Genomic DNA, 86,835 nt, shown 5'->3' with positions numbered 1-86,835 from the left:
CCTGTGCGGCCTTCTTCGCTCCCTGGGCCGCCTTGCGGGCACCCTCGGCGGCCTGGCGGGCGGCGGACGCCTTGGTGGCGTCGGTCGCCGCTGCCGCGGCGGCGTTGCGGGCGCGGGACGCCGCCTGCGCCGCCGCCGCAGCAGCGGACGCGGCCTGCGAGGCGGCGTTGGCGGCGATACGCGCCGAGGTGTTGGCCGCGCGTGCCGAACTGATGGCCTGCTGCGCGGCCTTCGCGGCGCCGCCGGCGGCGTCCGCGGCCCGGCCTGCGGCGTTGGAAGCGCGCTTCGCGTCGTTCTTGGCCGCCTCGGTCTCGGCGGCGGCGGTCTGCGCGGCCTCCTTGGCGAGTTTGGTGGCGGCGATCGCCCGGTCCGACGCCTCCTTGGCCGCTTCCGTCTCCACCTTGGCCTGGCGTCCGGCCTCCTCGGCGAGCGCGGCCAGCTCGGTGACGGTGGCCAGCTCCTGGTCGCGGGCGCGCGCGATGTGCTGGCCCACCTCCAGGAACTCGCGTATGTCGTACATCGTGCCGTTCAGCGCGACCTTGGCGGCCTCGCGCACGGCCGGACCGCCGGTGCTGAGGATCTGGACGGTCATGACCCGGTCGTCGGCGTCGCGCGCGGTGTACTGGCCCTCGGCGATGAACGCCCGCACGTCCTCGATGGTGCCGTTCATGGCCTTGGTGCCGGCCGACTTCACCCCCCGCCCGCCGCCGGACATGATCTGGACGGCCCGAACCCGCTGGTCCTCCTCCAGCGGCAGCTTCCAGCCGTCCTTCAGGAAGGCGTCGAGGTCCGCGGGCGTCCCCGCGAGAGCCTGCTCTGCCGCCGCGCGCACCGCGCGCCCGCCCGCCGAGAAGACCTGGACGGTGGATACGCGGTCGTCGCTGAGCTGGGCTGCGGCGTACTCGTGGTCGAGGAACGTGCGTACGTCCGCGTCCGACCCGAGCAGGGCGACCTCCGCGGCCGCCTTCACGCCGGGCCCGCCCGACTTCCACAGCTCGAGAACACGGCCGCGATCGGTCGGCGGGATGTACTCCCCGCTGTCGCTCTGCGTGTTCGCCGCCGCTGCCACCGCTGTCGCGGGAGCGGATCCGATGAGCCCCACGACAAGCGCCAGGAGCAGGCCCAGGCACAGCGCGTGCATCGCGGCTGCCGCCCCCGGTATGGTCCCTCGGTGATGCGTTGCCCTGGGGGCGCGCGCTGGTGGGCGCGCTCCCAACGCAAGGCGATTTCTTGGTCTCAAGGAACGACTCCCCCTCATGCATGCCGACAACTCCCCTGGCCGGACTGCCTCTTTGGCCCGCACAGCATAGGAGATCGCTTCGGCGGAGGCGCCGGGACGATCCGCGACGACCCCATGGACCGGGTGCGGGAGACCACGGGCGTGTACGGCAGCTCGCGACCCCGCAGCATCTGGCCACGACCGGACGCGGCCCCTCATGCGGGATCGCCGACCGGACGCGGCCCGGTGGGATGCCTAGGGTGGATCGACGTCGGTGACGACGGCGATCAACCGGTACTCGTCCTGGCCTTCCGCGCGGGAGACCCCGACAGCCGTCCAGTGGCTCCCGACACGCCATATGTGCAGGTCCTCGACGCAGTGGCTCAGCTCGTCCCACGGCTGGGCGATCTCCTCCCCGCAGACGCTCCCGATGAACACCGACCACAGGGCGAACCACTGGCCCTCCCCCCACCGGCTGCTCAGCGCGGCGACCAGCGCCTCGCACTCCGCCTCGTACGGCTCACGTGACCGGCCTGCCGCCCGGTCGGCGGCGTCCAGACCGTCCGCCGGTATGCGCAGGTGGCCGATGTGGTACCCCGGGCCGCTGTCGCCGAGGTGCGACCGCTCGCGCTGCGCCGGGAAGGAGCGGCCGCGCAGCCGGTCGATCGCAGCGAGATGCCGTGCCGTGGTCATGGACCCATTGAACCTGCCGGCACTGACAGTTGGGACGCCGTCACCCGTTCCGCGGGAGCCACGGCCCGGGCCGGTGCCCCGGAACGACAGCGGCAACGAGTACGATCCGGCCAGAGGTGGCACGGACGGGGAGGACACACGTGGGGCGGCTGACCGGCGGAGATCCATCGCTGCTGCGGCGGATCAACTCCGCGGTGGTACTCCATTCCCTAAGGGGTGCCGACTCCCCCACACTCACCGACCTGACCCGGATCACCGGCCTGTCCCGGCCGACGGTGGAGGGTGTCGTCGAGGGTCTGATCGAGGCCGGTCTGGTCGTCGAGGCCGGTCCGGACGAGGGGGAGGTCCGGCGGCAGGGGCGGCCGGCGCGGCGCTTCAGGTTCCGTGCGGAGGCAGGCCACCTGCTGGGGGTCGAGATCGGTGCCCACCGTATCGCGGCGCTGCTCTCGGGTCTGGACGGCCGCATCATCGGGGCGGGTTCGCGGGAGGTGTCCGAACAGGCGAGCGCCGACGACCGGCTGGAGCGCGTGCGGGCGGTGGTCGCCGATCTGCTCCGGCGTACCGGCGTGCCGCGCAGCAGTCTGCGCGCGGTGGGTGTCGGATCGCCGGGAATCGTCGAGGCCGACGGGACCGTACGGCTGTCGACGGCGCTGCCGGGCTGGACGGGGCTGCCGCTGGGCGAACGGCTGCGCAGGTCGTTCCGGTGCCCGGTGCTGGTGGAGAACGACGCCAACGCCGCGGCGGTCGCCGAGCACTGGAAGGGTTCGGCGACGGACTCCGACGACATCGTGTTCGTGCTGGCCGGGCTGAGCCCGGGGGCCGGTTCCCTCATCGGCGGGCGGCTGCACCGCGGTTACGGCGGAGCGGCGGGCGAGATCGGCGCGCTTCACCTGCTGGGCAGGGACGACACGCCGGAGAAGCTGCTGTCGACGACCGGTGAGCCGCTGCATCCGCTGGACGAGCAGGCGGTGGCGGACGTCTTCGCGCTCGCCAGGGACGGTGACGAGGGGGCCCGCGCCGCCGTCGACCGGTTCAACACGCGCCTGGTCCACGATGTGGCGGCGCTCGTACTGGCGCTGGATCCGGAGCTGGTGGTGATCGGCGGCTGGGCGGCCGGGCTGGACGGCGTGCTGCCGCCGCTGCGTGACGAGTTGTCGCGCTACTGCCTCCGGCCGCCTCGGGTGACGCTGTCCCTGCTGGGTGAGGCGGCCGTGGCGACCGGGGCGCTGCGGCTGGCGCTGGACCATGTGGAGGAGCAGCTCTTCGCCGTGGAAGGGACGGTGACGGCCCGCCGCTGAGCAGTGCGGCGGCTCGGCCGGACGAGGGCTGCGACGCACACCTCGACACGCCGGACGCGGCGGCTCGCAAGAGGACGGCGAACGCCGCGGGCACCCCCTGGCGCGGCTGGCCGGACGGCGGCTCACCGCGCAGGGACCTGGGCTCCTCGCGTCAGGACCCGGGTGTTCGCCGCATCGGAACGCGAAGCTCCTCGCCGTCAGGACCCTGGTGTTCGTCGCGTCAGGACGCGGCGCGCGCCGGTCGTGTCAGGACGCGTGGCGCTCCTGGTCGTGGTGGCTGATCTCGACGTCCCCTCCGAAGGTCAGCCGGCAGGTGTCGGCGCGGTACGTGGCGACGGACACCGCGGCGGTGCGGCCCTCGGAGAAGTACCGCGTCGTGACGACGAGGACGGGCGCACCCGGCAGGCGGTCCAGTTCCTTGGCGTCGACGGCGCCCGCGGACCCCAGCTCGACAGCGCGGTCCTGGCCCTCCAGACCGAGGCGCTGCAGCTCGCGCAGAACGCTGCGGGCCAGCGCGGGTCCTGACGGTGCCTCGATCGCGGGAAGGTCGGGGACGGAGGCGGACGGCACGTAGAGCAGCTCGGCGGCGACGGGCTGGCCATGGCTCTTCCGGAGCCGGCGCACCGTGTGGACCGCTTCGTCGGTCTCCGTGTCGAGCAGTCGGGCGACGGCCGCCGACGGCACGGCCACGGTGCATTCCGCGGCCTGCCAGGCGTCGTTGCCGGTGCCGGGCCAGTCCTGGCGGGAGGTGGTGACGTCGACGCCCACCCGCGGCGGGGCGACGGTCGTGCCGACACCGCGGCGGCGCTGCAGACGGCCTTCGAGTTCGAGCTGTTCGAGCGCCTGCCGGAGAGTGGCGCGGGCGACTCCGAAGCGTGCGGCGAGGTCCCGTTCGTTCGGCAGGATCTCGCCTACAGTGAAGTCGGTGTCCAGCGCTTCGGCGAGCACGGTCTTGAGGTGCCAGTACTTGGGCTCCGGCACCGATTCCAGCTGCGTGGTCCCCACCCTGATCCTCCACGATCGCCGTACCGGCGGCTGTTTTTCCGCGCCCTTGTTTATTAAAGCTTCCTGCACTATCTCTGCGACCATAGGACGGGCCTCCCCCTTGGTCAAGACCAATCCCATCGATGTCACGCTGTGAAGCGGAGCGGATTCGCTCAGCGTTCACGCGGTCTTCGTACTGAGCCCGCCGCCCACAGCACAAGACCCCAAGGCCGGATACGGTCACGGGGTTCTGCGTGCGGCGACGGTGGGGTCAGGGGTGCCGGGCGGAGCGAGAGAAGTCAGCTTGTCGGGGTTTCTGATGACACAGACGCATGGGATGCGTCCGTCCAGTACCTCCACCTGCAGGACGGTGTCCGGCTTGCCCCCGAAAGGACGATCAGGGCGAGCGCTCCGTTGAGTTCGACGAGGCGGACCTCCGCGTCCGGAATCGGCTCCTGCGACACGGCGACGAGGAAGCGGCCGGCCTTGTCCGCGCTCTCGGTGACGCGCAGCGGCGCCTTGGGCGTCCCGCCCCCGTCGCCGACCGGTCGTACATCCGGGGCGAGCAGGCAGAGCAGCCCGTGCAGGTCGCCTCCGATGGCGGCGGACAGGAACCGTCCGGTGAGATCACGGCATTCGGCGGGGTCCACGTCGTACCGGTGTCTGCGCTCGTCCTCGTGTTTGCGCGCCCGTCCGGCCGACTGTCGCACGGCCGCCTCCGACCGGTCGAGCGTGGTCGCGATCTCGGCGTACGGGAAGCCGAACGCCTCGCGCAGCACGGACACCGCGCGCTCCGGCGGCGAGAGGGACTCGAGGACCACGAGGACGGTGAGCGACACGGAGTCGGCGAGCACGGCCTGTTCGGCGGTGTCGGGGACGGACGGGCCGAAGTGGGTGGCCATGGGCTCCGGCAGTCGGGGGCCGACGTACGAGTCGCGACGGGACCGGACGTGCCACAGCCGGTCGATCGCGAGGCGCGTGGTGGTCCCGTACGAGATGGCCGCGTGGCTCCCGTACGTCGTCGCGGGCCCGGGCCGACCAGCGCACAGCCAGGCTTCCCGCACCGCGTCCTCCGTCGGCGATCCGGCCGAGCATGCGGTAGGCGACGCCGGTCAGGAGGGGCCGGTGTTCTTTGAAGACCTCGATCCCGGTGTCCGTTGCCACTCCTCGATCCCGGCCGACGGGGCACCGGCCGTCCAGCACGTTCCGGCGCGGCGCACAGCACATCAGGGGCGCGTACCGGCCCCTGCCCCTTGAACTCGAATCTACTGAGCGGTAATTGTTACTGACAGCCTGTCTGCAACAGCGCAGTGCAAGCAGTGCAAGGGGAGCGTGCAGCATGGCCGCAGAGATCTCGTTCGCCGTGGGGACCACCGGGGGCAGCCGCACGCTGTCCGTCACCTTCGAGCGCAGAGGCACCGGCGAACCTCTGCTGCTCCTGCACGGCATCGGCCACCATTGGCAGGCATGGGAGCCGGTGATGGACATACTCGCCGCCGACCGCGACGTCGTGGCCGTCGATCTGCCGGGGTTCGGCGAGTCGGCGCCGCTGCCGGACGGCGTCCCGTACGACCTGGGCACGGTGTCGGCGGTACTCAGCGCCTTCTGCGACGAACTCGGCATCGCACGGCCCCATGTCGCCGGGAACTCCCTCGGCGGGCTGCTCGCCCTGGAGTTGGGCCGCGGGAAACTGGTCCGCTCGGTGACCGCGCTCTCCCCGGCGGGCTTCTGGTCGGAGGCGGAGCGGCGCTACGCCTTCACCACCCTGCGCGCGATGCGTCTGGGTGCGCAGACCGTGCCGCTGCCGGTGATCGAGCGGCTGTCCCGGTCGGCGGCGGGGCGTACGGCGCTCGTGAGCACCATCTACGCGCGGCCCGGACGCCGTTCGCCCGAGGCCGCCGTGGCCGAGACGCGCGCCCTGCGAGGTGCCACCGGCTTCCACGAGACGCTCGCGGCCGGGGGCAGGGTGCTCTTCACCGACGACGTCCGCGGCCTTCCGGTCACCATCGCCTGGGGCACCAAGGACCGACTGCTGCTGCGCCGTCAGGGCGTACGCGCCAAGCACGTCATCCCCGGCGCCCGTCTCGTCAGGCTGCCCGGCTGCGGCCACGTCCCCATGAACGACGACCCGGCCCTGGTGGCCCGCGTGCTGCTGGACGGCAGCGCCTGACGCCCCCGGCCCGGTGAGGGGCACCGGACCGGGGCCGTCACGGTGGCGACACCGGTCACGGGGTCACTGCTCGCGGCCTCCGAGGGCGGTCCTCATATCGGCACCGCCCCAGCCCGCCCGGGTGCGCCACGGCCCACAGCAGCTCCGGCATCAGCGCGTGGCGCACCGCCTCGTGCTTCCCGCACCTGCGGTCGGCGACCGCCGAGGTCTCCAGAGCGCGCAGGAAGCCCTCCTTCGTGGTCACGGCCTGTGCGTCGGGGGCTTCGCGACGGCCGTCACGGGTGCGGCTTCCTTCTTCTCGGGCTGGTGCGCGGCGTCGGTGGGGGTCTTCTCGACGTCCGGGTCCGCCGTCTCGGCGGCAAGGCGCGACCGGAGTGTTTCGCGGCGCTCGGTCGGGGCCCCGGCCCAGCCGGAGTTCGCCAGTTCGTTCCGCAGGCGGCCCGTTCGAGGGGCTGCCCGGCTCCTACGTGCCCGACGAGGGAGGCGTTTACGTGGTGCCGAGGCAGCAACTCGGCCCGCCTCGCTTCGTGACGGCCGGCGCTGCAGGACGGCGCAGGCGACGCGACCGGTCCGTCCCGCCCGGGGAACCGGCGCTCACGTGGGTCGACGGCGCCCACGCCCTCTTCATCGGCAAGGCCGCCACCGGGGCGGAGAAGAACCACGGGCTGAAGGGCAGGTGAGGCAGTACGCCGGGTACGCCGGGTCGGGCAGCGGTTCGTCCGGCCATTGGGGAGGTCGCTGCGTCCGGCAGCTCGAGTGCCGAGGGCGGAACGGTTCTGTTCAGCCGGACGCTCCAGCCGGGGCTCGTCGGCCAGTGACGGTACGGTCCCGGCCGTAGGGGCGGCCGGAGCCGTCGCCGGGCGGAGTGCTCTGTCAGCCTTGCAGCATGGAAGCGAACACTCCGCACCAGAAACGGTCAATAACAGCCGATAGTGCTCCAGATCGGCTCTTAACCCATCAGTCACAAAGCGTTCGTGATCACGCAACACCGGTAGGTCACAGTGAGGCCATGACAGATGTGACTTCCGCGAAGAGTGCCCGCCGTCCGCACCACTGGCGGCGGGACCTCGTCGAACTGGCCGCCATGTTCACCGCGGTCGCGGTCGCCGACACCATCGCCAAACTGATCGGCCACACACCCGACGGGCCGTTCCTGCTCGTGGCGTCCGCCGTGACGCTCGCCGCGACGGCCGCCTTCCACACATGGTGGGCACGGCGCCACAGCAACGCACCGCCCACGGGGGCGACGGCGGGCACCGCCACCGGTGCCCCGGGCACCGAACCCGACGGCCCCCGTGAGACCACGCTCTGGCGGATGCGCACCACCGTCCGGGACACCCCCGGCAGCCTCGCCGCGCTGTGCGGCGCCCTGGCCCGGCTCGACGTCGACATCCTTACGCTGCAGACCCACCCGCTGGCCGACTGCACCGTCGACGAGTTCCTGCTGCGCGCTCCCGCCTCGCTCCAGGCGCAGGAGCTGGCCCGCGAGGTCGCCGCGGCCGGCGGCAGCGGCACCTGGACGGAGCGGGCCGACGCGCACGACCTCGTCGACACCCCCACCCGGGTACTGGGGCTCGCCACCCGTACCGCGCTCGACGCGGCGGAACTGCCGCTGGCGCTGCGGCAGCTGCTCGGCCGGTGCACCATCCGCTCCCGCCCGGCCGTCTCGCCGACGGGCCGCCCCACCGGCGAGACGCCCCCGGTCGAGGGAGTTCTGGAGGAGACCGTGATGCGGCTGCGCGACCCGAACGGCGGTGCGATCACCGTCGAGCGCGCCTATCTGCCGTTCACCCCGACCGAGTTCGCCCGCGCCCGGGCCCTCGTCGAGCTGGACGCGCGCCTCGGCCCGCGCGTCCCGCGCAGCCAGGACGTCCTCACCCTCCCCGAGGGCAACGAGATCACCGTGCGCCGCGCGGACCAGGGCGACGTCGACGCGGCGCTCGCCATGCACGAGCGGTGCTCCGCCCGGACGCTCGCCCTGCGCTACCACGGCCCGGTCCAGGACGCGGACCGCTATCTGAACCACCTGCTGAGCCCGCGCTTCGGCCGCACCCTCGCAGTGGAGACGACCTCCGGGCGGCTGGTCGCCCTGGGCCATCTGCTGTGGGACGGGGACGAGACCGAAGTCGCGCTGCTCGTCGAGGACACCTGGCAGCGCCGGGGCATCGGCTCGATGCTGCTCGAACGCCTGGTGGGGATGGCGGCCGAGGCGGGCTGCGAGCACGTCTACGCCGTCACTCAGGCGTCGAACACCGCGATGGTCGCCGCCATGCGCGGCCTCGGCCTGCCGCTGGACTACCAGATCGAGGAGGGGACCCTGGTGGTCACAGCCCGACTGGACGCGGCTGCCGTCCCTCCGCGTTCCCTTCACGAGCGGGCTGAGCAGGCAGCGCCGAACGGCCGGGCGCGGCAGAGCGATCAGGCCGAGCGCTGAGGGCCTCCGTCAGGTCTCGCCACAGGTCCTCGACGTCCTCGAGGCCGACCGACATCCTCAGCAGCCGGTCGCTGACCCCTGCGGAACGCCGGTCGCCGGCGTCCACGATGCGGTGGCTGATGGAGGCCGGGTGCTGGATCAGGGTGTCGACGCTGCCGAGGCTCACCGCTGGCGTGATGAGCCGTACGCCGGCGATCACATCGTGCGGATTCCCGTACACCTCGAAGGAGACCATCGCGCCGCCGATGCTCGGGTAGTGGACACGGGCCACGCGAGGGTCGGTGGAGAGCCTGCGGGCAAGGTCGGCGGCGGTGGTGGAGGCGGCCCTGACCCGTACCGGCAACGTGGACAGCCCGCGCAGCAGCAGGTATCCGGCCATCGGGTGGAGCACGCCGCCGGTCGCGAAGCGCACCTGGCGCAGCTTGCGGGCGAACTCCTCGTCGCAGGCGACGACGCCACCCATGACGTCGCCGTGACCGCCGAGGTACTTGGTCGCGCTGTGCATGACCAGCCGCGCGCCCTCCTCGGCGGGGCGCTGGAGCACCGGGGTGGCGAAGGTGTTGTCGACGAGCAGCGGCACCGAGCCGCAGGCATGCCGTACGGCCTTCAGGTCGACCTCGGCGAGCGTCGGGTTGGCCGGAGTCTCGACCATGACCAGGCCGGTGTCGGGCCGGAGGGCGTCCGCGATGCCGGCCGGGTCGGTCCAGGTGACCTCGGTGCCGAGCAGTCCGGCGTTCAGCAGATGGTCGCTGCAGCCGTACAACGGCCGGACGGCGACGATGTGGCGCAGGCCCGTGCTCGCACGCACCAGCAGCACGGCGGTCAGGGCCGCCATGCCGCTGGCGAAGGCGACGGCGCTCTCGGTGCCCTCGAGCTTGGCGAGCGCAGTCTCGAAGCGGGCGGTGGTGGGGTTGTCCAGCCGCGCGTAGACGGGCGGCCCGTCCGGCCGTGCTCCGGTGGTGGCGAACGCGTCGATGCGCGCCGCCTCACCGGCGGCGTCGTGCGACGGGTAGGTGGTCGACAGGTCGAGCGGCGGGGCGTGCACGCCGAGCTCGACGAGATCCTCGCGGCCGGCGTGCACGGCATCGGTGGCCAGGGCCCGGGTCGCGGGCGTGGCCGAAGCTGCGTTCTCCATGGCCGCACTGTGAACAGTTACCGGGAGGTAGCGATTCTTCACCGTGCTACGTTCGGCAGATGGCTGATTCTGTCGCACTGGACCCGATCGACCTCCAGATTCTCCGCCTGCTCCAGAACGACGCCCGGACCACCTACCGCGACCTCGCGGCGGAGGTCGGTGTGGCCCCTTCGACCTGCCTGGACCGGGTCGCGAGGCTGCGCCGCTCCGGTGTCATCCTCGGCCACCGGCTCGCTCTCGACCCCGCACGGCTGGGCCGCGGGCTGCAGGCACTGCTGTCGGTGCAGGTGCGGCCGCACCGGCGGGAACTGATCGGACCGTTCGTCGAACGCATCCGCGCGCTGCCGGAGTCGCTGGCGTTGTTCCATCTCACCGGTCCGGACGACTATCTCGTCCACGTCGCGGTCACCGACATGGCGGATCTGCAGCGGCTGGTGATCGACGAGTTCACGTCACAGCGCGAAGTGGCCCGGGTGGAGACGCGGTTGATCTTCCAGCAGTGGGAGTGCGGACCGCTGCTGCCTCCGGCGGCGACCGAGGGCGGATGAACCGGCCGGTGCGTCCGGTAGTCAGGCGACCGGGGCCCCACGGTGGTGACGCGGAGCCTCCGTTCGTACGAGGATGGGCGCATGTCAGAGACTTCCAGCAGCGCGCTGCCCCGCCAGGTCGCCGACACCTATGTCGACGCACTCATCGAGCTTGACCCGGTCCTCGGTACCTACCTGGGGATCAAGGAGAGTTCCGGGCTCCTCCCCGACTACTCGCCGGCCGGACAGAACGCGGTCGCCCGGCTCGCCCGCGAAACGCTGGCCAGGCTCGACGACGCGGAGAAGTCGCCGGGCGCCGACAGCGACGCCGAGCGCCGCTGCGGACGGCTGCTGCGGGAGCGGCTCACCGCCGAACTCGCCGTCCACGACGCCGAGGAGAGCCTGCGCGCTGTCAGCAACATCCACTCCCCCGCCCACACGGTGCGCGAGGTCTTCACCGTCACCCCGGCGGAGACCGAGGAGGACTGGGCAGCGATCGCCGAACGGCTGCGGGCAGTCCCGCGCGCGCTGAAGGGCTACCGGGAATCGCTCGCCCTCGGGCTCGAGAAGAAGCTCCTCGGCGGCCCGCGCCCCACGGCCACCTTCATCGAGCAGCTGACGGAGTGGAGCGGCGGCGGCACCGGGCGCGGCTTTTTCGAGGGGTTCGCGGCCGACGGGCCCGCATCCCTGCGGGTGGAACTGGACGTCGCGGCCGGTGAGGCGACCCGGTCCGTGGCCGAACTGCGCGACTGGATGCGCGACGTGTACGCACCCGCCGTGGCCGGCGCCCCGGACACGGTGGGCCGCGAACGCTACGCACGCTGGTCCCGCTACTTCAACGGCACCGACCTCGACCTGGACGAGGCGTACGCGTACGGCTGGTCCGAGTACCACCGGCTGCTCGACGAGATGAAGAAGGAAGCGGAGAAGATCCTCCCGGGAGCAGGCCCGTGGGAGGCCCTGGCCCATCTCGACGTGCACGGTGAGCACATCGAGGGTGTGGACGAGGTGCGGGACTGGCTCCAGCGGCTGATGGACGAGGCGATCGACGCGCTCGACGGCACGCACTTCGAACTCGCCGAGCGGGTACGGAAGGTGGAGTCCCGCATCGCCCCGCCCGGAGGGGCCGCCGCGCCGTACTACACCGGTCCGTCGGAAGACTTCTCACGGCCCGGCCGCACCTGGCTGCCGACCATGGGCGAGACGCGCTTTCCCGTGTACGACCTGGTGTCCACCTGGTACCACGAGGGCGTCCCCGGCCACCATCTCCAGATCGCCCAGTGGACCCACGTCGCCGACCAGCTCTCCCGCTACCAGGCATCGGTCGGCCAGGTCAGCGCCAACGCGGAGGGCTGGGCCCTGTACGCGGAGCGCCTGATGGACGAACTGGGCTTCCTGCACGACGCGGAGCGCCGCCTCGGCTACCTCGACGCGCAGATGATGCGGGCCTGCCGGGTGATCGTCGACATCGGTATGCACCTGGAGCTGGAGATCCCCGCCGAGTCGCCGTTCCACCCGGGCGAGCGGTGGACGCCGGAGCTGGCGCAGGAGTTCTTCGGCATGCACAGCGGGCGGCCGGCGGACTTCGTCGAGAGCGAGCTGACCCGCTACCTGTCGATGCCGGCGCAGGCGATCGGCTACAAACTCGGCGAGCGGGCGTGGCTCCTGGGCCGCGAGAACGCGCGGCGGGCGCACGGGGACGCGTTCGACGCGAAGGCGTGGCACATGGCGGCGCTGTCGCAGGGTTCGCTGGGGCTGGACGACCTGGTGGAGGAGCTGTCGCGGCTGTGAGGGCGGGGTGACGGGAGGCGGGTGCGGGTGCGCTCCGGCCCCGGGCGGGTGGCGCCTGCGGCGGTCCTGTTCCCTCCCCGCCCCTTTCCCGGAACCGGGGCAAGCCCCGGACCCCGTACCGCGCTTCGCGCGGTGGCCTCAAACACCGGCCGGACTGACCGTGTCGGCCTCGCGGGCGATCGAGGCGCGGGGGTCCGGGGGCGACGCCCCCGAAACACCGCGCTGAGCGCGGTGGGCAAGTCCGGGCGGAGCCCGGTCACGGGAATGGGCGGGGATTGGGAACGGCCCCGCGCAGCGGCCACCCACGCCAACACGCCACCCGCTCCCGCCCCGTCAGCGGCGGAAGCCGCCCTCCGAGTCGGTGACCTGGCCGGTGACCCGCTCCGCCTCGTCCGTGGCCGGCCAGGCGATCAGGCGCGCCGGATCGTCCGGCATCCCCCACCGGCCGGGAACACGCGAGTGCCAGACCGGTGCCCGCACGACCACTCCTCGGCCCGGCGTACGGATCGGCGCCCCGGATCGGGACCGGTTGCTCGGCTGTGGGCCTCAACACCCTGTGTAGAGTCGATCTTTGACGTGTCCCGGATGCCTTTCGGATTCTCGAGTGGAACGTCGATCTTTGTTTGTCCGTACGGGGGAAAGGAAGCCGCCAGATGGCGTGGGACGAATGGGAGCGGTTGAAGACCGACGCCAGCAGCCGAAGCTCCTCGCACATGCAGCTGAACCAGGTGCCGAGCGAAAGTGGTGGCGGCGGGCAGCAGGGTGACCTCAAGGTCAGCCAGCGGGACCTGGCCGCGGTCGGCGACGCCGCGTTCAAGCTGTTCACGGACCTCGGCCGCGACGGCCGCGACGCATGGTCCAGCAGCCAGGCCGCCGCCAAGGACCTCAAGACACAGGAGTTCGAGCTCGGAGGCGCCCTGGACGTGGTCCAGGAGCGGTGGGAGAAGTCGCTGACCACCCTGCTCGACGCCTGTGCTCACATCTCGAATCACATGGACTTCACGAAGAAGGCCCACGCGGGCGACGAGTACCACATCGCGTCCACGGTCAGCAGCATCGCCACCCTGGACAAGGGTTTTGACGAGGGAACGAAGCGCTGATGCACCTCGACGCACTCCGCCACGGCAACTTCTCGCTACTGAACACGGCGATCAGCGACTGGGGCAAGGTCGTCAAGAACCTGAAGGAACTGGAGAAGCGGGCGCGCGACGACATGAAGGCCAAGGCCGACAGGGCCAACTGGGCCGGAGTCAATGCCACCGTCTCGCGCGAGTTCATCTCCAAGTCGGCCGGTGAGTTCTCGGACGCCGTCACCCAGGCGACCTCCATTCACAACATCCTCAAGGACACGCACGACGAGCTCGTCGACTACCGGGACAAGCTCAAGCAGGCCCTGGACGACGGCTTCGAGAAGGACAGGCTCTCGGTCTACGGCGAAGTGGGTGGCACCTTCCGCATCATCGCGGCCGTGCACCCCGAGCCTCCTGGCACCGAGGAGAAGGCCACGGCCCTCAGGGACAGGATCCAGGTTCTCCTCAACCAGGCCACGACAAGCGACTCCACCGCCGCCCGTGCCCTGCGGGCGATAGCCGAACAGGCCGACTACGGCTTCTCCGGTGCCAAGCACGCCGACCGCGACTCCGCCGCCGACGCGCTGAAGAAGGCCGACGCCATGGCGAAGCTGGCCAAGGACGCGAAGAAGATGTCGCCCGAGGAGCTCGCCGAGTTCCAGCGGACCATGGCCAAGTACAAGAACGACGAGCTCTTCGCCGCCCAGTTCGCCGCCGAACTGGGCGGCAAGGAGACCCTGCAGTTCTGGAACGACCTCGCCGAGATCCACGCGGGCGCGAGGGGCGAGGAGCTCAAGCAGCTCCAGAGCATCCAGAAGGACCTGAGCATGACGCTCGCCACGGCCACGCTGTCCGACGCGGACGGCATGCAGGACTGGAAGAAGAAGGTCCTCGACGAGGCGACCACGGCCTTCCGGGCCAACCCCTCGGATCCGATGAGGCCGCACGGCGCCTTGGGCTACCAGGTCATGAGCAGCCTGATGCACCACGGCAAGTACGACGCCGAGTTCCTCGACGCCTACGGCAAGAAGCTCCTGAAGATGGACATGGCACCGGCCGGCAGCGTCGGCATGGGCACCAACGATCTCTGGAAGTCCGGAAACGTCACGGACCTCGTCTTCGGCCGCGACGACGGCCGCGACCCGCTGATCGGCTACATGAAGGCCCTGTCGCACAACCCCGAGGCCGCACTGGAGACCTTCGACGACAAGAAGGTCTTCGAGCACATGCTGGAGAGCACCCGGTACACCGACCGCGACGGTTCGGTGGCACACGCCCTCGAGGCGGCGGTGACGGGCTACGGGGACGGTGAGAAAACCACCGACATCCGGCCGCACAGCAGGGAGCAGGTCGCACTGATGCAGCAGGTCATGCACGCGGTCGCGCAGCCGGAGACCGGCGCCGATCTGGTGAACAAGGCCACGGGCGAGAGCTTCGGCGACATGGCGGCCGCCTACATGCCCGAGATCAGCCTGTCGGTCTCCGGCAAGGGAGCCGAGTCGATCTTCTGGACCAACAGTCAGGATCCCGATGGGCTCGACAAGCTGGATGTCACACGGTTCCTGTACGAGACGGCCAGGGACCCCGTGGGCCGCGCCGCGATCATCGTCGGGGAGAGCGTCTACACGGGGAGTTCCCTGGAAGCGCACATCGCCCGGCCGGAGATGTTCGACGGAAAGACGGAGGACGCGGTCAAGGCCATCGCCAGGAACGCCGGCATCATCGAGGGCATCGTCGGACATTCGGTCGCTGACGCCAAGATCGCCGGCGACCTGGAGGCCGAGAAGGACGCGAACACGGCCCTCAAGACCAAGGGCGATGTCGTCAAGTCCATCCTCGCCGCCGGTGTCGGCGTGGGCACCGTCGCCCTCGTGGGAACGGCACCGGCGGTGGCCGCGACCGCTGCCGCGGCCAGCGGCTTCTTCGGCGGAATCGCCGGTATGTCCGTCGACCGCCTCATCGACGCGCAGGAGATCGACGGCGCGCTGGACCATGCCCTGTACGACAGTGGAGGGCAGCTGAACGACTCCCTGGAGTCGGCCAACGTGCAGACACAGCAGAGCGCCGTCGACGCCATCGGCGAGCACGGTTCCGAGGAACTGACAGAAGATGCCACGCGAAACATGATCCGCGTGGCCCTTCAGGAAGGGTGGACCGACAGTGACGGCATGCTGGAGGACTCCCATGCCCGGCCGGCCGCGTAATTTCTGAGTGGATATGGGAAGCCTCATGCTGGCACGTCGAAAGAAGAACATCGTCACCACAGGAATCGGCTGCCTGGTGGTGATCGCGGCGGTATTGGGGTACCTGGAGATCTTCACCAAGGGGATCGACCGGCTGCCGCCCCGGCCGTGCGACGGTGCGGCGGACCGGGAGACGGCGGCGCGTGCTCTGCCCTCGGCTCGTTCGGCCGAGGAGCGGGGGAAACTCCGGCAGAACCGGTCGGACGGAAACTTCTTCTTCGGCTGTTACGTACGCACCAGCGGTGGCTCCGTCATCTCGGGAGAGGTGGAGTCCCGTGACGCGGCTCCCGGCCCGTGGCGTGACCACTACGCGGAGCAGGGGCACGTCGTGGACCCGGTCGATGTGTCGTCCGGCGACATCAGAGCCGTGGCGCACCCGGACCACGCGTACGTGTACGTCCCGTGCACCCCGCCCGGCAAGAAGCGGGGCGAGGCGCTGAACGCCTACGCGCTGACCGTCGACGCCCGGACCATCGGGGAGACCCGCGTCCAAGGCGACGAGTTGCGACAGGTCATCGTCGACTTCGCCTACCAGCTCGCCCGCCACACGTACAAGGCTGTCGACTGCCAGGAGTCGCGGGCCTTCCCCAAGGAGCTGCCCCGGCTCCCGGCGGCTGAGCGACGCGAGAGGCCCGGGACGGCAGACGTCCAAGGTCATCCCGTGGCGGGTTTTCCGGCGTACCCGAGTCATGCCCCCGGACGCCGCTGACCGCGGCCGGTCCCGCACGCGGCGACCCCGGGGCCGGGCTCAGCAGCCGCAGTCGTCCGCGTCGACGGGGGCGGTGAGCGGGTCGGCGTCGCGGGTGGTGCGGCCCTGCCAGGTGTCGTACGCGAAGCCCTCCCTGGCCCAGTACTCGAAGCCGCCGAGCATCTCCTTGACCTGGAAGCCCAGTTCGGCCAGAGCGAGCGCGGCGCGGGTCGCTCCATTGCAGCCGGGGCCCCAGCAGTAGGTGACGACCGGGACGGCCTTGTCGAGGAGTTGTCCGGCCTGTTCGGGGAGGAGGGCGGTCGGCAGGTGCACGGCGCCCGGGACGTGGCCCTGGTCCCAGGACTCGGTGGAGCGCGAGTCGAGGAGCACGAATCCGGGGTCCCCGGCGGCGAGCGCGGCGGCGACGTCGGAGACATCGGCGTGGAAGGCCAGGCTCGCGGCGAAGTGGGCCGCCGCTGCGGCCGGGGAGGCGGGCGGGACCCGCAGGACGGGGTTGGCGGCCCGCGCCGCGGTGGTGTCGCTCTGTGTCGTCGTCATGTCCGGAAATCTACGGCCGGCGACCGCGGCCGGGAAGCAGGAATTCCCGGCACACGGGTTGATCGGCCGGAGATTCCCCTGTTGTCTGTGGGGCATGACCGCGTATTCACCGGACGCCACCGACTGGCGCATTCTCCAGCTCCTGCAGACCCGGGGCAGGGCCGGCTTCACCGAACTGGCCAAGGCCGTCTCCATGTCGGCGAGCGCCGTCACGGAGCGCGTGCGGAGGCTAGAGGAGGCGGGCGTCATCCAGGGGTACTCGGCCGTCGTGGACCGGGAGCGGCTCGGGCTGCCGGTTCTCGCGTTCGTGCGGCTGCGCTATCCGAACGGCAACTACAAGCCGTTCCACGATCTGCTGGACGCGACGCCCGAGATACTCGAGGCCCACCATGTGACCGGCGACGACTGCTTCGTACTGAAGGTGGCGACCCGCTCCATGAGGCACCTCGAGGAGGTGTCGGGAAGGATCGGCGCCCTCGGTTCCGTGACGACGAGCGTCGTGTACTCCTCGCCCCTTCCGCACCGTCCGATCAGTCGCTGAGCGGTCCGCCCGCCCGTAGTCGCACTTCGGAGCCGTTCCGGCCCTTGACGACCTCCAGTTGCGCGGGGATGCGGCGGCGCAGGTCGCCGACGTGGCTGACGATGCCGACGCTGCGGTCCCGTTCACGCAGCGAGTCGAGGACGTCGAGCACCTCGTCGAGGGTCTGGTCGTCGAGGCTGCCGAAGCCCTCGTCGATGAAGAGGGTGTCGAGCCGCACGCCTCCCGCCTCGTCGGTCACCACGTCGGCGAGGCCCAGCGCGAGGGCGAGCGAGGCGAAGAACGTCTCGCCGCCCGACAGCGTCGCCGTGTCGCGTTCCCTGCCGGTCCAGGCGTCGACGACATGCAGTCCGAGACCGGCCCGTTTCCCGCCGGCGCGGGCGTCGGAGTGGACGAGCGTGTACCGGCCGGAGGACATGCGCCGCAGCCGTACGGTGGCGGCCGCCGCGACCTGTTCCAGACGGGCCGCGAGCACGTACGACTCGAGACGCATCTTGCGTTCGTTGTCGGCGGAGGTGCCCGCGGTGAGGGCGGCGAGACCGGCGAACCGGTCGTACTCCTCACGGAGCGGGCCGAGGCGGCGGGTCTCCTGTGCGGCTTCCCCGGACAGCCGGTCGAGTTCGGCGCAGCGGGCACGTGCCGCGTCGAGCGCGGAGGCGGCGTCGCGCAGGGCGCGTTCGGCGGCGTCGTGGACGGCGCGGGCCGTGTCGGGCGCGGCGGGCGGGAGGCCGGCAGCGGCGCGGGTGTCGTCCTCCGCGAGCCGGTCGGCGACGGCGGCCGCCTCCGCCAGCCAGGCGTCGACACGGTGCTGGACGTCGCGCTGTTCGGCGTCGGTCAGGAGCGCGGCGGCCGCCTCCTCCGGCGTGCGGAACCCGGCGCGGAACGCGGCGTCGGCGAGCCGGTCGTCGGCCTCCTTCAGCCGCAGGGCGGTGCTGTCGACGGCGCGTACGGCGTCCGCCGCGGCCGCCAGCAGGCCGATCTGCTGATCGAGCAGCGCGGCGCGTTCCGCGACGCTGCGGGCACCGCCGCGGGCCCGGCTCACGTCGCTTTCGAGGGTGGCGAGTTCCTGGTCGAGCGTCTCCCGCCGGGAGGTGCGCGCGGCGCCACGCCGCTCGGCCCCCTGCCGGGCCTCGATCCGCTCCTCGTATTCGCGTTCGGCGCGGGCGAGTGCCTCACGGGCCCCGTGGATGCCGACGGCGAGGGCGCGGGCGCCTGCGTGCTCACGCTCCAGGTCCTCGACGTTCCGGAGCAGTCCGGCGACGGTGGGGTCCGCTGCGGACCGGGGTCCGGGCACGGCGGGGCCGGGCTGTTCCGTGGCGGTCCCGGCTCTCTGCGCGTGCAGGGCGGTCCTGTCGGCGGCGGCGACGCGTGCGGTGTCGCCGTGCGGCGCGGTCACGGTGGTTGGGTCCGCTCCGCGGGCTCTCGCGGCCGCCGCCGCGTGGGACTCGTCGAGCACGGCGAGATCCCGCTCTGCCTCCGCCCTGGCCTGCTCCGCGCGGGCGTGCTCCTCGTAGGCGGCGTCCTCGGCGGCGCGGTCCACATGGCCGGCGCCGGGGCGGGCGGGTGCCGGATGTTCCTCGGAGCCGCAGACCGCGCAGGCCCGGCCGGGGGCCAGCGCGGCGGCCAATTCGGCGGCGATGCCGTGGAGTCGGCGCTCCTTGAGGTCGAGCCAGGCCGCCTTGGCCTCGTTGGTCCGGTCGTGGAGGGTGCGCAGCCGCTGTGCCGCCCGCTCGGCGCGGGCGGCCAGGTCGTCGCGCTCCCGGGCGGCGCGCAGCCGCTCGCGGGCCGGTTCGAGCCGGCCGGCGAGGTGCTCCGCGCGGGTCGCGGCCTCCTGCGCGGCCGTGATCCGCTCCTGGTGGTCGCGGCGGAGGCCGTCCCATTGGGCCAGCCAGGCCGCCGCCTCGTCGAGGATGTCGTCGTCCGCCAGCGCCTGCCGGTCGAGCTCGGCGAGTTCGCGGGTGATGCCGGCGGCGCGGATCTCGGCCCGCCGGGCGGCGTCGAGGCCGCCGGACTCCTCGCGCAGCGCCCGCTCCGCGGCGGTGAGCCGGTCCGCTCCGGCGTCGGTGAACTCCGCCGGAAGCCCGGCACGGGTGCGCTCGCGTTCCCGGGCCGCGTCCCGGTGCTCGCGCTCTGCGGCGTCGCGCACGCGCAGCGCCGGCTCGACGAGTGCGGCCTTGCGGGCCCGTTCCAGCCGGGTCCGCAGCGTCTCCTGCTCCGCCCGCCGCGCTTCGACGGCCTGGGAGCGCCTGAGGGCGTCCGCGTGGCGCCGCTGGAGCCGGTCCCGTGCCTGTGCCTCTTCCAGGTCCCGCCGGGCCGTGGCGCGGCGGCTCTCGGCGGCGGCCAGCCGGTGCTCGGCGATGCCGAGCCGTTCGCGGGCTCCGGTGCGGGCGACCGCCGCCCACTGAAGGACGGCGGCGGCGAGCCCGGCGTCGCCGGGCTGCTGTTCGGGGCGTGGCCGCTCAGCCGCCGGGCCGGCGGCCTGCTCGATCCGGTGCGCGACGGCGAGCAGCCGTTCGTCCCCGGTCTTCACCTGCTGTTCGGCTGCGCGCCGCAGGTCGGCGAGGCGGTCCTCGACGGCGGCGAAGCGTCGGGTGTCGAAGAGCCGTCCGAGGAGTTTTCCGCGGGCCTCCGCGTCGGCCCGCAGGAAGCGCGCGAAGTCTCCCTGGGGCAGGAGCACGACCTGACAGAACTGCTCGCGGCTCATCCCCAGCAGCTGGGTGATCTCCTCACCGATCTCCTGGTGGGACGTGCTGAGCGCCTGCCATTCGCCGGTCGCGGCGTCGTACTCGCGCAGTGTGCTGCGCGCCCTCTCCTTGACGAAACCCTCGCCGCGCTTCTTGGGGCGGGGCTGTTCCGGGCGCCGGCCGACCTCCAGCCGGCGCCCGGCGACGGTCAGTTCGAGCCGGACCTCGGTGGGTGTGCCGGTCTGCGCGTGGTCACTGCGCAGCGACGCCCCGGGGCTCTGGCGGGCGCCCGGCACCGCTCCGTACAGCGCGAAGCAGACGGCGTCGAGCACGGACGTCTTGCCGGCTCCGGTCGGCCCGTGAAGCAGGAAGATGCCGGAGCTGGCGAGGGCGTCGAAGTCGATGTCCTGGGTGGTGGCGAACGGGCCGAAGGCGGTGACGGCCAAGGTGTGCAGTCTCACCGGGCCACCTCACGCACACCGGCGTCGACGCGTACGTCCTCGAACGCGGTGCGCAGCACGGCGCGCTCGCCGTCGTCGGGGCCGTTGCCGCAGCGGACGTGGGCGACGAAGTCCTCGGCGATCTGCTGGTCGCTGCGCCCGCGCAGCCGTTGTGCGTACGTGGCGGTGGTGTCCTGCGCCGCCCGTCCCGGGTCGAAGACGAGGTGCAGGGTGTGCGGGAACCGCGCGGTCAGCCGGGCCATCGGGTCGGCCGGCCGCACGGCGTCGGTGAGGGTCGCCTCGACGAACGACTCCGCGTGGCGGTCGAGCGCCGGGTCCTCGAGCAGTTCCTCGAGCGTGCCGCGCAGCCGGGCCAGGGGACGGGGCACCGGGCAGTCGACCCGCTCGGCGGTGACGGCTCCGGCCGCGTCGAGGTCGACGATCCACATCGTCTTGCGGTGGTCGGTCTCGGAGAACGAGTAGGCGAGCGGGGATCCGGAGTATCTGACCCGGTCGGTGATGGTCTGGCAGCCGTGCAGGTGTCCGAGGGCCGCGTAGTCCACGCCGTGGAAGACGCCGGAGGGCACGGCGGCGACGCCGCCGACGGTGATGTCCCGTTCGCTGTCGCTCGTCTCGCCGCCGACGACGAAGGCGTGGGCGAGCACGACGGACCGGGTGCCGGGTCCACGTGCGGCAAGGTCGGCCCGCACCCGATCCATGGCTGCGGCGAGGACCGTCTCGTGCGCGGTCTTCTCCGTCTGGAACTCGGCTCTGACCAGCGCCGGTTCGAGGTAGGGCAGCCCGTAGCAGGCGACCGGGCCGTGTTCGTCGGAGAGCAGCACGGGGGTGCCACAGCCTCCCGGGTCGGTGCGCAGATGGATACCGGCCCGCTCGATGAGGCCCGCGCCGACGCCGAGCCGGCGCGCCGAGTCGTGGTTGCCGGAGATCATCACCGTCGGCACGCCGGCGTCGGCGAGCCGGTGCAGGGCCTCGTCGAACAGTGCCACGGCGGCGAGCGGCGGCACAGCCCGGTCGTACACGTCTCCCGCGACGAGCACCGCGTCCACGTCCCGTTCACACGCCGTCGCCACCAGGTGGTCGAGGAACACGGCCTGGGCGTCGAGCATGCTCACCCGGTGGAACGACCGTCCCAGGTGCCAGTCCGACGTGTGCAGGAGTCTCATGATCGGTGAGCGTATCGGTGGGGTCGGACAGTGCGGGCGGCTTCACGCATCCCCGTACGCCTCGCCCCCGAGTTCCAGCCGCGCCGTGCCCGCGGTGGCGTCGGCCAGCCACCCCCGGAAGGCGTCGACGTCGGAGTCCGGCAGCCCGATCCCGATCCGGACGGCGTCCGCGTACACGACCTCGCGCACCTGACGGCCCGTCGCCCGCAGATCGTTCTCCAGCTTCCCGGCCCGTTGGTGGTCGACGGTGACGGTGGCGAGCCGGAACCGTGTGCGGGTGATGGTGCCGACCGTGTCCAGGGCCTCGCCGACGGCTCCCCCGTACGCCCTGATCAGCCCCCCGGCGCCGAGCTTGGCGCCGCCGTAGTACCGGGTGACGACGGCGACGGTGTACCGGATCTCGCGCCGCATCAGCATCTGGAGCATGGGCACGCCGGCGGTGCCGCCGGGTTCCCCGTCGTCGCTCGCCTTCTGCACGGCGGCGTCGGCGCCGACGACGTACGCGAAGCAGTTGTGGGTGGCGGCCGGGTGCTCCTTGCGGATGCGGGCGACGAACGCCTGCGCCTCCTCCTCGGTGGCGGCGGGGGCGAGCGCGCAGATGAAGCGCGATCGGTTGACCTCGGTCTCATGGGCGCCCTCGCCGGCGACCGTCCGGTACTGCTCCTGCATCCCGCCACCCTATGCGCCGCCCGGAGCGCGAAACCCCGCGGGGGAATCCGCCGGGCCCGCGGCCCGTTGTCCCGGCATGTACGCAGACGCAGAGACGATCCGCAGGATTCTGACGGCCACGGGTGACACCTGGGCGGTGGTCGGCCTGTCCCACAACGAGGCGCGGGCGGCATACGGCGTCGCCGACGTGCTCCAGCGCTACGGCAAGCGCATCGTGCCGGTCCATCCGAAGGCAGAGACAGTCCACGGCGAGCAGGGGTACGCCAGTCTCGCCGACATCCCCTTCGAGGTCGACGTCGTGGACGTGTTCGTGAACTCGGGGCTGGCCGGTCAGGTGGCCGACGAGGCCGTGGCCGTCGGCGCGAAGGCGGTGTGGTTCCAGCTCGGTGTGATCGACGAGGCGGCGTACGAGCGCACCCGGGCGGCCGGTCTGGACATGGTCATGGACCGGTGTCCGGCGATCGAGATCCCGCGGCTGGGCTGAGGCCGCCGAGGGGGCCACGGCGGACTGGACGTCCGCGGTGGGCCCGCGCCCCCGGCGGGGGCCTCAGACGCCGAGGCCCTCGACCACCACCGCACCGGGCAGGGCGACGAACGCCTTGCCCGGCACGATCAGCTTGCCGCGCCTGCGGCCGCTGCCGACGAGGACCCATTCTGTGTCGACGACGGCCGGGTCGACCAGCAGCGGCCAGTCGGCGGGCAGGCCGATGGGCGTGATGCCGCCGTACTCCATGCCGCTGTCACCGGTCGCGGTGTCCATCGACGCGAAAGAAGCCTTGCGCGCGCCGAGTTGCCTGCGCACGGCGCCGTTGACGTCGACGCGGGCGTGGGACAGGACGAGGCATGCGGCGAGCGTGGTCCCGCCGCCGCGCTTGCCCGCCACGACGACGCAGTTCGCCGACTGCTCGAGCAGTTCGCGTCCGTGGTGCTCGACGAAGACGGCGGTGTCGGCGATCTCCGGGTCGGTGTCGACGTAGACGAGCTGATCGGCGGGGACGTCACCGCGCCAGGCGCGGACGGCAGCGGCGACGGGCTCGACGAGCCGGTCGAGGCAGTCGGGTGCGGGGGTGGCATCGTCGAAGTTCCCGATGGGTGCGCGCATGTGCCGCACGCTAACACCGCCGCGCGCGGCCGCGGTCGTGCGTCTCAGCGGACGGGCGGGACGGAGACCGCCATCATCACTTCGACGACGTCTTCGCCGTCGTTGCGGTAGGCGTGCGGGGCGTTCGCCTCGAAGGTGGCGGAGGTGCCGGCCGGTACGGGGTGGGCCTGCCCGTCGACGACGAGGGTCAGTTCCCCGGCGGTCACGTGCAGCAGTTCCGTCGTGCCGTCCGGGTGGGGATCGGAGGCACTCTCGTCGCCGGGCATCAGCCGCCACGACCACAGCTCCAGCGGACCGCCGCGCTCGTTGCCCACGAGGAGCGTGGTGGAGCTCCCGCTGGAGGTGGACCACATCCGGACGGCCTGCTCCGGCGGGACCAGCCGGACCTGCGGGCCCTGCTCGTAGTCGAGAAGCGTGGTGATGCTCACGCCGAGGGCATCGGCGAGCTTGACCGTGGTGCCCACGCTGGGGTTGGTGCGTGCCTGCTCGATCTGGATGATCATGCCGCGGCTGACCCCGGAGCGGGCGGCGAGGGCGTCCAGGGTGAGCCCTCGCTCGCCGCGCCAGTGCTTGAGGTTCCGGGCGAGCGACCGGGTGAGCTGGTCGAGGTCCGACACATTCCGTCCAGGATTCCGGCGCCGTCCAATATATTGGATGACGGAGTCTAATACAGTGCACTACGGTGTGGTGCACCGAATGGTTCATCACACTGTACTGCGAGGGCCCCCGTATGACCGCACTCTTCGCCCTGGCCACCAGCCTGCTCTGGGGCCTGGCCGACTTCGGCGGCGGGCTGCTCACCCGGCGTACGCCCGCTCTCACCGTGGTCGTCGCCTCCCAGACCGTCGCCGTGGTGGTGCTCGGCGCGATCGTCGTGGCGACCGGCGGCTTCTCGGAGGCCGGACCACGGCTCTGGTACGCGGTGGCGGCCGGAGCCGTGGGACCGGTGGCGATGCTCTGCTTCTACAAGGCGCTCGCGCTCGGCCCCATGGGCGTGGTCTCGCCCCTCGGATCCCTGGGCGTCGCCGTGCCCGTCGGCGTCGGCCTGCTGCTGGGCGAGCGGCCCGGTCTGCTGCAGTTCGCGGGCATCGCGGTGGCCGTGGCCGGCATCGTCCTGGCGGGCGGCCCGGAGCTGCGCGGCGCGCCGGTGCGGCGGCAGGCCGTGTTGCTGACGCTGGTCGCGGCCTTCGGATTCGGTGCCGTACTGGCCCTCATCGCAGAGGCGTCGACCACGCTCACCGGGCTGTTCCTCGCGCTGTTCGTCCAGCGCGTCACCAACGTCGCCGTCGGCGGCGCGGCCCTGTACGTGTCGGTGAAGCGCGGTGGCCGGGCGCTGCCCGAGGACGGCGGCGCGCGCACCGTGCTGCGCTCGCTGCCGGCACTCGCCTTCGTCGGCCTCGCCGACGTCGCCGCGAACGGGACGTACTCGATCGCCGCGCAGACAGGGCCCGTCACCGTGGCCGCGGTACTGGCGAACCTCTACCCGGTCGTGACCGTCCTCGCGGCGCTGATGGTCCTCAAGGAGCGGCTGCGCAGCGTGCAGGCGGCGGGCGCCGGACTGGCGCTGGTGGGCACGGTCCTGCTGGCGAGCGGCTGACCGGCGCTCCTCGGATCAGCGCCGCCGGGGTCAACGCTTCTCGAGTCAGTGCTCCTCGGATCTGCGCCCCCAGTCGAGTCAGGGCCCCTCGGATCAACGCTCCTCGGATCAGCGCTCATCAGGTCAGCGCTCCTCGAGACCGGCCCGGGCGTCGGCCGGCTCCGACAGTTCCTCGTCCAACTCCGCGAGCGCGCGGAGCTGCTCGGGAGTGACCCCTGCGGGGATCGGCACCGGCGCGGGCGTACGCAGCGGCGGCTGCCAGCCGCCCTCCTCGTCCCAGCGCCGTACGACCCGGGCGGGCGCGCCGGCCACCACCGAGTGGTCGGGCACCTCCCCCCGTACGACCGCCCCCGCCGCCACCACGACGTTGCGGCCCAGCCGGGCCCCGGGGAGGATCACCGCACCCGTGCCCAGCCAGCAGCCCGGCCCGATCTCCACCGGGTCCGTGCGCGGCCACTGTCTGCCGACCGGTTCGTGCGGATCGTCGTAACTGTGGTTGGTGGAAGTGATGTAGACGTACGGACCGCAGTACGTGTCCGAGCCGATGGACACGCGGGTGTCGGCGATGACATGGCTGCCACGGCCCAGGACCACACCGTCGCCGAGGGTCAGCACGGTGTCGGAACCGAGGTCCAGGCCCGGCATCATTCCGGCGGTGAGGGTCACCTGCTCGGCGATGATGCAATGGGCGCCGAGCTCGATCCACGGTTCGCCGAAGACCGTGCCCTGGGGAAAGGCCAGCCGCGTGCCGGTGCCGATCCGCCGGAACCGCAGCCGCCCGGGACGATCGGCCGTGACGGCCCCCGCGTCCTGCACCCATTGCCACACGCGGTGTACGGCACGCGTGAGCACCCGGCGGCGCCAGGCGGCCGCGGGCGACGGGGTGTTCCTGCTCTTCGGCACCCACCCACGGTAGTCGGCCGCACCCGGCGCGAAGGCGATGACGTGCTGTGACGTTCACCCCAAGTACCCCTCGGACCCGGGCCCCCGCCGCCGTGCCGTGCGCCGGACGGGCCGGCCCCCGACCCGGTGAAGCACACGGACAGGCAGGCCGGGCCCCGCGTGACACCCCCTCATCAAACCGTACGAAGCCGTCGGCGGGACGCAGGTCGGCATGGTGTCCAGCGGCTGGTCGGCCCCGGCCTCGGCCCCGGCGACCGGTCTCCTCCGGCAACAGGCTGTGTCCGCGGTGCCGTTGAGCTGCCGTCGGGGCGGGAGGGGCGGCGAGGACGGCGCAGGGCACCCGGCCGCAGCGCGCACCCGTACCCCCTGCCGACGGCGCCCGGCCCCGGGGCATACGGTGCAGGAGGGCGCGAGTGACCGGCGGATTCGACAGGGAGACGGCATGACGGAGCGGGCACTGGTGGCGGGTGTGGGCGGCAGGGAACCCCAAGTCGATCCGGAGGCGTTCGCCGCGCCGACGTCGGTGGTGATGGGGGAGGTCACGCTCCACGCCGGCGTGAGCGTCTGGTACCAGACGGTGCTGCGCGCCGACTGCGGGCCGATCGTGATCGGCACCGGCAGCAACATCCAGGACAACTGCACGGTCCACAGCGATCCGGGGTTCCCCGTGACCGTCGGGGAACACGTCTCGATCGGCCACAACGCGATCCTCCACGGCTGCACAGTGGAGGACGACGTCCTCATCGGCATGGGCGCCACCGTCCTCAACGGTGCACACATAGGCGCGGGCTCGCTGATCGCGGCGCAGGCCCTGGTCCCGCAGGGCATGCAGGTGCCGCCGGGCTCACTGGTCGCGGGTGTGCCGGCGAAGGTACGGCGCGGGTTGACGCAGGAGGAGCAGGACGGCATCAAGCTCAACGCGGCCGTCTACCTGGATCTGGCCGCGCAGCACCGCGACGCACACAAGGAAAACTGAGGGCCGCCGCGCGGCCCTGCTGCCGACGGCGCCACCCGGTCCCGCCGCGCGGCCTCGCTGCCGGCTGCGGCACCCGTCGAGTCACCCGCACGCGCCGGGGCAGCGCACGGGTGCCGTATCTGCACAGCGCGCCCGCAACCGGGCCGCGTCGCCGTGTGTACGCAAGGGCCGTCCCGTCACCCCGGGGGTAACGGGACGGCCGGCCCTTCGGCCACTGCTCAGCTGTTGGGGCGCAGGGTCCAGACGATGTGCATCTCGCCGGTCACGGCGCCGTCGGCGCGCTGGATGGCGACCGTCACGGGGAACTCGGGGCGCTCGCCCGCGTCCAGTTCCTTCACGACGTCCGCGACGGGGCGGCCGAGCGTCGCGGTCGCGGTGAGAACACCCTTCGCGAGCTTCTTGTAGCTGGTCTCCGCCTTGACCGGCAGCGGTACGGCGCGGCCGAGCTGGTCCCCGAAGGCGGCGAGGACGACGGCGCCGCTCGCGGACTCGGCCAGGGTGAACATCGCTCCGGCGTGGGGCCCGCCGACGTGGTTGTGGTACTCGGGGTCGTCGGGCAGGCGGAGCACCGCTCGCTCGGGCGTGGTCTCCAGGTACTCCAGCTTGAGGGTCCTGACCATGGGAACGGTGGCGGTAAGCAACTCGCCGATGGACATCTGCTCTGCGCTCATGACGCGATGTTACCCATGAGTAGAAGCGCTTGACCATCCCCTCTGCCACCCCCTCGGCCCGCCCCCCTCCGGCGGCCCGGTGGGGGCCGGACGTAGAAGTGCCGGACCCGCACCTCTATCGTTCTCGCCATGTGGCCAGGACAGCAGCCGCCCGGGGGCGAGCAGAACCCGCAGGACCAGAACCCGTACCAGCAGCCGGGGTACCAGCAGCCGAATCCCTATCAGCAGCCGGGATACCAGCAGCCCAACCCGTACCAGCAGCCGACCGCGCCGCAGTACGCCGTGCCCGGCCAGATGCCGGGGGCGCCGCAGCCGCCCCGCGACGAGAAGAAGAAGACGACGATCGTCGCGATCGTCGCCGCCACGGCCGTGGTCGCGACCGCGGTCGTGACCGGATTCGTCGTGCTGCCCGACGACGAGAAGACGTCCGGCAAGGGCGGCGACGCCGCGGCCTCGAAGCCGGCCGAGCCGGAGAAGTCGGAGTCGTCCTCCGAGGCACCCGCTCCCCCACCGACGGGGAAGCCGCGCGGCGCTGAGGCCGAGCCCACCATCGCCGGCTGGAAGGTCGTCACCAACCCCAAGCACGGGACCCAGTTCGACGTGCCCGCGGAGTGGGAGGTCTCCAGCTCCGGCACGGCCACCGGCTTCGAGGACGAGAAGGAAGGCGACGGCTCGCCCGTCGTCGTCATGTCCGCCCCGGCCCACCTCAAGAGCAAGTGGTGCGTCATCGACACCGACAAGGACGGCCGGGAAGAGGACTACGGCCTGGCCAGCACCGGCACCAAGGGCGGCAAGGGTGCCAAGAACACGGCGGAGGCCGCCTACAACGAGGCCGGCAACTGGGCCTGGGCCGCCTACGCCCAGACCGAGCCGAAGGGCACGGTCAAGATCACCAAGGCCCAGGACTACACGACGACGTCCGGCCTCAAGGGCAGCGTCTCCACGGCCACGGCCAAGGGCGTCAAGAAGGAGAACAAGTGCGAGACCGACGGTAAGTCGGTCGCGTTCAGCTTCAAGAACGCGAAGGGGGACTTCGCCAGCTGGGTGCTGTACTCCAACACCGGTGTGCCGGACGAGGTGCCCGACGCGACGATCCAGAAGATCCTCGGCACGGTGCGACTGGCCGGCGGCTCGTCCACGGGCTGACGTTCCGGGACCCCGCCCCCGGACCCGCGCCTCACACTCCTCCACGGCCAGGCAGCCGTGGGAGGTATCCGCGGCGAGGCAGATTTCGTGGAGCGAAATCCGGCCCGCCCGGCGATTGAGGGCACGGCCGAAGGCCGTACGGGTCCGGGGCTTGCCCCGGTTGCGGGAAGGGGCGGGGAGGGAAAGACCTGCACACGCCCGCACCCCTCAACCCACCGTGAACGCCCCCTCCGGCGGCTCCGGCGACGCCGTCGCCGAGGCGTCGTCGACCGGCGACGCATCACCCCGTAGCCGCGCCACCGCGCGGCCCTCCTCGACCCGCGCCGGAAACGCGTCGGACGCCGCCCGCCGCGCCAGGGCCCCCGTGTCGAGCGGGGCCTGCGACGCGAGCAGGACCGCGTTGCCGAAGCGGCGCCCCCGCAGCACCGACGGTTCCGCGATCAGCGCCAGCTCCGCGAACACCTCCGCGAAGGTGGCCAGTTGCGAGCGGAGGAAGCTGAACGGCGCGCCGTCCGCGAGGTTCGCCGCGTAGACGCCGTCCGGCCGCAGCACCCGCTCGGCGGCCCGCGCGTAGGCGACGGTGGTGAGGTGCGCCGGGACCCGTGAGCCGCCGAAGACGTCGGCGACGATCAGGTCCACGGAGTCCGGGGCCGCGCCCTCGACCCACGTACGGGCGTCGGCACGGTGCACGGTGACGCCCGAGCCGTCCGGCAGCGGCAGATGCTCCGCGACGAGCGCGACAAGCCCGGCGTCGGCCTCGACGACGTCCTGCCGCGACCGGGGTCGGGTCGCGGCCACGTAGCGGGGCAGGGTGAGCGCGCCGCCTCCGAGGTGCAGTACGGACAGCGGCGCCCCTTCCTCGGCTGCACAGTCGACGACATGGCCGAGCCTGCGCACGTACTCGAATTCGAGGTGCGCGGGATCGTCGAGGTCGACGTACGACTGCGGCGCGCCGTCGACGGTCAGCAGCCAGGCGCGCTCACGGTCCACGTCGGGCATGAGCTTGGCGGTGCCGCCGTCGACGGCGCGCAGGACGGGGTGTGGCTCGTTCACCGGCCCATTGTCCCGCCCCGCGCTCCGCCGCCGCAGCCACCGCGACCCCCAGGGCCACGGACACGGCGACCTCCACAGCCGCAGCCGTTGCAGCCCTTACAGCACGGACGTCACCGTACCGGCGCCCACCGTGCGCCCGCCCTCGCGGATCGCGAAGCCGAGCCCCGGCTCCAGCGGTATGTCCCGGCCGAGCTCGACGGTCAGACCGACCGTGTCGCCGGGCCGTGCCACGCCCGCCTCGCCGAGGTCGATGTCCCCGACGACGTCCGCGGTCCGGATGTGGAACTGCGGCCGGTAGCCGGTGGACACCGGCGTGGCACGGCCGCCCTCGCGCGCGGAGAGCACATGGACCTGCGCCGTGAAGCGCCGGCTCGGCACGACGCTGCCGGGCGCGGCGACCACATGACCGCGGCGCACCTGGTCGCGGTGGACGCCGCGCAGAAGCACCGCCACGTTGTCCCCCGCCTCCGCCGACTCCATCGGCCTGCCGAAGGTCTCCAGACCGGTCACCACCGTCTCGGTGTCCGCGCCGAGCACCTGGACCCGGTCGCCGACGCGCACGGTGCCCCGCTCGACGGCTCCGGTGACGACGGTTCCGCGACCGGTGATGGTCAGGACGTTCTCCACCGGGAGCAGGAACGGCGCGTCGGTGTACCTGACGGGCATCGGCACATACGTGTCGACGGCGTCGAGCAGCGCCTCGATCGCGGCGGTCCAGTTCGGGTCGCCCTCGAGCGCCCGCAGCCCCGAGACCCGCACCACCGGCACGGCGTCGCCGCCGTAGCCGTGCGCGGTCAGGAGGTCGCGGACCTCGAGCTCCACGAGGTCGGTCAGCTCGTCGTCGCCCGCGTCGGCCTTGTTGAGGGCGACGACGATGTGGTCGACGCCGACCTGGCGGGCGAGCAGTACGTGCTCCGCGGTCTGCGGCATGACGCCGTCGAGCGCGGAGACGACGAGGATCGCCCCGTCGAGCTGCGCGGCGCCGGTGACCATGTTCTTGACGTAGTCGGCATGACCCGGCATGTCCACGTGGGCGTAGTGGCGGGTGTCGGTCTCGTACTCGACGTGCGCGATGTTGATGGTGATGCCGCGACTGGCCTCCTCCGGCGCCCGGTCGATCCGGTCGAACGGCACGAATGTGCCGCTCCCGCGCTCGCTGAGGACCTTGGTGATGGCAGCGGTCAGCGTGGTCTTGCCGTGGTCGACGTGGCCCATGGTGCCGATGTTGAGGTGTGGCTTCGTCCGCACGTATGCCGTCTTGGGCATGACGAGGTCGTTCCTTCCCGGAACTCGGAATGTGTCGGGACCCCTGGGTCTGTCCGACCCTCCCCCTGCGGGGTCCGCGGACGATCCGGGAAGGGTCAGCTTCGGGCGCCGTCGAAGGGCGCCGCGGCGGCATCGGCCGCGCCGGCTTCGGCCCTGGCAGAAGCAACGGAAACGGGACCGGCTGCGGCGGTCACGACAGCACCGGCTGCGGGTGAGGCGGCAGCCTTCGGCGCGTCCGCGACTGCGGACGGCGCTGCGAGGAAGGCGTACCGGAACATGCGTCGATGATCGCCCCGGGCCCCATACGGAGTCGAACGGTTTTCCGGCGACCGACGGTCGGGCGGTTCTGCGGCGACCGACGGTCGGGCGGGGCGCACCCGCCGCGTCACAGATGCTTGAGCGCCTCGCGCACCGACAGCGGGGACAGCCGCTCGCGTGCCCCGTCGACGAAGTCCCGTACAGCGTCGGGATCCGTCCTGGCGTACTCCCGCAGCGCCCAGCCGATGGCCTTGCGGATGAAGAAGCCCGGGTGGTCCGCCCTCAGGAGGCAGTATCGGAACAGCCTTTCGCCGTCCGTCTCCTCTCGGAAGCGCAGTTGGTGGAGGAGCGCCGTGCGAGCGACCCATTCGTCCTCGTCGTCGATCCATGCGTCCATGACGGACGCGAGCGCCGGATCGGCGGCCACCAGCGGTCCGACGACGTGCACGGCGAGCACGTCGACGGTGTCCCACCACGACACGGTCGTGATCAGCCGGTGCGCCACGGGCAGAAAGCCGGAGGAGCAGCGGCCGACGTGGCGGCGCAGATAGTCGGCGGCGAAGTAGTGGTACTCGCGCTCGGGCAGCGCCCAGCAGCGCAGCGCGACGGCCGTGCAGTCCGCCTCGCCGGGCCGGGGCGTGCCGGCGAGGACCGTACGGGACAGGGCCCGGCGTGCGGGCGTGGGGATGCCGAGGAACGGGGCGACGCCCTTCATGTACGCGGCGGCCTGCGCGGCCCTGGCCTCGTCCGCCGCGGCCGGATACACGGCGACGAGCCGTTCCATGACGGTGTCGGCGAGATCGCTGCGCGGTACGGCGTGCGGTGCGACGTGCGTCATACGGCACACGTTACGGCGATCACACACCGGTGTCGGCTAGTCTCCCCGGATGCTCGACCTCGTCCCCGGGCCGGCATCCGGTCTCGCCGTCCGCTGCACCAGGGCCCTGTTCTCGCCCTGGTCCCGGTTGTCCCTTCTCGCGGTGCTGCTGGCCTCCGCCGCGGTGACGGTGGTTCTCTACGAGCCGCAGAGACTGCTCTCCGCGGGCTGGCCGCAGTTGAGCGGTGCGGCGGCCGTGGTGCTGTTCGGCGTGGGGTACGGGATGTGCACCGCCGCGTTCGTGCCGCGTCCGATCCTCAATCTGGCGGCGGGCGCGCTGTTCGGCTCGCAGGCCGGGCTCGTGGCGGCGATCGCCGGCACGGTGGTGGGGGCCGGAATCGCCTTCACCCTGGGCCGGTTGCTCGGGCAGGACGCGCTCCGGCCGCTGCTGCGGGGGCGGTGGCTGAAGGCTGCCGACGGGCAGCTCAGCCGGCACGGTTTCCGTTCCATGCTGGCGATACGCCTGTTCCCGGGCGTACCGTTCGCCGCAGCCAACTACTGCGCGGCCGTCTCCCGCATGGGCTGTCTGCCCTTCCTCCTGGCGACCGGCCTCGGCTCGATCCCGAACACGGCGGCGTACGTGATCGCCGGCAGCCGGGCCGGATCCCCGACGTCGCCGGTGTTCCTGATCGCGACGGGATTCATCGTGATGACGGGCCTGGCGGCCGCGACGGTCGCCTGGACCAAGCGCCACCGGCTGCGGGGCGCCGAGCGCCGGCCCGCGCCCACCGCCCCGGAACCGGACCCGTGTCCCTCGCCCCCGGCAGCCACCCGCCACCCCGGGGTCTGACCGGGCGCCCACCCGCACCCCTCAGTCGCCCGCAGGGCGGGCCCCGCGGCAAGCGCTTCACTTTGGGACGCTACGCTGCCACCGGCGCGGGCCCGCTGACCTCCGTGAGTCGTATCTCACGGGTCGCACGCCTACGCCGTGCCCTGACAGACCGTGACCAGCCTTGGGTGGCCCAGCTTTCATGTCTTGGTTCGAATCACTCGTCCTCGGGCTCGTCCAGGGGCTTACGGAGTTCCTTCCCATCTCCTCGAGCGCGCATCTGCGGCTCACCGCCGCGTTCGCCGGCTGGCAGGACCCGGGGGCCGCGTTCACCGCGATCACCCAGATCGGCACGGAGACCGCCGTCCTCATCTACTTCCGCAAGGACATCGGCAGGATCCTGTCGGCCTGGTTCCGTTCGCTCACCGACAAGGCGATGCGCGGCGACCCCGACGCCCGGATGGGCTGGCTGGTGATCATCGGTTCGGTGCCCATCGGTGTGCTCGGACTCACGCTCAAGGACCAGATCGAGGGCCCGTTCCGTGATCTGCGGCTCATCGCCACCACCCTGATCGGCATGGGCATCGTCCTCGGCATCGCGGACCGGCTCGCCGCGCGTGACGAGGCGGGCGGCCGCCACCGGGTGGTCAAGGAGCGCAAGACGCTGAAGGACCTGAGCGTGCGGGACGGTCTCATCTACGGCTTCTGCCAGGCGATGGCCCTCATCCCGGGTGTGTCCCGCTCCGGCGCGACGATCAGCGGCGGTCTGCTGATGGGCTACACCCGTGAGGCGGCGGCCCGTTACTCGTTCCTGCTGGCGATTCCGGCCGTACTCGCCTCCGGGCTTTTCGAGCTGCGGAAGGCCGGCGAGGGCCATGTGTCGTGGGGGCCGACGATCTTCGCGACCTTCATCGCCTTCGGTGTGGGCTACGCGGTGATCGCGTGGTTCATGAAATTCATCACTACGAAGAGCTTCATGCCGTTCGTGATTTACCGGATCCTGCTCGGAATCCTGCTGTTCGCGCTGGTGGGAGCAGGGGTTCTCAGCCCTCAGGCGGGTGAGTCGGGCGGCTGAGCCGCCAGTTGGCGGTGAAGACGTGTGCCGATGCCAGGCCGTAACCTGGAGCCATGTCCACCTTTCCCCGCGAGTCCGAACCCGAAACCTTGATGTCCGCGTCCGAGCTGAACATCCGGATCCGAGAGCTGTGGGCCGACGGCACACTTCCCGAAGACCGGCGCCCGGAGTACGAGGCACTGGTCGTGGAGTGGGCTGCCGCGGCACAGGAGGACGTACGGCCCGCCGCGTAGCACCGGCTAGCCTGGGCGCACGATGAACCGTCTGACCACGTCATGGGGCGCCTGCGAGCTCGCCCGCTTCCCCGAGGACCCGCGCGACACGCTGCGCGCCTGGGACGCCGCCGACGAGTATCTGCTGCGGCATCTGCACGGCACCGACGACACCCCACCCACCGGCCTGTCGGGCACGGTGGCCGTCGTGGGCGACCGGTGGGGGGCGCTCGTCACATCGCTGGCGGCGCACGCGGCCGGCCCCGTCACGCAGATCTCCGACTCGTTCCTCGGGCAGCAGGCGACCCGCGTCAACCTGGCCCGCAACGACGTGGCCGCAGGCGCCGTGCGGTTGCTCACCGCCAGGCAGGAGCCGCCGAAGCGCGTCGACGTACTGCTGGTCCGGGTGCCGAAGAGCCTCGCCCTGCTGGAGGACCAGCTGCACCGCCTGGCCCCGGCCGTGCACGCGGACACCGTCGTCATCGGCACGGGCATGGTGACGGAGATCCACACGTCCACGCTCAAGCTGTTCGAGCGCATCATCGGGCCGACGAGGACGTCGCTCGCGGCGAAGAAGGCCCGGCTGATCTTCTGCACGCCGGAGCCGGGGCTCCCCCGGACCGGGAGCCCCTGGCCGCTGCGGTATGCCCTGCCGTCCGACACCGGCGTCCTCGCGGGCCGTACCGTGACCAACCACGCCGGTATCTTCTGCGCGGAGCGCCTCGACATCGGCACCCGCTTCTTCCTGCGTCACCTGCCGCGCAGCCGGGGCCCCGAGCGCGTCGTGGACCTGGGCTGCGGCAACGGCGTGGTGGGTACGGCGGTGGCGCTGGCCAACCCGGACGCAGCCGTGACGTTCACCGACGAGTCCTTCTCCGCGGTGGCCTCGGCGGAGGCGACCTTCGGTGACAACGTGCCGTCGGGAACGGCCGAGTTCGTGGTCGGGGACGGCCTGTCCGCGCTCCCGGACGAGTCGGTGGACCTCGTACTGAACAATCCGCCGTTCCATTCGCACCGGGCGACGACCGACACGGCGGCCCGGCGGATGTTCGCCGACGCGCGCCGTGCGCTGCGGTCCGGCGGCGAGCTGTGGGTCGTCGGCAACCGTCACCTCGGCTACCACGTGCGCCTCAAGCGGCTGTTCGGCAACTGCGAAGTGGTCGCGAGCGACCCCAAGTTCGTGGTGCTGAAGGCCGTACGGCGCTGACGTCCGGCGAAGGCCCCGCAGCTCCGCGCCACCGACGCGGGCCGGGCCGCGGTCGCGGCCCCGGGACAGGCCGAGCCCGGGTCACGGCCGGGCGGGGCCGGGGTCGCAGCGGCCGGGCGGGGCCGGGGTCGGTGGCGGCCGACGCGGGCCGGGCACGGCCGGTTCCGGTCGGTCGGCGACACGTGGCCCGCACGGCTCTTGGCCCGGCGGGCCGCCTCACCGACACTGACCCGATGACACAGCGCGTGGATCTCGCGACCGTGATGGACAGACTCGCCCTCGACGACGTGGTCACCGGCTACGCGGCAGCCGTCGACGACGGCGACTGGGACGCCTACCGAGCATTGTTCACGGCGGACGGCCGGGCCGACTACCGTGCGTCCGGCGGCATCGAAGGGCCTGCCGCCGAGGTCGCCCGGTGGCTCTCCCGGACGATGGGGCACTTCCCCGTACGCCAGCACCTGATCGTCAACCGGCGAGTGAGCATCGAGGACCTCGACGGGTATCCGGGCGATCGGGCCGAGGTGCGGGCGGACTACCTCAATCCGATGCGGACCGGGTCGGGCGAGGACTTCGTGTCGGCCGGCCGCTACCGATTCGGCATGGCCCGGGCGGCGGACGGCTGGCGGCTGCGCTCCGTGGTGATCGAGGAGAAGTGGCGGCGCACAGGTACGGCGGGCGCCCCGGGAAGCGGCTGAGGCGCGGGCGATGCGCTGTCTCCCGGAGCCGATCTTCGCGCACACTTGTGATGAACGGCTTCGGGCCCCTCGATGCCGGACGAGGAGGCGCGGCATGCGGATTGCGGTCGGCGGTCGGCTGCACACGAGGCGGCGCGACGGGCGGTCCGTCCCCGTCCTCGGGTCGCCCGGGGCGCGCGGGGCGGCCGCGTTCGTCGCCGGCGCCCTGCCCGCACTGGCCTTCCCGGAACCGTCGCTGTGGTGGTTCGCCCATGTGGCGCTGGCGCCCTGGATGCTGCTGCTGCGCACCGCGCCCACGGCCCGGCGAGCGGCGGTCGAGGGCTGGCTCGGCGGTGTCGGGTTCGTGGTCGCCGTCCATCACTGGCTGCTGCCGAGCCTCCATGTCTTCCTGCTGGTGCTGGCGGCGCTGTTCGGGCTGCTCTGGGCGCCGTGGGGCGCTCTGGTGCGCACCATGCTCGGCGGCGGTCCGTCGACGGCCCGCGCGGCGGCGGCCGTCGCCGCGGTACCGGCGGGGTGGCTGATGATCGAGCTGATCCGCTCCTGGGAGGGGCTGGGTGGCCCCTGGGGGCTGCTGGGCGCGAGCCAGTGGCAGGTGGGAGCGGCGCTGCGGCTGGCCTCGGTCGGCGGTGTCTGGCTCACGAGCCTGCTGGTGGTGGCCGTCAATACGGTGGCCGTGCTGCTCGTGGCGGTCCGGTCGGCCCGTACGCCCGCGGTGGCGGGGGCCGTCCTGTGCGCGACGGCCGTCACGTCGGCGTGGGTGTGGGCGCCGGTACCGCGGGAAACGGGCGGATTGCGGGTCGCCGTGGTCCAGCCGGGGGTCGTCGGCGGCATGCTGAGCGCCGAGCGGCGCTTCGACCGCGGCGAGGAGCTGACCCGTGACCTGGCCGGCACCGAGCTGGACCTGGTGGTCTGGGGCGAGAGCAGTGTCGGGGCGGACCTGGCCCGCCGACCGGACCTGGCCGACCGGCTCGCCGCCCTGGCGGAGGACGTCGGGGCCCCGATCCTGGCCAATGTGGACGCCCGCAGTGAGGGCGCGACCGGTCCGCCGGGGATCTACAAGAGTTCGGTGCTCGTCGGTCCCGACGGCCCGACCGGAGACCGGTACGACAAGATGCGGCTCGTCCCGTTCGGTGAGTACATCCCGGCCAGGTCCGTGCTGGGCTGGGTCACGTCGGTCGGCAGAGCGGCGGGCGAGGACCGGCTGCGCGGAGATTCCCCCGTGGTGATGTCGCTGCCGGACAGCGGTGTGCGGATCGGGCCGCTGGTCTGCTTCGAGTCGGCGTTCCCCGACATGAGCAGGCGGCTGACGCGGGACGGCGCGCAGGTGCTGGTCGCCCAGTCGGCGACCTCGTCGTTCCAGGAGAGCTGGGCCCCCGAGCAGCACGCGTCGCTGGCGGCGCTGCGGGCGGCGGAGAGCGGCCGGCCGATGGTGCACGCCACGCTCACCGGTGTGAGTGCGGTGTACGCGGCGGGCGGCGGGCAGGTCGGCGCCGCGCTCCCGACCGAGGCGAGCACCGCGGCGGTGTACGACGTACCGCTGGTGAGCGGCACGACGCTGTACGTCCGCTACGGGGACTGGCCGGTGTACGCCTCGCTGGCGCTGCTGGTGGCGCTGGGCGCCGTCGGCGGCGTACGGGCGCTCAGGCGGCCTGCTGCTCCAGGGCCAGCCGGACCACCCGTTCGCACAGCTCGTGGGTCTTCAGCGCGTCCTGGGCGCTGAGGAACTTTCCGGCCCGCACGGCGTCGAGGAAGGCGTGCACCGCCTGCTCGATGCCGCGCTGGCGGGCCACCGGCACCCAGTCGCCGCGCCGCCGGATGCTCGGCTGGCCCTTGTGGTCGACGATTTCCGCGAGGTTGCGGACCTCGCGCTTGGAGTCGTGTCCGGAGACCTCGAGGATCTCCTCGGCCGAGCCGCTCATCCGGTTCATGGTGCCGATGGCGGTGAACCCGTCGCCGGACAGCTGGAGGACGACGTGGTGCATGAGCCCGTCGACGATCCGCGCCCGCACGTCGGTGTGTTCGACGGGGCCGGGGACGAGGAAGCGGAGGGTGTCGACGACGTGGATGAAGTCGTCGAGGACGAGCGTGCGGGGGTCCTCGGCGAGGCCGACGCGGTTCTTCTGCATGAGGATCAGGTCGCGCGGGTGCTCCAGGCACTGCGCGTAGCCGGGGGCGAGCCTGCGGTTGAAGCCGACGGCGAGACTGGTGCCGCGTTCCTCCGCGAGGGCCACCAGCCGCTCGGAGTGGGCGAGTTCGTAGGCGAGCGGCTTGTCGACGTACGTGGCGACGCCGGCTTCGAGGAGCCGGGTGACGATCTCGGCGTGGGCGGACGTCGGCGCGTGGACGAAGGCGGCGTCCAGGCCCTGGGCGAGGAGGGAGTCGAGGTCGGCGTGGCACCGGGAAGCGGGGATGTGGTGGGTCTCCGCCGTACGGGCCAGGGTGGCCTGCGTCCGGGTCTGCAGGTGCAGTTCGACCCCGGGCAGGGTCGTGAGCACCGGCAGGTACGCCTTCCGCGCGATGTCGCCGAGACCGATGCAGCCGACCTTCACTGGGCCCCCTCACATGTCCGGCCCGGTCAGTGCCGTGCCGGTCGTCCTTCGCGCCCGCCCTGTCCGGTGTGCGCGTCCTGTGCTCCGGCAGCATACGTCCGCCGCGGCGGGTGCCAGTCGGCGATGCCGTCGAAGGTCCGGAGCACGACGCCGGGGCCGAGGCGGGAGACCGCGGACAGCAGGGTGTCGCGGACGGCGACGGCCGGCCTGCCGGTCAGGGACATCAGCCGGGCGACCTGTGCCGACTTGCGGACGATCGCCGTGGTGCGCGGCAGTCGTTCGGCGCTGTAGGCGGCGAGCCCGGCGCCCAGGTCCTGGCCGTCGCCCGTGTGGTGGGCGAGGACGACGGCGTCCTCGACGGCCTGGTTGCCGCCCTGTCCGAGGGTGGGGGCCATCGCGTGCGCCGCGTCGCCGAGCAGCACGGTGCGGCCGCGGTGGAAGACCGGGAGGGGCGTGGTCATGTGGTGGACGTCGTTGCGCAGCAGGCGACCGGGCTCGGCGGCGGCGATGATGCCCGGCACGGGGTCGTGCCAGTCGCCGAACCGGCGCAGCAGTTCGGCCTGCTCATCGTCGGCGGCGTGTGCGCCCGGGGGCGCCACGGCGGCCGCGTAGGCGTAGACCCTGCCGTCCTTGAGGGGCTGGGTGCCCCAGAGCGCTCCGGCGCCCCAGGTCTCATGGGGTTCGAAGGGCTGCTCGGGTGCGGGGACGACCGTGCGCCAGGTGGTGAAGCCCGCGTAGACCGGGCCGGGGTGGCGCGGGAAGATCGCCCGGCGGACGGCCGAGTGGATGCCGTCGGCGCCGATGACGAGATCGGCCTCGATGTCGCCGTCGGGTGTGGTGACCCGGGCCGGTCTGCCGCCGGCGGTCCCGGCGTCCGCCAGTTCTGCGGGGCAGCCGGTCCGGACGGCCCCTTCGGGCAGGCGGCGGACGATGCGGTCGATCAGGGTGGCGCGGTGGACGAGCACGAGGGGGCCGCCGAAGCGTTCAGCGGCGGCGGCGCTGTCGGTGCGCGACAGCCAGCGGCCGGACGGGTTGCGCATGCCGCCCGGGCCTTGCCAGGCGGCCAGGTCACGGATCTCGTCGCCGAGGCCGATGACGTCGAGGGCGCGCTGGGAGTTGGGGGCGAGCCCGATGCCCGCGCCGACCGGCTCCAGCGAATGGGCCCGCTCGAGGACGGTGACCTCCCAGCCGCGCTGCCGCAGGGCGACGGCCGCGGTGAGGCCGCCGATCCCACTGCCGACGACGACTGCGTGAGCGGTTGTGCGGGGTGCAGGCATGGCTGCTCCTCCTCGGCTACTACACCTGTAGTGACGCCTCGCACGCTACTACAGCTGTAGTCACGACGGTAGATTGGCCTGATGGCCGCACGCACCGCCCCATCCGGCACCCCACGCGCAGAACTGATCGCCGACACCGCACTCGCGCTCCTGGCCGAGCGCGGTATGCGCGGACTCACCCACCGCGCCGTCGACGAGGCGGCGGGGCTGCCACAGGGCTCGACCTCCAACCACGCCCGCACCCGCCAGGCCCTCCTGGAGGCGGCGGTACGCAGACTGGCGGAGCGGGAGGCGGCGGTGCTCACCGTGACGGAGATGCCGGCCGTGCTCGGGGGCGGGGGCGGGAGCTGTCTCCTCGACGTACTGGCACTGGCTCTGCACCGCTATCTGACGGAGCACTCCAGGCTCCTGGTCGCCCGCTACGAACTGGCCCTGGAGGCGACCCGGCGGCCGGAACTGCGCGAGTTCTACGACCGGACCGGCGGCCGGTTCCGCGGCCCGCTGTGCGCGCTCATGGCGGAGGCGGGGTCGCCGGAGCCGGAGCGCCACGCGCTGACCCTGATCGCCTGGTGCGAGGGGCTGATGTTCTCCTGTGCGGCCGGCTCGTACCACGCGGCCGTGCCGAGCCGGGAGGAACTGCGCACCGGATTCGCCGAACTGCTGCGCGGGATGCTGGGCCCGCGGGCCGCGGGGCTCACATAACCCGTGGCAGTGCCGGTCCCGCGTGCCGCAGGATGATCACCATGACAACCGACGAACGCACCGAGCCGTCCACCACCGCCGCGGAACGGGACCTGCTGGAAGGCTTCTTGGACTACCACCGCGAGACACTGCTCATGAAATGCGCGGGTCTCGACGACGAGCAGTTGCGGCAGGCGGTACTGGCTCCCTCCGGGCTCACGCTCATGGGCCTGGTGCGCCATCTCGCCGAAGTCGAGCGCTACTGGTTCCGCGAGGTCATGGAGGGCCTGGAGCTGCCTGACCTCTACTCCACCGAGCAGGACCGGGACGGGGACTTCCACGTCACCGACCGGGACACCTGGGCGCAGGCGCACGAGACCTGGCTCACCGAGGTCGCCGAGGCCCGCAAGGTCTCGGCCGCGCACGGGCTCGACGACGTCAGCGCGTCCCGCAGCCGCCATCCGGAGGGCTTCAGCCTGCGGTGGATCCTCACCCACATGATCGAGGAGTACGCGCGCCACAACGGGCACGCGGACCTGCTGCGCGAGCACCTCGACGGCGTCACCGGCGAATGACCGCGACAGGACCCGCTCACCCCGCCCGCAGGGTGCGCTCCAGCCGGTCGATGGCGGCGCGCACCCCGTTGCCGTAGCCGTCGTCGCCCAGGGCGTCCGCGGAGGCGCGCGCCCGCTCCAGGTGGGCACGCGCCTCCCCGGGGCGGCGCAGCTTGACGTAGTCCGCGGCGAGGTTCAGATGGAGCGAGGGGTACAGCGCGCGCACCGCGAGCGCCGGGCCGTGCCGGGCGAGCCGCTCGACACTCAGTCCGTCGGCAGCCGACAGGGCCCGCAGGTCCCAGGCCAGTTCGTCCGCAGGGTCGTCCTGGACGTCCGCCATGCAGTGGGCGAGGGTGCAGCGGTGGAGCGCGTCGCCCTCCTCGCCGATCTCCGCCCAGAGCAGGGCGAAGCGATTGCGCGCCTCCTCGCGGTCCCCGCCGTGCAGCAGCATCATCGCCTGCCCGATCCGGGTCATGACGATGTCCTGCGACGTCTCCTGCTGCTCCGTCACTGTGGCCTCCTCGTCCGCACGGCGAACCGCTGGTCTCCGGAGACCGACGCTAGCGGTCACGGACGCCGATCCCGCTCAGGCTCGGGCGCCGGCCGAGTGCCTGTCAGCCGGTCGCCCGAACCGCTCAGCCGACGTCGGGGATGCGCCAGTCGATGGGTGCGTGGCCCTGGGCCGCGACCGCCTCGTTGATCTGCGTGAAGGGGCGGGAGCCGAAGAACCTCTTCGCGGACAGCGGCGAGGGGTGGGCGCCCTTCACCACGACATGCCGCTCCTCGTCGATGAGCGGCAGCTTCTTCTGCGCGTAGTTGCCCCACAGGACGAAGACCGCCGGGTCGGGCCGGGAGACCACCGCGCGGATCACCGCGTCGGTGAACTTCTCCCAGCCCCTCCCCTTGTGGGAGTTGGCCTCGCCCGCCCTGACGGTCAGCACCGCGTTGAGCAGCAGGACGCCCTGGCGCGCCCACGGCATCAGATAGCCGTTGTCCGGGACGGGGTGGCCGAGCTCCGCCTGCATCTCCTTGTAGATGTTCCGCAGCGACGGCGGGGTCTTGACGCCCGGCCGCACGGAGAAGCAGAGGCCGTGGCCCTGTCCCTCCCCGTGGTACGGGTCCTGGCCGAGGACGAGGACCTTCACCTGCTCGTACGGGGTGGCCTCCAGTGCGGCGAAGACCTCCGCGCTCGGCGGGTACACCGGCCCGTCCGCCCGCTCCTTCTCGACGAACTCGGTGAGCTCCTTGAAGTACGGCTTCTGCAGCTCTTCGCCGAGGACGCCGCGCCAGGACTCGGGCAGCATGTCGGTGTCGGTCACGTCAACAACCTCCGTCTGTAGGTCGGTTCCGAGATCGGGGAACCGAGTTCTCAGAACCTACCCGGGGGCACTGACAGTCCGTCCGCCGGCGCCCGACCGCTACCAGCTGGCCTTGCGGTACAGCTCCCAGACCTGCATGACGGTCTGCGGGTCGAGGGAGCGCTCGCCGCCGCCGATCTCCTCGCTGGCCGCCACGTACAGCTTGCCCTGCCACAGCGGCAGCAGACGGACGTCGTCGACGAGGATCTCCTGGGCCTTCTCGAACTGCTTGGTGACCGCGCCGCGGTCGCTCTCGCGGCGGGACTGAACCAGCTGTTCGGTGATCTCGGGCGCCTCGTACGGCGTGCCGAGGACGTTCTCCGAACCGACGAACGGCGCGATGAAGTTGTCCGGGTCCGGGAAGTCGGGGAACCAGCCTCGGCCGAAGACGGGGTACTCGCCGTTCTGGTAGCCCTTCTGGAACTCGTCCCACGGCTTGCCCTGGACCGTGATCTCGAACAGGCCGGTGGCCTCGAGCTGCCGCTTGAGTTCGGTGAACTCCGGCGCGGTCGCGGAGCCGTAGCGGTCGGTGGTGTACCAGAAGCTCAGCGGCACGGGCTCGGTGATGCCCGCGTCCTTGAGGATGTTCTCCGCCTTGGCCACGTCCGGCTCGCCGTACCGGTCGAAGAACTCGGTGGTGTGGCCGGCGATGCCCTTGGGGACCATCGAGTACAGCGGTTCGGCGGTGCCCTTGTAGACCTTCTCGACGAGTGCGTCGCGGTCGACGACCTGCGCGATCGCGCGCCGGACGGCCAGCTTGCGGGCGTTCGGGTCGGAGGGGTTGAAGACGAGGTAGCGGATGTCGGCGCCGACCGTCTCCACGAGCTGGAGGTGGTCGTTCTCCGGCTTCTTCTCCTGGAGCTCGACGACCTGCTCCGCCGTGAGACCACGGTTTATGGCGTCGATCTCGTGCTCCTTGAGGGCCGTCATCATGACGGCCGAGTCCTCGAAGTAGCGGATCGTGACCGCGTCGTTCTTGATCTTCGCGAAGCCCTTGTAGTTGGCGAACCGGGTCAGCTCCGCGCTGTCACCCTTCTTGTACGAGTTGAGGGCGTACGGTCCCGAGCCGGTCAGCTTGCCGTCCTCCCGCAGCTTGTCGGCCGGGTACTCGGAGGGCGGCACGATCGACATGGCCGGGGTGGCGAGGATGAACGGGAACGTGGCGTCGGACGTCTTGAGGTGGAAGGTGACGACTCGGTCGCCTTCCGTATCCACCCTGTCCAGGGAGCCGAGCAGACCGTTCGGACCACCCTGCACGTCGATGGTCCTGATGCGGTCGATGGAGTGCTTCACCGCGGCGGCGTCGAGCTTGTCGCCGTTGGTGAACGACAGGCCCTCGCGGAGCTCGCACTCGAAGGTCTTGTTGCCGGTGTCTGCGAAGCGGCACTCTGCGGCGTCCGGCTGCGGCACGGTGCTCCCCGTAGGGAAGCTCACCAGCGTCTGGAAGACGTTCCGGTACAACTCCCACGAGCCGTCCCAGGCGGCGGCCGGGTCGAGAGTACTGGGCTCACTGGTCGTGCCGACGGAGATCTTCTGTTCACTGTCGGCGCCCTCGTCCGAGAGCAGGCCGCACCCTGCCAGCAGAGATATGGACGCTAGGGCTGCAGTGGCCTGCAGACAGGTCCGGTAGAACACGTGCACGCTCCTCGTTCAGCCATGGGTCGGCGAACCATACCGCAGCGCCCCGCCGGGGCAAGGTGCGGGCCCGGCGGGGCACTTGGATCATTCCGGAACAAACCACCCCAGGGCGGTCCGCTGATCCTCAGTGGACTCCCGCGTTGAGGAAGATACCGCCGTCCACGACGAGCGTCTGCCCCGTGATCCAGTCCGACTGCTGAGACGTGAGGAACGCGGCCGCACCGCCGATGTCCGACGGCACTCCGAGCCGCCCCAGGGGGTAGGCGGCGGCCGCCTCCGCCTCCCGGCCCTCGTAGAGCGCCTCCGCGAACTTGGTCTTGATCACCGCGGGCGCGATGGCGTTGACCCGCACCCGGGGCGCGAGCTCGTGGGCCAGCTGGAGGGTCAGGTTGACCATCGCCGCCTTGCTCATGCCGTACGCCCCGATGAAGGGGGACGCCGAGACACCCGCGACGGAGGCGATGTTCACGATCGCACCGCCGTTCTCCTTCTGCCACGCCTTCCACGTCTGCTGCGCGAAGCCGAGCGCGGAGATCACATTGGTCTCGTAGACCTTGCGCGCCACGCCCAGGTCGAGTTCGGCGATCGGGCCGAAGACCGGGTTGGTTCCGGCGTTGTTCACCAGGTAGTCGACCCGGCCGAACGCCTCCATGGCGCGCTCGACGGCGGCCGCCTGGTGGGCCTCGTCGTGGGCCTTGCCCGCGACCGCGACGACCCGGTCGGCACCGAGCCGCTCCACGGCCTCCTTGAGCGCCTCCTCGCCGCGACCGGTGATGCACACGCGGTCGCCGCGCGCGACCAGCGCCTCCGCGATGCCGTATCCGATACCCCGGCTCGCCCCGGTGACCAGCGCGACCTTGCCGCTGTCCGGCACCTGCTCCGCCCCTGCTGCCTGTGCTGCCATGTCGTTCGAACCCCGATTCAGTTGAGCGGGCCGCCGGCCACGTACATGACCTGGCCGGAGACGAAGCCGGCGTCGTCGCCGGTGAAGAAGGCGATCGCGTTCGCGATGTCCTCGGGCCGGCCGACGCGCTGGACGGGGATCTGGGTCGCGGCGGCGGCCTGGAACTCCTCGAAGCCCATGCCCACGCGGGCGGCGGTCTGCGCGGTCATCTCGGTGACGATGAAGCCCGGGGCGACGGCGTTGGCGGTGATGCCGAACTTGCCGAGCTCCTTGGCGAGGGTCTTCGTGAAGCCCTGCAGACCGGCCTTGACCGCCGAGTAGTTCGCCTGGCCGCGGTTGCCGAGCGCCGAGGAGGAGGACAGCGAGACGATCCGGCCGAAACCGGCGTCGACCATGTGCTTCTGGCATGCCTTGGCCATCAGGAACGCGCCCTTGAGGTGCACGTTCATCACGGTGTCCCAGTCGGCCTCGCTCATCTTGAAGAGCAGGTTGTCGCGGAGCACGCCGGCGTTGTTGACCAGGATGGTGGGCGCGCCGAGTTCGGCGGCGACACGCGCCACGGCGGCCTCCACCTGGGCGGCGTCCGAGACGTCGCAGCCCACCGCCAGGGCCTTGCCGCCCGCCGCGGTGATCTTCTCGACGGTGTCCTTGCAGGCCGCCTCGTCGAGGTCGAGCACGGCCACGGCGCGGCCCTCGGCCGCGAGCCTGATGGCGGTGGCGGCGCCGATGCCGCGCGCGCCTCCGGTCACGACAGCCACACGCTGCTCGGTGGTGGACATTCTGGTTCTCCTCGCCCTTGAAGCCCGTCAATCCCTGTGCCGGCGACCGCGCGACCACTCCACCTTCTGAGCGACCGCTTAGTACCTTCGGCAGACAGGACGCTAGAAGCCCCGGCACCCGGTGTCAACGGCACCGGGGCCGGGGGGCGCATGTCACATCGATCAGCCCTGGCTCTCAGCGCACCAGCAGGTCCAGCAGGCGCTCGACCTCGGCCTCCGGATCAAGGGTGAGACCGGTGTGCACCGGGCCCGGCTGGACGACCGTGGACCGGGGCGCGATCAGCCAGCGGAAGCGCCGCCCCGCGTCGTCGCGCGCGGCCTGCCCCGCGTCCTCGCCGCCACGGCACACGCCTTCCACGGCGCGCAGGGCCGCCCGTACGCCGGTCACGTCCGCCTGCGGGTCGAGCGCCCGCAGCCTTGTCTCGTCGAGATGGGTGCGCGCGGCCACGAAGCTCCTGGCGCGGCAGTACACCACCACGCCGGCGTTGACGAACTCCCCGCGCTCGACCCGTGGCACCACGCGCAGCAGCGCGTACTCGAAAACGTCGCGGTCGTTCACCGGGCGGTGTCCTTCGCATGCTGTCGGGTGGGGTGGGGCCAGGGCGTGGCACGCTCCGTCAGCCAGCCGGGCGCCCGGGACGGCCCGGACCGTGTCGGGGCGCCCAGGGTGATGCGCTCGTGGATGGTGGCGGCACGCGGCAGCAGCGCCGCCACGTACGAGCGGCGCAGCGCGTCGGCCGAGTCGAAACCGGGCTCGCCGGCCAGCCACTCGTCGGGCACGTCCGCCACGACCTCGGTCAGCAGCTCCTCCGTCACCTGCGGCGCGAGCTCGGCGGCGGCCGCCGCCATGTCGGGGGCGAAGGGGGCGAGCGCGTGGTCGGAGGCGTCGTACGGCTTGGCCGCGGAGGCGGCGGCGCCGGGCCAGTTGTGGTGCCAGATCATGGTGGCGCCGTGGTCGATGAGCCACAGGTCCCCGTGCCACACCAGCATGTTGGGGTTGCGCCAGGAACGGTCCACGTTGTTGATGAGCGCGTCGAACCAGACGACCTTGCCCGCCTGGGCCGCGTCCACCTCGTAGGCGAGCGGATCGAAACCGAGCGAACCTGGGAGGAAGTCCATCCCGAGGTTGAGCCCGCCGCTGGCCTTGAGCAGTTCCTGCACCTCCTGGTCCGGCTCCGACAACCCGATGACCGGATCGAGCTGCATGGCGACGAGTTCGGGCACCCGCAACCCGAGCCGCCGCCCGAGCCGCCCGCAGACGACCTCGGCGACCAGGGTCTTGCGGCCCTGCCCGGCACCGGTGAACTTCATGACATACGTGCCGAGATCGTCGGCCTCGACGATGCCCGGGAGCGAGCCGCCCTCACGCAGGGGCGTGATATAGCGGGTCGCTACGACCTCTTCCAACACTTTCCCAGGCCACCCATCTCTTCAGCCTTACAATCCACGGACGACTTCTCCGGGGCGTAGAGGTAGGAATCACCCGTCAACGGCGCTGGGGAGAATCTGGGGAGTTTCGGCCGGCGAGCCGGTCTCCCCGCTCCCCAAGCAGACCGTCGATGGTGACGCGCCCCTTGCTGCCGGCTTCCGGCATGAAGTGAGCATAGTAACCGAGGGTGATCGCCGGTGAGGAGTGTCCGAGCCACCGAGCCAGGGTCACGACGGACTCTCCTGCTTCCAGCATGATCGAGGCGTAGGTGTGCCGAAGCACGTGGAAACCGGCCTTCGGGGCCGCCGCCCACTGCTGGGCTTTCGCCCCCTCGGCACGTGGCGGGATGATGCCCGCCTTGGCCAAGGCGGGCTTCCATGTGTTCACCGCGACGGCGTTGCCGAAGCGCGTGGTGAGCAGCAGGGCCGTGGGTCAACATCGGCTGGGTGTGAGGGTCAGCGGTGCCTGCGGCTACGGGTCAGTCCGTGCTGATTCCCGAATCGTCGACCGGAAGTGGTTCGGTGTCTTCGGACTCCAGCACCGACAGAGTGGGATTGCCGGAGCCAAGAGGCACCCAGAAGAAGTAGGCCACGGCCCAGCCGGGGTTGCTTGTTCCAGCCAGCCGCTGACCCCTGACCGTGAATACTTGCCCTGCGGCGACCGGAAGAGAAAAGGAGTTCTTACCCGCGTACGAGATCCCGCGCGCGTCATCCGTGATGGACTGACCTCCAGTGCTGATGGTCATGCGAACGTATTCCGCACCGCCTCCCGCATGCCCACGACCGATGACGAACCCTGAAGTCGCCGCCGTGTAGCGCTGCTGTTGATCGGCTTGCGAGCTCAGCACGAACTCCTTGAGGAGCCGTGGCGTACCGACCATGAGGACCCTGCCGTTCGCCCTGAACGCACCACTAATAGTGGCATCGCCACTGGCAACGAGCGGGCCGGCGATGGTGGTGGTCCGTCCGGATGTGGACAGATTGACGTGCGCCGGGATGTTGACCGTCGGGTAGGTGCCGGTGCCGTGGATCGTGCCCACCTTGATCTCACCGTTGGAGATGTTGATCGGCGGATCAGATGCCTCACCCCCCTGCTTGACAGGGCCGCGCAGCTCTCTGACCCTGAGGACCTTGCCTGATTCGGTCACTGTCACATGTGACTTGGCGAGGACGTTCCCGTTGACGGTGAGGGCGCCTTGGAGCAGGACGGCATCGGCCGTGTTCGTCGTCGCTCGGATGTGATTCGCCGTGAGCGCCTTGTCGGCAGCGATGGCAAGGTTGGCACCGACGTTGATGCCTACGCCTTCGGCGGGTGCGAGGTTATTGAGCGTCAGCTTCTTTTCCTTGGCGATATGGACGTCGCCCTTCGCCGTGATCGTGCCGTTGACGATCAGCTGGCCGACCTCCAGGTCCGGCTTGATCACCGTCACCTGAGCGGTGAGGATCCGCGTGACCGGGTTGGAGGGATCGCCCGTCGTGCCCCGCAGGTAGAAGGTCGTGTTGGTCTTGATGTTGGTGACCGTACGGGTAGTCACGTTGGTCACGTCGAGGCTGGTCTCCCCGTACAGCAGCTCGTAGGTGGCGTTCGCCGAGCGCTCCCACGTCAGCGTGGTCTGACCGCCGTTGTCGATCACCAGTGGGTTCGCGATGAAGTTCCGCAGGTAGAAGTCCGCGGGGAACTTGCCGACGTTGAAGATCGTGGACCTGGAGGCGAACGCGCTCGACCCCTCGCGGGAGGATTCCGTCACCGTGATCGGCGCGGTGCCGACCTTCCGGCTGATCGGGAGCTCGGACAGCTGGATCGTGAAGCCCGTCTCCGGGCCGACAGGCGCGTGTGAAGCCGCCGGGGAGAACACGAACTCCTTGGTGGACGAGTTCAGTTGTACCGTCCAGCCGTCCAAGCTGATCCTCGGCGTCACCTTCGACAGATCGGTGGCCAGATCCGGCGACATCGTTCCCGCCGGGACCTTCACCTTGATCCACTGCACATCCGCCGACGCACCGCTGCGCCGCGAACCGACGATGATCAACTCACCCGTCTCCTCCGGCACACCGATGTTCTCCGGCGACGCCTTGAGCGGGTCGGGGTTGGTGGCGAGCTCGTAGGAGAGAAGGGGTTCCTGTGCGGCGGTGTCTGCGGAACGGGTCGGGGAGACCAAGGCCATGGTGGGATTCCTTCAGTTCTCGTTGCGGGTGTGCGCGGCCGCGTTGTCCAGGGTGAGGAAGCCGGACCGGATCTCCGGCTCGGCAAGGGGCAGGTCCTCGTGGCCCTGGGTGAGGATCGGGAGCTTTTCCCAGGTGCTGCCTCGCTTCTCCGACCACGTCCAGTCGCCGACGACTCCCGCCGGGGTGGGCATGAGGACGGTCTCCTCGATCTCCTCCTCCGCGCCCTTGAGCTCTGTCGTGCCCGCGAGCAGCGGCCCCGTGCGGAAGTGCACCGCCATCCGGGCGATGGCCTGGTCTGTGAACTCCTGCGGGACGAACACCCGCTTCGTGGAGAAGATGTCGGTGGTGGCGTGCACGGCGGCGCGGGGGTCGACGAGCATCGTGGCGACCGCGGTGGTGCGGTCGCCGAAGTTCAGGTCCAGGCTCGGCTTGTCGCCGATCGGCCTCAGGTAGTCGCCGCTACCCTCTGCCGGGTCAATCACCGTCTCGAAGTGCTCGTAGGCGTCGTCGAGGACGTATCCGACCAGGCCGTCGTCGGTCTGCTCGGCCTCGCCGAGGCGGATCGCCCAGGGGTAGTGCGGCAGTTCGGGGTCCTGTTCTTCGTTGAAGAGGTTCTGCCAGCTGACGTCCGTACGTAGCGGGCCGCGCAGGTCCAGTGTCAGCCGGGTGCGGACCAGGGCGAGCGGGCGGCCGAGGAGGAAGCCCAGGCCGGGGTCGGCGGGGCCGTCCGGGTCGATGGTCCGGAGGGCCCGGTCGACGGTGGCGCGGAAGTCGTCGAAGGTCTGCGGGCCGCGGGTCTTGATCGCGTTGAGCAGGCTGTACGTGTGCGGGGAGAGGTCACGCAGCTGGTCGAAGTCCGTCAGCTGCGAGCCGGGGAGCACCGACCAGGAGACCTCCTGTCGGCTGTCGCGGTTCAGTGTCACCCGGAGTTCGCCCAGCGCGGCGCCTCCGGCCTCGTACACCACCAGCGACTTGTCCAGGCGGTTGTGCAGCAGCCAGGCACAGACCGGGTTTGTGCCGGGGGTGACATCGACGTCGTCGTCTTCCGTGGCGGACAGGAAGTCGAACCGCAGGCGCGCCGGCTGGAGCAGACGCGGGCTGAGCTCGATGAGGCGTTCGCTGTCGTAGCCGCTGACGGGGTGGGCCGGCCGCATCGTGCGGGACATCTCGGGCCGGAAGTGGCTCGGGTCGCCGATCAGGTTGACCGAGCGGCCGAACCGGTCGACCACGGCCAGGTCCAGGAAGGCGAGTTGCCCGGCGCGCACCTCCTGGAACGTCGACGCGGGCCACGGGTCCCAGTCGCTGGCAGGCATCTCACCGGGGTCCGGCGGCGAGTAGTCGCCGTTGCCGACGAGGCCGGCGATGTCCCCGGACGGCTGGAGGCCGCCTCCCAGCGCCTGGCGCTGGGCGATGGCCGCGCCGAAGCCGTCGAGGGTCTGCGAGAGGACGTCGGTCTTCTCGCGGGCGTCGGAGCGCAGCTTGCGCAGGGTGTCTGCGGGAAGCCCGTCGCGGAGCCGGGCGTACGCGGTGAGCTCGCCCTCCACGACGTGTCCTGCCGTGGGGGCCAGGATCTGCCGGCCGGAGACGACCAGGGGGGCGCCGGGGGTGCCGGTGCCCTTCCACTGGTAGCGGGAGCGCTCGATGAACTCCCAGTGCGCGGTGTCGCCGTCGCGCATCGGCAGCGGGAAGTACTCGGCCTTCCACAGCAGGTACAGCGGCTGCCAGGGCATGCGCCACGGATCGGTGCCGTACTCGGGCAGGGTGCCGGTGACGTCCGTGATCTGGCCGTCGGCAAGGGCCCGGTCGAGGATGAGGAACTCGTTGAGGAGAGCCGAGAAGCAGGGCGGCTGGTTGGTGAGGTCGACCTGGGCGGCGATGGGAGCGACGTCGGGGGTCGAGACGCCCGACGCCTGAGTGACCAGCCGGTCCGGGGTGCGGCAGGGCAACGGCGTGTCACGCGTGAGCGGGGCGTGGAGGTTCGCGCCCTCCAGGGCGAGCACGGGATCGGCGGAGTACTCGAACTCCTGCGCCGGGACCCGGATCAGCCGACGAGCCGAGCGCCGCCCGAAGTCGGGTTGCAGTTCGTCGATCTTCGCGGCCAGCTCTTCTTCGGTCCTGCCCCAGGGAACCGTGCGACGCTGCTCGGTGAGGCGCTGGGCCAGGGCCACGACCTTGCCTGCCGCGCCGTCGGGGTTGGTCGGGTCCAGCTCGGCCGCGATCTTCTCCGCGAATTCCTCGGACTTCTGCTCGCGCTGGTCGAGCCACCACAGGTGGTAGAGCCGTTCGCGTGCAGCGTCCAGCTCCGACTCGGTGGCGTCGTATTCGGCCTGTTTGCGGTTGAGTTCGGCGACGGTGTCCGCTTCGGCCGCTCGGGGGGAGGCGGGAGGAGTACCCATCTCCTCACCGCGCTCGCCGATGAACCAGCGGTAGCCGCCCGGAACCGGGCCGAAGGCCGTGTCGTGGGCGCGGCGGTCGGTGAGGATGTCGGTTTCGGGGCGGTCGCGTTCGCCGAGGGCCTCGACACCGCCGAGGAGGAAGGCGCGGAAGAGTTCGGCTTCCTCGGCCGAGAAGACGGTGTCGCCTTCCGCCTGAGCGCCGAGTTCGGAGACGGCTTCGGAGATGCTGTTGGCGATGATCGACGTGACGTCGGCCCGCTGGGGGCAGTCGGATTCGGGAACGCCGCCGTCCACATCCCAGCCCAGACCGAGGACGGTCCCGGTGTAGACGGAGTTGCGGATGCCGCTGCCCGCGCCGGCGGGCTTGGTCCACCCCAGGCGGTCCAGGACGGCGGTGAGATCCTCGTCACCGGCCACGATGTCGCTGTCCGGGTCGGCGTACCAGCCCGCGACGAAGTAGCTCAGCCGTTCCTGCTCAGGCACGCCTTCCAGCGTGTCGTGCAGGGAGAAGACGTTCGTGTTGTAGGGCTGGAAGACGGAGAAGGTGAGCAGGCCGGGGCCGATCGCCGTCAGGAAGGGCGCGCGCGGGTTGGCGGGCTCCTGCCAGGCGCCCGACAGCTCATGGCACTTGCCGATGAGGGTGGCGGACGGTTCGGCGCTGTCCGGGTCCTGGAAGGAGACGGTCCCGTCCATCGGGTCGAGGTAGTCGCTCTCGACGACCCATGCCTTGAGCGCGCGGTTGCCGTCCTGGTGGCGGACGACCAGCCAGCGGTTGGGGACGAATGGGAAGTCGCCGACGCCCTCTTCCTCGTCGTGCCGGCCACGGGTGAGGGCGGCGGGCAGCTCCCACTGGAGGTAGACGCCGAGGCGGTCTTCGCGGCCCGTCCATTCCTCGGCCCCCGAGAAGGGCTCCGGTTCGGCAGGGACGCCTTGGCCGATCCCCCTGAAGTTGGTGTTCCACCGGTTGATGACGTGGTGGCTTCCGGTGTCGCGTGTCTGCCGGTTGACGGCGAGGGCGGCCACCTCGACCGGCACGACCAGGGTGTTGTCCACGGACATGGTCCGAGGGTCCTTTCGTTGTGGCGGTCAGAGCCGGGAGAAGGTCTGCACCTGCGGGGCGTTGATCATTTGAAGGGCGAACTGGGCCGAGGAGATCTCCGCGACCCCATGGGCCTGACTCAGGGCCGGGACCAGCGCGTCTCCCGTGCCATGGACGTTGAGCACGTCCGAGCCGCCGGGGCGCAGGAAGCGGCTGAACCCGGCCGGCCGGGGGAAGTCGCCCTTCCGGTAGCCGATGCGGTCGCCGCTGATCTCGCGGAGTTCGATCGTGCCCTCGTCGCCGATGCCGAAGCAGATGCCGCGCGGCGGCTCGGCCAGCTCCAGACGGTCGATCAGCTGCGGGAAGAGCAGCAGCAGGGTGCCGATGCCGTACACGGCACCGCGCAGCGGCTCGACGGCGGTCTCGCCCACGTAGCCGTTGAAGAGGGTGTTGGGCCAGTTGGGGATCAGCTCGGAGCGTACGAGCACGCCGCAGGCCGGCACCGGGCCCCCGTCGGTGGCCAGGGCGTTGAGGTCGGCGTCCAGGGCGTGGCCGACGCCGACGCTGAGGGCGCCGTCCACGGCGGCCCGTACCCAACCCTCATCCACGTACGCGAAGCGGATGCTCTCCTCCGGCAGCATTCGGCTGTCGGGCACCAGGTGCTCGAAACCCAGCATCTCCAGTCGGCGCAGCCGGTCGAGCCAGGCCCTCACGCCACGGAACTCGCTCTCGGCGGCCTGGACGAGGATCTCGGCCACACCGGGCTGACCGAGCAGTGCTCGCGGGTCGGCAGTGGTGCTGCGGACGCCGGTGGCGACGGTACGGCGCCGGCCGGCTCGTAGCTGCGGACCGGCCTGGGCCATGGCCTCGGTGAACCGAGCACCGTCCCCGTCGAGGAGCATCCGGTCGAAGGACTCGTAGGCCAGCGGCGCGGTGAGCTGCCGGGCGGTCACCGCCCGACCCACGAGCTGCGGGTGCGAGGCGAGACGGCGTACGGCGGAACGGGCGGCGGAGCGGAACTCCAGCAACGCCGTGCGGAACTCGGCGTCCGCCAGGGCCAGGGTGCGTCCGGCGGTGAAGGCGGCGGCGTACGCGGTGTCGAAGACCCCGTACTTCTCCAGGTAGATCAGGGCCTCGCCGGACGACTCCAGCCGGGTGGCGGCGGAATCGGGCAGCCGCCGGGCGGGCTGGGCGGTGAGCGGGCCGCGGTGGAAGGCGACGGTGCGCTCGCCTGTCTCCAGGCGCTGCGGAAGGGCCACGGCACCGCTCTTCATCCGGTCGAGAGCCTCCTGCTGGTGCTCTGTCGGGTTGGCCGGCGCGCTGATCGGGAGCCGCAGTCGCAGCTCGTCTCCGGGGCGCGTGGTTTCGCCATCGACGGTAGCCAGGTTCTGGCATACGTCGCCGAATCCGATGCCGGAGTCGGCCAGGCCGGTGAAGGTCCAGCAGGTGAGGGAGACCAGGCGGACGCCTTCGGCAGGGGCGGCAGCGGTCAGGTAGGGGGCGAAGCCTTCGAGGGAGATGAGGTGGACGACGTGGCGGCCCCCGGTGGCGGCGGGGAACCGGTTGGCGACGACGACGCCGTTGAGCTCCTTCTCGTCCGGCTCCGGGTCGTCCCCGGCCCGGGTGGCGTCGGGCCGGCCGCCCTCGCGGACGTGGGCGAGGCAGGCCATCTCCGTGGGCAGCGGTTTGACCTTGTCGAAGAGGGCGGCGGGCACGTGGATCGTGGCGCATCGCGCCTCGTACTCCTCCGGCCGCATGCTCTCCGCGGGCAGGAAGGGCGGCTTGCCGGGGCCGAGGCCACCGTCGAGGAGCTGCCGCACGGTGCCGGCGGTGACAACGCCGATGGCGTCACTGTCCTCGGGGAGCTCCCCCTCCCGGAACACGAGCAGGGCCATCCACGGGACCTCGCTGCGGTCCGCGTCGGTGATCAGCGGGCGGTTCCACGGCAGGCCGGGGGCGTCGAGGTTGATGTGCGGCAGGATCTGGTTGTACGCGCCGACAGCGTCGGGCACCGGGAAGCGGGCGTTGATCCCGCCCGGGTCGATGCTGAAGCGCGGTTCGACGACGTTGAACGGCTGCGGCTTGGCGTCGATGACGCGGTCCTCGCCGTCGACGGCCCTGAGGATCTGCCGGTTGTCGATCTGGTAGCGGCCTGCGTAAAGGGACGGGATGCGGTGGTCGAAGAACCGGGTGCGGTGCTGGGCCGTGGGCGTGCTGACGCGCGGTGTGGTGGTCATGGGGCGGTGCCTTTCGACGGGGCGGGCAGGGGCCGGGGAGTCAGGCCGCGACCAGCATCGGTTCGGCTGTGAAGGCGGTGCCCGCGGCGGAGGCGTACGCGCTCAGGTCGCTGTCGAGCGGGCCGAGTTCGATGCCGAGCGTGCCCAGAGCGGTGGCGAGGCCGGTGCGGTTGCTGTTCTCGCCGATCCCGTCCTGGATCTTCCCGATCACTCCGTCCGGCCGCAGTAGGAGCGGGCCCGACGCCTCCTCGCCCGCACTCAGCGGCTGGTTGCCGTCGGGGTCGAGCGGGTCGAACCCGATGCCCTCCTCGTCGATGAACCCCGTGGAAGTGCCGTGGTCCACCGGCGGCGACACCAGTCGGATCCCGAGGATCCGGTCGCGGATCAGACCGTCGCCCGGTGCGTCCGCCTGCTCGCCCCACAGGCCGTTGGGCACATTGCCGTGGATGGCCGTACAGGCCCAGTCCCTCAAAGTGTCCCCATCGCCGTCGCGGGCGAGCCACACCCGCAGTTCGCTGCCCTTGTCCCTGAGCCGCATGGGCAGGATGTCAAGGCTGTCATCGGTGAAGACCGGCGTGGTGCTGCCCTCGTCCAGGTACACCTTGCTGACCGGCGCCCGGGTGTCCGCGGTGAAGGTGAAACCGCCGCTGTCGACCAGCCACGGCTTGATGTCGCCACGGGTGGCCGGGGCGCCCTCGCCGACGTAGCCGGTGACCGGGGTCGTACGGACCATGGTCTCGGGTTCGGGCAGCATGCCCTGGAAGCCGCCCCAGTCCAGCGGAGGCGCCCCGTCCTTGCGGCCCTGGCCGAAGCCGATGGTGAAGGAGACGAACCAGAGGTGGACGGTGGCCTCGCCACCCACGGGCGGGCCCCAGACCCGCACGCTGACCCCGATCTCGACAGAGATCTTGACCTTGACGAACCAGACCTTGATGGTGGCGGAGACCCCGACTCGGACCCCGATGCCGAGGTCGAAGTAGAAGGGGTTCCACTCCAGGAGGGCGTCGATCCTCGCGCTGAGCCAGGCGCGCAGCATCCCGGAGTGGAAGACGACGTCCAGCCGGCCGCCGGCCATCAGGGACTTGGGTGTGAGACCGGCGTACGCGCTGCCGGAGATGTCGACCGTGGAGCCGACACCCCACTCCAGCCCGGCGTCCTGCCCCTTCGGGTAACGGGCGGGCAGGTCCACTTCGCGGGCCCGCGGGATGGCACCGAGGATCAGCGCGAAGTCACCGGCATGGGGGTGGTCCCCGAACCAGAACTTCACCCCGACTCCGCCGCGCACCTTGCAGGCCGGGTCGATCAGGAAGGTCTTCTCGGTGAATCCGGCACTGATGCTCAACTCGCCGGCCGTGGGCCGCAGCGTGGCCTCGATGCCGATCTCCACCCGCGCGATCTTCTTCTCGCTGTCGGTAGGCAGCTGGGCACCGCCGACGCCGAGCAGGCTGATGGTCAGGTCCGAGCCCAGCTGAACCAGGGCCATCGCGTGCCCTCGGAAGGTCTCGAAGGAGTCGAAGGCCAGACCCGCGGCGATCCACAGGTCGCCCTCCTGCGGCCGGACCCAGGGGTTGGACCCGGCTATCAGCTCGCTCAGCACCCCGAGAGCGTCGCCGTCCGCCCACACGTCGCCCGGGTTGTCGAGGGCGGCCATGAACGGGAAGCTGCCCAGGGCATCGGCCGCCGGCACGCGTACCCGGCTGTTCCAACCGAACCCCGCCGCGATGCCGCGCACCTGGAACGGCGGTGGCCCGAACCCGGTTTCGCTGCCCAGCGAGCCGTAGGCGAAGAACGACGGCCCGGCGCCGCTGCCGTCGGGAACGACGTACGCGCCCATCGCGGAACCGTTGAACGCACCGGTGTCGACCAGCAGCGCGCCGCCGACGACAGCCTGGTACGGCGGCTCGGCCGGCAGTGCGGTCAGCGCGCCGGTGATGCGCAGCGGCGGGCTCAGGTAGTCGATGCTGAGGCCGTTCTCGCCGCCGGGTGTGCCGATCGGGGACCAGCCCCGCACCGTCGGCGACTCCAGCATCCGCACACCCTTGCGGCGGCGGGCGACGGGCCGGGGGGTGAAGATGCCGTGCTCGGTGACGAGTGCGCGCGGGCCGCGTTCGGGTGCGGCGGCGGTACGGGAGCCGGCCTGCGGCAGGACCCGGCCGAGGCCGTCCAGCCGCCCGGGGTCGGTCTCCGGTACGGGCGTACGTCCGACGAGCCGCATCTCCCGGCCGTCCACAACCACCCAGGCCCCAGGCGGCAGCGGGGCGCCGGCCGGAGTGCCGTCGATCAGCAGCAGCCCACGGCCGCCGCCGAGGTCGGCGGCGGCCAGTATTCCGGCGACCTGATCGCCGTCACAGGTGAAGGCCAGCCGCACCGGGACCGGTGACGGTGCCGCGGTGGTGACGGCCTGCCCGGTGACCCATGACCCCTGCGGGTCGCACGTCACGCCGCCGATCCGCAGAACGCCACCAGGGAACACAAGGCTCGCGGTGCCGGCGTCCCCGAGGGCATAGGCCGGGATCTCGACGGTCCCCCCGGGGACGGCTCGGTCAAGGAGTTCCCGAACTTCCTTCACATGTGCAGCCACAGCACTCATCAGCCCCGCATCACAGGTAGGAGGGAATGGGGAACCAACCGCCGACTCGAGGCAGCAGCGCCCTGGCGAAGAACTCACTCAGATTTTCCTGCGTCCGGGGTCTCTGCCACCGGATTGGTCCCCCTTGGCCGGAATCTGCCCAGTCGAGGCATATTTCGCACTGTTGACGTGGAGCGAAACGCAGGTCGGCGCGCCCCGCGCCCCCGGCGCGATGGCCTTGACGCGGCGGACCGGCTCGGCGTCGAGGCCGGTGTCCGTTTCTGGCTCAGTGAGATGCAGCAGGAGGTCTGCTTCAGCGACTGCGGCGATCGAGGGTCGCTGATGAAGCCGTTCACGGGACACGCCGCCGGCAAGAACGGCCAGCAGGCCGCCGCTGGCACGGGCACTACGCGTTCCTCGCAGCGGCCCGGTACGGACCGTGAACACAAGGGCGCTGCGTGGTTGGGAGAGCAAGGGGCTGCGCCCGGGTGCCGCGGACAACGAGAAGGTCGACGCCTTCATCGACCGCGGCCGCCGGGTCGAGCGGACAGTCAGTCCCGAAATGCAGGCCGCTGCCAGGATCAGCGGCGCCCCCTGGTCGGCTTCGACCAGCGCCTGACCCGGCCGGCAGGTGATCGGGCACTTCGCCCACGAATACGAGGCTGGAGAGGTGCTGCCCGCCGCGGTCCCGCCCGGCGTGCTGCGCGCGGACGCCTCGGAGTTCAACCGCCTCGTACCCGCCCCCGAGGTATCGCCGCGAGGTATCGCTGCAGGGACTCGTCCGGGACGTCATCGAGGCCCAGCACGCCGGTGACGCGTCCAACGCTCTCCTCGGCGCCACCCAGCGCGGCTACAACGCGGGCCCGATGGTCCGCCTGCAGGAACTCCCCCCGGAGAGAACCGGAGATTCCGGGGAGTCTCGACTGACGTGACCCCGCTCCCTAGCACTCCGCCAAGACCGGTGCGGCCCTCACTCCCGGCCTCCGGCGTGAAGTGAGGCCGCGAACAGACGGGGCGACTCCTCGCGACCTGACGTACGCGCTTGCAGCACTACCGCCTGACCGGCTCGTACTACACGTTCGAGGACCACATGAGCCGGCCCCTGACGAACCGACCGCAACCGGGCCGCCACGGCCCGCATCCTGGCCGAAGAACGCAGCGTTCGAACAGAGTTCTGACCGCCGTCGCCCTGGCCGCGGAAGCCGAAGTACCCCACGACACTCTCAGCCAGCCTCACACGGACGTGAAGAACGAGTTCGACGAGAATGTCCGCGCACGCGGAGGAATTCCGACCGCGACAGGCGACTTCGCCAGGCAGGTCCGCCAATCAGGGACTCCGCGCCGCCGACGCCGACGAACTCCGCCGGCTACGGGAGGACGACCGAGCCCTCGTCGGCGCACTCCGCCAAGCCACGACGGAGAACCGGCTCTTGAGCCGGCAAGCCGCCGAGCAGCACCACAGCGTCCGCGTTCTGCCACCCGGCACGGCCGGGAGCCAGGACGGGTCATCGCTCCGTCTCTGGCGAGGCTCCCTCGGGGACTCATATATCGTCTCCCGATATCGGAGTCCGTAAGACAGACCCTGTCGCCGAGGAGTGAACCCATGAGCAAGCCAACGACGGCCGCCGACATGCCGGACGAGCTGCGCCGGCGGCTGGGAGTGCCGGATGCCGTCGTGATCGGCCTGGGGTCCATGATCGGCGCCGGGATCTTCGCCGCGCTCGCCCCGGCCGCGCACGCGGCCGGCTCCGGGCTGCTGATCGCCCTGGCCCTCGCCGCCGTCGTCGCCTACTGCAACGCCACCTCCTCGGCCCGGCTCGCGGCCCGCTACCCGGCGTCGGGCGGCACCTACGTCTACGGCCGTGAACGCCTGGGCGACTTCTGGGGCTACCTGGCCGGGTGGGGGTTCGTGGTCGGCAAGACCGCCTCGTGCGCGGCGATGGCGCTGACGGTCGGCTCGTACGTCTGGCCGGGACAGGCCCACGCGGTCGCGGTCGCCGCGGTGGTGGCGCTGACCGCGGTGAACTACGCCGGGGTGAAGAAGTCGGCGATCCTGACCCGGGTCATCGTGGCCGTGGTGCTGGCGGTGCTCGCCGCCGTGGCGGTCGCCGCCCTGACCGCGAGCGCGTCGGACGCGGCCCGGCTCGACGTGGGCGGCGACGCCGGCTTTGGCGGGGTTCTGCAGGCGGCGGGGCTGCTGTTCTTCGCCTTCGCCGGATACGCGCGCATCGCAACGCTGGGCGAGGAGGTCCGTGATCCCGCGCGCACGATCCCGAGGGCCATCCCGATCGCGCTCGGCATCACCCTGGTCGTCTACGCCGTCATCGCCGTCGCCGTACTGACGGTGCTCGGCCCCCGGGGGCTGGCGGGCGCCACGGCGCCCCTGTCGGACGCGGTCCGGGCCGCAGGTGTGGACTGGCTCGTGCCGGTCGTCCGTGTGGGTGCGGCCGTGGCCGCCCTGGGCTCCCTGCTCGCCCTGATCCTCGGCGTGTCCCGCACCACGCTTGCGATGGCGCGGGACCGGCACCTGCCGCACGCCCTGGCCGCCGTGCACCCGAGGTTCAAGGTGCCGCACCGCGCGGAGCTGGTGGTCGGAGTGATCGTCGCGACCGTGGCGGCCACGTCCGACGTACGGGCGGCGATCGGCTTCTCGTCCTTCGGCGTCCTGGCCTACTACGCCGTCGCCAACGCCTCCGCCTGGACTCTCACCCCCGAAGAGGGGCGCCCGGCCCGGGTCGTCCCGGTTCTGGGCCTGGCCGGCTGTCTGGCGCTGGCCTTCGCGCTTCCGGTGTCGTCGGTGATCTCCGGTGCGGCAGTCCTGGCCGCAGGCGCCGCCTGGTACGGCGTCCGCCGCCTGGCCGCGGCGCGGAGCTGACCGCTCCTCCCATCCACCTGATCAACGCGGTCGGGCGGCGCCCGACCGCGCGGCCACGATCTGCCCCACGCCGTGGGCCAGGGGTTCACCGCAAGGGCCCTTCGTGCCGTATCGCGTCACCCCGGGCACCGCCCTGCTGGTATTGATCAGGCCCGGTCGGCCCGACCCACGTGCCGGCGGCGCCATCGGTGGCTGACCCGGCATTCGCCGAAGCGGCGGCCCCGGCGGCGGACCGCTGCCGGGGGCCGACCTCGCCTCAGGGACGGGGCCTCGGCCCGTCACCGCCAAGCGGGCTGCTTCTGTTCGTGGTGCTCGAAGGCGGTCTTCAGCCCCGTGCAGACCTCCGCGGTCGTCTCGAACAGGGCCTCGGCCTTGGGATCGCCGACCTTGCCGATGTCCTCCCGTGCGTGCTGGACGACCTGGTCCAGCATCTCCTTCAGCTTCAGCGTGTGGCGAGGTCGTCCTCCGCGTACTGCATGCGGTCCGTCATCGCCGCCTCCCGGTCGAACGCCTACGGGGTGTCGTCGCCCAGGACCTCGCGGGCCAGCTCCTTGAGCGCCCGACGGTCCTCTGCGAGAGCCTTCTTGCCGGCCTCGGTCGCCTTGTAGACACGCCGGGTGCGGCCGTCGACCACCCGCTGCTCGGAGACCAACAGCCCGTCGGCCTCCAGCCGGTGCAGCGTCGGGTACAGCGTCCCGGGGCTGATCCGGTAGCCGTGGGAGGCCAGCTCCTCGGTCATCCACGCGCCATGGATCTCCTCCTCGGCCGCGTGATGAAGGATGTGCAGCCGCACCGCGCCCCGCTGGAACTCCCGCACCCTTGTCCCACCTTCCGCCCTTCAGTCAGTGACGAAACCGATATCGGGTATCGAGTCTACGCCCGGCCACCCCTCGTTCCGGCCCTTTGCACGAGCCCACTGGTCAGTGATCCCCGTACGGGGCACACGATCAGTCACGATCCGCGAGGAGACAACGCCATGACCGACACCGACAGGCCCGACGAGCGGCCCCGACTCGTCAGAGGGGCGGCGTCCGCCTGGATCGCCGAGCCAACCGGTGCAGCCGCCCTGCTGCTCGCCGCGGGCGCGGCCCTGATCGTCGGCCTGGTCGTCGCCGACGTGCAGGCCGTACTCCGCCTGGACCACGCGGTGGCCACACATCTGCACGCGGCGGCGCTGGAGAACCCGGGCCTCACCCGCACGAGCCGGATCGTCACCGACTGGGTCGTCGATCCATGGACCATGCGCCTGCTGCTGGCCGGCGCAGTGGTGTGGCTGTGGCAAAGGCGGCAGCGGCTCATCGCCCTGTGGGCGGCCTGCACCTCCGCCGCGGAATGGGCCCTGCGATCCGTGTTGCGCTGGGCGGTCGGGCGAGACCGGCCCGAGTGGGAGCGGCCCGTCGACTCCGCCGAGTTCGCCGCCATGCCGTCGGGCCACGCCATGACCGCTGCCGCCACCTGTGTGCTACTGCTGTGGCTCGCACGCGCCACCGGCCTGCCCACCGGCCCGGTGCGCCTCGGTACCGTCCTCGCCGTTGCCGCCGTCGCCGCCGCCTGCTTCACCCGGATCTTCCTCGGCGTGCACTGGCTCACCGACACCCTCGCAGGAACCCTGCTCGGCACGGCGCTGGCTGCAGGCGCCGCCGCCACCTGGAGCACGGTCAGCCCGTGCAGCCGCAAGGCCGCCCGTACGGGATCCGCGCCGTCCGCCGACGGTCCCGGCCAGGGCCTGCCGCGGCGACGCTCCGACAGAGATCGCAAGGGGACATCGGGTAGCGATATCTGAGTGCGATCCCCCCTGGACAGCGAACACTCGTCCGCAGATCGTCATGCGCGACATGCGCAGGGACGATCCCCGTATGGGACAGCGAACACTCCCTCGGCCGTGTCATGGAAACCCTCACGGCCCGCTGCCCCACCATTTACGGGCGACACGGTGAGACACGGTGAGCAGGTTCGTGCCGTCCGGTGAGGCGCGGCGGCTCCCGGGCCGATCTCTGTGAGGGTCGACTCGAGCGCGTGCATCGCTGCCGCGATCAACACCACGGTCGAGGGGCAAGGAGGGCTACACGACCCATGGTTGGTCCGATCAAACGCATGGCGACCGCGGTCGCCTCCCCGCTGCGGGCGTTCCTGCACGCGGAAAGCGCGGGCGGGATCGTCCTCGTCGTTGCCGCGGCGGGCGCGCTGGTCTGGGCCAACAGCCCGGCAGCGGACGGCTACGCGCAGTTCTGGCAGCAGCGGATCACCCTCGGCAGCGGCGCGGCCGGTGTGACCCACGACCTGCGGCACTGGGTCAACGACGGGCTCATGGTCCTGTTCTTCTTCGTCATCGGCCTGGAGATCAAGCGGGAACTGGTGGTGGGCGAGCTGCGTGACCGCCGCGCCGCGACGCTGCCGGCACTGGCCGCCGTCGGCGGCGTCGTGCTGCCGGCGCTGACGTACGTGGCCGTGGCCGGTGGTGGGGAAGCGGGGCAGGGGTGGGGTATTCCGATGGCCACCGACATCGCGTTCGCCGTCGGGATCCTGGCACTGCTGGGCCGCCGGGCCTCGACCGGGGCGAAGCTGTTCCTGCTCAGCGTGGCCATCGTCGACGACATCCTCGCCATCGGCGTCATCGCGGTCTTCTACACCGACCACGTCGACCTCCGATGGCTGGCCGGCGCGGTGGCCGGCCTGCTCGTCACCGTCGGCATGCGCCGACTGGGGGTCACCCTCCCCTGGGCGTACGTTCCCGTAGGACTGATGGTCTGGTTCGCCACCCTGGAATCAGGAGTGCACGCCACTCTCGCCGGGGTCGCGCTCGGTCTGCTCACCCCGGCCCGGCCCGTCGCGGGGCGCGACGTCCTGGGCGACCTGGAGCGCTCCCTCCACCCGGTCAGCGCGTTCCTGGTGATCCCGGTCTTCGCCGTGGCCAACGCGGGGGTCGACCTGCGCGGTGGCGCGCTCGGCGACGCCTTCGGCCGACCGGTGACCTGGGCGGTCATCACCGGTCTCGTCCTCGGCAAGATCGTCGGTATCGGCGGGGTGACCTACCTGGTGCGTCGGCTGGGTTGGGGAGCCCTGCCCGGGGACATGCACCACCGCGAGATCCTCGGTGCCGCCGCGCTGGGCGGGATCGGGTTCACGGTCTCGCTGTTCATCACCGACCTCGCCTTCACCGACACCGCCCTGATCGGTCAGGCAAAGGTCGGTATCCTCACCGCCTCGACGGCCGCCGCCCTGGCCGGAGCGGTGCTGCTGCTCACCGCCCCGGCCGGCACCGTCGCCGCCGGCGGGACGTCCCCGCCGAACGAGGAACGACCCGGAAGCTGAGACCCACTCGAAACCGAATGGAGGACCGGTGCTGGACATCGGTGCACTCACCTGGACCGTCACCATCGGCCTGATCCTCGCCCTGCTCGCCGTCGACCTGATCCTTGCCGCCGTGCGCCCGCACCGCGTCGGCTTCGGTGAGGCCACCGCCTGGTCGGTGTTCTACATCCTCGTCGCGGTGGGCTTCGGCGTCTGGTTCGCCGCGCAATACGGCGGCCAGTACGGCACCGAGTACTTCGCCGGATACATCGTCGAGAAGAGCCTGTCGGTCGACAACCTGTTCGTCTTCGTCATCATCATGTCCACCTTCGCCGTGCCGGCGGAGCACCAGCACAAGGTGCTCACCTTCGGCATCGTGCTCGCCCTGGCCATGCGCGCGGTCTTCATCGTGCTCGGCGCCACCCTGCTGGCGCTGTTCTCGTTCATGTTCCTGCTGTTCGGCCTGCTACTGATCTACACGGCCGTGCAGCTGTTCCGGCACCGCGACGAGGACCCCGACATCGACGACAACGTCATGGTCAAAGCCGCCCGCCGGCTCCTGCCGGTCACCGGCGACTACGTCGGCGGCAAACTCACCACCCGCATCGACGGCCGCCGGATGGTCACCCCTCTGTTCATCGTCCTGCTCGCCATCGGCAGCATCGATCTGCTCTTCGCGCTCGACTCCATCCCGGCCGTGTTCGGCGTCACCCAAGAGCCCTACATCGTCTTCACCGCCAACGCCTTCGCCCTGCTCGGCCTGCGCGCCCTGTTCTTCCTCGTCAAGGGACTGCTGGACCGGCTGGTCTATCTCTCCGCCGGGCTGGCGCTGATCCTCGCGTTCATCGGCGTCAAGCTGATCCTGCACTGGGCACACGTCGACCTGAGTGAGGCCGTCCCCGAGATTTCCACCCCGCTCAGCCTCGCGGTGATCGCCCTCGTCCTCACGGTCGTCACCGTGGCCAGTCTGCTCAAGACCAGGCGCGACCCGACCGCCAAGGCCCACCCCGGTTCCCTGCGCGCACATCCCCCCAGGACCGCGGACTCCGACCAGGACACCCCCTGAACCGCATCAACCGGAGACGCGGACCCTCGGTGCGCGTACAGGCAGTCGTGCGGGCGCTTCTGATCACCACGCCCGCAGACCGGTCTGCGGACGCGCGCTGTACCGGCGGACACCGCTGCTGATCCTGGACGAGCCCACCTCGCCGATGGACCCGCGCGGGGAGCACCGGATCTCCTCGGAGATCAAGCGCATCGCCGCCGAACGCATCACCATCGTCGTCACCCACCAGCTCGAGAACACGCGCCTGGCCGACCGCATCATCGTCATGAACGACGGGCGCGTGATCGAGCAGGGCGGGTACGAGGAGCTGACCGCCGCCGGCGGCCTGTTCGCCGAACTCGTCGCCCTGGCCAAGGGCCGGTAGACGGAGGCGGCTCGCCGCCGTGGGGGCTGACCGCCCTGCCGGCCCCGTGGCCGCCCGGCACTGACCGGCCGCCACGGGCCGTGTCGCATGCGGCCCCCGTCGCGGCCGGTCAGCGCTCGCCGTCCTGGCCGCGCTCGCGCTCGTAGACGTCCGGGACGGCGTTGGCGTTCTCGTCGGCGTTCTCCGCCTCCCACAGCCGGCGGTAGATGCCGTTTCTGCGCTTCAGCAGCAGTGCGGCAAGGCCGGCGGCGATCAGTGAGCCGACCAGGACGGCGGCTTTCACGTGCTCGGTGAGCGCCGGTTCGGCGAAGGCGAGGTCACCGATGAGCAGCGCCACGGTGAAGCCGATTCCGGCCAGGGCCGCGAGGGCGAAGACGTCCGCCCAGGCGAGGTCCGGATTGAGGCGGGCCCGTGTGAAGCGCGCCGCCAGCCATGTTCCCGCGAAGACGCCGACCGTCTTGCCCACGACCAGGCCGAGGACCACACCCAGCGGCTCCGGGTCCGAGAACACCTTGCCCAGGGCCGGGGCGGAGACGCTCACCCCCGCCGCGAAAAGCGCGAAGAGGGGAACGGCGATTCCCGCCGAGATCGGTCGCAGCACGTGCACGGTGCGTTCCGCGGGGGACGCGTCCTCCCTGGGGCGCCCGCGGGTGCCGTCGTCGCGCGCGGCACGCAAGAGCATGCCCATGGCCACACCGGCCACGGTCGCGTGCACGCCGCTGTTGTACGTCAGCGCCCAGACGGCCACGCCGAGCGGCACGTACCACCACCAGCCGCGTACGCGCAGCCGCTGCAACAGGTAGAAGAGCACGAGCCCGGCGGCGGAGCCGCCGAGGGCCACCAGGTTCAGCTCCGACGTGAAGAAGACCGCGATGATCAGGATCGCGCCGAGATCGTCGACGACGGCGAGGGTGAGCAGGAACGCCCGCAGCGCGGACGGCAGGTGGGTGCTGAGGACGGCCAGTACGGCGAGCGCGAACGCGATGTCGGTGGCCATCGGCACGGCCCAGCCCGAGGGGGAACCCTCGCCCGCCGCGACGGTGACGAGATAGACGCCGGCGGGCACGATCATTCCGCACGCGGCGGCGATCACCGGCAGCGCGGCACGGGCCGGGCTCCGTAGCTCGCCCAGGACCAGTTCCCGTTTCAGTTCGATCCCGGCGACAAGGAAGAAGACGGTGAGCAGGCCGTCGGCGGTCCAGTGCTGGAGGGAGAGGTCGAGACCGAGTGCGGGGAAGCCGAAGTGCACCTTCCGCGCCGACTCGTAGGCATCGGCCCAGGGCGTGTTCGCCCAGATCAGAGCGATCGCGGCAGCCACGAGGAGCACGACCCCGCCGACCGTCTCGGTTCTCAGGGCCTGCGCGACCGCCCTGCGTTCCGGCCAGGGCAGCAGACCGAGGAAGACGGATCGCTCGCGCGGGGCAGCGCACACGACAGGACCTCCGGCAGGTCGGCACTCGGCACTGGGGCCCCTTCGCCACCGACCAGACGTCCCGGCGCACCCCGCGTCCCGTCCGACACGTTCCTCTCACCCTATCCCGCCGTCCACGGCCCGGCCCGGCGCCGCGACCGGGCACGGCCGCACCGTGAGCCGTGTGTGCGTGGATCCTCTCGAGTTCGGCTGCCGACGGCTGCCGGACAGGGCTAGGCTGCGTTCAGCGAAGCCCTGTCACTCCCCCGTTGGCGGGGCTTCGCGCACAGCCGGCGGCGTCGCACATCCGGCGGGCCGACGGCCTCGGCACCTAGCCGATCGGCGCGGCTAGGCTCACGCCCATGAACGAAGACCACGGTTCCGAGCCGGTCTTCGTCCGCTCCAAGTGGGGGACGAGCCGCTACGTGTACAACCCGAACAGTCCCGTGGGGATGGCTCTGATCGTCGGCTCCCTGCTGTTCGCCGCCGTCGGCCTGTTCTCCCTCCACGACAGTTCCTCGTGGAGCGAGGGCGAGTTGCACGACGCTGTCCACTCGGCCGCCGAAAGCCTCGACGCACGGCCGCAGCGGGTGGGCGGGTTCCGCGGCAGCTACGAGGAGTTGATAGCCGACGCCATCGAGAACAGCGGCGAGGGCCCCGAGTTCGCCATGGTGGGCGTCTCGCCGCGGAGCGATACGAAGGACGACACGTCGGTGGACCGGTTCGAGATCACCACCGACGATGTCGACGACTCGTACTGCATGAGCGTCTCACCGCCCGAACCAGACACCTTCACTTCCGTCACCGTCACCCTCGGGGTGTCGGTGGAGGCCGGTGACTGCTGACCTCACCGGCGCGGCTTGACCGGCGTGGTCCACGGCGGCTCGCTTCCCGTACCGCACGGCCCGGCGGCCCAACGGCGGCTTTCTGCCCCGCACCGGTCCGGAACCGCCGCCGGGTCCGGGTCCGTACCGGTGCCGGTGCCGATGCCGAACCGGGTCCGGAATCGTCTGCTCCGTAAGAAATCCGCGAATCCTTGAACAGCACGGCCCGGGCCCCCGTACAACTGCACGAAACCGGCCGTTACAAGGCCGGACAGTGGAGAGGGAGCCAGCATGACCGCATCGAAGGGGACCACTCGGACCGTGGCGCGCCGCACCGTCGTCGCCGCCGTGGGCGGGGCCGGTCTCACCGCCGCTCTGACCGCGTGCGGAGGCTCGGGCGACACGGCGCAGACCGGGTCCGAGAAGCCGGCCGGCGGCGAGGGCGGCGCGGCGGCCTCGGGAGGGGGCGCGGGCGGCGCCAGCGGCACGGTGCTCGCCAGGACGGCGGACATCCCGGCGGGCGGCGGCAAGGTGGTCGGGGAGGTGGTGATCACCCAGCCGGTCGCGGGCGAGTTCAAGGCGTTCTCGTCCAAGTGCACGCACCAGGGCTGCGCGGTCAAGGACGTCTCGAACGGAACCATCAACTGCCCTTGCCACAACAGCCAGTTCGACGCCACCGACGGCAGCGTCAAGGCAGGGCCGGCGACGGCGCCGCTGCCGCCCACCCAGATCACCGTCGAGGGGGACTCGATCAAGCTCGCGTGATCCGGCGCGGCCGCTTCCAGCGGGACACCACCTCGTCGGTCGTGGCGATGGTGGCGACCAGCGAGAGGGTGTTGCGGATCATCGCGGGGGTGTACTCGGGGGGCACTCCCGCGATGGCGTCCGCCACGACAACCGCCGTGTAGCCGAGATTCACCGCGTCGAAGACGGCCCCGGGGACCGCCACATTGGCCGAGACGCCGGTGACGACGAGGGTCCGGCAGCCGAGATTGCGCAGCATCGGGTCGACGCCGGTAGCGGCGAGTGGCGAGAGCCCGTGCAGTCTGCGGACGACGAGGTCCTCGGGTGCGACCTCGATGGGCGGAGCGACACGTACGGCCTCGGAACCGGTGTGCTGCTGCACGGGCAGCCGTTCGGCGGCCCTGAACAACCGGGCGTTCCGGTTCGAGCCCCTGCCGTCGGGGCGCCGCTCGGCGATCGCGTGCAGCACCTGTACGCCCGCGCCGTGGGCGGCGGCGACCAGCCGGGCGACGTTGCGGAGCGCGCCCGAGGCACTGGCCTGGGCGGCGAGCTCCGGCAGCGCGCTGTCCGTGCCGACGACGCCCTGTTGGCATTCGACGGTCAGCAGGACGGTGGTGGGCACCTCGAGTTGTTCCAGGAGCTGTTGACGGGACGGCATGGTGCCCCCCTCGATGTCGTGTCCGCCCGGCGCGGGAGGCGCGACGGTAGCCGCCATTGCGCGTCGAGGGAAGAGCGTCCATGCTGTCCGCACACTGTTTCTGACAGACAGTCAGCACAGACAGTCTGCCGCAGCGCCGGAAGGACCGCAGATGACCGCCACCCAGCGCCGGGGCCGTCGCATCATGATGGCCCCCGGCGAGCTCGACGCGTTCCTGACCGAACAGCGGACCTGCCGGGTGGCCACGGTCTCGCCCGACGGGCGCCCGCACGTCAGTGCCCTGTGGTTCGCCTGGGACGGCACGTCCCTGTGGCTCTACTCCCTCACCCGCAGCCGGCGCTGGGCCGAACTGCGCCGCGACCCGCGCATCGCCGTCGTCGTGGACGACGGCGAGGAGTACGGGGAGCTGCGCGGCGTCGAGCTGTCCGGCACGGCCGAGTTCGTCGGTGAGGCGCCGCGCACGGGCGAGGACTGCCCCGAACTGGTCGTGCCCGAGACCCTGTTCGCCGCCAAGAACTTCGGTCTCGACACGATGCCGCACGACGGTAGGCACGCCTGGCTGCGATTGACCCCCGGCACGGTAGCGTCCTGGGACTTCCGCAAACTGCCGGCCCGCTGAGCCGACCGCCCGATCCGACCGTCCAACCCGCCTTCTGGCCCGTCCGTCCGACACGGCCTGTGGTTCAGCCCTCCGGCCCGTACTGCCGGCCCGTACTGCCGACCCTGCTGCTCCTTGGCGAACGACTGGGCTGGAGAACACCGGACGGAGCGCTCATCGTTCCGGTGGGTGCGGCACTGACGCAGAGCCGGCCCAAGCAGCCGGCGACAGGGCCGCCGTCCCGGCTCCGGCCCCTGCCCCGATTCCGATCGGCGCTGCCGCACCGGCCCCGATGTGCACTGCTCCCCTGGCCACGACCCCGGCCCGGACCCCGCTCAGCCGTAGCTGCGGGCCGGCATCGGGCCGACCGCAGAGGCGACCGCCTCGGCAAGCGGCTCGATGTCGGCCTGCGTCAGCTGCGACACGGTCAGCCGGACGCCGGGGGGCGACGCCATGCGGAATCGCGCGCCCGGGGCCACCGCCCATCCGGCGTGAAGCAGTCGCGCCACGGCTCCCGTCTCGTCCTGAACGGGCACCCACACGTTCATGCCGCTGCGGCCACGGGCATCGACACCGCGCCGCGCCAGCGCGTCGACCAGCGCGTCGCGTCGCTCGCCGTACGCACGGGCGACGGCGACGGGATCGACGGCGCCGGAGGCCCACAGATGCACGACGGTGTGCTGCAGCAGCCGGCTGACCCAGCCGGGGCCCAAGCCGAGCCTGCCCTGCACGCGGTCGACGGTGACACTGTCGCCCGTCAGGACGGCAACCCGCAGATCCGGCCCGTACGCCTTGGCGACGGAGCGTACGAACGCCCAGTTGTCGGTCACACCGGCGAGCGGGTGCAGCGGCTGATCGACGATGGCGTGGCCGTGGTCGTCCTCGATGAGCAGTGTGCGCGGGAACCGTCCGAGCACGGCGCGCAGTTGATCGGCCCTGCGGCGGCTCAGCACCGCGCCGGTCGGGTTCTGCGCCCGGTCGGTGACGACGACGGCGCGGGCACCGGCGGTCAGCACCCGCTCCACATCGGCGGGCAACGGGCCGTCGTCGTCGAGTGCGACGGGCAGCGGCTTGAGCCCGAGCGCCGAGACGAGGTCGAGCAGACTCCCCCAGCCCGGGTCCTCGACGGCGACCGCGTCGCCCGGCCGCAGGTGCGCGGCGAGGATCCGTTCGATGGCGTCCAGCGCCCCGGACGTGGCGGCGAGCGGCCCGGCGGGGACGTTGTCGTCGTCCATGGCGCCGCGCGCGAGGCGTACGAACTCGGCGTCGAGCGGGGCCCGTCCGTACAAACCCGGCTCCTTCGCGTACCGCGCGGCCGCGGCGGCGAGGGCCTCGTCCAGCGGTGGCAGGAGGGCGGTGTCGGGGTTGCCTTCGCCGAGGTCCCGTACACCCAAGGGCGCGTCGACCCGGATGGATCCGCGCGCCGTACTGGCCGGGCGGGGGCGCACTCGGCTGCCCCTGCGGCCCGCCGTCTCGATCACTCCGCGCTCGCGCAGCGTGCGGTAGGCGGCGGCGACGGTGTTCGGGTTGACGCCCAACTGGGTCGCCAACTCTCGCATCGGCGGCAGCAGTTGGCCCGGCGCGAGCTCTCCCGCCCCGACCGCCCGCTCCACGCTCGCGGCGATTTCCGATGCGCGCCGCCCAACGATCCGATACTCTCCTAGCACAAAATCAATTATGCACTAGTGCAATGGAGATCGCAATGTCCCGGACGACGGAAGCCCAGACCCAGGAAGCCCGGACCCAGCAGGTTCATGCCCCGGAAGCCCCTTACGAGCCGACCGGGCGGACGATTCCCACCCGCTCCCGGGACCGTGCTTCCTACGACCGTGAACTGGTGCACTCGATACTCGACACCGCCTACCTCTGCCACCTCGGCTTCGTGCGCGACGGTGCCCCGGTCGTCCTGCCCACACTCTTCGCCCGTGTCGGCGAGCGGCTGTACGTCCACGGGTCGACGGGCTCACGGCCACTGCGGATGGCGGGCGAGACGGACCCCGGTCTGCCCGTGTGCCTGACGGTGACGCATGTCGACGGCCTGGTGCTGGCACGCTCGGCCTTCCACCACTCGGTCAACTACCGCTCGGTGGTGGTCCACGGCACCGCACGGCAGGTGACGAACCCGGCGGAGAAGCGCACGGCGCTCGACGCGCTGGTCGACCAGGCGGTCCCGGGCCGCTCCGCGGACTCCCGCCCCGCCAACCCCAAGGAGCTGGCGGCGACGGCCGTGCTCCGCCTCGACCTGGCCGAGGTCTCCGCAAAGACCCGCACCGGCGGCCCGAACGACGACCCGGGTGATCTGTCCCTCCCCTACTGGGCGGGGGTCGTCCCCGTCGCCGTCACGTCGGGCACACCGGTCCCGGCCACCGATCTCGCCCCGTCCACCCCGCTCCCCGCCTACCTCTGATCCCCGGGGTGCACCACGCGGCCCACAGGGCCGGCAGGTCGGTCGGAAGCACTCCGGCCGACCTCGGGGCAGCGCGGACGGAGGCAGCCGCACCGGCCCCGCCCCGGGACCGGTTTCCGGGGCGGGACAGGACATCACACCGGAACCCTTGCCGGAGGCACACCGGAACCCCTGCCGGGGCGTCAGGCCGGGACCGGCAGCCGCCTCCGGGCCGTCGCACTCCGCGCCTCCGCCGCGGCAAGCCCCGCGACCGCCGCCAGCAGCAGCAGCGTCCCGGCCACCGTGGCCGGCGTCAGCCGCTCGTCCAGCAGCGTCACCGCGATGACCGCTGCGCTCACCGGTTCCAGCAGCATGATCACCGAGACGGTCGCCGCCCGTACCACAGCCGCGCCCGCGAAATAGAGCGCGTAGGCCAGTGCGGTCGGCACGGCCGCGACGTACACCAGGAGCCCGACGACCCGCACCAGGTCCGCCGTGTGCGGCAGCAGGCCCTCGCCGAGTGCCATCGGCAGCAGCCCCACGCAGCCGATCACGAACGCCCACGTGGTCGTCGACAGCGAGTCCCCGCCGCCCCCGTCCCTGCCGAGCCACCGCGTCAGCAGCGTGATCGCCGCGTATCCGGCGGCCGACAGCAGCGCGAGTGCGACGCCCAGCGGCCGCACCTCCCCGCCCTCACCGCCGAGGACGAGCACACCGAGCCCGGTCAGTGCCCCCGCGACGGCCATGATTCCGCCGCGGCCGAGCCGCTCCCCCATGGTCAGCCGCGCGCCGACGGCGATGAGCACGGGGCCGGCGCCCAGCGTCACGACGGTGCCCACGGCCAGTCCGGTCGCCTCGACGGCCGCGAAGTAGGCGCTCTGGAAGACGGCCAGCCCCACACCGGTGGCGACGATGCGCAGCAGCCGGCGCCGCCGCGGCTCTGCGGGGGCAGCGGCCCGGCCCCGCCGCCGCATACGCAGCGCGAGGACCGGGAGGAGGAGCACAAGGCCCCCCGCGCACCGCCAGAACGACAGGGCGAGCGGACCCATTTCGCTCACCTCGAAAACGAGGGACGCGGCGGCGCCGGCGGTCCCCCAGGCGAACCCGGCGAAGATCAGATAGGTGAGTCCCCGCCCGACGGACAGGCCGCGGGACGTACCGAGCGGCATGCCCGCGGGCATGCCGGCAGCGGAGGTTGAAGAGGAATTCGACACGTGACTTCTCCGTATGAAGAACGGACGGCTGATCGCTCGGACCGGTCACGCGGGCAGCACCGACCTGCTCGGGAGCACCCCGAGCCGGGTCTTCGTCGAAGAACGTCCGCCCGCGCTAGGCGGCGGGCGGCGGAAGTACGGTCGAATGCATGATCGCCATCCTACGGTGCGCGATCGCCGCGGAACACGTCTCCCGTGGCCCGGTCCTCACCGGCCGTCGCGGGCACCGGTTCCAAACCGCCCGCCGCCACCGGCCCGGACGGCGCCCTGGGTGCCTGCGACTGTGCGATGAGGGCTCCGACGAGGACGACCGCGCCGCCGATGATCTGCGGCGCCGACAGGTGCTCACGGAGCAGCACCCAGGCCAGCACGGTGGCGATGACCGCCTCCAGACAGGCGACGACGCCGGCCACCTGGGGCGACAGCCGGCGTACGGAGACGACACCGGTGACGTACGCGAGCACGGTGGCGATCAGCACGATCCAGCCGAGCAGCAACGCGGCGGGCACCTGCGTAGCACCCATGTCGGCGGCACCGGCCAGCAGTGACCAGTCCATGCCCCACGGCCGGGCCACGACCGTCAGCACGGCCGCACCGATCAGGAGCCCGTAGGCGATGACGCCCAGCGGGTCGGGGACGTCGTCGCTGTCGCCGCCCTGGTCGGACAGGACGAAGTAGCCCACCTGGCAGCAGGCGGCGCCGAGAGCCAGCAGCAGCCCGAGCAGGTCGAAAGTCAACCCCGCCCACACCTCCACGACACACGCGAGACCGGCGACGGCGAGGACGACGCCGGCGGCCGCGGCCCTCGTCACCGGCCGGCGCTGGACGAACCGGACCCAACCGAGCAGGAGCGCGGGGGCCAGGTACTCGATGAGCAGCGCGACTCCGACCGGGATGCGCGAGATCGCCGCGAAGTAGCAGGTCTGCACACCGGCCACGGCCAGCAGGCCGAACCCGGCCAGCAGCGCGGGCCTGCGCCGCAGCAGCCCACGGTGGCGCCAGGCGACCGGGGCCATGACGAGGGCGGCGCCCGCGACCCGCAGCCACACGACATGGAGAGGGTCGAGCCCCGCCTCGATCAGCGGCTTGGCCGCGACGCCTGATCCACCGAACGCGACGGCCGACCCCAGGGCAAGTCCCAGGCCGGCGCTCTTTCCCTGAGACGCCTGCATCGGCACATGATGTCAGGGCGGGTCAGCACCGTCACTCCGGTGACACATGTCGAGACGGCTGCGAGATCCGCGCACCCAGCCGCGACACGTCGACACCTGCCCGGCGCAGCACTTCAGCGGCCCGGCAGTCCGGATCGGCCGCGACGCAGGCCAGCACGTCGATCCCCCCGGCCCTGTCGCTGCCGCGCCGCCGCGCCCGCTCGAGCGCGCCCGTCATGGCGGCCGCCGCCGAGGGCGACCAGCCCGGCGCGTCGGGCCGCAGGGGCGCGGCGGAAGGCCGGCGCCGCGGCACGTCGGGAGCGGCCGACGGCAGCCGCCGCCCATGGGGTACGGGCGAAGGCGGACACCCGGGACCGCCCCCCTCGCGCAGGACGGACAGCGCGCCCGAGTCCTCGACGGAGCCCTGCCAAGCGAGGCCGTAGCCGATACTCCGCTGCACGAGGTACCCGAGGACCCGCGCGACCTGCGCCGGGTCGTTGAACACCGTCCCGACGCCGAGGTCCTGTTCCATCAGCGAGTGCAGCAGATGAGCGGTGTCGATCTGCCGGTCGCCGTCACGCAGCGCTCTTCTGCGCGCACCCGTGACCACCGCGGCCAACTCGGCGGTGAGGAGGGCTTCGACGTCGGGGAGGGCGAGGACGGGCGGCTGCCGGGACATCCGGAAGGCAGGGCTTTGCACATCCCCCACTCCATCAGACGTTCACCGGCCCGGCGTCCACGTGGGGAAGCATTCGCCCTCCCACCGGAGTCGGGCACCCTCGGGCGATTCCTCCTCCTCATGGATGAGAAAACCGGGCGGGCACTGCAATCTGACGAGTCATCAGGATTGAATGTTCCGGCACCCGCCGCTACGGTCCGCGGCACCGGAACCCGACACGAAGGGGTGGTCGCATGGCAGAAGTCAGCGCGGAGGCACACATCGAGGCCCCGGCCTCGAAGGTCTGGGCCCAGCTCACCGACTTCGCGTCGTACGGACGCTGGAACACCACCCACACCGGATTCCCGAAGGGCGGCCCGAAGCCACTGGAGACGGGCGCCACCTTCGCGGAGAACATGACGTTGATGGGCTTCCCGGCCGAGGTGACCTGGACGGTGGAGGAGCTGGAGCCGGAGCGGGTGCTGGCCATCAGGGGCAAGGGCCCGATGTCGGTCACGGTGGGCACCCGCTACTCCCTCACCCCGGCGGCGGGCGCGGCGGCCGACGGCACGGTGACCGACGGCGCGACCCACATGCGGATCGACGGGGAGTTCACCGGTGCGGCCGTGTCACTGATGGCCGCGAAGCTCAGGGACTCGGCGACGGCGGCGCTCCACGAGTCGCTCCGCAAGCTCGGTGAGCTGGTCTCCTGACGGGCGCGGAGCGGCACGTCGGTACGGACGAAGGGCCCCGCGTGACCGCAGAGCCCTTCGTCGGGGGCTCGGGTACCGGGAGATCGGACCTCACCACCCGGCACTCCGCACTCAGCGCTCAGCGCTCAGCGCTCAGCGCTCAGTGCTCGTCGGCGAGGATCAGGTACAGCTTCTTCCGGGCCTCGTTGATCACGGCGACGGCCTTCCGCCGCTGTTCGGCGTCACCCGTCTTCCAGACCTGGCCGAACGCCTCCATCAGTCCGAAGCCGGCCTGCCTGATCTCGTTGACCGCCTCCCAGTCGACGCCGCGCCCGGCCTCCTCCCAAGGAGCCTCCGGACCCGACTCGGCCTCGGTACGTCCGGTGTCGGTCAGCGTGAACAGCTTCTTGCCACCCTCGCTCTCCGAGACGATCAGACCCTCGTCCTCCAGCAACTGGAGGGTGGGGTAGACGGAGCCCGGGCTGGGCTTCCAGGCCCCGCCGCTGCGCTCGCCGATTTCCCGGATCATCTCGTAGCCGTGCATCGGACGGTCCCTCAGCAGCGCCAGGATCGAGGAGCGCACGTCACCGCGCCGCGCCCTCCCCCGGCCTCCACCGCGCCCGCGGCCGCCGCCGAAGGGCCCGCCGAACGGCGGGCCCCACGGCCCGAACGCGGCCCGCCTGCCCTCGCGCTCACCCCGCCCGTGATGGCCGGGCCCGCAGTGCCCATGACCGCGGCCGTGGTCGTGTTCCGGTCCGTTTCCGTACGAACGCATCGCTGCACTCCCTCCGTCTTTGATCTGTCGCGATGCGTCAACGATATATCGTGAACGATCGGTCGGCAAGCCCCTGCCGGTCCAGTGACCCCGAATTGGCCTTGGCCGGCGGCTTCACGAGCGTTCTACGGTCACGCCATGCGGATCCGAATCGTCGACGCCTTCACCGAGCGCCCCTTCGCCGGCAACCCCGCCGGAGTCCTGCTGCTGGACTCCGGCGGCTTTCCCGCGGACTCCTGGCTCCAGCAGGTGGCCGCGGAGCTGAATCTCTCCGAAACCGCCTTCGCCCACCCGCTGCCCGCCGACGGCGACGCGGACTGGGCACTGCGCTGGTTCACCCCGGCCACCGAGGTCGGCATGTGCGGCCACGCCACCCTGGCCACCGCCCATGTCCTGCACGCCACGGGAACGGCGACCGGCACCGTGCGCTTCGCCGCGCGCTGCGGAACCCTCGTCACCACCGCGCACGCGGACGGCACGCTGACCCTGGACTTCCCGACCGCCCCGCTGACGCGGGTCGAGGCCCCGGACGGCGTGGCCGAGGCGCTCGGCGCGAAGGTGCTGTCCGCCCACGACACCGGGCCCCACATCGGGGACCTCCTGGTCGAGCTGGCCGACGAGGCGTCCGTACGCGGCCTGAACCCCGACTTCGCCGCCCTGGTGGAGCACTCGGAGCGCGGCATCGTCGCGACCGCAGCCGCGGCGGACCCGCAGGCCGGCTACGACTTCGTCTCCCGCGGCTTCTTCCCCCGGGTCGGCATCGACGAGGACCCGGTCACCGGCAGCGCCCACACGGCGCTCGCGCCCTTCTGGTCGGCCCGCCTCGGCCGCGACGATCTCACCGGGCTGCAGACCTCCGCCCGCTCCGGACTGGTCCGTACCGCTCTGCGCGGCGACCGCACTCTGCTCACCGGCCGCGCGGTCACGGTCATCGACGGCGAACTCCTCAGCGCTCCCTGACGGTCCAGGCACCGCGGCGTCGAGCCGCGGCTGCTGCCGAGCGGCGGTCGCCGCTTCAGGTGAAGGCCACGCGCGTCCCGCCCTCGGCGAGGGCATCGAGGACGACGGCGATCAGCTCGTACGGTCGGCCGTCCGGCGTCAGCGCACGGGACAGGATGTCGTGCGCGGTCGCGGCGTCCCGCCAGAGCAGGGTCGCGGGGGCGGTGTGGCCGAAGGTGCCCCGCAGACAGTCGTCGAGGGCGGCCGGACAGCCGCCGAAGTATCCGCCCGGACCGTTCACCGCCTCGCCGAGCGCCAGGTAGAGGCCCGGGACGTCGGTGACGTGCCGACCGTCGCGCCCGTACGCGTGACCGTACGGCCGGGCACGGTGCACGCGCCGGCACGCCCTGTCGCGGACGAGGTCCAGCCGGGCCCCGCGCTGCCGCGTGTCGAGGCCGGCCCAGGCGCCGCGCGACTCCTGCGGCCCGGCGAGCCACCGGTCCCAGACCGGCCGGGCGTGGTCGGGAACGTGCGTGAAGAGCCTGCCGTCCAGTTCCAGGTCGATCAGATCCGGCCTCAGTGCGGACGGGCGCCAGGCGCTGGCGGTCGCCCACAGCAGCTGCTCGGCAAGCGGCTCACCCCGCACGTCCCGTACCTCCAGGGCGGCCTCCTCCAGGTCCAGCGCCCGTCGGGTCCCCGTCCTCAGCGCCCGCCGCATCTCCTCGCCCTGAGCGAGCCCGCGCAGGACGAGCGGGGGATCCGCCCGCTCGGGCGGCAGGACGCGGGCGAACTCCCGGCAGGTGCCCGGCCACCGGCGCTCGTCGTGCAGTCGGAGAGGACCCCGGTGGCCTTCGGGTGGGCCCTCGTAGTCGTCCAGGCCGGTCAGCACGAGACCGTCCGTCCCCGGGTGCTGCCCGAGGCTCTCCGCGTCTTCGAGGAGCCACCGTCCGAGCGCCCCGTCGTCCGGCACCAGCCGCACCCGGCTGCCCGCTCAGCCGCTCAGGCCGGCCCCTGCCGGAACCCAGCCGAACAGTTCGTACGTCCCCCGCCGGGGCTCCCCGAACAGCCCCTCGGCCTCGGCGCAGGTGCCCCACACGTGGCCGTGCTCCGTCTCCGCCGGCGTGTACCGCTCTCGCCCGTGAAGGGCCTCGTTCTGCCGCACGGCGGACATCCCGCCCGGGCCGGGAGAGGACGGAGAAGCAATTCTTCGCGGGCGGGGGCGCGGTCAGGGCATCGGATCCGGCACCACGGCGACCGGCGGCGACGGATCGGCGTCCACCGCTTCCACCGCCTGCGGGACGGCGTCGGTGAGCAGGTCCACGATCACCGACAAGAGCACCGGACGCCCGACGGCCGCTCGCCTCGCCGGGTCGCCGGCCACTCAGGCGAGCAGCGCCGGGGCCGTCGCGTTGCGGTGCCGGGGGGTCTCCCGTCGGGCTCGCGCGCCCGGCCGGCTCGTCGGCCTCGCTTCGTGCCCGGAACCGCGGCCGCCGGGGGGTCCACGTCGTCGAGTGACGGTGGCGCTCACGGTGTGGGCAGCCATCCCACCTTCCCGGCCAGCAGCCCGTAACCGACGAAGGCGACGATGTCGAGCAGTGCGTGCGCCGCCACCAGCGGCCCCACCCGGCCCCACCGCCGGTACAGGAGCACGAAGACCACGCCCATCACCATGTTGCCGATGAACCCGCCGATGCCCTGGTAGAGGTGGTACGAGCCGCGCAACACCGAGCTCGCGGCGAGTGCCGCCAACGGGGTCCAGCCCAGCTGGTCGAGCCTGCGCAGCAGGTAGCCGACGACGATCACCTCCTCCAGCACCGAGTTCTGGACGGCCGAGAGGATCAGCACCGGGTACTTCCACCACACGTCGGGCAACGACTCGGGCACCACGGTCAGGTTGAACCCCGACGCCCTCGCCAGGAGGTAGAAGGCCAGCCCCGCACTGCCGATCCCGGCGGCCACCAGCACGCCGCGCCCGAGATCCGGCCACGGCCGGGTCCGGTCGAAGCCGATGGCCCGAAGGCCGGCGCGCTCACGGATCAGCAGATGCGCGACGAGCGCCACCGGGACCAGCGCCGTCGCGATCCCGAAGAGTTGCCAGGCGAGATCGAGCCACGGCCGCCCCGGCGCGAAGGAACCGTTGAGCGTCGCCGCCTGGTCCTTCAGCCCGCCGGGCCTCGTCAGTGATCCGATGAAGCTGATCAGCGCGGAGACAGCGCTGGCGCCAAGCGACAGCGCGAGTACGAGCAGCGTCTCCTGCCGCAGAATCCTGAGCGGTACCGCCTCCCGCGCACAGGGTCCGGCCCCGTCTCCCGCCTCCGCCTGCACACCAGCCTCCAGTTGATCCACCGCATGGGACGTCACAGCTTGCCCGACGAACCTACGGCGCAATCAGCCGGGTCCCGTCAGGACCCCGGCCCCGGGAAGCCGACCGGCCAGGTGTGCACGGGCCGGCTCTCCCTCATCAGCTCGCAGTACCGGCGGGTCATGGCCGCCAGCGCAGCCTCCCGCTCGAGGCCCGCGTCGCGAGCGCGGTGGTAGGTGTCCGTCTGCCAGGAGGCGCCGTTCATACGGCGGCGGCAGCGCCCCTCGATCACACCCAGATACAGGTCCCGGTCGGCGGGCGCCACGTTCCACGCGTCGAGGCCCGCCGCGGCCAGCGGCAGCAGCTCGTCGCGGACGAGTTTCACGACGGGGACCTGCGTGACGCCCCCGCGGCCGGGGCGCGGCCACTGCAGTTCGGCGTCGATGCCGTACCGGCACGCGGCGTCGAAGTTCGCGGCGGCCGCGGCGAAGGGAAGCCGCTTCCACACCGGGCGGGCGTCCTCGGCGAGTGCCCGGACCAGGCCGTAGTAGAACGCGGCGTTGGCGATCACATCGGTCACCGTAGGGCCGGCGGGCAGGACGCGGTTCTCCACACGCAGGTGCGGGACGCCCTCGACGACGTCGTACACCGGGCGGTTCCAGCGGTAGATGGTGCCGTTGTGCAGGACCAGCTCCTTCAGTCGCGGCACTCCGCCGTCCTCGAGCACCCGCAGCGGGTCCTCGTCGTCGCAGAAGGGGAGCAGCGCGGGGAAGTAGCGGATGTTCTCCTCGAACAGCTCGTACACGGAGTCGACCCAGCGCTCGCCGAACCAGGTCCGTGGCCGTACCCCCTGTGCCTGCAGCTCCGGCGGGCGGGTGTCGGTGGCCTGCTGGAAGAGTGGCGGCCGCGACTCGCGCCACAGCTCCTTGCCGAACAGGAACGGCGAGTTGGCACCGAGAGCCACCTGCACCGCGGCCACGGCCTGCGCGGCGTTCCACACGTCCGAGAACCGGCTCGGGGTGACCTGGAGGTGCAATTGCACCGAGGTGCACGCAGCTTCCGGCGCTATCGACGATGACGTACACGTCAGCCGCTCCACCCCCTCGATGTCGAGGGTGAAATCCTCGCCGCGTGCCGCCACGATCTGGTCGTTCAGCAGCACATAACGGTCGACGTCGGAGAGGTTGGCGGAGACCAGGTCGTGCTGCGCGAGCGTCGGCAGAATTCCGATCATCACGATCCCCGAACCGATCTCCTGCGCTTTCCGGTCGGCATATCCCAGCCCGGTGTGCAACTCCTCCGCAAGCTGATCGAGTACCCGGCCGCCCAGCCGGTGCGGGACGATGTTCACTTCCAGATTGAACATTCCCAGCTCGGTCTGGAAATCCGGACTCGCGATACGGGAGAGAACTTCCGCATTCATCATCCGCGGCATGCCGTCCTGCCCGGCCAGATTCAGCTCTATCTCGAGCCCCATCAGATTCCTGGGCCGGTCGAACCGCTTCTCCTCCAGCAGCCGCCCCAGGCCCGTCAGGCACTCCTGCAGCTTCCTGCGGTACTGCTGCCGGTCAGACAGGTCGAACCCGTCCGACTCGACCTTCTCCCCCATCGAAGCGTCCCTCCTCGAGTGGGCACCACGCGGCGCGGACCGCTCACGTCACGGACGATAATGCCCAGACTCATTGATCCGTAACGTCCCGCGCGCGGTCCGCCCCCCGATAGGCTGGAGTCAGCACCCCACCGGCACATTCCTCCGGCATGACGCGGCGGGCATTTTCCGGTATCGAAGCCGCGAAAAACACCGCCCAGATTCGGCCTACCGTACTTGAGTCGAAACCGCAGGCCGCAGCCCCGGAGAGCATAAAAGCCACTGAATGACCGCATAGAAAGAGACCTGTTTCCACCTTGCCGGAAATGCCCACGACAGCTAGCGGAAACATTATGTGAACACGTGTCGTATAAACTTCGCGAGGGCAGAGAGTTGGCATCCGGTGTCTTCCGGCCGCTCACCTTCCCGCACGCTGACAGTGCCGTCCGCACCTTCACGCTTCACCGTGTCTCCTGAGTGAGAGGCGACCCATCATGCCGCTGCATGTCCTCCCAGCCCCCGCGCCTGCCTTGCGCACCGTCCTCGCAGCACTCGGTTCACCCACGGCCGTGTCCGAGGCCCGTACCCCCGCTCTACGGTCCGTCCAGGGACCGGTGAGCGCCGAACTGCCGCTGCCGGTTTACGTACTGGACCGGATAGCCCCGACCGGTGCCACCCCGCTCACCCGGCTCACCGGCTGGCGCTTCCTCATCCGCAGCGGCGATCGCGCCGTGGCCGCCGCGGACACGATGCTCACGCCGGACGGCTGGGCCTTCTCCCATTTCTTCGAGGGCCCCTATCTGGATTCGACCGAGCGCGCCCTGCGCCAGGCCGAGTCCATGGGGTCACCGTTCCAGCCACGGCTGCTGTCCGTTCCCGAGCTCTACATGCTCACCCTCTGGCTGCACCGCGACCCCGAGGCCGACGCGGCCGCCGGTACGCCGCAGCCGTCCGACGTCCTGGTCCCCCTGGCCCCCGCGCCGCCGGGCATCGCGGCCCACCGGCCGCACCGGGTCACCGAGTTGCTGCCGCTCCTGACCCTGCGACTGGCGCCGGCCAGGCTGCTCGACTCCCCGGCCGCCTGACACGCGAACCGCCTGCCCGGCGGGAAAGCAGCCCGGTACGCCCCGCGACCAACCGGTCGCGGGGCGTACCGGCGTATCAGCACCGCCCGTTCTGACTAGTCACCTCAGGCCACCGGGAACCACCCGAAAGGACCGCCCCCTCGAGGTGAACCGTCCGGGCGGGTGATGCGTCATCAATCAGTAGGAAGAGCTGCCGTGAAATGCCTGCGGAGCGACGCCCGTAGGGGAACACTGGGACCGAACCGAGAGATACGGGGGGCGGCCATGAACACCTCATCGAGCCGCACGACACTCACCACAACGCAGCGAAAGTACCCATCCATGTGCCAGCACCAGCCAGCCTGTCCCACCTCAGACTCAGCCGACCGTGAGGCGGCGCGCCTCGTGGCCCACCATCCGGAACAGGGCTGGAGCCTGCTGTGCAACGGCGTCCTTCTCTTCGAGGACACCGGCGAACTGCTGCCCGACGGCCAGATCATCGCCCCGCACCGGCCGCGTGCCGCGGGCCCGATGACGACAGCCGCGTAGGCACCGCCTTACAGGACGGCGGTCCTGTCACCGCCAGCCGCACCGCAGTCCGTACGACGAAGGGGCCGGCCCGGAGAGTTCTCTCCGCACCGGCCCCTGACGCATCCGCCCTGCGGCCCGCGTCAGTTGTCGTAGTCCTCCAGCGGCGGGCAGGAGCACACGAGGTTGCGGTCGCCGAAGGCACCGTCGATACGGCGCACCGGCGGCCAGTACTTGTCGGCCGCGCTCACGCCGGCCGGGAAGACGGCCTCCTCGCGGGTGTAGCCGTGGTCCCAGTCGCCACCGAGCGCGGCGGCCGTGTGCGGGGCGTTGCGCAGCGGATTGTCGTCCGCGGACCACTCGCCCGACGCGACCTTCTCGATCTCGCCACGGATCGCGATCATCGTGTCGCAGAACCGGTCCAGCTCGGTCAGGTCCTCACTCTCGGTGGGCTCGATCATCAGCGTGCCGGCCACCGGGAAGGACATGGTCGGCGCGTGGAAGCCGTAGTCGATCAGGCGCTTGGCGATGTCGTCGACACTGACGCCGGTCGCCTTCGACAGCGGACGCAGATCGACGATGCACTCGTGCGCGACCAGCCCGGCCGGGCCGGTGTAGAGCACCGGGTAGTGCGGCTCGAGACGCTTGGCGATGTAGTTGGCCGCCAGCACGGCGACCTGGGTGGCGCGCTTGAGGCCCTCGCCGCCCATCAGACGCACATACGCCCAGGAGATCGGCAGGATGCCCGCGGAACCCCAGGGAGCCGCGGAGACCGGGCCGACGCCCGTCTCGGGACCCGCGGTCGGCTGCAGCGGGTGGTTCGGCAGGTAGGGCGCGAGGTGGGCGCGCACGCCGACCGGGCCGACGCCGGGGCCGCCGCCGCCGTGCGGGATGCAGAAGGTCTTGTGCAGGTTCAGGTGCGAGACGTCGCCGCCGAACCGGCCCGGCTTGGCCAGGCCGACCAGGGCGTTGAGGTTGGCACCGTCGACGTACACCTGGCCACCGGCGTCATGCACCTGGGCGCAGATGTCGGCGACGTGCTCCTCGAACACACCGTGCGTCGACGGGTAGGTGATCATCAGCACGGAGAGCTCGTCGCGGTACTGCTCGATCTTGGCCCGCAGATCCTCGACGTCGATCTCGCCGTCGTCGGCGGTCTTCACGACGACGACCTTCATGCCGGCCATCACGGCGCTGGCGGCGTTGGTGCCGTGCGCGGAGGACGGGATGAGGCAGACGGTGCGCTGGTCGTCCCCGTTGGCCCGGTGGTACGCGCGTACCGCGAGCAGACCGGCCAGCTCGCCCTGCGAGCCGGCGTTGGGCTGGATGGAGACCGCGTCGTAACCGGTGACCTCGGCCAGACGCTCCTCGAGTTCCTGGATCAGGGTCAGATAGCCCTGGGCCTGCTCCACCGGCGCGAAGGGGTGGATCTGACCGAACTCCGGCCAGGTGACCGGCTCCATCTCCGTGGTCGCGTTCAGCTTCATGGTGCAGGAGCCGAGCGGGATCATGCCGCGGTCCAGCGCGTAGTCGCGGTCGGCGAGCCTGCGCAGGTAGCGGAGCATCGCGGTCTCGGAGCGGTGCTGGTGGAACACGGGGTGCGTGAGGTACTCGTCGTCGCGCAGCAGTGCCGCGGTCAGCGCCTCCGGGGCCGCCGCGTCCAGGGCTTCGATGTCGCCCTCGACTCCGAAGGCCGCCCAGACGGCTGTCAGCTGGGCACGGCCGGTGGTCTCGTCGCAGGCGACGGAGACATGGTCCGCGTCGACGAGACGCAGATTGACCCCGCCTTCCCGCGCGGCGGCGACGACGCCGGCGGCCTTGCCCGGCACCCGGGCGGTCAGGGTGTCGAAGTACGAGCCGTGGACGATCTCGACACCCCCGGCCCGCAGGCCCTCGGCGAGGATCGCGGCGTAACGGTGGGTGCGCCGGGCAATGGTCCGCAGCCCCTCGGGACCGTGGTAGACCGCGTACATGCCGGCCATCACCGCAAGCAGGACCTGCGCGGTGCAGATGTTGCTGGTGGCCTTCTCGCGGCGGATGTGCTGCTCACGGGTCTGCAGAGCCAGCCGGTACGCCTTGTTGCCGTCCGCGTCGACGGAGACGCCGACGAGGCGACCGGGCAGGCTGCGGGCGAACTTGTCACGCACGGCCATGTAACCGGCGTGCGGGCCGCCGAAGCCCATCGGGACGCCGAAGCGCTGGGTCGTGCCGACCGCGATGTCCGCGCCGAGCTCACCGGGCGAGGTGAGCAGTGTGAGAGCGAGCAGGTCGGCGGCGACGGTGACGATCGCCCCGAGCTCGTGCGCCTGCTCGATCACCGGCTCGAGGTTCCGTACGGCGCCCGAGGCCCCCGGGTACTGCAGCAGCACACCGAACACGCCGCGCTCGGCGATCTCCGGGGGGATGCCGTCGCTCAGGTCCGCGGTGACGACCTCGACACCGGTGGGCTCGGCGCGGGTCTCGATCACGGCGATGGTCTGCGGCATGGTGTCGGCGTCGATCAGGAAGACGCCGTTCTTGACCTTGCCGACCCGGCGGGCCAGCGACATGGCCTCCGCGGCGGCTGTGCCCTCGTCGAGGAGCGAGGCGCCGGAGGTGGGCAGCCCGGTGAGGTCTGCGACCACGGTCTGGAAGTTCAGCAGCGCCTCGAGCCGGCCCTGCGAGATCTCGGGCTGGTACGGCGTGTACGCCGTGTACCAGGCCGGGTTCTCCATGACGTTGCGCAGGATGACCGGCGGCGTGAACGTCCCGTAGTAGCCCAGCCCGATCATGGGGGCGAGCACCTGGTTGCGGTCCGCCAGTATGCGCAGCTCCGCGAGGACTTCGGCCTCGGTACGGGCGTCGGGGAGGGCGAGGGCCTCGGCGCTCTTGATGACGTCCGGCACGGCGGCGGCGGTCAGCTCGTCGAGCGAGCCGTAACCCACTTGGGCGAGCATCTTGGCCTGGGCACCGGCGTCGGGCCCGATGTGCCGCTGCTCGAACGGGATCCCCTGCTCAAGCCGGGAGAGCGGAATGCGGTTGGCGGTCATGGTGGGAGGCCTCCTGGTCTTCGCGACCTGCGAGGGGCATCACGGCGCGGATGCCCGGACGGCCTCCCCCTCTGTCATCTCGACCTGAGAGCTTCACCGGGCGTCGCTCAGCGACCTCCCGGCTTTCACCGTCGGTGAGAGCGGATGCCGTCCGACGCCCGCCCTGCTTTCCAGAGTGACCTCGTCCGTGCGGTACAGGTGCCTGAGAGATTCCGGGGAGGATTTGCTCCTTCGGCGCCTCCGGACTTCTCTCCGGAGGACTCTCCCGCACAGGGTCAGCGGCCGTTTGCCAGGGTACCAGCGCGACCCGCGCGCGATCGCTCGAGTGGCCGACACCCGGGATGTGGACTTTCGTAGTCGTTGGGGAGCAGTTGCGACCAATTGGAGGGACCGTGCAGACCGACATCGATCCGCGCAGCCTGATAGGCCGCAAGGCGTTCGACCGCAACGGCACGAAGATCGGCACTGTTGACGAGGTGTATCTCGACGACGCCACCGGGGTCCCCGAATGGGCAGCCGTACGGACCGGCCTCTTCAGCCGCGACGCCTTCGTCCCGCTCGAGCCGAGCGAACTCGTCGACAACACCCTTCGTGTCCCGTACGAACGCGCACTGATCAAGGACGCCCCTGATTTCGGAGTGGGCCGTCACCTCTCACCCGAGCAGGAGCTCCAGCTCTACCACCACTACGGGCTCGACCTCTCCGGTCCTCCCGCTGCACCGGCGCCCGCCTCCGGCGACCGGTCCTTCGGCCGCGTCGCGGGCCAGGAGGACTGACCGCGCTTCCGCCGCCGGAACGCGCTGCTCCGTCCGCCCGGCCCTGGCCACCCACTTGACTCGTTCCGGCTCCGGCGTGCCGCCCCGCGCGCCGGAGCCGCTTGTCGACCGGGTCGTGCAAACCCGGAGACGGCCGGGGAAGACCGGGCGCCCCAAGAAATGTATTACACACGGCTTTACTACAATAACTAG

General features: G+C 71.6%; 77 protein-coding genes, 7 pseudogenes and 1 riboswitch. Of the genes and pseudogenes, 39 read left to right on the top strand and 45 right to left on the bottom strand.

The genetic code is table 11. From position 1 onward, the window contains the following. A partial coding sequence (locus AB0903_RS20350) for an ALF repeat-containing protein (RefSeq protein ID WP_366704663.1) occupies positions 1–1,141 on the bottom strand: 1,141 nt, incomplete at its 3' end. Between the two features lie 333 nt (positions 1,142–1,474). Then, on the bottom strand, positions 1,475–1,912 hold the full coding sequence (locus tag AB0903_RS20345) for a hypothetical protein (RefSeq protein WP_366704661.1): 438 nt from the start codon (positions 1,910–1,912) through the stop codon (positions 1,475–1,477). A gap of 140 nt (positions 1,913–2,052) precedes the next feature. Here AB0903_RS20345 and AB0903_RS20340 point away from each other — a divergent pair, with 140 nt between their 5' ends. Next, positions 2,053–3,210, top strand: coding sequence for an ROK family transcriptional regulator (locus tag AB0903_RS20340; RefSeq protein WP_366704659.1), 1,158 nt, complete (start codon positions 2,053–2,055; stop codon positions 3,208–3,210). A gap of 246 nt (positions 3,211–3,456) precedes the next feature. Here AB0903_RS20340 and AB0903_RS20335 read toward each other — a convergent pair whose 3' ends face one another. Both AB0903_RS20335 and AB0903_RS20330 read right to left on the bottom strand, forming a co-directional pair. Then, positions 3,457–4,215, bottom strand: coding sequence for a GntR family transcriptional regulator (locus AB0903_RS20335; protein WP_366704672.1), 759 nt, complete (start codon positions 4,213–4,215; stop codon positions 3,457–3,459). 219 nt (positions 4,216–4,434) lie between these two features. Further along, positions 4,435–5,358: pseudogene (locus AB0903_RS20330) on the bottom strand (sigma factor-like helix-turn-helix DNA-binding protein). Between the two features lie 175 nt (positions 5,359–5,533). Here AB0903_RS20330 and AB0903_RS20325 point away from each other — a divergent pair. Beyond that, the gene (locus AB0903_RS20325; RefSeq protein ID WP_366704657.1) at positions 5,534–6,364 is read left to right on the top strand and encodes an alpha/beta fold hydrolase; all 831 of its coding nucleotides are present in this window, start codon (positions 5,534–5,536) and stop codon (positions 6,362–6,364) included. A gap of 55 nt (positions 6,365–6,419) precedes the next feature. Here AB0903_RS20325 and AB0903_RS20320 read toward each other — a convergent pair whose 3' ends face one another. Further along, entirely contained in the window at positions 6,420–6,608 is a 189-nt protein-coding gene (locus AB0903_RS20320; protein WP_366704655.1) for a hypothetical protein, read from the bottom strand. A 247-nt stretch (positions 6,609–6,855) separates the two neighbouring features. Between AB0903_RS20320 and AB0903_RS20315 the strand changes: the two genes are divergently transcribed. Both AB0903_RS20315 and AB0903_RS20310 read left to right on the top strand, forming a co-directional pair. Continuing rightward, the gene (locus AB0903_RS20315; RefSeq protein WP_366704653.1) at positions 6,856–7,044 is read left to right on the top strand and encodes a hypothetical protein; all 189 of its coding nucleotides are present in this window, start codon (positions 6,856–6,858) and stop codon (positions 7,042–7,044) included. 329 nt (positions 7,045–7,373) lie between these two features. Beyond that, positions 7,374–8,798 (top strand): GNAT family N-acetyltransferase, encoded by a 1,425-nt coding sequence (locus AB0903_RS20310; protein WP_366704651.1) that lies wholly within the window; start codon positions 7,374–7,376, stop codon positions 8,796–8,798. Here the strand turns inward: AB0903_RS20310 and AB0903_RS20305 are convergent. Continuing rightward, the gene (locus AB0903_RS20305; protein WP_366704649.1) at positions 8,689–9,933 is read right to left on the bottom strand and encodes a PLP-dependent transferase; all 1,245 of its coding nucleotides are present in this window, start codon (positions 9,931–9,933) and stop codon (positions 8,689–8,691) included. The two genes, AB0903_RS20310 and AB0903_RS20305, sit on opposite strands and share 110 nt — an antisense overlap. Positions 9,934–9,992: 59 nt before the next feature. On the opposite strand from AB0903_RS20305, the gene AB0903_RS20300 reads away from it, so the two are divergent. Continuing rightward, positions 9,993–10,481, top strand: a complete 489-nt coding sequence (locus tag AB0903_RS20300) for an Lrp/AsnC family transcriptional regulator (RefSeq protein ID WP_366704647.1) — start codon at positions 9,993–9,995, stop codon at positions 10,479–10,481. A gap of 81 nt (positions 10,482–10,562) precedes the next feature. Continuing rightward, positions 10,563–12,251 (top strand): DUF885 domain-containing protein, encoded by a 1,689-nt coding sequence (locus tag AB0903_RS20295; protein ID WP_366704645.1) that lies wholly within the window; start codon positions 10,563–10,565, stop codon positions 12,249–12,251. A gap of 333 nt (positions 12,252–12,584) precedes the next feature. Here AB0903_RS20295 and AB0903_RS20290 read toward each other — a convergent pair. Next, positions 12,585–12,698 (bottom strand): annotated as a pseudogene (locus AB0903_RS20290) (3-ketoacyl-ACP reductase); the annotation flags it as partial. Positions 12,699–12,904: 206 nt separating this feature from the next. Between AB0903_RS20290 and AB0903_RS20285 the strand changes: the two are divergent. From AB0903_RS20285 to AB0903_RS20275, 3 genes are read left to right on the top strand one after another with little or no spacing between them, the layout of a single operon-like run. Beyond that, entirely contained in the window at positions 12,905–13,351 is a 447-nt protein-coding gene (locus AB0903_RS20285; protein WP_366704643.1) for a hypothetical protein, read from the top strand. Beyond that, the gene (locus AB0903_RS20280; RefSeq protein WP_366704641.1) at positions 13,351–15,525 is read left to right on the top strand and encodes a hypothetical protein; all 2,175 of its coding nucleotides are present in this window, start codon (positions 13,351–13,353) and stop codon (positions 15,523–15,525) included. Before AB0903_RS20285 ends, AB0903_RS20280 begins: the two co-directional genes overlap by 1 nt. Positions 15,526–15,550: 25 nt before the next feature. Then, positions 15,551–16,273, top strand: coding sequence for a hypothetical protein (locus tag AB0903_RS20275; protein ID WP_366704639.1), 723 nt, complete (start codon positions 15,551–15,553; stop codon positions 16,271–16,273). A gap of 39 nt (positions 16,274–16,312) precedes the next feature. Here AB0903_RS20275 and AB0903_RS20270 read toward each other — a convergent pair whose 3' ends face one another. Then, positions 16,313–16,810, bottom strand: a complete 498-nt coding sequence (locus AB0903_RS20270) for a rhodanese-like domain-containing protein (RefSeq protein WP_366704637.1) — start codon at positions 16,808–16,810, stop codon at positions 16,313–16,315. A 94-nt stretch (positions 16,811–16,904) separates the two neighbouring features. On the opposite strand from AB0903_RS20270, the gene AB0903_RS20265 reads away from it, so the two are divergent. Next, positions 16,905–17,351: an Lrp/AsnC family transcriptional regulator gene (locus AB0903_RS20265; RefSeq protein WP_366704635.1), complete on the top strand. Its 447-nt coding sequence runs from the start codon at positions 16,905–16,907 to the stop codon at positions 17,349–17,351. Here AB0903_RS20265 and AB0903_RS20260 read toward each other — a convergent pair. The 3 genes from AB0903_RS20260 to AB0903_RS20250 are packed head-to-tail and all read right to left on the bottom strand — an operon-like array spanning position 17,341 to position 22,325. Beyond that, positions 17,341–20,493 carry an AAA family ATPase gene (locus tag AB0903_RS20260; RefSeq protein ID WP_366704633.1) on the bottom strand — a complete coding sequence of 1,051 codons (3,153 nt, stop codon included), beginning with the start codon at positions 20,491–20,493 and terminating at the stop codon, positions 17,341–17,343. The two genes, AB0903_RS20265 and AB0903_RS20260, sit on opposite strands and share 11 nt — an antisense overlap. After that, a complete protein-coding gene (locus AB0903_RS20255; protein ID WP_366704631.1) occupies positions 20,490–21,656 on the bottom strand; it encodes an exonuclease SbcCD subunit D in 1,167 nt (388 codons plus the stop codon). The genes AB0903_RS20260 and AB0903_RS20255 overlap by 4 nt, the downstream gene beginning before the upstream one ends. Positions 21,657–21,698: 42 nt before the next feature. Further along, on the bottom strand, positions 21,699–22,325 hold the full coding sequence (locus tag AB0903_RS20250) for a YigZ family protein (protein ID WP_366704629.1): 627 nt from the start codon (positions 22,323–22,325) through the stop codon (positions 21,699–21,701). Positions 22,326–22,401: 76 nt separating this feature from the next. Between AB0903_RS20250 and AB0903_RS20245 the strand changes: the two genes are divergently transcribed. Further along, positions 22,402–22,809, top strand: a complete 408-nt coding sequence (locus AB0903_RS20245) for a CoA-binding protein (RefSeq protein ID WP_366704627.1) — start codon at positions 22,402–22,404, stop codon at positions 22,807–22,809. Positions 22,810–22,872: 63 nt separating this feature from the next. On the opposite strand, the gene AB0903_RS20240 is transcribed toward AB0903_RS20245, so the two are convergent. Both AB0903_RS20240 and AB0903_RS20235 read right to left on the bottom strand, forming a co-directional pair. Next, positions 22,873–23,427, bottom strand: a complete 555-nt coding sequence (locus AB0903_RS20240; protein ID WP_366704625.1) for a YbaK/EbsC family protein — start codon at positions 23,425–23,427, stop codon at positions 22,873–22,875. Between the two features lie 44 nt (positions 23,428–23,471). Then, a complete protein-coding gene (locus AB0903_RS20235; protein WP_366704623.1) occupies positions 23,472–24,044 on the bottom strand; it encodes an XRE family transcriptional regulator in 573 nt (190 codons plus the stop codon). 113 nt (positions 24,045–24,157) lie between these two features. On the opposite strand from AB0903_RS20235, the gene AB0903_RS20230 reads away from it, so the two are divergent. Next, positions 24,158–25,024 (top strand): DMT family transporter, encoded by an 867-nt coding sequence (locus AB0903_RS20230; RefSeq protein ID WP_366704621.1) that lies wholly within the window; start codon positions 24,158–24,160, stop codon positions 25,022–25,024. Positions 25,025–25,147: 123 nt separating this feature from the next. Here the strand turns inward: AB0903_RS20230 and AB0903_RS20225 are convergent, their stop codons facing one another. Continuing rightward, on the bottom strand, positions 25,148–25,927 hold the full coding sequence (locus AB0903_RS20225; RefSeq protein WP_366704619.1) for an acyltransferase: 780 nt from the start codon (positions 25,925–25,927) through the stop codon (positions 25,148–25,150). Positions 25,928–26,369: 442 nt separating this feature from the next. Between AB0903_RS20225 and AB0903_RS20220 the strand changes: the two genes are divergently transcribed. Beyond that, positions 26,370–26,903, top strand: coding sequence for a gamma carbonic anhydrase family protein (locus tag AB0903_RS20220; RefSeq protein ID WP_366704617.1), 534 nt, complete (start codon positions 26,370–26,372; stop codon positions 26,901–26,903). 218 nt (positions 26,904–27,121) lie between these two features. Here AB0903_RS20220 and AB0903_RS20215 read toward each other — a convergent pair whose 3' ends face one another. Beyond that, positions 27,122–27,574, bottom strand: coding sequence for a DUF4442 domain-containing protein (locus tag AB0903_RS20215; RefSeq protein WP_356896889.1), 453 nt, complete (start codon positions 27,572–27,574; stop codon positions 27,122–27,124). A 129-nt stretch (positions 27,575–27,703) separates the two neighbouring features. Here AB0903_RS20215 and AB0903_RS20210 point away from each other — a divergent pair, with 129 nt between their 5' ends. Next, on the top strand, positions 27,704–28,720 hold the full coding sequence (locus AB0903_RS20210; protein WP_366704615.1) for a hypothetical protein: 1,017 nt from the start codon (positions 27,704–27,706) through the stop codon (positions 28,718–28,720). Positions 28,721–28,927: 207 nt separating this feature from the next. Here AB0903_RS20210 and AB0903_RS20205 read toward each other — a convergent pair whose 3' ends face one another. From AB0903_RS20205 to AB0903_RS20195, 3 genes are all read right to left on the bottom strand, one after another. Then, the gene (locus tag AB0903_RS20205; RefSeq protein ID WP_366704613.1) at positions 28,928–29,773 is read right to left on the bottom strand and encodes a fused MFS/spermidine synthase; all 846 of its coding nucleotides are present in this window, start codon (positions 29,771–29,773) and stop codon (positions 28,928–28,930) included. Between the two features lie 96 nt (positions 29,774–29,869). Next, complete coding sequence (gene tuf / locus AB0903_RS20200; RefSeq protein ID WP_366704611.1) at positions 29,870–31,039, bottom strand: elongation factor Tu; 1,170 nt, start codon at positions 31,037–31,039, stop codon at positions 29,870–29,872. A 385-nt stretch (positions 31,040–31,424) separates the two neighbouring features. Next, positions 31,425–32,135: a DNA alkylation repair protein gene (locus tag AB0903_RS20195; protein ID WP_366704609.1), complete on the bottom strand. Its 711-nt coding sequence runs from the start codon at positions 32,133–32,135 to the stop codon at positions 31,425–31,427. Between the two features lie 49 nt (positions 32,136–32,184). Between AB0903_RS20195 and AB0903_RS20190 the strand changes: the two genes are divergently transcribed. The 6 genes from AB0903_RS20190 (at position 32,185) to lnt (ending at position 37,855) form a co-directional block, all read left to right on the top strand. After that, entirely contained in the window at positions 32,185–32,964 is a 780-nt protein-coding gene (locus AB0903_RS20190; protein WP_366704607.1) for a TVP38/TMEM64 family protein, read from the top strand. Positions 32,965–33,145: 181 nt separating this feature from the next. Further along, on the top strand, positions 33,146–34,018 hold the full coding sequence (locus AB0903_RS20185; RefSeq protein WP_366704605.1) for an undecaprenyl-diphosphate phosphatase: 873 nt from the start codon (positions 33,146–33,148) through the stop codon (positions 34,016–34,018). Between the two features lie 53 nt (positions 34,019–34,071). Further along, positions 34,072–34,251 carry a hypothetical protein gene (locus tag AB0903_RS20180; RefSeq protein ID WP_366704603.1) on the top strand — a complete coding sequence of 60 codons (180 nt, stop codon included), beginning with the start codon at positions 34,072–34,074 and terminating at the stop codon, positions 34,249–34,251. 22 nt (positions 34,252–34,273) lie between these two features. Next, the gene (locus AB0903_RS20175; RefSeq protein ID WP_366704601.1) at positions 34,274–35,437 is read left to right on the top strand and encodes a methyltransferase; all 1,164 of its coding nucleotides are present in this window, start codon (positions 34,274–34,276) and stop codon (positions 35,435–35,437) included. 233 nt (positions 35,438–35,670) lie between these two features. Further along, positions 35,671–36,135 (top strand): nuclear transport factor 2 family protein, encoded by a 465-nt coding sequence (locus tag AB0903_RS20170; RefSeq protein WP_366704599.1) that lies wholly within the window; start codon positions 35,671–35,673, stop codon positions 36,133–36,135. A 94-nt stretch (positions 36,136–36,229) separates the two neighbouring features. Next, a complete protein-coding gene (lnt, locus tag AB0903_RS20165; RefSeq protein ID WP_366704597.1) occupies positions 36,230–37,855 on the top strand; it encodes an apolipoprotein N-acyltransferase in 1,626 nt (541 codons plus the stop codon). Here the strand turns inward: lnt and AB0903_RS20160 are convergent. Next, positions 37,776–38,684, bottom strand: a complete 909-nt coding sequence (locus tag AB0903_RS20160; protein WP_366704595.1) for a Gfo/Idh/MocA family oxidoreductase — start codon at positions 38,682–38,684, stop codon at positions 37,776–37,778. The two genes, lnt and AB0903_RS20160, sit on opposite strands and share 80 nt — an antisense overlap. Before the next feature lie 26 nt (positions 38,685–38,710). Continuing rightward, entirely contained in the window at positions 38,711–39,961 is a 1,251-nt protein-coding gene (locus AB0903_RS20155) for an FAD-dependent monooxygenase (protein WP_366704594.1), read from the bottom strand. Positions 39,962–40,042: 81 nt separating this feature from the next. Between AB0903_RS20155 and AB0903_RS20150 the strand changes: the two genes are divergently transcribed. Together AB0903_RS20150 and AB0903_RS20145 are read left to right on the top strand one after the other, a co-directional pair. Beyond that, on the top strand, positions 40,043–40,663 hold the full coding sequence (locus AB0903_RS20150; RefSeq protein ID WP_366704592.1) for a TetR family transcriptional regulator: 621 nt from the start codon (positions 40,043–40,045) through the stop codon (positions 40,661–40,663). Between the two features lie 41 nt (positions 40,664–40,704). After that, a complete protein-coding gene (locus AB0903_RS20145; protein WP_366704590.1) occupies positions 40,705–41,217 on the top strand; it encodes a DinB family protein in 513 nt (170 codons plus the stop codon). Positions 41,218–41,233: 16 nt separating this feature from the next. On the opposite strand, the gene AB0903_RS20140 is transcribed toward AB0903_RS20145, so the two are convergent. The 12 genes and pseudogenes from AB0903_RS20140 to AB0903_RS20085 all read right to left on the bottom strand — a co-directional run bounded on the left by AB0903_RS20140 (position 41,234) and on the right by AB0903_RS20085 (position 57,731). Beyond that, positions 41,234–41,707: a hypothetical protein gene (locus AB0903_RS20140; RefSeq protein WP_366704588.1), complete on the bottom strand. Its 474-nt coding sequence runs from the start codon at positions 41,705–41,707 to the stop codon at positions 41,234–41,236. A gap of 124 nt (positions 41,708–41,831) precedes the next feature. Next, entirely contained in the window at positions 41,832–42,515 is a 684-nt protein-coding gene (gene ung / locus AB0903_RS20135; RefSeq protein ID WP_366704586.1) for a uracil-DNA glycosylase, read from the bottom strand. Positions 42,516–42,614: 99 nt separating this feature from the next. After that, on the bottom strand, positions 42,615–44,189 hold the full coding sequence (locus AB0903_RS20130; protein WP_366704584.1) for an ABC transporter substrate-binding protein: 1,575 nt from the start codon (positions 44,187–44,189) through the stop codon (positions 42,615–42,617). Between the two features lie 127 nt (positions 44,190–44,316). After that, the gene (locus AB0903_RS20125) at positions 44,317–45,096 is read right to left on the bottom strand and encodes an SDR family oxidoreductase (RefSeq protein WP_366704582.1); all 780 of its coding nucleotides are present in this window, start codon (positions 45,094–45,096) and stop codon (positions 44,317–44,319) included. A 17-nt stretch (positions 45,097–45,113) separates the two neighbouring features. Continuing rightward, on the bottom strand, positions 45,114–45,875 hold the full coding sequence (fabG, locus tag AB0903_RS20120) for a 3-oxoacyl-ACP reductase FabG (RefSeq protein ID WP_366704580.1): 762 nt from the start codon (positions 45,873–45,875) through the stop codon (positions 45,114–45,116). A 175-nt stretch (positions 45,876–46,050) separates the two neighbouring features. Next, positions 46,051–46,434 carry a DUF3037 domain-containing protein gene (locus AB0903_RS20115; protein ID WP_366704578.1) on the bottom strand — a complete coding sequence of 128 codons (384 nt, stop codon included), beginning with the start codon at positions 46,432–46,434 and terminating at the stop codon, positions 46,051–46,053. After that, the gene (locus tag AB0903_RS20110; RefSeq protein WP_366704576.1) at positions 46,431–47,285 is read right to left on the bottom strand and encodes a HipA family kinase; all 855 of its coding nucleotides are present in this window, start codon (positions 47,283–47,285) and stop codon (positions 46,431–46,433) included. Before AB0903_RS20110 ends, AB0903_RS20115 begins: the two co-directional genes overlap by 4 nt. A gap of 76 nt (positions 47,286–47,361) precedes the next feature. Beyond that, a pseudogene (locus AB0903_RS20105) lies at positions 47,362–47,730 on the bottom strand (tyrosine-type recombinase/integrase); the annotation flags it as partial. 52 nt (positions 47,731–47,782) lie between these two features. Continuing rightward, entirely contained in the window at positions 47,783–49,462 is a 1,680-nt protein-coding gene (locus tag AB0903_RS20100) for a hypothetical protein (protein ID WP_366704574.1), read from the bottom strand. Between the two features lie 18 nt (positions 49,463–49,480). Then, positions 49,481–52,924 carry a hypothetical protein gene (locus tag AB0903_RS20095; RefSeq protein WP_366704572.1) on the bottom strand — a complete coding sequence of 1,148 codons (3,444 nt, stop codon included), beginning with the start codon at positions 52,922–52,924 and terminating at the stop codon, positions 49,481–49,483. A 27-nt stretch (positions 52,925–52,951) separates the two neighbouring features. Next, complete coding sequence (locus tag AB0903_RS20090) at positions 52,952–55,141, bottom strand: hypothetical protein (protein WP_366704570.1); 2,190 nt, start codon at positions 55,139–55,141, stop codon at positions 52,952–52,954. Between the two features lie 40 nt (positions 55,142–55,181). After that, positions 55,182–57,731: a DUF6603 domain-containing protein gene (locus AB0903_RS20085; RefSeq protein WP_366704568.1), complete on the bottom strand. Its 2,550-nt coding sequence runs from the start codon at positions 57,729–57,731 to the stop codon at positions 55,182–55,184. 418 nt (positions 57,732–58,149) lie between these two features. Between AB0903_RS20085 and AB0903_RS20080 the strand changes: the two genes are divergently transcribed. The 3 genes and pseudogenes from AB0903_RS20080 (at position 58,150) to AB0903_RS20070 (ending at position 60,585) form a co-directional block, all read left to right on the top strand. Beyond that, the gene (locus AB0903_RS20080) at positions 58,150–58,329 is read left to right on the top strand and encodes a hypothetical protein (RefSeq protein WP_366704566.1); all 180 of its coding nucleotides are present in this window, start codon (positions 58,150–58,152) and stop codon (positions 58,327–58,329) included. Further along, positions 58,330–58,597, top strand: a pseudogene (locus AB0903_RS20075) (hypothetical protein); the annotation flags it as partial. A gap of 716 nt (positions 58,598–59,313) precedes the next feature. Further along, positions 59,314–60,585 (top strand): APC family permease, encoded by a 1,272-nt coding sequence (locus tag AB0903_RS20070; RefSeq protein WP_366704564.1) that lies wholly within the window; start codon positions 59,314–59,316, stop codon positions 60,583–60,585. 278 nt (positions 60,586–60,863) lie between these two features. Here the strand turns inward: AB0903_RS20070 and AB0903_RS20065 are convergent, their stop codons facing one another. Beyond that, positions 60,864–61,016 carry a hypothetical protein gene (locus tag AB0903_RS20065; RefSeq protein ID WP_366704562.1) on the bottom strand — a complete coding sequence of 51 codons (153 nt, stop codon included), beginning with the start codon at positions 61,014–61,016 and terminating at the stop codon, positions 60,864–60,866. Between the two features lie 80 nt (positions 61,017–61,096). Further along, positions 61,097–61,402 (bottom strand): PadR family transcriptional regulator, encoded by a 306-nt coding sequence (locus AB0903_RS20060; protein WP_366704560.1) that lies wholly within the window; start codon positions 61,400–61,402, stop codon positions 61,097–61,099. Positions 61,403–61,561: 159 nt separating this feature from the next. Between AB0903_RS20060 and AB0903_RS20055 the strand changes: the two genes are divergently transcribed. From AB0903_RS20055 to AB0903_RS20040, 4 genes and pseudogenes are all read left to right on the top strand, one after another. Further along, entirely contained in the window at positions 61,562–62,368 is an 807-nt protein-coding gene (locus AB0903_RS20055) for a phosphatase PAP2 family protein (protein ID WP_366704558.1), read from the top strand. A 290-nt stretch (positions 62,369–62,658) separates the two neighbouring features. Further along, positions 62,659–63,897: a Na+/H+ antiporter NhaA gene (gene nhaA / locus AB0903_RS20050; RefSeq protein ID WP_366704556.1), complete on the top strand. Its 1,239-nt coding sequence runs from the start codon at positions 62,659–62,661 to the stop codon at positions 63,895–63,897. Between the two features lie 28 nt (positions 63,898–63,925). After that, entirely contained in the window at positions 63,926–64,942 is a 1,017-nt protein-coding gene (locus AB0903_RS20045) for a TerC family protein (RefSeq protein ID WP_366704554.1), read from the top strand. 73 nt (positions 64,943–65,015) lie between these two features. Then, positions 65,016–65,306, top strand: a pseudogene (locus AB0903_RS20040) (ABC transporter ATP-binding protein); the annotation flags it as partial. Between the two features lie 109 nt (positions 65,307–65,415). Here AB0903_RS20040 and nhaA (AB0903_RS20035) read toward each other — a convergent pair. Continuing rightward, complete coding sequence (gene nhaA, locus AB0903_RS20035; RefSeq protein ID WP_366704552.1) at positions 65,416–66,738, bottom strand: Na+/H+ antiporter NhaA; 1,323 nt, start codon at positions 66,736–66,738, stop codon at positions 65,416–65,418. 341 nt (positions 66,739–67,079) lie between these two features. Here nhaA (AB0903_RS20035) and AB0903_RS20030 point away from each other — a divergent pair, with 341 nt between their 5' ends. Together AB0903_RS20030 and AB0903_RS20025 are read left to right on the top strand one after the other, a co-directional pair. Beyond that, positions 67,080–67,562: a hypothetical protein gene (locus AB0903_RS20030; RefSeq protein ID WP_366704550.1), complete on the top strand. Its 483-nt coding sequence runs from the start codon at positions 67,080–67,082 to the stop codon at positions 67,560–67,562. Positions 67,563–67,832: 270 nt separating this feature from the next. Beyond that, a complete protein-coding gene (locus AB0903_RS20025) occupies positions 67,833–68,306 on the top strand; it encodes a Rieske (2Fe-2S) protein (protein WP_366704548.1) in 474 nt (157 codons plus the stop codon). Here AB0903_RS20025 and AB0903_RS20020 read toward each other — a convergent pair. After that, entirely contained in the window at positions 68,293–68,943 is a 651-nt protein-coding gene (locus AB0903_RS20020) for a cysteine hydrolase (RefSeq protein WP_366704546.1), read from the bottom strand. The genes AB0903_RS20025 and AB0903_RS20020 overlap by 14 nt on opposite strands. A gap of 151 nt (positions 68,944–69,094) precedes the next feature. Here AB0903_RS20020 and AB0903_RS20015 point away from each other — a divergent pair, with 151 nt between their 5' ends. Continuing rightward, complete coding sequence (locus AB0903_RS20015; protein ID WP_366704544.1) at positions 69,095–69,562, top strand: pyridoxamine 5'-phosphate oxidase family protein; 468 nt, start codon at positions 69,095–69,097, stop codon at positions 69,560–69,562. A gap of 89 nt (positions 69,563–69,651) precedes the next feature. Beyond that, positions 69,652–69,759, top strand: a pseudogene (locus AB0903_RS20010) (EamA/RhaT family transporter); the annotation flags it as partial. A gap of 117 nt (positions 69,760–69,876) precedes the next feature. On the opposite strand, the gene AB0903_RS20005 reads toward AB0903_RS20010, so the two are convergent. Next, positions 69,877–71,208, bottom strand: a complete 1,332-nt coding sequence (locus tag AB0903_RS20005) for an aminotransferase class I/II-fold pyridoxal phosphate-dependent enzyme (protein ID WP_366704542.1) — start codon at positions 71,206–71,208, stop codon at positions 69,877–69,879. 35 nt (positions 71,209–71,243) lie between these two features. Between AB0903_RS20005 and AB0903_RS20000 the strand changes: the two genes are divergently transcribed. Beyond that, the gene (locus tag AB0903_RS20000) at positions 71,244–71,948 is read left to right on the top strand and encodes a pyridoxamine 5'-phosphate oxidase family protein (RefSeq protein WP_366704670.1); all 705 of its coding nucleotides are present in this window, start codon (positions 71,244–71,246) and stop codon (positions 71,946–71,948) included. A 182-nt stretch (positions 71,949–72,130) separates the two neighbouring features. Here the strand turns inward: AB0903_RS20000 and AB0903_RS19995 are convergent, their stop codons facing one another. From AB0903_RS19995 to AB0903_RS19985, 3 genes are all read right to left on the bottom strand, one after another. After that, on the bottom strand, positions 72,131–73,108 hold the full coding sequence (locus AB0903_RS19995; RefSeq protein WP_366704540.1) for a DMT family transporter: 978 nt from the start codon (positions 73,106–73,108) through the stop codon (positions 72,131–72,133). 194 nt (positions 73,109–73,302) lie between these two features. Then, on the bottom strand, positions 73,303–74,313 hold the full coding sequence (locus tag AB0903_RS19990; RefSeq protein WP_366704538.1) for an EamA family transporter: 1,011 nt from the start codon (positions 74,311–74,313) through the stop codon (positions 73,303–73,305). A gap of 31 nt (positions 74,314–74,344) precedes the next feature. Beyond that, positions 74,345–74,971 (bottom strand): Clp protease N-terminal domain-containing protein, encoded by a 627-nt coding sequence (locus tag AB0903_RS19985; protein WP_366704669.1) that lies wholly within the window; start codon positions 74,969–74,971, stop codon positions 74,345–74,347. A gap of 233 nt (positions 74,972–75,204) precedes the next feature. On the opposite strand from AB0903_RS19985, the gene AB0903_RS19980 reads away from it, so the two are divergent. Then, positions 75,205–75,663: an SRPBCC family protein gene (locus AB0903_RS19980; RefSeq protein WP_366704536.1), complete on the top strand. Its 459-nt coding sequence runs from the start codon at positions 75,205–75,207 to the stop codon at positions 75,661–75,663. Between the two features lie 139 nt (positions 75,664–75,802). On the opposite strand, the gene AB0903_RS19975 is transcribed toward AB0903_RS19980, so the two are convergent. Continuing rightward, positions 75,803–76,417 carry a PadR family transcriptional regulator gene (locus tag AB0903_RS19975; protein ID WP_366704534.1) on the bottom strand — a complete coding sequence of 205 codons (615 nt, stop codon included), beginning with the start codon at positions 76,415–76,417 and terminating at the stop codon, positions 75,803–75,805. A gap of 138 nt (positions 76,418–76,555) precedes the next feature. Here AB0903_RS19975 and AB0903_RS19970 point away from each other — a divergent pair, with 138 nt between their 5' ends. Continuing rightward, positions 76,556–77,377 (top strand): PhzF family phenazine biosynthesis protein, encoded by an 822-nt coding sequence (locus AB0903_RS19970; protein ID WP_366704532.1) that lies wholly within the window; start codon positions 76,556–76,558, stop codon positions 77,375–77,377. A gap of 55 nt (positions 77,378–77,432) precedes the next feature. Here the strand turns inward: AB0903_RS19970 and AB0903_RS19965 are convergent. The 3 genes and pseudogenes from AB0903_RS19965 to AB0903_RS19955 all read right to left on the bottom strand — a co-directional run bounded on the left by AB0903_RS19965 (position 77,433) and on the right by AB0903_RS19955 (position 81,267). Next, a pseudogene (locus AB0903_RS19965) lies at positions 77,433–78,527 on the bottom strand (hypothetical protein). A gap of 353 nt (positions 78,528–78,880) precedes the next feature. Beyond that, the gene (locus AB0903_RS19960; protein ID WP_366704667.1) at positions 78,881–79,681 is read right to left on the bottom strand and encodes a type II CAAX endopeptidase family protein; all 801 of its coding nucleotides are present in this window, start codon (positions 79,679–79,681) and stop codon (positions 78,881–78,883) included. 77 nt (positions 79,682–79,758) lie between these two features. Next, positions 79,759–81,267 (bottom strand): glutamate-cysteine ligase family protein, encoded by a 1,509-nt coding sequence (locus AB0903_RS19955; RefSeq protein WP_366704530.1) that lies wholly within the window; start codon positions 81,265–81,267, stop codon positions 79,759–79,761. 473 nt (positions 81,268–81,740) lie between these two features. Between AB0903_RS19955 and AB0903_RS19950 the strand changes: the two genes are divergently transcribed. Together AB0903_RS19950 and AB0903_RS19945 are read left to right on the top strand one after the other, a co-directional pair. Then, positions 81,741–82,331 (top strand): hypothetical protein, encoded by a 591-nt coding sequence (locus AB0903_RS19950; protein ID WP_366704528.1) that lies wholly within the window; start codon positions 81,741–81,743, stop codon positions 82,329–82,331. A gap of 321 nt (positions 82,332–82,652) precedes the next feature. Beyond that, positions 82,653–82,859, top strand: a complete 207-nt coding sequence (locus tag AB0903_RS19945) for a DUF5999 family protein (RefSeq protein WP_366704526.1) — start codon at positions 82,653–82,655, stop codon at positions 82,857–82,859. A 122-nt stretch (positions 82,860–82,981) separates the two neighbouring features. Here the strand turns inward: AB0903_RS19945 and gcvP are convergent, their stop codons facing one another. Continuing rightward, positions 82,982–85,867 (bottom strand): aminomethyl-transferring glycine dehydrogenase, encoded by a 2,886-nt coding sequence (gene gcvP, locus AB0903_RS19940; protein ID WP_366704524.1) that lies wholly within the window; start codon positions 85,865–85,867, stop codon positions 82,982–82,984. Between the two features lie 180 nt (positions 85,868–86,047). Next, a riboswitch (glycine riboswitch) is annotated at positions 86,048–86,145 on the bottom strand. A gap of 102 nt (positions 86,146–86,247) precedes the next feature. Here gcvP and AB0903_RS19935 point away from each other — a divergent pair. After that, positions 86,248–86,643 (top strand): PRC-barrel domain-containing protein, encoded by a 396-nt coding sequence (locus tag AB0903_RS19935; RefSeq protein WP_366704665.1) that lies wholly within the window; start codon positions 86,248–86,250, stop codon positions 86,641–86,643. The last annotated feature ends 192 nt before the right edge of the window (positions 86,644–86,835 follow it).

It is taken from the genome of Streptomyces sp. NPDC048389 (assembly GCF_040706335.1).
Lineage (GTDB): Bacteria > Actinomycetota > Actinomycetes > Streptomycetales > Streptomycetaceae > Streptomyces.
This window is presented reverse-complemented; position numbering and strand designations above follow the sequence as displayed.

Bases quoted from the DNA above. Each gene is read 5' to 3' on its own strand.
- AB0903_RS20345 (WP_366704661.1), bottom strand. From the start codon at position 1,912: ATGACCACGGCACGGCATCTCGCTGCGATCGACCGGCTGCGCGGCCGC.
- AB0903_RS20325 (WP_366704657.1), top strand. From the start codon at position 5,534: ATGGCCGCAGAGATCTCGTTCGCCGTGGGGACCACCGGGGGCAGCCGC.
- AB0903_RS20310 (WP_366704651.1), top strand. From the start codon at position 7,374: ATGACAGATGTGACTTCCGCGAAGAGTGCCCGCCGTCCGCACCACTGG.
- AB0903_RS20305 (WP_366704649.1), bottom strand. From the start codon at position 9,933: ATGGAGAACGCAGCTTCGGCCACGCCCGCGACCCGGGCCCTGGCCACC.
- AB0903_RS20300 (WP_366704647.1), top strand. From the start codon at position 9,993: ATGGCTGATTCTGTCGCACTGGACCCGATCGACCTCCAGATTCTCCGC.
- AB0903_RS20295 (WP_366704645.1), top strand. From the start codon at position 10,563: ATGTCAGAGACTTCCAGCAGCGCGCTGCCCCGCCAGGTCGCCGACACC.
- AB0903_RS20285 (WP_366704643.1), top strand. From the start codon at position 12,905: ATGGCGTGGGACGAATGGGAGCGGTTGAAGACCGACGCCAGCAGCCGA.
- AB0903_RS20280 (WP_366704641.1), top strand. From the start codon at position 13,351: ATGCACCTCGACGCACTCCGCCACGGCAACTTCTCGCTACTGAACACG.
- AB0903_RS20275 (WP_366704639.1), top strand. From the start codon at position 15,551: ATGCTGGCACGTCGAAAGAAGAACATCGTCACCACAGGAATCGGCTGC.
- AB0903_RS20270 (WP_366704637.1), bottom strand. From the start codon at position 16,810: ATGACGACGACACAGAGCGACACCACCGCGGCGCGGGCCGCCAACCCC.
- AB0903_RS20265 (WP_366704635.1), top strand. From the start codon at position 16,905: ATGACCGCGTATTCACCGGACGCCACCGACTGGCGCATTCTCCAGCTC.
- AB0903_RS20255 (WP_366704631.1), bottom strand. From the start codon at position 21,656: ATGAGACTCCTGCACACGTCGGACTGGCACCTGGGACGGTCGTTCCAC.
- AB0903_RS20250 (WP_366704629.1), bottom strand. From the start codon at position 22,325: ATGCAGGAGCAGTACCGGACGGTCGCCGGCGAGGGCGCCCATGAGACC.
- AB0903_RS20245 (WP_366704627.1), top strand. From the start codon at position 22,402: ATGTACGCAGACGCAGAGACGATCCGCAGGATTCTGACGGCCACGGGT.
- AB0903_RS20240 (WP_366704625.1), bottom strand. From the start codon at position 23,427: ATGCGCGCACCCATCGGGAACTTCGACGATGCCACCCCCGCACCCGAC.
- AB0903_RS20230 (WP_366704621.1), top strand. From the start codon at position 24,158: ATGACCGCACTCTTCGCCCTGGCCACCAGCCTGCTCTGGGGCCTGGCC.
- AB0903_RS20220 (WP_366704617.1), top strand. From the start codon at position 26,370: ATGACGGAGCGGGCACTGGTGGCGGGTGTGGGCGGCAGGGAACCCCAA.
- AB0903_RS20215 (WP_356896889.1), bottom strand. From the start codon at position 27,574: ATGAGCGCAGAGCAGATGTCCATCGGCGAGTTGCTTACCGCCACCGTT.
- AB0903_RS20210 (WP_366704615.1), top strand. From the start codon at position 27,704: ATGTGGCCAGGACAGCAGCCGCCCGGGGGCGAGCAGAACCCGCAGGAC.
- tuf (WP_366704611.1), bottom strand. From the start codon at position 31,039: ATGCCCAAGACGGCATACGTGCGGACGAAGCCACACCTCAACATCGGC.
- AB0903_RS20195 (WP_366704609.1), bottom strand. From the start codon at position 32,135: ATGACGCACGTCGCACCGCACGCCGTACCGCGCAGCGATCTCGCCGAC.
- AB0903_RS20190 (WP_366704607.1), top strand. From the start codon at position 32,185: ATGCTCGACCTCGTCCCCGGGCCGGCATCCGGTCTCGCCGTCCGCTGC.
- AB0903_RS20185 (WP_366704605.1), top strand. From the start codon at position 33,146: ATGTCTTGGTTCGAATCACTCGTCCTCGGGCTCGTCCAGGGGCTTACG.
- AB0903_RS20180 (WP_366704603.1), top strand. From the start codon at position 34,072: ATGTCCACCTTTCCCCGCGAGTCCGAACCCGAAACCTTGATGTCCGCG.
- AB0903_RS20175 (WP_366704601.1), top strand. From the start codon at position 34,274: ATGAACCGTCTGACCACGTCATGGGGCGCCTGCGAGCTCGCCCGCTTC.
- AB0903_RS20170 (WP_366704599.1), top strand. From the start codon at position 35,671: ATGACACAGCGCGTGGATCTCGCGACCGTGATGGACAGACTCGCCCTC.
- lnt (WP_366704597.1), top strand. From the start codon at position 36,230: ATGCGGATTGCGGTCGGCGGTCGGCTGCACACGAGGCGGCGCGACGGG.
- AB0903_RS20155 (WP_366704594.1), bottom strand. From the start codon at position 39,961: ATGCCTGCACCCCGCACAACCGCTCACGCAGTCGTCGTCGGCAGTGGG.
- AB0903_RS20150 (WP_366704592.1), top strand. From the start codon at position 40,043: ATGGCCGCACGCACCGCCCCATCCGGCACCCCACGCGCAGAACTGATC.
- AB0903_RS20145 (WP_366704590.1), top strand. From the start codon at position 40,705: ATGACAACCGACGAACGCACCGAGCCGTCCACCACCGCCGCGGAACGG.
- AB0903_RS20125 (WP_366704582.1), bottom strand. From the start codon at position 45,096: ATGGCAGCACAGGCAGCAGGGGCGGAGCAGGTGCCGGACAGCGGCAAG.
- fabG (WP_366704580.1), bottom strand. From the start codon at position 45,875: ATGTCCACCACCGAGCAGCGTGTGGCTGTCGTGACCGGAGGCGCGCGC.
- AB0903_RS20095 (WP_366704572.1), bottom strand. From the start codon at position 52,924: ATGTCCGTGGACAACACCCTGGTCGTGCCGGTCGAGGTGGCCGCCCTC.
- AB0903_RS20090 (WP_366704570.1), bottom strand. From the start codon at position 55,141: ATGACCACCACACCGCGCGTCAGCACGCCCACGGCCCAGCACCGCACC.
- AB0903_RS20085 (WP_366704568.1), bottom strand. From the start codon at position 57,731: ATGAGTGCTGTGGCTGCACATGTGAAGGAAGTTCGGGAACTCCTTGAC.
- AB0903_RS20070 (WP_366704564.1), top strand. From the start codon at position 59,314: ATGAGCAAGCCAACGACGGCCGCCGACATGCCGGACGAGCTGCGCCGG.
- AB0903_RS20065 (WP_366704562.1), bottom strand. From the start codon at position 61,016: ATGCTGGACCAGGTCGTCCAGCACGCACGGGAGGACATCGGCAAGGTC.
- AB0903_RS20055 (WP_366704558.1), top strand. From the start codon at position 61,562: ATGACCGACACCGACAGGCCCGACGAGCGGCCCCGACTCGTCAGAGGG.
- nhaA (WP_366704556.1), top strand. From the start codon at position 62,659: ATGGTTGGTCCGATCAAACGCATGGCGACCGCGGTCGCCTCCCCGCTG.
- AB0903_RS20030 (WP_366704550.1), top strand. From the start codon at position 67,080: ATGAACGAAGACCACGGTTCCGAGCCGGTCTTCGTCCGCTCCAAGTGG.
- AB0903_RS20025 (WP_366704548.1), top strand. From the start codon at position 67,833: ATGACCGCATCGAAGGGGACCACTCGGACCGTGGCGCGCCGCACCGTC.
- AB0903_RS20020 (WP_366704546.1), bottom strand. From the start codon at position 68,943: ATGCCGTCCCGTCAACAGCTCCTGGAACAACTCGAGGTGCCCACCACC.
- AB0903_RS20015 (WP_366704544.1), top strand. From the start codon at position 69,095: ATGACCGCCACCCAGCGCCGGGGCCGTCGCATCATGATGGCCCCCGGC.
- AB0903_RS20000 (WP_366704670.1), top strand. From the start codon at position 71,244: ATGTCCCGGACGACGGAAGCCCAGACCCAGGAAGCCCGGACCCAGCAG.
- AB0903_RS19995 (WP_366704540.1), bottom strand. From the start codon at position 73,108: ATGCCCGCGGGCATGCCGCTCGGTACGTCCCGCGGCCTGTCCGTCGGG.
- AB0903_RS19990 (WP_366704538.1), bottom strand. From the start codon at position 74,313: ATGCAGGCGTCTCAGGGAAAGAGCGCCGGCCTGGGACTTGCCCTGGGG.
- AB0903_RS19985 (WP_366704669.1), bottom strand. From the start codon at position 74,971: ATGTCCCGGCAGCCGCCCGTCCTCGCCCTCCCCGACGTCGAAGCCCTC.
- AB0903_RS19980 (WP_366704536.1), top strand. From the start codon at position 75,205: ATGGCAGAAGTCAGCGCGGAGGCACACATCGAGGCCCCGGCCTCGAAG.
- AB0903_RS19975 (WP_366704534.1), bottom strand. From the start codon at position 76,417: ATGCGTTCGTACGGAAACGGACCGGAACACGACCACGGCCGCGGTCAT.
- AB0903_RS19970 (WP_366704532.1), top strand. From the start codon at position 76,556: ATGCGGATCCGAATCGTCGACGCCTTCACCGAGCGCCCCTTCGCCGGC.
- AB0903_RS19955 (WP_366704530.1), bottom strand. From the start codon at position 81,267: ATGGGGGAGAAGGTCGAGTCGGACGGGTTCGACCTGTCTGACCGGCAG.
- AB0903_RS19950 (WP_366704528.1), top strand. From the start codon at position 81,741: ATGCCGCTGCATGTCCTCCCAGCCCCCGCGCCTGCCTTGCGCACCGTC.
- AB0903_RS19945 (WP_366704526.1), top strand. From the start codon at position 82,653: ATGTGCCAGCACCAGCCAGCCTGTCCCACCTCAGACTCAGCCGACCGT.
- gcvP (WP_366704524.1), bottom strand. From the start codon at position 85,867: ATGACCGCCAACCGCATTCCGCTCTCCCGGCTTGAGCAGGGGATCCCG.